At 62.4% G+C, this 91,925-nt stretch carries 78 protein-coding genes, 3 tRNA genes, 1 pseudogene and 1 riboswitch (1 of these 83 only partly in view); of the genes and pseudogenes, 55 read left to right on the forward strand and 27 right to left on the reverse strand.

The features are described 5' to 3' along the window. Positions 1-720, forward strand: partial view of a lipid A export permease/ATP-binding protein MsbA gene (gene msbA / locus ACTV8E_RS16450; protein ID WP_443200252.1) — the end only. The gene continues 1,080 nt to the left of window position 1, outside the view; the window shows 720 of its 1,800 coding nt (coding positions 1,081-1,800); its start codon lies off the left edge, out of view; its stop codon occupies positions 718-720. Positions 721-803: 83 nt separating this feature from the next. Continuing rightward, entirely contained in the window at positions 804-2,225 is a 1,422-nt protein-coding gene (hldE, locus tag ACTV8E_RS16455) for a bifunctional D-glycero-beta-D-manno-heptose-7-phosphate kinase/D-glycero-beta-D-manno-heptose 1-phosphate adenylyltransferase HldE (protein WP_443200211.1), read from the forward strand. Between the two features lie 56 nt (positions 2,226-2,281). On the opposite strand, the gene ACTV8E_RS16460 is transcribed toward hldE, so the two are convergent. From ACTV8E_RS16460 to ACTV8E_RS16470, 3 genes are read right to left on the reverse strand one after another with little or no spacing between them, the layout of a single operon-like run. Next, positions 2,282-3,160 (reverse strand): metal ABC transporter ATPase, encoded by an 879-nt coding sequence (locus tag ACTV8E_RS16460; protein WP_443200212.1) that lies wholly within the window; start codon positions 3,158-3,160, stop codon positions 2,282-2,284. 40 nt (positions 3,161-3,200) lie between these two features. Continuing rightward, positions 3,201-4,013: an aldo/keto reductase gene (locus ACTV8E_RS16465; protein ID WP_251837423.1), complete on the reverse strand. Its 813-nt coding sequence runs from the start codon at positions 4,011-4,013 to the stop codon at positions 3,201-3,203. Continuing rightward, positions 4,010-5,185, reverse strand: a complete 1,176-nt coding sequence (locus tag ACTV8E_RS16470; RefSeq protein ID WP_443200213.1) for an FAD-dependent oxidoreductase — start codon at positions 5,183-5,185, stop codon at positions 4,010-4,012. Before ACTV8E_RS16470 ends, ACTV8E_RS16465 begins: the two co-directional genes overlap by 4 nt. A gap of 207 nt (positions 5,186-5,392) precedes the next feature. On the opposite strand from ACTV8E_RS16470, the gene waaA reads away from it, so the two are divergent. Further along, positions 5,393-6,676 carry a lipid IV(A) 3-deoxy-D-manno-octulosonic acid transferase gene (gene waaA, locus ACTV8E_RS16475; protein ID WP_443200214.1) on the forward strand — a complete coding sequence of 428 codons (1,284 nt, stop codon included), beginning with the start codon at positions 5,393-5,395 and terminating at the stop codon, positions 6,674-6,676. A gap of 200 nt (positions 6,677-6,876) precedes the next feature. Here the strand turns inward: waaA and ACTV8E_RS16480 are convergent, their stop codons facing one another. Beyond that, positions 6,877-8,328, reverse strand: coding sequence for a TolC family outer membrane protein (locus ACTV8E_RS16480; RefSeq protein WP_443200215.1), 1,452 nt, complete (start codon positions 8,326-8,328; stop codon positions 6,877-6,879). A 155-nt stretch (positions 8,329-8,483) separates the two neighbouring features. After that, positions 8,484-8,590, forward strand: a riboswitch (TPP riboswitch). 100 nt (positions 8,591-8,690) lie between these two features. Here ACTV8E_RS16480 and thiC point away from each other — a divergent pair. The 3 genes from thiC to ACTV8E_RS16495 all read left to right on the forward strand — a co-directional run bounded on the left by thiC (position 8,691) and on the right by ACTV8E_RS16495 (position 12,149). Next, on the forward strand, positions 8,691-10,571 hold the full coding sequence (gene thiC / locus ACTV8E_RS16485; protein WP_251837427.1) for a phosphomethylpyrimidine synthase ThiC: 1,881 nt from the start codon (positions 8,691-8,693) through the stop codon (positions 10,569-10,571). Between the two features lie 85 nt (positions 10,572-10,656). Next, entirely contained in the window at positions 10,657-11,946 is a 1,290-nt protein-coding gene (cytX, locus tag ACTV8E_RS16490; protein ID WP_443200216.1) for a putative hydroxymethylpyrimidine transporter CytX, read from the forward strand. Positions 11,947-12,074: 128 nt separating this feature from the next. Continuing rightward, a tRNA-Thr gene (locus ACTV8E_RS16495) sits at positions 12,075-12,149 on the forward strand. A 145-nt stretch (positions 12,150-12,294) separates the two neighbouring features. Here the strand turns inward: ACTV8E_RS16495 and ACTV8E_RS16500 are convergent. Beyond that, entirely contained in the window at positions 12,295-13,026 is a 732-nt protein-coding gene (locus tag ACTV8E_RS16500; protein ID WP_443200217.1) for an RsiV family protein, read from the reverse strand. Between the two features lie 199 nt (positions 13,027-13,225). Here ACTV8E_RS16500 and ACTV8E_RS16505 point away from each other — a divergent pair, with 199 nt between their 5' ends. The 9 genes from ACTV8E_RS16505 to ACTV8E_RS16545 all read left to right on the forward strand — a co-directional run bounded on the left by ACTV8E_RS16505 (position 13,226) and on the right by ACTV8E_RS16545 (position 22,528). Beyond that, positions 13,226-13,843 carry an NUDIX domain-containing protein gene (locus ACTV8E_RS16505; RefSeq protein WP_443200218.1) on the forward strand — a complete coding sequence of 206 codons (618 nt, stop codon included), beginning with the start codon at positions 13,226-13,228 and terminating at the stop codon, positions 13,841-13,843. Continuing rightward, positions 13,834-14,286 (forward strand): DUF1249 domain-containing protein, encoded by a 453-nt coding sequence (locus ACTV8E_RS16510; protein ID WP_251837431.1) that lies wholly within the window; start codon positions 13,834-13,836, stop codon positions 14,284-14,286. Before ACTV8E_RS16505 ends, ACTV8E_RS16510 begins: the two co-directional genes overlap by 10 nt. A gap of 126 nt (positions 14,287-14,412) precedes the next feature. Next, entirely contained in the window at positions 14,413-15,228 is an 816-nt protein-coding gene (cpdA, locus tag ACTV8E_RS16515; RefSeq protein WP_443200219.1) for a 3',5'-cyclic-AMP phosphodiesterase, read from the forward strand. Positions 15,229-15,349: 121 nt separating this feature from the next. After that, positions 15,350-15,967 carry a YqiA/YcfP family alpha/beta fold hydrolase gene (locus ACTV8E_RS16520; RefSeq protein ID WP_251837433.1) on the forward strand — a complete coding sequence of 206 codons (618 nt, stop codon included), beginning with the start codon at positions 15,350-15,352 and terminating at the stop codon, positions 15,965-15,967. A gap of 15 nt (positions 15,968-15,982) precedes the next feature. Then, the gene (parE, locus tag ACTV8E_RS16525) at positions 15,983-17,872 is read left to right on the forward strand and encodes a DNA topoisomerase IV subunit B (protein WP_251837434.1); all 1,890 of its coding nucleotides are present in this window, start codon (positions 15,983-15,985) and stop codon (positions 17,870-17,872) included. Next, the gene (locus tag ACTV8E_RS16530) at positions 17,869-18,882 is read left to right on the forward strand and encodes an esterase-like activity of phytase family protein (protein WP_443200220.1); all 1,014 of its coding nucleotides are present in this window, start codon (positions 17,869-17,871) and stop codon (positions 18,880-18,882) included. Before parE ends, ACTV8E_RS16530 begins: the two co-directional genes overlap by 4 nt. Next, positions 18,879-19,400, forward strand: coding sequence for a retropepsin-like aspartic protease family protein (locus ACTV8E_RS16535; RefSeq protein ID WP_251837436.1), 522 nt, complete (start codon positions 18,879-18,881; stop codon positions 19,398-19,400). The genes ACTV8E_RS16530 and ACTV8E_RS16535 overlap by 4 nt, the downstream gene beginning before the upstream one ends. A gap of 7 nt (positions 19,401-19,407) precedes the next feature. Further along, positions 19,408-21,666, forward strand: coding sequence for a DNA topoisomerase IV subunit A (gene parC, locus ACTV8E_RS16540; RefSeq protein WP_443200221.1), 2,259 nt, complete (start codon positions 19,408-19,410; stop codon positions 21,664-21,666). A 154-nt stretch (positions 21,667-21,820) separates the two neighbouring features. Then, positions 21,821-22,528: a PqiC family protein gene (locus ACTV8E_RS16545; protein ID WP_443200222.1), complete on the forward strand. Its 708-nt coding sequence runs from the start codon at positions 21,821-21,823 to the stop codon at positions 22,526-22,528. A gap of 242 nt (positions 22,529-22,770) precedes the next feature. On the opposite strand, the gene ACTV8E_RS16550 is transcribed toward ACTV8E_RS16545, so the two are convergent. Next, positions 22,771-24,303 (reverse strand): AhpA/YtjB family protein, encoded by a 1,533-nt coding sequence (locus tag ACTV8E_RS16550; RefSeq protein WP_443200223.1) that lies wholly within the window; start codon positions 24,301-24,303, stop codon positions 22,771-22,773. Between the two features lie 222 nt (positions 24,304-24,525). On the opposite strand from ACTV8E_RS16550, the gene serB reads away from it, so the two are divergent. Then, positions 24,526-25,740 carry a phosphoserine phosphatase SerB gene (gene serB / locus ACTV8E_RS16555; protein WP_251837440.1) on the forward strand — a complete coding sequence of 405 codons (1,215 nt, stop codon included), beginning with the start codon at positions 24,526-24,528 and terminating at the stop codon, positions 25,738-25,740. A gap of 102 nt (positions 25,741-25,842) precedes the next feature. Here serB and ACTV8E_RS16560 read toward each other — a convergent pair whose 3' ends face one another. The 5 genes from ACTV8E_RS16560 to ACTV8E_RS16580 form a co-directional block, all read right to left on the reverse strand. Beyond that, positions 25,843-26,919, reverse strand: coding sequence for an NAD(P)-dependent alcohol dehydrogenase (locus tag ACTV8E_RS16560; protein WP_443200224.1), 1,077 nt, complete (start codon positions 26,917-26,919; stop codon positions 25,843-25,845). A 69-nt stretch (positions 26,920-26,988) separates the two neighbouring features. Beyond that, positions 26,989-29,073, reverse strand: a complete 2,085-nt coding sequence (locus ACTV8E_RS16565; protein WP_443200225.1) for an EAL domain-containing protein — start codon at positions 29,071-29,073, stop codon at positions 26,989-26,991. Between the two features lie 300 nt (positions 29,074-29,373). Next, the gene (gene asd, locus ACTV8E_RS16570; protein ID WP_443200226.1) at positions 29,374-30,243 is read right to left on the reverse strand and encodes an archaetidylserine decarboxylase; all 870 of its coding nucleotides are present in this window, start codon (positions 30,241-30,243) and stop codon (positions 29,374-29,376) included. Between the two features lie 115 nt (positions 30,244-30,358). Then, positions 30,359-31,177, reverse strand: coding sequence for a rhodanese-like domain-containing protein (locus tag ACTV8E_RS16575; protein WP_251837444.1), 819 nt, complete (start codon positions 31,175-31,177; stop codon positions 30,359-30,361). 44 nt (positions 31,178-31,221) lie between these two features. Further along, a complete protein-coding gene (locus ACTV8E_RS16580) occupies positions 31,222-32,763 on the reverse strand; it encodes an HDOD domain-containing protein (protein ID WP_443200227.1) in 1,542 nt (513 codons plus the stop codon). Between the two features lie 107 nt (positions 32,764-32,870). On the opposite strand from ACTV8E_RS16580, the gene motA reads away from it, so the two are divergent. Both motA and motB read left to right on the forward strand, forming a co-directional pair. Beyond that, a complete protein-coding gene (motA, locus tag ACTV8E_RS16585) occupies positions 32,871-33,722 on the forward strand; it encodes a flagellar motor stator protein MotA (RefSeq protein ID WP_251837446.1) in 852 nt (283 codons plus the stop codon). A gap of 9 nt (positions 33,723-33,731) precedes the next feature. Continuing rightward, entirely contained in the window at positions 33,732-34,709 is a 978-nt protein-coding gene (gene motB, locus ACTV8E_RS16590; RefSeq protein WP_443200228.1) for a flagellar motor protein MotB, read from the forward strand. A 74-nt stretch (positions 34,710-34,783) separates the two neighbouring features. Here motB and rsgA read toward each other — a convergent pair whose 3' ends face one another. Then, the gene (rsgA, locus tag ACTV8E_RS16595; RefSeq protein WP_443200229.1) at positions 34,784-35,803 is read right to left on the reverse strand and encodes a small ribosomal subunit biogenesis GTPase RsgA; all 1,020 of its coding nucleotides are present in this window, start codon (positions 35,801-35,803) and stop codon (positions 34,784-34,786) included. Between the two features lie 82 nt (positions 35,804-35,885). Between rsgA and orn the strand changes: the two genes are divergently transcribed. Beyond that, positions 35,886-36,428 carry an oligoribonuclease gene (gene orn, locus ACTV8E_RS16600; RefSeq protein WP_273538041.1) on the forward strand — a complete coding sequence of 181 codons (543 nt, stop codon included), beginning with the start codon at positions 35,886-35,888 and terminating at the stop codon, positions 36,426-36,428. A gap of 238 nt (positions 36,429-36,666) precedes the next feature. Here orn and queG read toward each other — a convergent pair whose 3' ends face one another. Then, positions 36,667-37,740, reverse strand: coding sequence for a tRNA epoxyqueuosine(34) reductase QueG (queG, locus tag ACTV8E_RS16605; protein ID WP_443200230.1), 1,074 nt, complete (start codon positions 37,738-37,740; stop codon positions 36,667-36,669). A gap of 57 nt (positions 37,741-37,797) precedes the next feature. Here queG and ACTV8E_RS16610 point away from each other — a divergent pair, with 57 nt between their 5' ends. From ACTV8E_RS16610 to ACTV8E_RS16665, 12 genes are all read left to right on the forward strand, one after another. Then, a complete protein-coding gene (locus ACTV8E_RS16610) occupies positions 37,798-39,312 on the forward strand; it encodes an NAD(P)H-hydrate dehydratase (protein WP_443200231.1) in 1,515 nt (504 codons plus the stop codon). Then, a complete protein-coding gene (gene tsaE / locus ACTV8E_RS16615; RefSeq protein WP_443200232.1) occupies positions 39,300-39,767 on the forward strand; it encodes a tRNA (adenosine(37)-N6)-threonylcarbamoyltransferase complex ATPase subunit type 1 TsaE in 468 nt (155 codons plus the stop codon). The genes ACTV8E_RS16610 and tsaE overlap by 13 nt, the downstream gene beginning before the upstream one ends. Positions 39,768-39,784: 17 nt before the next feature. Continuing rightward, positions 39,785-41,191, forward strand: coding sequence for an N-acetylmuramoyl-L-alanine amidase (locus tag ACTV8E_RS16620; protein ID WP_286010377.1), 1,407 nt, complete (start codon positions 39,785-39,787; stop codon positions 41,189-41,191). Next, complete coding sequence (gene mutL, locus ACTV8E_RS16625; RefSeq protein ID WP_443200233.1) at positions 41,188-43,077, forward strand: DNA mismatch repair endonuclease MutL; 1,890 nt, start codon at positions 41,188-41,190, stop codon at positions 43,075-43,077. The genes ACTV8E_RS16620 and mutL overlap by 4 nt, the downstream gene beginning before the upstream one ends. A 112-nt stretch (positions 43,078-43,189) precedes the next feature. Next, positions 43,190-44,158, forward strand: a complete 969-nt coding sequence (gene miaA / locus ACTV8E_RS16630) for a tRNA (adenosine(37)-N6)-dimethylallyltransferase MiaA (protein ID WP_443200234.1) — start codon at positions 43,190-43,192, stop codon at positions 44,156-44,158. 72 nt (positions 44,159-44,230) lie between these two features. After that, the gene (gene hfq / locus ACTV8E_RS16635) at positions 44,231-44,485 is read left to right on the forward strand and encodes an RNA chaperone Hfq (RefSeq protein WP_251837455.1); all 255 of its coding nucleotides are present in this window, start codon (positions 44,231-44,233) and stop codon (positions 44,483-44,485) included. 13 nt (positions 44,486-44,498) lie between these two features. Continuing rightward, entirely contained in the window at positions 44,499-45,800 is a 1,302-nt protein-coding gene (gene hflX / locus ACTV8E_RS16640) for a ribosome rescue GTPase HflX (RefSeq protein ID WP_251837456.1), read from the forward strand. Positions 45,801-45,895: 95 nt separating this feature from the next. Next, on the forward strand, positions 45,896-47,077 hold the full coding sequence (gene hflK, locus ACTV8E_RS16645) for an FtsH protease activity modulator HflK (RefSeq protein WP_273538050.1): 1,182 nt from the start codon (positions 45,896-45,898) through the stop codon (positions 47,075-47,077). After that, complete coding sequence (hflC, locus tag ACTV8E_RS16650) at positions 47,077-47,946, forward strand: protease modulator HflC (RefSeq protein WP_251837458.1); 870 nt, start codon at positions 47,077-47,079, stop codon at positions 47,944-47,946. The genes hflK and hflC overlap by 1 nt, the downstream gene beginning before the upstream one ends. 104 nt (positions 47,947-48,050) lie before the next feature. After that, entirely contained in the window at positions 48,051-48,236 is a 186-nt protein-coding gene (locus ACTV8E_RS16655; protein WP_251837459.1) for a DUF2065 domain-containing protein, read from the forward strand. Between the two features lie 23 nt (positions 48,237-48,259). Beyond that, positions 48,260-49,447 carry an ATP phosphoribosyltransferase regulatory subunit gene (locus ACTV8E_RS16660; RefSeq protein ID WP_443200235.1) on the forward strand — a complete coding sequence of 396 codons (1,188 nt, stop codon included), beginning with the start codon at positions 48,260-48,262 and terminating at the stop codon, positions 49,445-49,447. A 51-nt stretch (positions 49,448-49,498) separates the two neighbouring features. Beyond that, the gene (locus ACTV8E_RS16665) at positions 49,499-50,794 is read left to right on the forward strand and encodes an adenylosuccinate synthase (protein ID WP_251837461.1); all 1,296 of its coding nucleotides are present in this window, start codon (positions 49,499-49,501) and stop codon (positions 50,792-50,794) included. Positions 50,795-50,862: 68 nt separating this feature from the next. Here the strand turns inward: ACTV8E_RS16665 and ACTV8E_RS16670 are convergent, their stop codons facing one another. The 3 genes from ACTV8E_RS16670 to ACTV8E_RS16680 form a co-directional block, all read right to left on the reverse strand. Continuing rightward, the gene (locus ACTV8E_RS16670; protein ID WP_443200236.1) at positions 50,863-52,443 is read right to left on the reverse strand and encodes a methyl-accepting chemotaxis protein; all 1,581 of its coding nucleotides are present in this window, start codon (positions 52,441-52,443) and stop codon (positions 50,863-50,865) included. 151 nt (positions 52,444-52,594) lie between these two features. Next, positions 52,595-52,681, reverse strand: a tRNA-Leu gene (locus ACTV8E_RS16675). Between the two features lie 113 nt (positions 52,682-52,794). Beyond that, a tRNA-Leu gene (locus ACTV8E_RS16680) sits at positions 52,795-52,881 on the reverse strand. A gap of 202 nt (positions 52,882-53,083) precedes the next feature. Between ACTV8E_RS16680 and rnr the strand changes: the two are divergent. From rnr to ACTV8E_RS16730, 10 genes and pseudogenes are all read left to right on the forward strand, one after another. Beyond that, a pseudogene (gene rnr / locus ACTV8E_RS16685) lies at positions 53,084-55,474 on the forward strand (ribonuclease R); the annotation flags it as partial. Between the two features lie 542 nt (positions 55,475-56,016). Next, a complete protein-coding gene (gene rlmB, locus ACTV8E_RS16690; protein WP_273534782.1) occupies positions 56,017-56,772 on the forward strand; it encodes a 23S rRNA (guanosine(2251)-2'-O)-methyltransferase RlmB in 756 nt (251 codons plus the stop codon). Between the two features lie 17 nt (positions 56,773-56,789). After that, a complete protein-coding gene (locus tag ACTV8E_RS16695; protein WP_443200237.1) occupies positions 56,790-57,137 on the forward strand; it encodes a response regulator in 348 nt (115 codons plus the stop codon). Between the two features lie 158 nt (positions 57,138-57,295). Next, on the forward strand, positions 57,296-57,721 hold the full coding sequence (gene rpsF, locus ACTV8E_RS16700; RefSeq protein ID WP_251837465.1) for a 30S ribosomal protein S6: 426 nt from the start codon (positions 57,296-57,298) through the stop codon (positions 57,719-57,721). A gap of 28 nt (positions 57,722-57,749) precedes the next feature. Further along, positions 57,750-57,980 (forward strand): 30S ribosomal protein S18, encoded by a 231-nt coding sequence (gene rpsR, locus ACTV8E_RS16705; protein ID WP_251837466.1) that lies wholly within the window; start codon positions 57,750-57,752, stop codon positions 57,978-57,980. Between the two features lie 36 nt (positions 57,981-58,016). Further along, positions 58,017-58,913, forward strand: a complete 897-nt coding sequence (locus ACTV8E_RS16710) for a hypothetical protein (protein ID WP_443200238.1) — start codon at positions 58,017-58,019, stop codon at positions 58,911-58,913. A gap of 14 nt (positions 58,914-58,927) precedes the next feature. Continuing rightward, positions 58,928-59,374 carry a 50S ribosomal protein L9 gene (gene rplI, locus ACTV8E_RS16715; protein ID WP_251837468.1) on the forward strand — a complete coding sequence of 149 codons (447 nt, stop codon included), beginning with the start codon at positions 58,928-58,930 and terminating at the stop codon, positions 59,372-59,374. Positions 59,375-59,484: 110 nt separating this feature from the next. Continuing rightward, positions 59,485-60,879 (forward strand): replicative DNA helicase, encoded by a 1,395-nt coding sequence (gene dnaB / locus ACTV8E_RS16720; RefSeq protein ID WP_443200239.1) that lies wholly within the window; start codon positions 59,485-59,487, stop codon positions 60,877-60,879. A 153-nt stretch (positions 60,880-61,032) separates the two neighbouring features. Continuing rightward, positions 61,033-62,106, forward strand: a complete 1,074-nt coding sequence (gene alr / locus ACTV8E_RS16725; RefSeq protein ID WP_443200240.1) for an alanine racemase — start codon at positions 61,033-61,035, stop codon at positions 62,104-62,106. Positions 62,107-62,259: 153 nt separating this feature from the next. Then, positions 62,260-64,566 (forward strand): YgiQ family radical SAM protein, encoded by a 2,307-nt coding sequence (locus ACTV8E_RS16730; RefSeq protein WP_443200241.1) that lies wholly within the window; start codon positions 62,260-62,262, stop codon positions 64,564-64,566. A 582-nt stretch (positions 64,567-65,148) separates the two neighbouring features. Here the strand turns inward: ACTV8E_RS16730 and ACTV8E_RS16735 are convergent. The 4 genes from ACTV8E_RS16735 to ACTV8E_RS16750 all read right to left on the reverse strand — a co-directional run bounded on the left by ACTV8E_RS16735 (position 65,149) and on the right by ACTV8E_RS16750 (position 67,756). Beyond that, entirely contained in the window at positions 65,149-65,625 is a 477-nt protein-coding gene (locus ACTV8E_RS16735) for a DUF6644 family protein (RefSeq protein WP_273535613.1), read from the reverse strand. Then, positions 65,625-65,969 carry a DUF6152 family protein gene (locus ACTV8E_RS16740; protein WP_251837473.1) on the reverse strand — a complete coding sequence of 115 codons (345 nt, stop codon included), beginning with the start codon at positions 65,967-65,969 and terminating at the stop codon, positions 65,625-65,627. The genes ACTV8E_RS16735 and ACTV8E_RS16740 overlap by 1 nt, the downstream gene beginning before the upstream one ends. Positions 65,970-66,058: 89 nt before the next feature. Then, positions 66,059-67,075, reverse strand: coding sequence for a DUF5924 family protein (locus tag ACTV8E_RS16745; RefSeq protein WP_273535614.1), 1,017 nt, complete (start codon positions 67,073-67,075; stop codon positions 66,059-66,061). Positions 67,076-67,168: 93 nt separating this feature from the next. Further along, the gene (locus ACTV8E_RS16750) at positions 67,169-67,756 is read right to left on the reverse strand and encodes an LOG family protein (protein ID WP_273535615.1); all 588 of its coding nucleotides are present in this window, start codon (positions 67,754-67,756) and stop codon (positions 67,169-67,171) included. Between the two features lie 319 nt (positions 67,757-68,075). Between ACTV8E_RS16750 and azu the strand changes: the two genes are divergently transcribed. The 8 genes from azu to ACTV8E_RS16790 all read left to right on the forward strand — a co-directional run bounded on the left by azu (position 68,076) and on the right by ACTV8E_RS16790 (position 76,851). Next, positions 68,076-68,525 carry an azurin gene (gene azu, locus ACTV8E_RS16755; protein WP_251837476.1) on the forward strand — a complete coding sequence of 150 codons (450 nt, stop codon included), beginning with the start codon at positions 68,076-68,078 and terminating at the stop codon, positions 68,523-68,525. Between the two features lie 135 nt (positions 68,526-68,660). Further along, positions 68,661-70,151, forward strand: a complete 1,491-nt coding sequence (gene amaB / locus ACTV8E_RS16760) for an L-piperidine-6-carboxylate dehydrogenase (RefSeq protein ID WP_443200242.1) — start codon at positions 68,661-68,663, stop codon at positions 70,149-70,151. 12 nt (positions 70,152-70,163) lie between these two features. Beyond that, the gene (amaA, locus tag ACTV8E_RS16765; RefSeq protein ID WP_443200243.1) at positions 70,164-71,447 is read left to right on the forward strand and encodes an L-pipecolate oxidase; all 1,284 of its coding nucleotides are present in this window, start codon (positions 70,164-70,166) and stop codon (positions 71,445-71,447) included. 284 nt (positions 71,448-71,731) lie between these two features. Continuing rightward, a complete protein-coding gene (locus ACTV8E_RS16770) occupies positions 71,732-72,856 on the forward strand; it encodes a branched-chain amino acid ABC transporter substrate-binding protein (RefSeq protein WP_443200253.1) in 1,125 nt (374 codons plus the stop codon). A 191-nt stretch (positions 72,857-73,047) separates the two neighbouring features. Further along, positions 73,048-73,962 (forward strand): ABC transporter permease subunit, encoded by a 915-nt coding sequence (locus ACTV8E_RS16775; RefSeq protein WP_251837479.1) that lies wholly within the window; start codon positions 73,048-73,050, stop codon positions 73,960-73,962. A 2-nt stretch (positions 73,963-73,964) separates the two neighbouring features. Beyond that, entirely contained in the window at positions 73,965-75,245 is a 1,281-nt protein-coding gene (gene livM / locus ACTV8E_RS16780) for a high-affinity branched-chain amino acid ABC transporter permease LivM (RefSeq protein ID WP_251837480.1), read from the forward strand. Beyond that, a complete protein-coding gene (locus ACTV8E_RS16785) occupies positions 75,242-76,117 on the forward strand; it encodes an ABC transporter ATP-binding protein (RefSeq protein ID WP_251837481.1) in 876 nt (291 codons plus the stop codon). The genes livM and ACTV8E_RS16785 overlap by 4 nt, the downstream gene beginning before the upstream one ends. Further along, the gene (locus ACTV8E_RS16790; RefSeq protein WP_273535620.1) at positions 76,114-76,851 is read left to right on the forward strand and encodes an ABC transporter ATP-binding protein; all 738 of its coding nucleotides are present in this window, start codon (positions 76,114-76,116) and stop codon (positions 76,849-76,851) included. The genes ACTV8E_RS16785 and ACTV8E_RS16790 overlap by 4 nt, the downstream gene beginning before the upstream one ends. 486 nt (positions 76,852-77,337) lie before the next feature. On the opposite strand, the gene ACTV8E_RS16795 is transcribed toward ACTV8E_RS16790, so the two are convergent. Beyond that, positions 77,338-77,976 carry a TetR family transcriptional regulator gene (locus ACTV8E_RS16795; RefSeq protein ID WP_273535621.1) on the reverse strand — a complete coding sequence of 213 codons (639 nt, stop codon included), beginning with the start codon at positions 77,974-77,976 and terminating at the stop codon, positions 77,338-77,340. 188 nt (positions 77,977-78,164) lie between these two features. Here ACTV8E_RS16795 and ACTV8E_RS16800 point away from each other — a divergent pair, with 188 nt between their 5' ends. Together ACTV8E_RS16800 and ACTV8E_RS16805 are read left to right on the forward strand one after the other, a co-directional pair. Then, positions 78,165-79,055 (forward strand): AEC family transporter, encoded by an 891-nt coding sequence (locus ACTV8E_RS16800; RefSeq protein WP_443200244.1) that lies wholly within the window; start codon positions 78,165-78,167, stop codon positions 79,053-79,055. Positions 79,056-79,136: 81 nt separating this feature from the next. Next, positions 79,137-80,027: an esterase/lipase family protein gene (locus ACTV8E_RS16805; RefSeq protein WP_443200254.1), complete on the forward strand. Its 891-nt coding sequence runs from the start codon at positions 79,137-79,139 to the stop codon at positions 80,025-80,027. A 161-nt stretch (positions 80,028-80,188) separates the two neighbouring features. Here ACTV8E_RS16805 and ACTV8E_RS16810 read toward each other — a convergent pair whose 3' ends face one another. The 4 genes from ACTV8E_RS16810 to ACTV8E_RS16825 form a co-directional block, all read right to left on the reverse strand. Beyond that, on the reverse strand, positions 80,189-81,136 hold the full coding sequence (locus ACTV8E_RS16810) for an adenosine deaminase (protein WP_443200245.1): 948 nt from the start codon (positions 81,134-81,136) through the stop codon (positions 80,189-80,191). Between the two features lie 34 nt (positions 81,137-81,170). Beyond that, positions 81,171-81,848, reverse strand: coding sequence for an SDR family oxidoreductase (locus ACTV8E_RS16815; protein WP_443200246.1), 678 nt, complete (start codon positions 81,846-81,848; stop codon positions 81,171-81,173). Between the two features lie 63 nt (positions 81,849-81,911). Further along, positions 81,912-82,496, reverse strand: a complete 585-nt coding sequence (locus ACTV8E_RS16820) for an IMPACT family protein (RefSeq protein ID WP_443200247.1) — start codon at positions 82,494-82,496, stop codon at positions 81,912-81,914. A gap of 35 nt (positions 82,497-82,531) precedes the next feature. Then, a complete protein-coding gene (locus ACTV8E_RS16825; RefSeq protein WP_273535631.1) occupies positions 82,532-83,452 on the reverse strand; it encodes a LysR family transcriptional regulator in 921 nt (306 codons plus the stop codon). A 176-nt stretch (positions 83,453-83,628) separates the two neighbouring features. Between ACTV8E_RS16825 and ACTV8E_RS16830 the strand changes: the two genes are divergently transcribed. Next, positions 83,629-84,975, forward strand: a complete 1,347-nt coding sequence (locus tag ACTV8E_RS16830; protein ID WP_443200248.1) for an aspartate aminotransferase family protein — start codon at positions 83,629-83,631, stop codon at positions 84,973-84,975. Positions 84,976-85,133: 158 nt separating this feature from the next. Beyond that, entirely contained in the window at positions 85,134-86,630 is a 1,497-nt protein-coding gene (locus ACTV8E_RS16835; RefSeq protein WP_443200249.1) for a CoA-acylating methylmalonate-semialdehyde dehydrogenase, read from the forward strand. A 142-nt stretch (positions 86,631-86,772) separates the two neighbouring features. Here ACTV8E_RS16835 and ACTV8E_RS16840 read toward each other — a convergent pair whose 3' ends face one another. Further along, a complete protein-coding gene (locus tag ACTV8E_RS16840; RefSeq protein ID WP_251837491.1) occupies positions 86,773-87,327 on the reverse strand; it encodes an REP-associated tyrosine transposase in 555 nt (184 codons plus the stop codon). Between the two features lie 74 nt (positions 87,328-87,401). After that, a complete protein-coding gene (locus ACTV8E_RS16845; protein WP_443200250.1) occupies positions 87,402-89,483 on the reverse strand; it encodes a TonB-dependent receptor family protein in 2,082 nt (693 codons plus the stop codon). A 192-nt stretch (positions 89,484-89,675) separates the two neighbouring features. On the opposite strand from ACTV8E_RS16845, the gene ACTV8E_RS16850 reads away from it, so the two are divergent. Together ACTV8E_RS16850 and ACTV8E_RS16855 are read left to right on the forward strand one after the other, a co-directional pair. Beyond that, positions 89,676-90,134: a hypothetical protein gene (locus ACTV8E_RS16850; protein ID WP_251837493.1), complete on the forward strand. Its 459-nt coding sequence runs from the start codon at positions 89,676-89,678 to the stop codon at positions 90,132-90,134. Then, positions 90,131-91,711 (forward strand): FAD-dependent oxidoreductase, encoded by a 1,581-nt coding sequence (locus ACTV8E_RS16855; RefSeq protein WP_443200251.1) that lies wholly within the window; start codon positions 90,131-90,133, stop codon positions 91,709-91,711. Before ACTV8E_RS16850 ends, ACTV8E_RS16855 begins: the two co-directional genes overlap by 4 nt. The last annotated feature ends 214 nt before the right edge of the window (positions 91,712-91,925 follow it).

The following is a 91,925-nucleotide window of genomic DNA, read 5'->3' on the forward strand; positions in this document are numbered from 1 at the left end:
CGCTATGCGGGCAGCGAAAAACCTGTGCTCAGCGATATCAATTTCATTGCCGAGCCTGGGCAGATGGTTGCATTGGTGGGGCGCTCCGGCAGCGGCAAGTCGACGCTGGCCAACCTGATTCCACGCTTTTACCAGCATGAGGATGGTCAGATCCTGCTCGACGAAGTGCCGATCGAAGACTACAAGCTGCGCAACCTGCGCCGGCATATCGCTCTGGTTACCCAGCAGGTGACACTGTTCAACGGTTCGGTGGCCGAGAACATCGCCTATGGCGATCTCGCTGGAGCGCCACGTGAACAGATCGAGGCGGCGGCGGAAGCGGCTTATGCCAAGGAATTCATTGACCAGTTACCGCAGGGCTTTGACACCCAGGTGGGAGAAAACGGTGTCTTGCTCTCAGGCGGTCAGCGTCAGCGTTTGGCGATAGCCCGCGCGCTGCTGAAAAATGCTCCGGTCCTGATTCTGGACGAGGCGACCTCGGCGCTGGATACCGAATCCGAGCGGCATATCCAGGCGGCGCTGGATAAGGTCATGAGCGGACGAACCACCTTAGTGATTGCGCATCGATTGTCGACCATCGAGAAAGCCGATCTGATCCTGGTCATGGATCAGGGACGAATTGTCGAGCGCGGCAGCCATGCCGAGCTATTAGCTCAGAACGGTTATTATGCGCGGCTGCATTCCCACCAGTTCCAAGACGAGTCGGGAGTCCAGGAATAGTAATAGGCGTGCGCATAACGACCAAGGCTCTCTACGTGCTGTGTTAGAATTCGCGGCATTTTTCAGCGCCTTCCGGAGTTTTCATGCAGCTGTCCATGCCCCGTTTCGACCAGGCCCCCGTACTGGTGGTCGGTGATGTCATGCTCGACCGTTACTGGCATGGTGGCACCTCGCGTATTTCTCCCGAGGCGCCAGTGCCGGTGGTGAAGGTCGAGCATAGAGAAGATCGTCCCGGCGGTGCGGCCAACGTGGCACTGAACATCGCCGCCCTGGGTGCGCCCGTGCTGCTGGTTGGCGTCACTGGCGCGGATGAGGCCGCGCAAAGCCTCGGTCAGAGCCTGATAGCGGCGGGGGTCGAAACTCATTTCCAACAAATTGATACGCAGCCGACCATCGTCAAGCTGCGCGTAATGAGCCGCAGCCAGCAACTGCTGCGCATGGATTTTGAAGAGCCTTTTGCCACGGACACTGCCGCCTTGGCCGCGCAGGTCGAGCAATTGCTGGCCGGGGTCAAGGTGTTGATACTCTCGGACTACGGCAAGGGGGCGTTGCAAAACCACCAGACGCTGATCCAGGCCGCGCGCGCGCGCGCGATTCCTGTGCTGGCGGATCCCAAGGGCAAGGATTTTTCCATTTATCGCGGCGCTAGCTTGATTACCCCAAACTTTGCCGAGTTCGAGGCCATTGTCGGCCGGTGTGTCGGTGAGGCCGAGCTGGTCAGCAAGGGTGCGCAGCTGATGACTGAGTTGGATTTGGGTGCGCTGCTGGTCACCCGTGGCGAGCACGGCATGACATTGTTGCGCTCCGGGCATCCTGCTTTGCATCTTCCGGCCCGGGCACGCGAGGTGTTTGATGTTACTGGTGCGGGCGACACGGTGATCTCCACCCTGGCCGCTGCGTTGGCGGCGGGTGAAGAATTGCCTCAGGCGGTGGGGCTGGCCAATCTGGCTGCGGGGATCGTGGTCGGCAAGCTCGGTACGGCGGCGATCAGCGCGCCGGAGCTGCGCCGCGCCATTCAGCGTGAGGCGGGTTCCGAGCGCGGCGTGCTGGGGCTGGAGCAACTGCAACTGGCAATCGACGATGCTCGCGCCCAAGGCGAGAAGATCGTCTTTACCAATGGCTGCTTCGACATCCTGCATGCGGGCCACGTGACCTATCTGGAGCAGGCCCGCGCGCAAGGCGACCGCTTGATTGTCGCGGTCAACGATGATGCTTCGGTCACCCGTTTGAAAGGTCCAGGCAGACCGATCAATACGGTGGATCGGCGCATGGCGGTGCTGGCCGGTCTCGGCGCGGTGGACTGGGTGATCAGCTTCGCCGAAGACACCCCTGAACGCCTGCTTGCGGAGCTTAAGCCGGATGTATTGGTCAAGGGCGGCGACTATGGCATTGAAGGCGTAGTCGGGGCGGAAATCGTCAAGACCTACGGCGGTGAGGTGCGTGTGTTGGGGTTAGTGGCCAACAGCTCGACAACGGCGATTGTTGAGAAGATTCGCCAGAAGTGATGGAGTCGTCTTCCCGCGAAGTTGGTAACTAGCGGGGAGGCGCATAACCTTACCCGCTAAGCTGTTCCCCCATTCGCCAACCAATCCCCCCAGGCAATACGCTCCTCACGCACCAGCCAGCCTTCACGCGGGGCGAAGCTTTCAGCCAGCCATATATCTTGGGTGTCGGCCGGCTGCAGCCGGCCATGGCGCAAGGTATACAGTTCGCCCTCGGCGCGGTTCTGCTGCACCGGCATCAGGAACAGGTCGGGCTGCTCGCGGTTGAGCCGAGCCACCAAGTGACCATCTTCCAGGCATTCATCGACGTGAAGAAAGCTCGGTTTCTGGCACTCGGCCGGTAATTCCAGGCGCAAGTCGTAGACCAGTTGCAACGAAGCGGTGGGCGTATGTACGTACGCATGGGGGCGCTCGGTCAGGCGCAGAGCGCCATAGTGGATTGGGTAGGGCGCGCCGATGTTGGAGGTCAGCCGGAAATGGCTGGCTTGCCGGTAGCGTAGGGCCGCCTGGTAGGGCGTGGGCAGCCAGATATCAGCGAAGCGTCCTGCGAGCCAACCGTCGGCATGCTCAATTAGGCATTCCTCGGCCACTTCCTGAACGGCGGTGAGCAACGGCAGGCCGAGTTCCTGAGCCGGCACGTAGCCGGAAATCAATTTGAGTACCACGTCGCCGCGATCCTGGCGCTGCTGGCGAACCAGCAGCCAGTAATCGCGCCCTTGCCACTCCAGCGTCAGGCGCACCGAAACGCCGAGATTGGCCAGTCGCACGGAAAACCGCTGTGGATCGGTGATTTCCACTGGGCGGCGGCGCGCCAGCATCTGGCTGAAGTTCAGCGGCTCGCCCAGGCTTTGGTAACTCAGCGTGTCTGGGTTGGCCTCTACATGCAGGGGCAAGGTTTTGAAGTCGCTGGGTAGCTTTTCGAGCAGTGTTTGCGGCATAGGCCTTCTCCTTCCTGGAGTGCGCAGGCCGTTCAGCGACCTAGCGGAGTTGACGGATAACGGTCGCAGCCATCGCGACGTTGTGGGCCAGGTGGACAGGGTTGATGGTGCCGACGATCGCGCTGCACACGCCAGGATGACTGAACAGCAGCTCGAAGCTGGCACGCACCGGGTCAATGCCCGATGCCAGGCACACATGGCCGCTGGCCAGGGCTTTCTTGATCAGAATGCCTTTGGTGTGTCTGGCAGCGTAGTCGAGCACCGGTTTTTCGGCCTGCTCATTGAGGTTGTAGGTGACCATCGCGCAGTCGCCTTGTTCGAGCGCAAGTAAGCCACCCTCGACGGTCTTGCCGGACAAGCCGTAGGCGCCGATCTTTCCTTCTTCCTTGAGTGCGGCCAGGGTTTCGTAGATGCCGGTCTCGCGCAGGATGGCCAGATCATTGCCATCGGAATGCACCAGCACCAGGTCGATCCGGTCGGTTTCCAGGCGCTTGAGGCTGCGTTCCACCGAGAAGCGTGTATGCGCAGAAGAGAAGTCATGGCGCGACTGGCCGTTCTCGAACTCCTCGCCCACCTTGCTGACGATTACCCAGTCGTTGCGTTGTCCGCGTAGCAACGGGCCGAGGCGTTCTTCGCTGGTGCCGTAAGCCGGTGCGGTGTCGATCAGGTTAATGCCCAGTTCACGCGCCTGGTTAAGCAGTTGGCGCGCCTCGAAGTCGTCGGGGATGCGAAAACCGTTGGGGTATTTCACCCCTTGGTCGCGCCCGAACTTGACGGTGCCCAAGCCGAGCGGTGAGACCGTCAGGCCGGTGCTGCCCAGAGGGCGATGCAAGTCGTGCAAGGTCTTGATCATGGCAGGAGCTCCTCCCAAACCGGTTTGGCCACGGCCGGGCGCGGCAATAAGGGCAGGGCGGGGTGTTGGCTTGGCTGGATGCCGTCGCGCGCAAGGGCGGCGAATACCCGGTCGGCGAAGTCTGGCGCCAGCGCCAGCTTGGTCGGCCAGCCAACCAGCAGGCGGCCCTGGTCCGTGAGAAAGGCATTGTCCGGACGCACCAGGCCAGACTGCGCCGGTTCGGCGCGCGAGACGCGCAAGGTTGCCCAGCGTGTTTGGCTCTGGTCGACCCAGGGCAGCAGCGCGGCGACTTCCTCCTGTGCGGCGCAAATCTGCGCCGCTTCATCGCGGGCCACGCCATCGGCTTCGGCCAAGTCGCCGCCCAGATACCAGACCCATTGGCCATCGGCGGCCGGATGAGTGGTGATGGTCACGCGCGGCTTGGGCCCACCGCCCAGGCAATGGGCATACAACGGCTTCAGTGCCGGGCCCTTGGCGATCACCATGTGCAGCGGGCGCAGTTGTTGAGTCGGTTGGCTCTGGCCGAAGGCTCTGAGCAATTCGGCGTTGCCCTGGCCGGCACTGAGCACGATGCGCTGGGCGCGGATCTCGCGACCATCGACGCGCACGCCGACCAGCTCATCGGCCTCATAAAGCGGCTCAAGGGTTTCGCCGGCCAACAGGCCGTCGCCGGCCAGTGCGGCGAGGCGGGTGATCAGGCTGGGCACATCGAGCACCAGCTCGGCCAAGCGGTAGACCTTGCCCTTAAACTTCGGATGTTGCAGCGCCGGAGGCAATTGCTCGCCCTTGACCGCATCGACCCGGCCACGCATCGCCTTGCTGGCGAAAAAACTGGTCAGGTTGCCGGCCAAGGTACCGGGTGACCACAGGTAATGGGCATCGGACAGCAGCCGCACGCCCGACAGGTCCAGTTCACCGCGGCCTGCCAGTGCCTCACGCCAGCGGGTGGGCATCTCGGCGATGGCTTCGGACGAGCCGGTCAGCGCGCCATGCAGGGCGTATTTGGCGCCGCCATGAATGATGCCCTGGGATTTCACGCTCTGCCCGCCGCCGAGCCGGTCGTTTTCAACCAGCACAGTGGCGTAACCGGCGTTGCGCAGGCGGGCATTGAGCCACAGGCCGGCGACGCCGCCGCCGAGAATGAGAACATCGGTGCTCAGGGCTTGGGACATGACGCGAAGGCTCACTGAAAAAACAGACGCGCAGTATAACCCGCCGGCGTCAGCCGCCGGATGATGATCAAAAAGCCCGGTGGCAAGCGACACGGTCGGTCTTACGCAGCTACGACATCGGCTGCGCGTGTGCCAAAAAATTCGCTCCGCTCAATCCAGCGATACGGCAATACAGCAAGACGACAACAATCTGTAAACTCCGCCGCCATGAATCGATTCCTATATTCCCTGCTGTTTCATCTGGGCCTGCCACTGGTGGGCCTGCGTCTGTTGTGGCGTGCCTGGAAGGCGCCGGCCTATGCGCGGCGCATTGGCGAACGCTTTGCCCTTGGTCTGCCGCCGCTCAAGCCCGGCGGCATCTGGGTACATGCGGTGTCGGTGGGCGAGAGCATCGCCGCCGCGCCGATGATTCGTGCATTGATGGCGCGTCATCCGGAACTACCGATCACCGTGACCTGCATGACGCCCACCGGCTCAGAGCGCATCCAGACGATGTTCAGCGCCGAGATCAGCGACGGCCGTGTGCAGCACTGCTACTTGCCTTACGACCTGCCTTGGGCAGCGGCGCGTTTTCTCAACCGTACGCAGCCGCAGCTGGCGGTGGTGATGGAAACCGAGCTGTGGCCCAACCATATCCATCAGTGCGCCACGCGGGGTATTCCCGTGGTGCTGGCCAATGCTCGCTTGTCCGAGCGCTCGGCGCGCGGTTATGCACGGTTCGCCAAGCTGACCGGGCCGATGCTGGCCGAACTCAGCTGGATCGCGGTGCAGACTGAGGCCGAAGCCGAGCGCTTTCGCCAGTTGGGTGCGCGTCCGGAGTGCGTGGCAGTGACCGGCTCCATCAAGTTCGATTTGACCATCGACCCGGAATTACCACGCCGCGCTGCAGCCTTGCGCGAACAGTGGGAGGCAAGCGAGCGTCCGGTGTGGATAGCCGCCAGCACCCATGCCGGCGAGGATGAGATCGTCCTCGACGCGCACCGGCAGTTGCTGGGCACGCATCCCGATGCACTGCTGATCCTGGTGCCGCGTCATCCCGAGCGCTTCAACGCCGTGTTCGAGCTGTGCCGCCAGCAGAGCTTTACCACCTGCCGCCGCACGACGGACGAGCCGGTGACGGCGGAGCATCAAGTGTTGCTTGGCGACACCATGGGCGAATTATTGTTTCTCTATGCCCTGGGCGACAGCGCCTTCGTCGGCGGCAGCCTGGTGCCCAACGGCGGGCACAACCTGCTGGAGCCGGCGGCGCTGGGCAAGCCCGTGCTCAGTGGCCCGCATCTGTTCAATTTCCTGGAGATTGCCGCCCAGTTGCGCGACGCGGGGGCATTGTGCGAAGTGACCGATGCCGCCGCGTTGGCCGGGCAGCTTGCGCTGCTCTGGGAGCAGCCAGAAGATGCGCGTCGCATGCACGACGCCGGGTTGGCAGTGCTCGCCGCCAACCAGGGCGCACTGCGGCGATTGCTGAATGGGTTGGATCGCTTGATGGTGTAACTGGACAGGCTCCGCCAATCGAGGCGGAGCGGTAGGCGGGAGAGTTGAAGCCGACCAAGTAACCCAGAGGCGGAATTTTGTTCGGGGTGGGCTGCCCGGATAACTCCGCTGTTCCTACCGCACACACTGCAACGGGCGAGGCCACCCTACAACATCGCCCTTGCTACCGCAGGGAGCGAGACCGTGGTGGATCGGCGGGATTAAAACTCCGGCCCGCGCAGGCTGCGTTCGGCGGCGTTGGCCAGGTCCGGCGGCAGGAAGTCGCGGTCCGGGTTGTAGTCGGGTTTGAGGTAGGCGGACAGCGCCTGCAAGTCGGCAGGGCTGAGGGTGCCGGCGACCTGTTTGAGGCGCAAGTTGTCGAGGATGTAGTCGTAGCGGGCGTTGTTGTAATCACGCACCGTGGCATACAGCAGGCGCTGGGCATCCAGCACGTCGACGATGTTGCGGGTGCCGACCTGATAGCCAATCTCGGTGGCTTCCAATGCACTCTGGCTAGAAATGATCGTCTGCCGGCGCGCCTGCACCTGCTCGACATCGGTATTCACCGCACGGAAGAGATTACGGGTGTTCTGCACCACTTGCCGGCGCAGGCTTTCACGCTGCTGCTCGGTTTGCGTCAGCAGTTGGTAGGCTTCGCGCGACTGGGCCGTGGTCAGCCCGCCGCTGAACAGCGGGATGGTCAGTTGCAGACCGATGCTGCTTTGCGAGGCATCGCCGGTGTAGCGCGTAAAGACGCTAGGCGCATCCGTGACATTGCTGAGGCCCAGGCCATCGTTGTCGCCTTGCTGATACTGGGCCACCGCATCGAGAGTCGGGGCGTGGCCGGCGCGGCGCTGGCGCAGGGTTTCCTCGGCGGCTTGCAGGGCGAATTCACTGGCCTGCAGGTTGAGGTTCTGCCGTGCGGCGGTGTCCACCCAGCTACTGGCGTCGCCAGGAGTCGGCGGCAGCACCGGCAAGCTGTGGCGAATGCCTTCCACGCTGCGGTATTCGCGGTGGGTCAGGGTTGCCAGGTTCTCGAAGGCGTCATCTACCAAGCGTTGTGCGCTCAATCGCGCCGCGCGGGAGGAGTCGTAGCCGGCCTGGGCCTGGAGCACATCGGTGCGGTCGGACAGGCCGACATCGAAGCGCTCGTTGGCTTGATCCAGTTGGCGCTTGAAGGCTGCTTCCTCGGCCTTGGTGGCGGCCAGATTGTCCTGGGCGCGCAGCACCGAAAAATACGCTTCGGCGCTTTGCAGGATCAAGTTCTGCTCGGTGGCGGAAAACTCCAGCGCGGCCTGTTCGCCGATGGCCTTGGCGGCCTGCAGCTGGAACCAGCGATCGGCGCGAAATAGCGGTTGGCTGAGGCTGGCCTGGTAGACCAGGGCACTGCGTGATAATGACTGATTGCCTAGATTCGTATCCACATCGATGTCGATATCGTTGATCGATGCGCCGGCCGAGAGTTGCGGCAGCAATCCGGCGCGGGCCTGCGGGGCCAGTTCCTGGCGGGCCAGGTATTGGGCGCGGGCGGCGGCCAGGTCGGCGTTGTTGGCGGCCGCTTCCTGATAGACGCCCATGAGATCGTTGCGCAGCGGCGGCGAGGCCGGCTGAGCGTGCACCCATCCCAGGGTGGCGGCAGAAATGGCAAGGGCCAGCGTGAGTCTGCGCAGCATGATCGTTCCTGATGGCTGTCTTGTTTGATCGAGCAAGGCTACGAGCGTGCTCGGGGCGGGTCAAGGCGGCAATGTACAGGTGGTGATCCGGTTGTCTGCGGGACCATCCTGGGCGAGCCAGTTGGTGTTTCCCGTCCGGCTTGATTAGACTGCCCGGGTTCTTGTCGGGGTGCCCAGAAGCATGGGCTGAGATCGGAAAGTTCCGGATCCCGTTGAACCTGATCAGGTTAAGGCCTGCGTAGGGAACAAGATGTGCTCGCCTATTCTGCGGCGAGTCTCTCGGCGCCACGTCCGGCGCACCCCCAAGCTCCTTTCCCAGCGTATGTTCAGGTTCGCTCCGACAACTATCCAGGAGCAGTCTGATGCGTGCAGAACAACAACTTCTCAGTGAATCCGCCCAGGTCGACCAACAGTCCATCCAGCCTTTTCCGCGTTCGCAAAAAATTTATGTGCAGGGCTCGCGTCCGGATATTCGCGTGCCGATGCGCGAGATCAGTCTGGACATCACGCCCACGGCGTTCGGTGGTGAAGTGAATGCGCCGGTGACCGTCTATGACACCTCGGGCCCCTACACCGACCCTGAGGTGAGCATCGACGTGCGCAAGGGCTTGGCTGATGTGCGCAGCGCCTGGATCGAAGACCGTGGTGACACCGAGAAGCTGCCGGGACTGACCTCCGAGTTTGGCCAGCGCCGCCTGAACGACGCCGAGTTGAGCGCCATGCGCTTTGCCCATCTGCGCAATCCGCGCCGTGCCAAGTCCGGGCGCAACGTGACGCAGATGCACTATGCCCGGCAGGGCATCATCACGCCGGAAATGGAATTCGTCGCCATTCGCGAAAACATGAAGCTGGCCGAGGCTCGCGAAGCCGGGCTGCTTAACGAGCAGCATCCCGGACAGAGCTTTGGCGCCTCGATCCCCAAGGAAATCACCCCGGAGTTCGTGCGTTCCGAGATCGCTCGCGGCCGGGCGATCCTCCCCGCCAACATCAACCACGTGGAGCTGGAGCCGATGATCATCGGCCGCAACTTCCTGGTGAAAATCAACGGCAACATCGGCAACTCGGCGCTGGGATCGAGCATCGAGGAAGAAGTCGCCAAGCTGACCTGGGGCATCCGCTGGGGCTCGGACACGGTCATGGACCTGTCCACCGGCAAACACATCCACGAAACCCGCGAGTGGATCATCCGCAACTCGCCGGTGCCGATCGGCACCGTGCCGATCTACCAGGCGCTGGAAAAGGTTAACGGCGTGGCCGAGGACCTGACCTGGGAGCTGTTCCGTGACACGCTGATCGAGCAGGCCGAACAGGGTGTGGACTATTTCACCATCCATGCCGGCGTACTGCTGCGCTATGTGCCACTGACCGCCAAGCGTGTGACCGGCATCGTTTCCCGTGGCGGTTCGATCATGGCCAAGTGGTGCCTGGCACACCACAAAGAGAACTTCCTCTATACGCACTTCGACGACATCTGCGAAATCATGAAGGCCTACGACGTGTCCTTCAGCCTCGGCGACGGCTTGCGCCCGGGCTCGATTGCCGATGCCAACGACGCGGCGCAATTCGGCGAGCTGGAAACCCTCGGCGAGTTGACCAAGATCGCCTGGAAGCACGATGTGCAGTGCATGATCGAAGGTCCCGGCCACGTGCCCATGCACCTGATCAAAGAGAACATGGACAAGCAGCTGGAGTGTTGCGACGAGGCGCCGTTTTACACCCTCGGCCCGCTGACCACCGACATCGCGCCGGGCTACGACCACATCACCAGCGGCATAGGCGCGGCGATGATCGGCTGGTTCGGCTGCGCCATGCTCTGCTACGTCACGCCCAAGGAACACCTCGGCCTGCCCAACAAGGATGACGTGAAGACCGGGATTATCACCTACAAGATCGCCGCCCATGCCGCTGACCTTGCCAAGGGCCATCCCGGCGCGCAGATTCGCGACAACGCGCTCTCCAAGGCACGCTTCGAATTCCGTTGGGAAGACCAGTTCAACCTGGGCCTGGACCCGGACACCGCGCGTGCGTTCCACGATGAAACCCTGCCGAAAGACTCGGCCAAGGTCGCGCATTTCTGCTCCATGTGCGGGCCGAAGTTCTGCTCGATGAAGATCACCCAGGAAGTGCGTGAATACGCCGCCGAACATGGTCTCACCGACGAACAGAAGGCTATCGAAGCCGGCTTCGCCGAGCAGTCCGAGCGCTTCAAGAACGAAGGATCGTTGATTTACAAACAGGTTTGATTCGAGCTGTCGACCGTCGCGTGAATCGCTCCCATGGGAGCGGTTCACGCCGCTCTCTTTCTTTCAATCGCTGTCGAGATTTTCCGTGCAACGTCCAAATTATTCTCCCTTCCAGGCCGTTCCCCAGGCGCAGCGCGTATTGGGTGCCCGCGACCTGTTTACTTTGTGGTTTTCTCTTGGCGTCGGGCTGATGGTGTTGCAGCTCGGCGCTCTGCTGGCGCCGGGACTCGGCATGTCCGGTGCGCTGCTGGCCATCCTTGCCGGCACTGCGGTGGGCGTGTTGCTGCTCGGTGCGGTGGCGGTGATCGGCAGCGACACCGGCTTGTCGAGCATGGCCGCGCTCAAGCTCAGCCTCGGCAGTCGGGGTGCGGCGTTGCCGGCACTGCTCAACCTGCTGCAACTGGTCGGGTGGGGCGCCTTCGAGATCATCGTCATGCGCGATGCCGCCAGCCTGCTGGCCGGCAAAACCTTCGGCTCGGACAGTGCCTGGACCAGTCCGTTGCTGTGGACGATGTGTTTCGGCGTGCTGGCAACCTGTTTGGCAGTGGCCGGTCCGCTGACGTTCGTGCGCCGCGTGCTGCGCAAATGGGGCATCTGGCTGCTGCTGGGCGCCTGCCTGTGGCTGACCTGGAATCTGCTGAGCAAGGCCGATATGGCCGCACTTTGGGCGCGTCGCGGCGATGGCTCGCTGCCCTTTGCCCTGGGGTTCGATATCGCTATCGCCATGCCGCTGTCCTGGCTGCCACTGATCGCCGACTATTCGCGTTTTGGCAAAAGCGCGCGACGTGTGTTCGGCGGTACGACGCTGGGCTTCTTTTTTGGCAACGTCTGGCTGATGAGCCTGGGCGTTGCCTATACCCTGGCCTTCGCTGACAGCGGCGAGGTCAATGCGCTCCTGCTGGCCCTGGCCGGTGCCGGGCTGGGTATTCCGTTGTTGCTGATCTTGCTCGATGAAACCGAGAACGCCTTCGCCGATATCCATTCGGCGGCTGTGTCGATCGGCATCCTGCTGCCGCTGCGAGTGGAGTGGCTGGCCGTGACGATCGGCCTGCTGTGCACCCTGATCGCCGTCTTCGCGCCGTTGGCCGAATACCAGAATTTCCTGTTGCTGATCGGTTCGGTATTTGCCCCGCTGTTCGGTGTGGTACTGGTCGATCATTTCATCTTGCGCCGACGCGGCGCTAAAGCGGCACCGGCAACAGGCCTGCGCTGGGATACATTGCTGGCGTGGGCGTGCGGCGTGGTGCTGTACCACCTGCTCAGTCATTTTACCCCGCAGATTGGCGCCAGCCTGCCGGCGCTGCTGCTGGCCGGCGGCCTGCAGTGGGGGCTGGGTCAGGGGCGGCAGTGGTTGGCGGTAGGTGAGGGCCGCTAAGAAAAAAGTCTGCGGAGCGTGCTTGCTCATGCAAGCCGCTTCCCCGCAGAACGCGTGGTTTTCTTGTAAGTGCTTCATTTAGCTCTCGATTTTTTTCGAGAGTGTGTTTAGAATGCCCGCGCTCCAAGGCCCATGTAGCTCAGCGGTAGAGCACTCCCTTGGTAAGGGAGAGGTCGGCGGTTCAAGTCCGCCCATGGGCTCCATTCTTTTGCCGCACGTCTTCGTTGTTGAAGACCCTTGGCCGGCACGGCGCCAGTTCGCCTTCTGACCCTTATATTTTTTCGCTCAGGCCACCGCCATCAGGCACGCCGGGTGTCGGCCGTGCGCCTGATGAAGCATTCGCCGCGATTACAAATATTCCGGCTTCAGAATGCCATCGAGCTGCTGCTTGGAAATGCTCAGTTCCGGGTGGCCGCTGGCATAGGGCGCAATGCTGTACACATCGTATTTGAGCAGGATCCGGTCCTTAAGCAGGGCGATGTTGCGGGTGCGTTCGAATTTCCAGAAATCCAGGAACTCTGGGTCGTTGCTGTGGCCTTTCTCCTTGAGCCACCGTTGATGCGCCTGGGCAGCCAGCTTCCAGAACGAGGCCTCCTGGCCAGGTAGGAGTAGCTCCTTGAGTTCAAGTTCGCGTTTTTGCTGGCGGTCATAATTGATGAAACCGCGTCCCGGCATGCCGTGGGCACCGCCGGTATACAGGTAGCTGGACAGCTCGATGACGATGCGTCCGTTGTGCTGCTCGAGAAGCTTGGCCTGTAGATAGGTGTTTTCATCGGGTTGGGCGGCGCGAAAGTAGTCGCGTTCATAGTCGGGAAACGAGCTAGGCATGGGGGCGTCGGGCTCGAAGCGGGTCATGTTCAGCAGGCGCTGCTCAATAAGTTGGTTGAGGGCGGGTTCGCTCGGGAAGTACAACGTATCGACATTCACAAAGGGACAGCTTTTGCCCGTGCAGCCGGGTTGATGATGCTCCCAGGCATGGCGTTGGTAAGAGACAGGTGAATCGCTGCCCAACGGCAAAAACTGGCACGCGCTGAGCAGGGCGAGGCTGGCGAGGACAAGCAATTTTGGGAGGCTTGGCATGGTTCGTCGGGCCTTTTGAAGAGTTGGAATAGGGCACCAGGCTGGCGGGATTGCCGACCAATGGTGACTAGATTGGCATGCGTACCCGCTGCCGGAAAGTGGCTGCAGGCGATGAATTGGCGCGCTAGGATGCACTGACAGTAGCGGTATCTGTTGGCTCATCGTCAGCAGAGCTTGAAGACCATAGGATGATCCGGGGATGAGTAAGTTTTTCAAGGCCGACGCGGATGCGGTGGATATTGTCCGTCGCGAGAACTGCTTCACAGGCTTTTATCGGCTTGACCGTCTGCACCTGCGTCATCGGCAGTTCTCGGGCGAGATGGGGCCGCAGATCAGTCGCGAACTGTTTGTGCGTCACGATGCGGTCTGCGTGCTGCCCTACGATCCGCAGCGCGACGAAGTGGTATTGATCGAACAGTTTCGCATTGGTGCACTGGGCAAGCGTGACAATCCCTGGCTGCTGGAGTTGGTGGCCGGGTTGATCGACACGGATGAAGCGCCGGAGCAGGTTGCGCGGCGTGAGGCTGTCGAGGAGGCGGGGCTGACCTTGGGCGTTCTGTGGCCGATCACGGACTATTTCCCCTCGCCGGGCGGCTCGGATGAGCGCGTCCACTTGTATCTCGCTCGTTGCGACAGCAGTGCTGCTGGGGGTGTGCATGGCCTGGCCGAGGAGGGTGAGGACATTCGTGTACATGTGCTGAGTTTCGGGGCGGCACTGCAGGCGCTCAAGAAAGGGTATATCGACAATGCCGCCAGCATCATTGCCTTGCAATGGCTGGCGCTCAATCGCGACGAGGTACGAAACCTGTGGGGGTGAAGTTGTTGCGCGAGCGCTATCGGGTCGATCTGGCCGATCTGCAAGCCACCTGTGAGGCCAACTACGCGCGGCTGATGCGCCTGTTGCCGGATATGCGTGGCTCCTGTGCCGGGCGGCGGGTTGCAATCAGTCAGGGCGAACGGCTGCTCGGTGTGCTGGCGCTGGATGTGCTGGAGAGCTGCCCATACACCACTACGCTGCGGGTTCGCCAGGAACACGACCTGGCCTGGCTGCCGTCGCCGCCGCTGGAGGTGCGTGTCTACCACGATGCGCGCATGGCCGAAGTGATCGGCGCTCAGCAGGCGCGGCGCTTCCTGGGACGCTATCCCTATCCCAATGCCGCCATGTACCAGCCTGACGAGAAGAGTCAGCTCAATCTGTTTCTCGGCGAATGGCTGAGCCACGGCCTGGCCTGTGGGCATGAGCTCGAATCGGTACTTTGAAAAAGTTCCCGATGCTCTTAAGACTTTGGTTGGTGGCTGTCTCAAATGTGAGCTGGGTCCGTTTTTCGGGTTTGCGGCGTCCTGGGATAAATAGATAATTCGCGCCCCTGAATGGAGAGCCCGACGTTGCCGAGCCCGCCTGCTTCCTCCCCGGATACTTCAGTACTGGTTGTTCAAATAACCGATAGCCATTTGTTTGCCGATGCCGACAGCAAATTGCTGGGTATGAATACCGCTGACAGCTTGCAGCGCGTTATCGACCGGTTGCTTACGGAGCAGCCACGTATCGACTTGATGCTGGCGACAGGCGATCTGTCCCAAGATGGCACGATCGAGTCCTACCAGCGTTTTCTGAACATGACCGCGCGCATTCCCGCTCCGGCGCGTTGGCTGCCGGGCAATCATGACGAATACCTGGCGATGAATCAGTTCAGCGCCGGCACCGACCGGCTCAAGCCAGTGGTCGACGTGGGCGGCTGGCGCATCATCCTCTTGAACACCGCAGTGCCCGGAAATGTGTACGGCTTTCTTGCCGAGGATCAATTGCGTCTGCTGCAAAATGCCTTGCAGCAAGCGCCGCAGCGTCCCTCCCTCATCTGTCTGCACCACCATCCGGTGTCCATTGGATGTGCCTGGATGGAGCCCATCGGGCTGCGCAATGCCGCGGAGATCTTTGCCGTGACGGACCGCTACCCGCAGGTGCGCGGCATCCTCTGGGGGCATGTACACCAGGAATTCGATCAGATGCGCAACGGCGTTCGGCTGCTCGCCACACCTTCGACATGCGTGCAGTTCATGCCGGGCAGCGAGGATTTCCAGGCCGACAAGGAAGCGCCCGGTTATCGCTGGTTGCGGCTGTACGCCGAGGGACGCCTGGAGACCGGGGTGTCGCGCGTGGCTGACATTGATTTCGAAATCGACTACAGCTGCGAAGGGTATTGAAGGCAAACAGGGTATGGACATTCGCACGCCGCAAGTCAGCGCATGCGCTCTAACTTGCAGCCTGCAACCTTGAGCTTGTAGCCTTCCGTTCCTTAGTAGTCTCTCTGCCTGTCGAGTGCGCATGTCCAGCGATCCGCCTTCCATTCTCTATCTGCACGGTTTTAACAGCTCGCCCGAGTCGCGCAAGGCGCAGCAGTTGATGCGTGCCTGCGCGCGCCTGGGGGCGAGTGAGCGGTTGCATGTGCCGGCGCTGCACCATCATCCGCGCCAAGCGATCGCCCAATGCGAGGCGGCGATCGCCGAGCTGGGCCGGCCTTTGCTGGTCGGCAGCTCGCTGGGCGGCTACTATGCGACGTTTCTCGCGGAGCGCCACGGCCTTAAGGCACTGCTGATCAACCCGGCAGTGCGCCCCCATGCGATGTTCGACGGCTACCTCGGCCCGCAGCAGAACCTGTACAGCGGCGAGACCTGGCAACTGACCGAAGACCATGTTCAGGCGCTTGCTGAGCTGGACGTGCCACCGCCCAGTGATGGCGCGCGCTATCAGGTCTGGCTGCAAACGGGCGACGAAACCCTCGATTATCGTCAGGCCGAAACCTTCTACCGGGCCTGTGCGTTGCGCATCCAGGCGGGCGGCGACCATGGATTTCAGGGCTTTGCCCAGTGCCTGCCCGCATTGTTCGCGTTTGCCGCCTGGGATCCGAACCTGTGGCGCGAGTGCGATTTTTCCGATCTTTGACCAGCAAGTGAGCCCATGGCCAGTTACAACGCCGATGCCATTGAAGTCCTGTCCGGCCTCGATCCGGTGCGCAAGCGCCCAGGCATGTACACCGACACCACCCGTCCCAATCACTTGGCCCAGGAAGTCATCGACAACAGCGTCGACGAAGCACTGGCCGGGCATGCCAAGAGCGTGCTGGTGATCCTGCATGCCGACAACTCGTTGGAAGTGCAGGACGATGGCCGGGGCATGCCGGTGGATATCCACCCCGAGGAAGGCGTGCCAGGGATCGAGCTGATCCTGACCAAGCTGCACGCCGGCGGCAAGTTTTCCAACAAGAACTACCAGTTTTCCGGCGGCTTGCACGGCGTGGGGATCTCGGTGGTGAACGCGCTGTCCTCCCGACTGGAGGTCAAGGTCAAGCGTGATGGCAATGAGTACTGCATGGCCTTTGCCGACGGCCACAAGGCCAGCGAGCTGGAAATCATCGGCACGGTGGGCAAGCGCAACACCGGCACCAGCGTGCGCTTCTGGCCGGATGGGAAGTATTTCGATACGTCGAAATTCTCCATCAGTCGTCTCAAGCACGTGCTCAAGGCCAAGGCGGTGCTTTGCCCTGGCCTGACGGTCATCTTCGACGACCGCGGCAACAATGAAAAAGTCGAGTGGTTCTACGAAGACGGCTTGCGCTCCTACCTGGTGGATGCGGTCAGCGAGTTCGCTCGCCTCCCCGATGAACCCTTTACTGGCGAGCTGGCCGGTACCCGGGAGGCCGTGGACTGGGCACTGCTGTGGCTGCCTGAAGGCGGCGACAGCGTGCAGGAAAGCTACGTCAACCTGATTCCCACCTCCCAGGGCGGCACCCACGTCAACGGCCTGCGTCAGGGCCTGCTGGACGCCATGCGCGAGTTCTGTGAATTCCGCAATCTGCTGCCGCGCGGCGTCAAACTGGCCCCCGAGGACATCTGGGAACGTATCGCCTTCGTGCTGTCGATGAAGATGCAGGAGCCGCAATTTTCGGGGCAAACCAAGGAGCGTCTGTCCTCTCGCGAAGCGGCGGCGTTCGTGTCCGGGGTGGTCAAGGACTCCTTCAGCCTGTGGCTCAACGCCAATAACGAACTGGGCCTGCAACTGGCCGAACTGGCCATCAACAATGCCGGTCGCCGCCTCAAGGCCAGCAAGAAGGTCGAGCGCAAGAAAGTCACTCAGGGACCGGCGTTGCCGGGCAAGCTGGCCGACTGCGCCGGGCAGGACCCGCGCCGCGCCGAGCTGTTTCTGGTGGAGGGCGACTCCGCTGGCGGCAGCGCCAAGCAGGCACGTGACAAGGAATTCCAGGCCATCCTGCCGCTGCGCGGCAAGATCCTCAATACCTGGGAAGTGGACGGCGGTGAAGTGCTGGCCAGCCAGGAAGTGCACAACATTGCCGTGGCCGTGGGACTGGATCCGGGCTCGGACGACTTGTCGCAGCTGCGCTATGGCAAGGTGTGCATCCTGGCCGATGCCGACTCCGATGGTTTGCACATCGCCACCTTACTGTGCGCCTTGTTCGTCCAGCATTTCCGCCCGCTGGTGGAGGCTGGCCACGTCTACGTGGCAATGCCGCCGCTGTACCGCATCGACTTGGGCAAGGACATCTTCTATGCCTTGGACGAGGCCGAGCGCGACGGCATCCTTGAACGGCTGGTCGCCGAAAAACGCCGCGGCAAGCCGCAGGTCACGCGCTTCAAGGGTCTGGGCGAAATGAACCCACCGCAGCTGCGCGAAACCACCATGGATCCCAATACCCGACGCCTGGTGCAACTGACCCTCGATGATTTTGCCGGCACCAGTGAAATCATGGACATGCTGCTGGCCAAGAAGCGTGCCGGCGACCGCAAGAGCTGGCTGGAGGCCAAGGGTAACCTGGCCGAGGTCGTGGCTTGATTCGCGCTTGGAGTGCCGTGTTCTGCCTGTTGTTCGCTGTCCCGCTGTGGGCTGAACCCGAGCAGTCAGCGAAGCCGCCGGAGCCGCTGGAACAGCTGCGCCTGCGCGCCGAGCATGTTATCGACGGCGTGCCGGAGGGCAATCTGTCGGGGCTGGCCTGGTGCGGCAATGGCTTATGGACTGTCTCCGACCGGGTTGATGATCGCTTGTACCGTCTGGTGCCAGGCGAGCCGGCGTGGCAGGTGGAAGAGGAGCGTTTCGTCGCGCCGCCGCCGCCACCATCGGGGTTACCTTGGGGCGTGCGCCGGGGCAACCAACTGATCGGCCTGTTGCGTGGCGGTGCGCTGGATTTCGAAGGGCTGAGTTGCGATGCCCGGGGCAATCGTTACCTGGTCAGCGAAACACAGCTGGGCGTGTTGCTGATACCCCCCGCCGGCATGCCGCGCTGGTTGAGCCTGCCGCCCGGCCTGGTGCGTCAGGCTCGGGCCTCCGGCATGCTGCTGCGTTACAACGCCCTGTATGAAGGCATCGCGGTCGACCCGGTCTCTTCGCGGTTATGGCTGGCCGTGGAGCGCGAGCGGCGCGGCTTGCTGGTCTTGCATCGCCAGCAGACCGGCTGGCAGTGCAATGGCGGCTGTGTCTTGTTGGCCGAGAGCGGTGTCGCAGCGCCGCCGGTGCAAAGCGGGCTGACCCAGCCGCAACCGCTGGACTTCAGCGACCTGGCGTTCTATCAGGAGCGGCTGTATACCCTTGAACGCATGGCTCATCAGATCTGCCGGCGGTCATTGAAAACCGGTCAGGCCGAGCGCTGCTGGTCGTTTGCCGAGGAGGGACTGAGCGAGGCGCGACGCTACGATACGCCCGTTGGCGTTGCCGAAGGGCTGTGGCTGGATGGCGAAAACGCTTGGGTGATGCTTGATAACGGACGGCAGCCCCGCGGTGATGGCGAGCGCCGGCCGATTCTCTGGCAATTTGCCGCGCCCGCCGATGGCTGGAGCGCGGCCCCATGAGTCGCCCGCCAGGTCAGCGTCTGGGCCGTATCATGCTGATACTGGCCTGGGCCGCCGCGCTGTTTCTGGCCACGCATTTTTTCGGTCGCTGGGAAGAGTCCCGTGAAAACCCGAACCCGGCGCCGGCCTCGCTGCATACGCAGAATTACATCGAAGTGCGCTTGGCCGGGGACGGTCGCGGGCATTTTGTCGCCGGCGGACAGATCAATGGCACGCCCGTACGTTTCCTGCTGGATACCGGCGCCACCGATGTGGCGGTGCCCGAGCAGCTGGTCGAACGCCTTGGCCTGGAGCGTGGCGTGGAAATCACCCTGTTGACCGCCAATGGCCGCACAACGGGTTACCGCACCTATCTGGCGCACCTGCAACTGGGCGATATTGTGCTGCGCGACGTGCGCGCGCTGATCGCGCCGGGCATGGGCAACGACCAGGTGCTGCTGGGCATGAGCGCCCTGCGTCAACTGGAATTCACTCAGCGCGACGGCACTCTGGTGCTGCGCCAATACATCGAACCATAGAGGCACCATGAGCGAAACCCTCGACCTCAGCCTGGATGGCGTGGAGCGCCGCTCCCTCGCCGAGTTCACCGAACAGGCTTATCTGAACTATTCCATGTACGTGATCATGGACCGTGCACTGCCCCATATTGGCGACGGTCTGAAGCCTGTGCAGCGCCGTATCGTCTACGCGATGAGCGAGCTGGGCCTGAGTGCCGATTCCAAGCATAAGAAATCGGCGCGCACTGTCGGCGACGTGCTTGGCAAGTTCCACCCCCACGGCGACTCAGCCTGCTACGAAGCCATGGTGCTGATGGCCCAGCCGTTCAGTTACCGCTACACACTGGTGGACGGCCAAGGCAACTGGGGCGCGCCGGACGATCCCAAATCGTTCGCCGCCATGCGCTACACCGAAGCGCGTCTGTCGCGCTACTCCGAAGTGCTGCTGACCGAGCTCGGGCAGGGCACGGTGGACTGGGTGCCGAACTTCGACGGCACCCTGGACGAGCCGGCCACCCTGCCGGCGCGTCTGCCCAACCTGCTGCTCAACGGTACCACTGGCATCGCCGTGGGTATGGCCACCGATGTGCCGCCACATAACCTGCGCGAAGTCGCCACGGCCTGCGTGCGTCTACTGGACGAACCCAAGGCCAGCGTCGAACAGCTGTGCGAACATATCCAGGGGCCGGACTATCCCACCGAAGCGGAGATCATCACGCCGCGCGCCGATCTGTTGAAGCTTTACGAAACTGGCCGTGGCTCGGTGCGCATGCGCGCGGTGTATAAGGTTGAGGATGGCGACGTCGTGGTCACCGCCCTGCCTCATCAGGTATCCGGTGCCAAGGTGCTGGAGCAGATTGCCGCGCAGATGCAGGCCAAGAAACTGCCGATGGTGGCCGACCTGCGCGACGAATCGGATCATGAGAATCCCTGCCGCATCGTCATCATTCCGCGGTCCAATCGCGTCGATACCGCCGAGCTGATGCGTCACCTGTTCGCCACCACGGACCTGGAATCCAGTTACCGGGTGAACATGAACGTGATCGGTCTGGACGGCAAACCGCAGGTGAAGAACCTGCGCACGCTGCTCAGCGAATGGCTGACCTACCGCATCGGCACCGTACGCCGTCGGCTGGAGTTCCGCCTGGACAAGGTCGAGAAACGCCTGCACTTGCTGGAAGGCTTGCTGGTGGCGTTCCTCAACCTGGATGAAGTCATCGAGATCATCCGCAGCGAAGACCAGCCCAAGCCGGTGCTGATGGCACGCTTTGGCCTGTCCGATCTGCAGACCGACTACATCCTTGACACGCGCCTGCGTCAGTTGGCACGTCTGGAAGAGATGAAGATCCGTGGCGAGCAGGATGAGCTGGCCAAAGAACGCGACCAGTTGCTGGCGCTGCTGGGCAGCGAAGCCAAGCTGAAGAAGCTGGTGCGCAAGGAATTGATCGCCGATGCCGAAACCTATGGCGATGCGCGCCGCTCGCCAATTATCGAGCGTGCCGAGGCCAAGGCCCTCAGCGAAACCGAGCTGTTGCCCACCGAGCCGGTTACCGTGGTGCTCTCCGAAATGGGCTGGGTGCGCTGCGCCAAGGGCCACGACATCGACGCCACGGGGCTTTCCTACCGCTCGGGCGATGGTTTCAAAGCCGCTGCGCTGGGACGCTCGAACCAGTTTGCGGTGTTCATCGACTCCACAGGGCGCAGCTACTCGTTGGCCGCCCATTCACTGCCCTCGGCGCGTGGCCAGGGCGAGCCGCTCAGCGGCCGCCTGACACCCCCGCCGGGCGTCAGTTTCGAATGCCTGCTGATGCCCGAGGACGATGCGCTGTACGTGATCGCCTCGGACGCCGGGTATGGCTTCGTCGTCAAGGGCGAGGACCTGCAGGCCAAGAACAAGGCGGGCAAGGCGCTGTTGACCCTGCCGGCCGGCGCCCAGGTGATAGCACCGCAACCTCTGGCCAGCCGCGAAAACGACTGGCTGGCGGCAGTGACGACCGAAGGTCGCCTGTTGGTCTTCAAATGCGCCGACCTGCCACAGCTGGGCAAAGGCAAGGGCAACAAGATCATCGGCATTCCCAGTGATCGCGTGGCCAGCCGCGAGGAATACCTGACCGGTTTGGCGGTGCTGCCCGACGGTGCGGCATTGGTCCTGCAGGCTGGTAAACGCACCCTCACCCTCAGGGCCGAAGACCTTGAACATTACCGGGGCGAACGTGGCCGGCGAGGAAACAAATTGCCGCGAGGATTCCAGCGCGTCGATGCGCTTCAGGTGGAATTTGCCGGCTAGTGCTGGGAGAATACCGCGCATACCAGTCGGACAATCCTGCAGGTCAGGGTTGTCCGAAAAAAAGAAAGTTACCGGGACGTACCGCGCTTCACCGTCCACGCCCCGGAGCAAACTGCCAACCTGGACCGTAGTCTGCGGTCCGTCCGGGTGAACTATGAAACTAAAGCGTTTTTCCGCGCTGCTCTTGATGGTGGGTGCGTTAGGTGTCGCAGGCTGTATCACCAAGCTGCCGACTGCGCTTTACCAGCTGGACAGTGGCAGCCCGACGGTGTCCGAAAAATCTTCTGGCCTGGCGGTTCTTCTGCAGCGAATCGACATTGCCGATTACCTGGGCGATGCAACTCTGATGCAACGCCAGCCCGACGGTAGCCTGGTCGCCGATCAGGATGCGCGCTGGGCGGGCAACCTGGCTGACAACATCAACAATGTCATGCTGCGTCGTCTGTCCTGGCGATTGGACGATCAGCGGCTGACGTTGGCGCCTGCCCCGGGGCTCAACCCGGACATCCAGGTACATGTCAGCATCGACCGTCTCGATTCAGGCCCGTTGAAACCGGCCGTGCTGGAAGCACAGTGGCGCCTGCTGGATCGCAAGGGACAGCTGCTGAGCAGTCGCTTGATACGGCTGGAAGAGTCGCATCTGGGCAACGTCGCCGATCAGGTACGTGCCCAGAGCGAAGTGTTGCAGCAGTTGGCCGAGCAATTGGCTGGCGATATCCAGCCCCTGGCGCGGCAGATTGCTGCGGCGCGCAAGAGCGAGGCCGCCAAGGCAGCGCGTGCCGCCCAGTCGACGGCCGAGCCGGCGCCCAAGATTCCGGTGGCCGAGCCGGTGCGCGCCGATGTCGAGGTTTATCGGTTCTGAGGCGGTATTTTAAAAAGCACAGAACATAAAACCGGCGCAAGCCGGTTTTTTTATGCCCGCGTAGAAGGGGCGTCGAAGCGCCGCCTCCTCGTAGGCCAGTCTCGGCCGTTGGGTGAGGAGATGGAAGTGCGGCGCTCGCGGTAGCCCGCCGTGTTCCGCTATCCGGTATACATTGAGCGACGCCTGCCTTACATAGCGCAACGTCACGTAGGGCAGCGCCGCGCACGCTTCGAGGAAAACGTTTAATGCGGCAGACGTTGCGAGCGGAGCTCGCGCAGACGGCTCAGTTGCCGCTCGAGCAGTGCGGGATAGGGCGGTAGCAGGCTTTCCACACAGTAGGCGCCGCTGGGAGTGGGAATGGCGCGCAGGCGAGCACGGCTGCGGATGTGGGGATCGACGCCGATGCGCGCATCCACCAGCAGCAGGTTACGGCTGTGCTGGGACAGGTCCAGCGCGGCGAGCACGACATCGCTGAGCAACAACTCGCCTTGGCTGACGGTTTCCGGCACTTCGCCGTGAGTCAGGCCCAACTGCAGTTGCAGGCTGATACCGCTGTCCGCCACCTCAATCTGCAAGGCGTGACCCAGCGCGCGCAGCAATTCGCCACAGCACAGCGCGTGGCCCAGGTAGTCGTCGCTGCTGTGCTGGTGAAACACCAGCAGGCTGCTGCCATCGTTGAGGGTATGCAGTTGGCTGGCATACAGCTTGCTGGTCTGGTCCAGGCAGTCGCGGTAGCGTTCCAGAATATCCAGCAGGCGTGGGCGTGGCAGGTTGCGCAACTGTGCTTGGCTGCCGATCTGGATGGCAAGGACCACGCAGGTACTGGTCTGGGCTGCGACGGACGAGGACGGCGACTGCGGCAGGGTCAACGGCAGGTCATCGAAGTCGCCCTGCACGTCGGTGAAGGGGTCGTCTTCGTCCAGGCTGTGTGCCACGCCGCGGTTATGAGTCGACGTGGTGACGGGCTCAGGAGCGGGCGGGCGCTCGGCCGCAGCCGTTGTCGTGGTTTCGGCGTCGAATTCGCCGGTATCGAGGTCGGCGAAAAACGCTTCGTCGGGCTCTCCTGCCGGCAGGGAAGTCGGGGCAATAGGGGCCAGGAGATCTTGCAGTTGGCGCGCCAGGGTGCCGATCTCATCCTGACGCTCGCTGCCGGGCGCCAGCCCTTCCGGTTCGTGCAGCCAGTCGCCCAGTTCTTCCAGCGGCGTGGCGAGGGTGCGGCCCAGGCGTTGCGACCACCAGAGCGTCAGGGCCAGCAGGATGAGGCTGAGCAACGCCATGCTTTGCAGACTGATACTCATGGGTTGCTGAAAGCGGCGCATGTCGAGACTGATGCGCAACTGCCCCGCGATCACTTCCTGAAACGTAATGGGCGTGGCAAACAGACCGTCGCTTTCGCCGAGCAATCCTGCCTTGGGCCTGACTCCAGCCTCGGCGAGGATGCGATTGTCGATGCTGTACACGGCGGCATGGGCCACCAGCGGATTCTTCACCAGATTATTAAGCAGCACGTTGAGGCTGAGAATGTCGTTGGTCACCAGCAGGTTGGTGGCCGAGGCTGCGGTCTGGGTAATCAGGCTCTGGCCGACCACTTCAGCCTGTTGCTGCATGACCTGCTTGAGCTGGGAGCCGATCACCCAGCCGTAGACGAGCAGCACCAGCACCACCAGCGTCAGGCAATGGCTGGCCAGCCGCAGGGGGAGCGGCAGACGTCGTCCACGCAAGGCTTTGTAGAAAAGAAGGAAAAAATTATCGGGTTTGATGGCGGGCCGCTTCACGCGCACGGTTCTTCTCTGAGAAGGTCGCGGGAGTATACGTAACGCATGGAGCAAGCCGAAAGCGTTAAGGGATGAAATGTTTTAGGGCAAAAAGCCATCATTTGTGCGGTGGTTCACAGATTTTTCGCTTCGATAAAGACTGGCAGCGCAGGGCTAGCAGAGAGGTGCGGGCGTATGCGCTTGGGGTAGAATGCGGCCCTTCTTTGACATGGGAGCTGCGCCTTGCGCGAAATCGTCCTGATCAATATCACCGGAGAAGATCGTCCGGGGTTGACCGCTGCCATTACCGGGGTGCTGGCCCAGGGCGGCGTGAACATTCTCGACATCGGACAGGCGGTGATCCACGACACCTTGTCGTTCGGCATCCTGGTGGATATTCCCGACAACGAACGCGCCTCCTCGGTCCTCAAGGAGGTGCTGTTCACCGCTTACAAGCTGGACCAGCAGGTGCGCTTCACGCCGGTGTCCGAAGCGGACTACCAGCAATGGGTCGGCGGCCAGGGCAAGTCCCGGCACATCGTGACCCTGCTCACCCGGCAGGTAACCGCCGAACAACTGCAGCGTGTCAGCTCGATCACCGCCAAGTACGGCCTGAACATCGATCATATCGACCGGCTTTCCGGGCGGATGCCGTTGGACATGCCGGTGGAGCAGGGCAAGGGCTGCATCGAGTTTTCGGTGCGCGGCGAGCCGGCTGATGTGGACGCCCTGCGCGCCGAGTTCCTGAGCGTGGCCCAGGAGCTGAACGTTGACATCGCCTTCCAGCGCGACTCGGTGTTTCGCCGCAACCGCCGCCTGGCGGTGTTCGACATGGACTCCACACTGATCGAGGCGGAAGTCATTGACGAGTTGGCCAAGGCGGCCGGGGTGGGCGATCAGGTGGTGGAAATCACCGAACGGGCGATGCGCGGCGAGCTGGATTTCCGCGCCAGCTTCACCGAACGCCTGGCGCTGCTCAAGGGCCTGCCGGAAAGCGCCTTGATCGAGGTGGGCGCCAGCCTGCGCCTGACCGAAGGCGCCGAGCTGCTGTTCAGCGAGCTCAAGCGTCTGGGCTACAAGACCGCGATTCTCTCTGGCGGCTTCAGCTACTTTGCCAAACAACTGCAGGCTCGCCTGGGCATCGACTACGTGTTTGCCAACGAACTGGAAATCGTCGACGGCAAGCTCACCGGCGTTGCGATCGAGCCGATCGTCGATGCCCAGCGCAAGGCCGACCTGTTGCGCCAGCTGGCCGAGAAGGAAGGTCTGCGCCTGGAACAGACCATCGCCGTGGGCGACGGCGCCAACGACCTGCCCATGCTCGGTCTGGCGGGCCTGGGTGTGGCTTTTCGCGCCAAACCGTTGGTCAAGCAGTCGGCCAAGCAGGCGATCTCCACACTTGGCCTGGACGGCATTCTCTATCTGCTCGGCTTTCGCGAGCGCGACGGGCAGGAATAAGAGCCGCTTCACGCGTCGAGCTTCGAGAAAAGCAAAGCCCTGGGCCGCTGCCGGCCCAGGGCTTTTTACTTGCCGCTTGAAGCCAGTGGCTTGTAGCCGCCGTCAGGGCTTGATGGCCACTTTCAATACGCCATCGCGCTGGTGGCCGAACAGGTCATAGGCGGCTTCGATGTCGTCCAGCGCGAAGTGATGGGTGACCAGGGCGCCGAAGTCGGCGCGGCCCGAGGCGACCACGTTGAGCAGTCGGCGCATGCGCTCCTTGCCGCCTGGGCACAGGGAGGTGACGAGGGTATGGTCGCCCAGGCCGGCATGAAAAGCGCCCAGGGGAATGCTCAGATCCTGGGAATAAACGCCCAGGCTGGACAAGGTGCCGCCGGGCTTGAGCACGCGCAGGGCCTGCTCGAAGGTAAGCTGGGTGCCCAGCGCCTCAATGGCCGCATCCACGCCGCGCCCGCCAGTAAGCTTGAGAATCTCGTCCACCACGTCGACATTCTTAAAGTTCAGCGTCACGTCGGCGCCCATCTGCCGGGCAATCTCCAGACGCGAATCCACACCGTCCACCGCAATGATGCAGCTGGCGCCACGTAGCTTGGCGCCGGCGGTGGCGCACAGGCCGATCGGCCCTTGGGCGAAAATCACCACGATGTCGCCGATCTTGATGTTGGCGCGTTCCGCGCCGGCAAAACCGGTGGACATGATGTCCGGGCACATCAGCACCTGCTCGTCACTCAGGGCGTCCGGCACGGGGGCCAGGTTGGCCTGGGCGTCCGGAACCAGGACGTATTCGGCCTGAGTGCCGTCGAGAGTATTGCCGAAGCGCCAGCCACCCATCGGTTTGTAGCCGTGGCAGCCGCAAGCGCCGCCGTCCTGGGAGGGTGCGCCATCCTGGCAGGCATAGGAGGTGAAACTGGGACAGATGGCCCCGGCGATCACCCGCTGGCCTTCCTGATAGCCTTTCACATTGCTGCCGAACTTCTCGATGATGCCCACCGGCTCATGGCCGATGGTCAGGCCGCGCTCGACCGGGTATTCGCCCTTGAGGATGTGGATGTCGGTGCCGCAGATGGTCGTGGTGGTGATGCGCAGCAAGGCATCGTTGGGGCCGACCTCGGGGATGGGTTTGTCCTGCAGTTCGATCCGTCCGGGCTCGACGAATACCGCCGCCTTCATCATGGTCATGGTGCGTGCTCCTGACATGAGGGTGTCAGGACACTCTAGTCCTCGCTGGGCAGAAGAAACTGACCGTGGTCAGCCTTCGTCGCCCGAGCTGAAGTCGTAATCCATCGCACGACTGGGCGCCTGCAAATACAGGCCCTGGATGTAGTTGACGCCGGCCTGCCAGAGCGTGGCCAAGGCGCTGGCGCTTTCTACCCCTGGAATAACGGTCAGCTTGGCCTGGGCATGCAGGCTGGCCAGCATATCTTTGAGCGTTTGCTGGTTCTCGGCCTGGTGCAGTTCCTGGGCGAAGGAGCTGTCCAGTTTGACGAAGTCCACTTCCAGGTGCTTGAGCGTATTGAACGGGTTGACGCCGCAGCCGAACTGGCTCAGGGCGACCTTGCAGTGCAGCTGATGTAAGCCCTGGGTGAGAGCTTTGGCTTGCTTCAGGTAGGTGGTGGCGGCGGTTTCATTGAACTGCAGAGCCAGGGCGTCGGCCGGCAAGCGCGCGGCTTGCAGGGTGGCGCTGAGCCAGGGCAACAGACCAGGGTCTTGCAGACTGGCCTCGCCCAAGTGCACGAACAGGCGCGTGATATGTCCCTTCTGGCGATGGGCGGCCAGCATCTTGATGGATGTGAGCAGCACCCAGCGGTCGATCTTCGCGGCCAGCCCGGCTTCCTGAGCGACGGCGAGGAAGTCGCCGGGCAGGATCTCCTCACCCTGGGGATTGAGCAGCCGCAGCAGGACTTCGTAATGTTCGACGTCATCCCCGCGCAGGCTGATGATCGGCTGGAACAGCAGCTGGAAACTGTTGGTGTCCAGGGCCTGCTGAAGCATGGCGACCACGTTGCCGCGGTTGGCCTCGGCGGCCAGCTCGTCGGCCGGATCGTACAGAGTCAGAGTATTGCCCGTGCTATGGGTGTCGGCGCAGCGGTGGGCGCGGTCGACCACGGTTTGTGCGCGGGGCGTTTTCTCATTGAGGCCGGCAACACCGATCGAGAGGCTGACCTGTGCGGTGCGACCATTCACCTCGAACAAGTGCGCCTCGACCCGCTGCAGCAGCGCTGCCAAGGCCGGACGGCTCTGCTCGGGTGTCTGGCCCGGCTGTAATACGGTGAACACATCGTCACCAAAACGGGCCAGCTGGGCCTCGGCTGGGAAGTGCGCGCGCAGCAGGCCGGCCAGATCGGTGAGCAGCAGGCCGATGTCGGCAATACCGATATCAGCCAGCAGGGTGGAGTACTGATCAAGGCGGATGTACGCGAGGCTGGCCGGCTGGCCGGCGTTGACCGCGCGTTGCGCGGCGGCGTCCATCAGCTCGAGGAAATAGGTGCGGTTGTACAGGCCAGTCACCAGGTCCTGACTGCTGATTTCGCGCAGACGCTCCTCCAGCTCGGCATTGTCGGTGTCGCAGCGGATGACGACTTGGATGCACGGCTCGCCGTCGTAGGCCGCGGGTGACAAACTCATGCGTGCCTTGAAGGTGTCACCCGCGCTTTTCACGCCGCTGCAGCTGAGCTCGGCTCCGCCTTCCGGGCTCTGGTAATTTTTCAGGAAGTCCCGGAAGGCGCTTTGGTCGGCGCTGTCGATCAGGTCGATCATCGGCATGCCTTCCAGTTCATCCGCATCGACATAGTCGAACAGTTCCAGGTAGGCCCGGTTGGCATAAATGTGCATGCCTTCGTGGACATAGGCGATGGCGTCAACCGAGCTGTCGAGGAGCAGTTGGCAGCGTTTCTCCGCCTCGCGCAGGGCCACTTCGGCGGCACGGCGGGCGCGGCGCTCCGCCAGGTTGGCCAGCTCGCGGTTGGCCACCAGGATCAGGCGCTCGTCGTCGCCTTGGGGCAGGGCGTCCTGTGCACCACTGGTCATGGCCGTGGTAATGGCATCGCTGATGTCGGCCGCGTTTCCAGGCTCGACCAGTTGAATCACCGGGATGTCCTTGGCCTGACGACGAATCGCCTGGATCGCATCGTCAGGCGACAGCCCCTGGCTGGTGGGTGCGTTGATCAGCAGATCCCAGCTGTGGTCCAGCGCGGCCTGCAAGTCGGCGGCCGAGCTCAGGCGCTGTACGCGGGTGGCGCGCCCGGCGTTGCGAAACAGATTGACCAGGCGCTCGGCCTCGTTCTGGGAGTCTTCGAGAATCAGCAGGCGAACAGTTTTCTTATCGATGGCCATGGGTAATGGATTCGGCCGAATGGGCGAAAAAAAGCGATGGATGGAGTGACTGGAATCTAGCCAGCGCCTCGAGGAGGAGTCAAAGCCTTCCCGTGTGACGGGGCGCTGGTATGTCGAAGCTGTGACGGGTGTCCCGTTGGGAGCGCAAGGGTTCGAGCCGCTGCGCGGCATCCTGGCTGCGTTGGAACATGGGGGAGGCGTGTGGGGGAGGAACAAGAGGGGATGCTGCTGCGTTGAGATCAGCCGGTGGCGGACCGAAGGGACGCCGCGCTGCGAGGCAGCGCGGCAGTACCACGTGGCTTATTCGGCGGTGGTCAGGCCCAGGCGCTGGCCCATGCAGACGCCGCTCAAGGGGCCGAGCTCTTCAGCCCAGCGTACCTGGTCGGGCCCGATCAGCACGATGGCCGTGGAACCGAGCTTGAAACGGCCCAGCTCCGCACCTTTTTCCAAGTGAATCGGCGCACGGGCCGCTTCGTCGTAACGGAAGGTCTTCAGCTCGCGCTTGGGCGGCGTGACCAGTCCGGCCCAGACGGTTTCGATGCTCGCCACGATCATCGCGCCGACCAGCACCACGGCCATCGGTCCGCGTTCGGTGTCGAACAGGCAGACGACGCGCTCATTGCGGGCGAACAGTTCCGGGACGTTTTCCGCCGTGGTCTGGTTGACCGAGAACAGCTTGCCCGGCACGTAGACCATCTCGCGCAGGGTGCCGGCCAGCGGCATGTGCACGCGGTGATAATCCTTGGGCGACAGGTACACGGTGGCAAACGCACCGCCCATGAAGGGCGCGGCGCGGTCTGCGTCGCCGCCGAGCAGCTCCAGAGCGCTGAAGCTGTGCCCCTTGGCCTGGAAGATGCGGCCATTGCTGATGGCGCCCAGCTGACTGACCGTGCCGTCGGCCGGACAGAGAATCGCGCCGGGGGTCGGGTCCAGAGGGCGGGCATCGTCTTTTAGCGCACGGGTGAAGAAGGCGTTGAAGTTCTCGTAGGCGTCGAGCTGTTCGACTTGCGCCTGGCTCATGTCCACCTTGAAGTGCTCGGCGAAGCGGCGAATGAAGGCGTTCTTGAACCAGTTGACCCGGCATTCCGCCACGCAGCCGGCCAGGCGCGAAAGCAGATGATGCGGCGTCAGGTACTGACTGAGGATGAACAGGCGGTCTTTGATGGACATGGATGTTCCTTTGAAAAACTTCTATTTAGCGGATAAGTAGGCTGATCGCCTGTACGAGGCGGCCAGCAAAGGGTTTACAGGCAGTGCAGAACTGTCGATACACGCCTCCGGCTTGCTACAGCTCGACGGGAGTGTCCGGATGGTTACCCCATTCCGACCAGGACCCGGCGTAGCCTTTCACCCGCCGATAACCGAGCGCCTTGGCCACCAGGTAGGTGAAACCGGAGCGGTGATGGGTGTGGCAATGGGTAATGATTTCCTTGTCGGCGGTGATGCCCAGGGATTGCAAGTGTTCGGCGATATCGTCACGGATGCGCAGGGCGCGTCCCTTGTCCATGCCGGCGGTCCATTCGAAGTTTATCGCGCCGGGCACGTGCCCGGCTTTGGCCGCGAGCACTTTCTCGCCGCGGTATTCCGCCGGCGAGCGGGCATCCCAGACCACCAGGTCGGGCGCGCCGAGACGGCTGTTCAGGTAGTCGAGGGTGGCAGTGGGCTCGTCGTGCAGAATCAGCGGCAACGGGCCGCCGGCGCTGGGTGGCACCGCTGTGGATAGCGGCAAGCCGGCTTCCAGCCAGGCGTGCAGCCCGCCGTTCAGGTAGTGATAGCGACCGTGACCGATCACGTCGAGCAGCCAGATGAAGCGTCCGGCCCAGCCGCCGCCTTCATCGTCATAGACCACGTAGACGGCGTCGGGATTATGGCCCAGCTCACCGAATAGCTGCTCCAGCTGTTCGCGCGCCGGCAGCAGGCCCGGTGCGGGGGGCTGTGCCCACTGGGTGCGCTTGGGATCGACGAAGCGTGCGCCCGGTAGATGGCCTTCGGCGTAGCGCGCGGCACTGGTCAGGTCGACCAGAATCAGTTGCGCGGCATCCAGGCGCTCCTGCAGGTCAGCGGGCTCGATGACCAGCGGCAGAGCGGTGAAGCAGTCGGTCATGGCGAATTCCATGGCTGAAAAAGGGGCTGATTGTAGCGCAACGCTCAGCGAGCGCGTTGGCTGAAGGTCAGCAGTGCGCGTTCGATGCAGCGGGTGGTTTTCTCGACCAGGCGCAGGTGCGTTGCGGAGAACGGCACCCCGTGCTGGTCGGCAATCAGCAGTATCACGCCGCGCCCGTGCAATCCCAGGGTGCCCAGCAGCAAATGCCGGTTCGGAAAGTGGTGCGTGAGCAGCGGAGGCAACTGCGCGGCATACTCGCCAAAATTGTCCGCTGAAATATGCAGCAGCCGAGGCTGCTCGATCAGTTTACTGAGCAGTGCCGAACGTCCAGGGTCGAGCTTCAAGCGCGGACCGTTGGCCGTTAGGCCGGACTGATGTTGCGCGATCAGTTGCCCCTGACGGTCGGTCACCAGCAGCGCGCTGCGCCGCAGCCCGCAGGCAAACAAGGCGGCAGCCGCGCCGCTCACCAGTTGCGGCAGGTTGGCGAACGGACTGGGCTGTTGTAGCAGTTGGGCGCATTGGCGCTGCCAGTCTTCGCGCTGGAAGAAACTGGATAGTTGGGCGGCGGGCTCTGCCGGTGGGCTGCGGCGACAGCCAGGCGGCCAGACCAGCGCCTGGGCCGGATGCCAGAGCGATTGCAGCGATGAAGCTTGGCTGAGCTGGCGGGCACTGATCACCGCCTGTCGATGGCTGTGCTGCTGCACATGCTCCAGTGGGTGCTGCAAAAACAGCCCACTGAGCCGCTGCCAGCGCAGGCTGTGGCGGTCATCCCAGGCCTGGTGCGCGGCGAGTGCCAGAGCATTGCTGAACAGTACGCTGTTGGCCGGGCGGCTCAGCCAGTGGCGCAGTGGCGGGGCGATATTCTGAGCCTGCTGAGGCTGCGGGCCGCGCCTGCGGGCGAGACGCAGCGCTTGGATCAATGAGGCGCGCTCATCATCGAGTGCCTGATAACCCTGAGCTATCCAGGGTGACAGGCGCCAATGCCGCACGAGTGCCAGGCCCAGCGTAACCAGCGGCACGCCGAATAGCTCGAGCTCCACCTGGCGCGCGGGGCGGCGTTCGCCGAAGACCCGTGCCGCCCAGCGCAGGATGAGGTCCGGATGGGCCATGGACAAGGTCCAGAACGGCGCGAAAAACAGCAGGGTGTTCCACTGCACCTCCAGACTGAGGTGGGGCAGCGCCGGGACGAACAGGCCGCCGGCCTGCTGGCGTGCGTGCTGACTGATCACGTACAGCTGGCGCAAGGGCAAAGGCGTTTGTTCGTTGCCCATAACCGGTAACTCGCCCAGCAGCGCTTCAGCGCGCCGCAGGCCGAGGCGGGCCAGGGCGGTTTCGAGGTTGTCTGCGGGTTCGGCCAGGCTGCTGGAGCGGCGACGGTTGGCATCTCGCAGTACCGCCAGGGCCAGGGCCGGGCTGGAAAGCATGGCCTGGGCTATTTCGCGCAGCGAACTGGTGGGCCGGTGCAATGCCTGCAGCAGATCGCGACGGGTTTCCCGGGTGATGGGCAGGACGACGCTGTCCAGATGCTCGATCCAGGCGTCGAGAGATTGAGGCGGCAAGGCTGGAGCAGATAGACGCGTGGCCATTGATCGGTCTTTTAGATGAGAGTGGCTTCAGTTTGCCGCAAAGGCGCCGATAACAGGTGAGTACATCTCATCACCCGCTTATCCACCCGTCAGCAGCTTTCGAGATCATGGCAAAAATCATCGGTATCCTCGTCGTCTTTTTTAGTGTGCTGGGTGGCTTCGTGCTGGCTGGCGGCAAGCTGATGGCGCTTATTCACCCTTTTGAATTTCTGATTATCGGTGGCGCCGCGCTGGGCGCTTTCATTCAGGGCAATCGCGGCAAGACCTCGTGGTTGGTGGTGAAAAAGTCGCTGCGCATGTTCAGCACGCGGTATACGCACGCCTACTACCTGGAAGTGCTGCGCCTGGTCTATGAAATTCTCAACAAGAGTCGCCGCGAAGGAATGATGGCCATCGAAGGCGATATCGAGGAACCCTACGAGAGTCCAATCTTTGCCAAGTACCCGAGTGTGCTGAACGATGAACGGATGATCGCGTATATCTGCGATTACCTGCGCATCATGACGTCCGGCAACATGGCGCCCCATGAGCTGGAGAATCTGTTCGAAATGGAACTGGCCAGCCTCAAGGAAGAGCTGGAGCTGCCCGCACATTCCATAGGGCGAGTTGCGGACTCCCTGCCGGGCTACGGCATCGTTGCCGCGGTGCTGGGCATCGTGATCACCATGGCCCTGCTCGGCGAGGCCAATCAGGCGGCGATCGGCCAGAGCGTGGCGGCAGCGCTGGTGGGCACCTTCCTCGGCATTATCGCCGCCTATGGCTTCATCGGTCCGCTGGCCGTGTGCCTGGAACAGGATGCCCGCGAAGAACTGAACGTGTACGAAGCGATAAAGGCCAGCCTGATTGCCTCGGCCTCCGGCCTGCCGCCGACCCTGGCGGTGGAATTTGGTCGCAAGGTGCTGATGCCCGGACATCGACCCAGCTTTGCTGAGCTGGAACAGGCCGTGCGCGGGAGCTGATCAGCCATTATGGAAAACAGCCAGCCGATCATCATCAAACGCGTCAAGCGCTATGCCAGCAATACCCATGGTGGCTCTTGGAAAATCGCCTTTGCTGATTTCATGACCGCCATGATGGCGTTCTTCCTGGTGCTCTGGCTGCTGTCCACAGCCACGCCCCTGCAGCGGGCCATCATCTCCGGTTACTTCAAGGACCCGGTGGGGTTTACCGAGACGGCCAGCCCGCACGTGATTGATTTGGGCGGTACGCCGACCCCGGCGCCGGAGCGCACCCAGAACATCGAACAGGATGGCGTGATGAGCGAGGCGCAGCCTCAGGTGGTGTCTACCGAGGAAATCAGCACGCTGTCGGCCCTGCTGGAGTTCGAGCGCATGGAAATGCTGCGCATCGAGCTGCAGAACAAGATTGAGGAAAGCCCCGAGCTGCAGCGCTTCAAGGATCAGGTGCTTATCGAGAGCACCCGTGACGGCTTGCGCATTCAGATCATGGATGCCGAGAACCGGCCGATGTTCGACTTGAGCAGCGCACGCATGCAGCCCTATTTTGAAGACATCCTGCTGGCCATGGCTGACACCCTCGCCCTGGTGCCGAACAAGCTCAGTATTAGTGGCCATACCGACGCCCGGCAATACAGCTCCAAGGATTTCGCCGGCAATTGGGAATTGTCCACCATGCGCGCCAACGCGGCGCGACGCGCGTTGGTCGCCGGCAGTTACCCGGAGGAGCAGGTGGCTCAGGTGGTGGGCTATGCCTCATCGGCGCTGTTCGATCGCGCCGACCCCTTCAGTCCGATGAACCGGCGCATCGATATTGTCGTGCTGACCCGCAAGGCCCAGCAGGCGCTGGAAGGCGAACCGAACAATGCCTGGGGTCGGGATGCGGAGCGCCCAGCCCAGGAAGATCCGCTGCCCGCCGAGGAGGTGCGCGAGCGCTTGAACCTGTTCCGCGACGGTCCGTTACAAATGGACGAGCTCAAGCAGCAGTAGTCGCGGTTTCGACTGCAAAAAAATCCCCGCGGGTTGTGCGGGGATTTTTTGTCTGCTCGATAGGCGCGCAAATTCTAGTATTCGTCCTCAGGCAAGCTGGCCAGGATATGCCGATAGCTGGCCATGCGTTGTGGCTGGATGCGTCCCTCTTCCAGTGCCTGGAGAAGCGCACAGCCTGGTTCGCGGTCATGCTTGCAGTCACGAAAACGACAGTGCCCGAGCAAGTCGCGAAACTCGATAAAGCCGGCCTCCACGTCGTCACGACTGACATGCACCAGGCCGAACTCGCGGATACCGGGGGAGTCGATCAGTTCGCCGCCGTTGGGGAAGTGGAACAGGCGCGCGGTGGTCGTGGTGTGCGTGCCCTTGCCGGTCAGCTCGGACAACGCGCCGACGCGAATATCCACGCCCGGCAGCAGGCTGTTAACCAGCGACGACTTGCCCACTCCGGACTGCCCGACAAACACGCTGACATGGTTGTCCAGCGCCGCCTGCAAAGCCGTCATGCCGTCGCCCTCGTGGGCGGAGACTTCCAATACCGGATAGCCGAGCTGGCGGTAGGTGGTCAGCAGGCTCTCCACGTGCGGCGCGTTATCGGCATCCAGCAAGTCGGCCTTGTTGAGCAGCAGCAGCGGATGGATGCCGGCATGTTCGGCGGCGATCAAATAGCGGTCGATCAGGTTGGCGTGCGGGTGCGGCAACGGGGCGAAGACGATGACGATCTGGTCGACGTTGGCAGCCACCGGCTTGAGCTGCCCGCGGCTATCCGGGCGGCACAGCTCGGTGTCACGCGGCAGCTGGGCGACAATCACGCCGTGGCCCTGATTGCCGGCGCGCCAGACTACGCGATCGCCGGTTACCAGGGTCGGCAGGTTGGCGCGCAAGTGGCAACGGTAAAGTTCGCCTTCGCTGTCCTCGATTTCCACCTGGACACCGAAGTGGGCAATCACCAGGCCGGGCTGTTCGCCGCCCAGATCGCCGCCTTCCAGCTCTTCGAGTAGGCGCGATTCGCGCTTGGCGGCACGGGCCGCACGTTCTTCCTGGATCTTCTCGATGCGCCAGTTTTGCCGGCGGTTGAGTTGGCGTTTGGCCATGAGGGTTCCGCTGCGTGGAAATGGCGCGCAGTCTAGCATGCGGTGACTGTTAAACTGTGCGCCATCAGCCGAGGAGCCCAGCATGCAAAACCCAAATAACCTGATCTGGATCGACCTGGAAATGACCGGTCTGAACCCCGACCAGGACGTGATCATCGAGATGGCGACCATCGTCACCGACAGCAACCTCACGGTGCTGGCCGAAGGGCCGGTGATTGCCGTGCACCAGAGCGATGAGCGCCTGGCCGCCATGGACGAGTGGAATACCCGTCAGCACGGTGGTTCCGGTCTGACCCAACGGGTGCGCGACAGCCGTATCTCCACAGCTGAGGCCGAGGCGCAAACCCTCGCCTTCCTAGAGCAGTGGGTGCCCAAGGGCGCGTCGCCAATTTGTGGCAATACCATTTGTCAGGACCGGCGCTTTTTGTATCGTTACATGCCGACCCTGGAAGCCTATTTCCACTACCGCAACCTGGACGTCTCGACGCTGAAAATTCTCGCCGGTCTGTGGGCGCCGCAGGTGCGCGACAGTTTCACCAAGGGCGGCACCCACCTGGCGCTGGACGACATTCGCGAATCCATCGCCGAGCTGCGTCACTACCGCGAGCATTTCCTCAAGGTATAAACCGTGCCGCAAAGGGGCGCTTGGGTGCTTTTTGAATGGCCTCCTAACCAACTTGCGGAGTCACCATGGCCCCGCCCGATGGATCGATAGAGCGCGATCCATCCTACGCTTCTACCGCGAGCACTTTCTCAAGGTGTGAGGCCAGGATAGGAATAGCGCGCCCAGGTGTCTTTGAATGTAGGAGCCAGCTTGCTGGCGATCCGTTGCAAAACATCCGTAATCGCCAGCAAGCTGGCTCCTACAAGGCACCGTCAGGCTGATGCTGCGCCAGCGCCCAGGCCACGTGTTCGCGCACCAGTTCCGAGGGATGCTCGCGGCGCAGCTGCAGTGCTTCGAGCACCGCAATCGTCGTCGGCGCGTTGCCCAATCCGACTGCCAGGTTGCGCAGCCAGCGTTCGTAGCCGGCGCGGCGCAGCGGCGAGCCTTCGGTGCGGCTTAAAAACTCCTCTTCCGTCCAGCGAAACAGCGTTGCCAGTTCTGTGTTGTCCAGGCCGTGGCGCGGCTGGAAATCGCCTTCGGCAGTGGGCTTGGCGAAGCGGTTCCAGGGGCAAACCAGCTGGCAATCGTCGCAGCCGAATACCCGGTTACCGATCAGGCTGCGCAGCTCTTCAGGAATCGAGCCTTTGAGCTCGATGGTCAGGTAGGAAATGCAGCGTCGCGCATCCAGCAGTTGCGGGCCGACGAAGGCAGCAGTCGGGCAGATATCCAGGCAGGCCTGGCACGAGCCGCAGTGGTGCTTGGTGTGAGGCGTGTCCACCGGCAACGGCAGGTCGACAAACAGCTCGCCGAGAAAGAACCAGCTACCGGCCTGCTTGTTCAGCAGCAGCGTATTCTTGCCGATCCAGCCCAGCCCGGCCTGGTTAGCCAGGGCCTTTTCCAGCACCGGTGCGCTGTCGACGAAGGCGCGATAGCCGAACGGACCGACCTGCGCCTGGATGCGCTCGGCCAATTGCTGCAGGCGCTTACGAATTAGCTTGTGATAGTCGCGGCCCAGGGCGTAGCGCGATACATAGGCCTTGTCCGCCTCCTGCAGGCGCTGGGCCATCTGCGTGTCGCCAGGCAGGTAATCCATGCGTACCGACACCACGCGCAGGGTGCCGGGCACCAGTTCGTGCGGGCGTGAACGCTTGTGTCCGTGGGCCGCCATATAGTCCATCTCGCCGTGCAGGCCAGCCTCCAGCCAGCGCTGTAGATGGGCTTCGTGCTCGCCCAGTTCGACCCCGGCGATGCCCACTTGCTGGAAGCCGAGTTCGCGTCCCCAGTCCTTGATGGCATGGGCCAGTTGGTCGAGATCAAGCGTTGTAACAGACATGGCAAACGGAAACCGCAGGTTAGGTGCGTATAATTCTGCCAGACAACGGAGATAGCCATGGTGTATTCACGCGACGATCTGCCCACCGACCTGTATTCAGCCGCCCAGGTGCGTGACCTCGACGCTCGGCTGGTTGCTGCCGGCACGCCCGGTTTCGAGCTGATGCAACGTGCTGCCCACGCCGCCTGGCGGGCGCTGCGCCAGCGCTGGCCACAGGCGGGAAGCGTCACGGTGCTGGCCGGACGCGGCAACAACGCCGGCGATGGTTACCTGATCGCGACTCTGGCGGCCCGCGCCGGCTGGTCGGTATGCGTGCTGGCGGTGGACGATCCCCAGCAGTTGCAGGGCGATGCGGCGCAAGCCCACGCCGAGGCACGTGCGGCCGGTGTGAACATCCAGCCCTGGGGCTCTACCGCGCCGCTGGACGGCGTCCTGGTGGATGCTCTGCTGGGCATTGGCTTGAGCGGTGCGGTGCGCGAGCCGTATGCGCAAGCCATCGACCAGGCCAATGCCAGCGGATTGCCGATCCTGGCGGTGGATATCCCCTCCGGCCTGTGCGCCGACACGGGCCGAGAGTTGGGCGTGGCGATCCGTGCCGAACTGAGCGTGACCTTTATCGCGCTCAAGTTCGGCCTGTTCACGGGCAATGGCCCGGATCTGGTCGGCGAACTGATCTTTGCCGATCTGCTGGATGAAGAGCGGGGCGCTCAGGTTCACCGGCAGGCACAAGGGCCGATGCTGGCGCAACGGCTGACCAGCATCACCACGCCCCGCTTGGCACCGCGAGCGCGCACCGCCCACAAGGGGCAGTTCGGCCATCTGCTGGTGATCGGTGGTGAACGCGGCATGGGCGGTGCGGCCTTGCTGGCCAGCGAAATGGCGTTGCGCGGCGGCGCCGGGTTGGTGTCCCTGGGCACCCGCACGGAGCACTTGAGCGCTGCGCAAACCCGTTGCCCGGAGGTGATGAGCCGTGGGTTGGCGTCGGCCAATCAGCTGCTGCCCTTGATCGAAGGCGCCAGTCATCTGGTGGTGGGCCCAGGCCTTGGCCAGGGCGCCTGGGGTCGTAGCCTGCTGTCGGCGGTCGCGGCGAGTGACAGGCCGCAAGTCTGGGATGCCGATGCGCTGAATCTGCTGGCGGCGGGCGTGGTCCAATTGCCAACCGCTGCGCTTATTACCCCGCATCCGGGCGAGGCAGCGCGCTTGCTGGACACGGATACGGCGGCTGTGCAGGCCGACCGGCGTGGTGCGGCCCTGGCGCTGGCGCAACGTTTCAATGCGGTGGTGGTACTCAAGGGCGCTGGCAGCCTGGTGGCGGCCCCGGGCGGGCGGCTGCGGTTGTGCGATCACGGCCATCCGGCGATGGCCAGCGCCGGGTTGGGTGATGTGCTCGCCGGTTTGCTGGGTGCGTTGTGCGCCCAGGGCTTGGACGCTTTCGAGGCAGCCTGTCTGGGCGTCTGGCTGCATGCGCGGGCCGGCGAACGCGTGGGCGCGCTGGGGCGCGGGTTGCTGGCCAGTGATCTGATCGACGTTGTCCGTGAATTGTTGGAGGAACATGCACCATGTCTGAAATAAGCCTGTTCGCCGCCGATGAGGAGGCCATGTATGCCGTCGGGGCGCGGCTGGCTGAGGTCAGCGAAGGGTGCGGGGTGATCTACCTGCACGGCGACCTGGGTACCGGCAAGACCACGCTGTCACGCGGCATCGTGCGTGGCCTGGGTCATCAGGGCGCGGTCAAGAGCCCAACATTTACCCTGGTCGAGCCCTATGAGCTGGGCGAGCGTTGGGTGTATCACTTCGATCTGTATCGCCTGGCCGATCCGGAGGAGCTGGAGTTTCTCGGCATTCGCGACTATTTCGCCGGCGACGCCTTGTGCCTGGTGGAATGGCCGCAACGGGGCGCCGGTGTTTTGCCAAAGGCTGACCTGGACATTACCATTGACGCCCATGACGGCGGTCGCAGGCTACGGCTGCGTGCGCAGAGCCCGCGCGGCGAAGCCTGGTGTATGGCACTGGCGTTGCCCGCATGAACCGAATGGGAATTTTTATGCGCGTGCCCACTATGCTTGCCGGCGTGCTGGTGCTGCTGATGTCCATGGTCGCTGACGTGCTCGCGGCAGCCGATGTACGCAGCGTGAGGCTGTGGCGGGCACCAGACAATACCCGCCTGGTCTTCGACCTGACTGGCCCGGTGAAGCACAATATGTTCACCCTGACCGCCCCGGAACGCCTGGTGATCGATGTGCAGGGCGCGCAGATGACGACGCCGCTGGAGCAGCTCTCCTTCGACAATACCCCGATCACGGCCCTGCGTTCGGCGCAGCGCTCGGCCAATGAGCTGCGCATGGTCATCGACCTGGGCGCCGCGGTCAGCGCGAAGAGCTTCAGCCTGCCGCCCAACCAGCAGTACGGCCATCGCTTGGTGGTTGACCTGTATGACAAGGGCGCGGCGCCACCCGTGCCGGCCACGCAGGCGACCGCACCCGCCCAGCCCGTGCTGACGTTGCCGCCGGTTACCAGTGCCAAACGCGATGTGCTGATAGCCATCGATGCCGGTCATGGCGGCGAAGACCCCGGCGCGCTCGGCCCCAAGGGTCTCAAGGAAAAGGACGTGGTGCTGGCCATCTCCAAGGAGTTGCAGCGCTTGATCAATGCCGAGAAAGGCTACAAGGCGCAGCTGGTGCGCACCGGCGATTACTTTATCCCCCTGCGCAAGCGCACCGAGATCGCCCGCAAGATGGGGGCCGATCTGTTCATCTCCATTCATGCCGATGCGGCGCCGCGCACCGCCGCATTCGGCGCCTCGGTATTCGCCCTGTCGGATCGCGGCGCCACATCGGAAACGGCGCGCTGGCTGGCGGACAGTGAAAACCGTTCCGACTTGATCGGCGGGGATGGCGGCGTCAGTCTGGATGACAAGAACCCGATGCTCGCCGGTGTGCTGCTGGATTTGTCGATGACCGCCACGTTGTCTTCCAGCCTGGATGTCGGCCAGAAGGTGCTGGGCCACATGGGGCGTATTACCTCGCTGCACAAGAAGCGCGTTGAACAGGCTGGTTTCATGGTGCTGAAATCACCGGACATACCCTCGATTCTGGTGGAAACCGGTTTCATCACCAACCCTGCCGAAGCCAGCAAATTGCAAAGCAAACGGCATCAGCAGGCGCTGGCCAGTTCGATTCACAGCGGCGTGCGGCAGTTTTTCCAGCAAAGCCCGCCGCCGGGCACCTACCTGGCCTGGTTGCGTGACTCCAAGCAGTCCACGCAATTGGCGCAGATCGCGCAAGGGCCACGTACCCATGTGGTCAGTGCCGGGGAAAACCTGCTGAAGATCTCCCAGCAGTACGGCGTCAGCCTGGCCAGTCTGCGCAGTGCCAACCGCCTCAGGGGCGACACCATTAAGGTCGGCCAGACCCTGTCCATTCCAGCCACCACATTGGCGATTCAACCATGAGTGATGTGCACCGTATCCAACTGCTCAGTCCGCGGCTGGCCAACCAGATTGCCGCGGGCGAAGTGGTCGAACGGCCGGCCTCAGTAATCAAAGAATTGCTGGAAAACAGCCTGGACGCCGGTGCCCGGCGAATCGATGTAGAGATCGAGCAAGGCGGCGTCAAGTTGCTGCGCGTGCGCGATGACGGGCGGGGAATACCCGCCGATGATCTGCCACTTGCGCTGGCCCGCCATGCCACCAGCAAGATTCGCGCGCTGGAAGACCTCGAGCAGGTGATGAGCCTGGGTTTTCGCGGCGAGGCATTGGCTTCGATCAGCTCGGTGGCGCGCCTGACCCTGACCTCGCGCACCGTCGAGGCTAGCGAGGCCTGGCAGGTAGAGACCGAGGGCCGCGACATGGAAGCCCGTGTGCAACCCGCCGCGCATCCGGTGGGCACCACCGTGGAAGTGCGCGACCTGTTCTTCAATACCCCGGCGCGGCGCAAGTTCCTGCGCGCCGAGAAGACCGAATTTGACCATCTGCAGGAAGTCATCAAGCGCCTGGCGCTGGCGCGCTTCGAGGTGGCTTTCCACTTGCGCCACAACGGCAAGAGCGTGCTGGCCCTGCATGAGGCGCGCGACGAACATACCCGCGCGCGACGTGTCGCGGCGGTCTGCGGTTCGGCGTTTCTCGAGCAGGCGCTGCCCATCGAGATCGAGCGCAACGGCGTGCGCCTGTGGGGCTGGGTCGGGTTGCCGACGTTCTCCCGCAGTCAGGCGGACCTGCAGTATTTCTATGTCAACGGCCGCATGGTGCGCGACAAGCTGGTGGCCCACGCAGTGCGTCAGGCGTATCGCGACGTGCTGTTCAATGGCCGGCATCCAACCTTCGTGCTGTTTCTGGACGTTGATCCGACGGTGGTCGATGTCAACGTGCACCCGACCAAGCATGAGGTGCGGTTTCGCGACAGCCGCATGATCCACGACTTCCTCTATGGCACCCTGCACCGGGCGCTGGGCGAGGTGCGCCCGGAGGACCAGTTGGCTGCACCGGCGGCGGTTGCCCCCATGGTGCGTGCAACGGGTATCGAGGCGGGCGAGTTCGGCCCGCAGGGCGAGATGGGTCTGGCTGCCAGTTTGCTGGAGCGCACCGCCAGCGAGCCGGGCTGGAGCCCGCCGCAGGGCGCCGGTTATCAGGGTGGCGCGTATTCGCCGCGCCCGGCACAAGCCACACCAGTTGCCGAGCTTCAAGGGGCCTATCGCGAATATTTCGCGCCCCTGGCCCAGGCGACTGAGCACAGCATGCCGCAGGCGGCGGATGATATTCCCCCGCTGGGCTATGCCCTGGCGCAGCTCAAGGGCGTATTCATCCTCGCCGAGAACGCGCAGGGCCTGGTGCTGGTGGACATGCATGCGGCCCATGAGCGGATCACCTACGAGCGTTTGAAAATCGCCATGGTTAGTGAAGGCCTGCGTGGGCAGCCGCTGCTGGTGCCCGAGTCCCTGGCGGTCAGTCAGCGCGAGGCGGATTGCGCCGAGGAGCACCAAGAATGGTTCCAGCGTCTGGGCTTCGAGCTGCAGCGCCTGGGCCCAGAAAGCCTGGCGGTCAGGCAGATTCCGGCCTTGCTCAAGCAGGCCCAGGCCACCCGGCTGGTGCAGGATGTGCTCGCGGATTTGCTGGAATATGGCAGCAGCGACCGCATCCAGGCGCACCTCAACGAATTGTTGGCGACCATGGCCTGCCACGGTGCGGTGCGTGCCAACCGGCGCCTGACCTTGCCGGAAATGAACGCCCTGCTGCGCGACATGGAAAACACCGAGCGCAGCGGCCAATGCAACCATGGCCGACCGACCTGGACGCAGCTGGGCATGGACGATCTCGACAAGTTGTTTATGCGCGGGCGCTGACCGACGATTGCCTGCAGAACCCGGAGCTGACGAGCGCGCAGCTCCGTGCCGTTCGGCTTGCAGCCTGGCGAGTGCCGCCTGAAACCATCCAGCCTTTATTTGAGCCATGCCCATGTCCGCCCTGCCTCCCGCCATCTTCCTCATGGGCCCGACCGCTGCCGGCAAGACCGACCTGGCGCTCGAGTTGGCGCAGGCATTGCCCTGCGACCTGATCAGTGTCGATTCGGCATTGATTTATCGCGGCATGGATATCGGCACGGCAAAACCGTCGCCCGAGCTGCTGGCGCAATTTCCCCATCGGCTGATCGATATCCGTGATCCGGCAGAAAGCTATTCGGCGGCCGAATTTCGCGCCGATGCGCTGGCCGCCATGGCGGAGATCACCGCGCGCGGCCGAATTCCCCTGCTGGTTGGCGGCACCATGCTGTATTACAAGACCCTGCTGGAAGGGTTGGCTGACATGCCCAGCGCCGATCCGGCACTACGCGCGGAGCTGGAGGCGCGGGGGGAAAGAGAAGGCTGGGCGTCCCTGCATGCGCAGCTCGCCGAGTTCGATCCGCAGTCGGCAGCGCGAATTCATCCCAATGATCCGCAGCGATTGGTGCGCGCCCTGGAGGTTTATCTGCTCAGTGGCCAGAGCATGAGTGAGCATCGGCGTTTGCAGGCAGAAAAAAATGCTCCGGGCGCGGATGCACGCAGTGGATTCCCTTATACTGTCGCGCAATTCGCCATTGCACCGGCCCAGCGCCATATCCTGCATGAACGTATTGCCCAGCGTTTTCACGTCATGCTGGAACAAGGCTTTATCGAAGAGGTCGAAGCCCTGTTCCAGCGAGATGACTTGCACACCGGGTTGCCATCTATACGTTCGGTAGGTTATCGCCAGGTTTGGGCTTACCTTCAAGGCGAGCTGACGCGAGCGCAAATGGTCGAGCGCGGCATTATTGCCACGCGACAATTGGCCAAGCGGCAAACCACCTGGTTGCGCAGCTGGAATAATCTGCAGTGGCTGGACAGCCAGGCACGTGACAATTTGTTGCGCGCCTTGAAATGCCTGGAGACGGGCTCCATATTGGCCTGACCTTCATTTCTGCTGTCTATTCTTGGGTGGATGGCATCTTTTTTATACTTTTGTTCGATAGGAGTTAGGCACATGTCAAAAGGGCACTCGCTACAAGACCCTTACCTCAATACGCTACGTAAGGAGCGCGTTCCGGTTTCCATCTATCTGGTCAACGGCATCAAACTGCAGGGCCAGATCGAGTCCTTCGACCAGTTTGTAATTTTGCTGAAAAATACTGTCAGCCAAATGGTTTATAAACACGCCATTTCCACTGTTGTGCCGAGTCGTCCGGTGCGCTTGCCCACCGCTGGCGAGTCCGAATCGGCCGAACCGGGCAATGCCTGAGTAGGGGGTAGTCTTGCTCTTCGAACGCCCTGATGGCGGAGAACGGGCCATTCTGGTTCACTTGGATGGCCAAGACCCCGAAGCGCGTGAAGACCCGCAAGAATTCCAGGAGCTGACGCGTTCGGCTGGTGCAGACACGGTGGCTTTCATCAACGTGTCACGGCATCAGCCCAGCGCGAAGTTTCTGATCGGTAGCGGCAAGGTCGAAGAAATTCGCGACCTGGTTGCCGCCCATGAAGTCGAACTGGTCATCTTCAATCACACCCTCACCCCGAGCCAGGAGCGCAACCTGGAGCGGGAGTTCGAGTGCCGGGTACTGGATCGCACTGGCCTGATTCTGGATATTTTCGCCCAGCGCGCCCGTACCCACGAAGGCAAACTGCAGGTCGAACTGGCTCAACTCGAACACATGAGTACGCGGCTGGTGCGCGGCTGGACCCACCTGGAGCGGCAGAAGGGCGGTATCGGTCTGCGCGGACCAGGGGAAACCCAGCTGGAAACCGACCGCCGCCTGCTGCGTGTACGTATCCGGCAAATCAAATCTCGCCTGGAAAAGGTCCGCAGTCAGCGTGAGCTGGCACGTCGGGGGCGTCGTCGTGCCGAGATCCCTGCGGTATCGCTGGTGGGCTATACGAACGCCGGTAAATCAACGCTGTTCAATGCGCTGACCACATCCGACGTGTACGCCGCCGACCAGCTGTTCGCCACGCTGGACCCAACCTTGCGTCGGTTGGAGCTGGACGATATCGGTCCGGTGATTCTCGCGGATACGGTGGGTTTCATTCGCCATTTGCCGCACAAGTTGGTTGAGGCCTTTCGGGCCACGCTGGAAGAGTCCAGCAACTCGGATCTGCTGTTGCACGTGATCGACGCCTTCGAGCCTGAACGCGACGCACAGATCGAGCAGGTCATGGCCGTACTGGGTGAAATTGGCGCCGATGAGTTGCCGATTCTTGAGATCTACAACAAGATCGACCTGCTTGACGGGGTCGAGCCGCAGATTCAACGCAATGCCGAAGGCAAGCCGCAGCGGGTCTGGTTGTCGGCGCGCGACGGCAGTGGTCTCGAGTTGCTGGGCCAGGCGATTACTGAACTGCTCGGCGATGACCTGTTTGTTGGCACCTTGCGTCTGCCGCAGACCCTGGCGCGTCTGCGTGCGCAATTTTTCGACCTGGGCGCGGTGCAGAGCGAAGAGCACGATGAGCAGGGCGACTGTGTTTTGTCCGTGCGACTGCCGCGCATCGAGCTGAATCGGCTGGTCAGCCGCGCAGGATTGCGGCCTACTGAGTTTCTGGAGCAACACACTTTGCAATAAAGCCCATGCCGGCGGCTTTGCCGCCAGGTAGTGGCATTGGTAGCATTCATCGGCGCGCCGTTGGCGCGTCTTCGCTTTATCAGATGGAGAGCGCTATGGCTTGGAATGAGCCGGGTGGCAACTCGAACAATCAGGATCCTTGGGGCGGTCGCCGCGGGGGCGGCGGCGGTGGAGATCGCAAAGGCCCGCCTGATCTGGACGAGGCCTTCCGCAAGCTGCAGGACAGCCTGAACGGCATGTTTGGTGGCAAGAAGAAAAGTGGTGGCAATGGTTCCGGCGCGGGCGCCGGCAAGGCGGGCGGTATTGGCCTGATCGCCATTGTCGTTGCCGTATTGGCCGCTATGTGGCTATACAGCGCGATTTATGTGGTGGACGAGCAGGAGCAGGCCGTGGTGCTGCGCTTCGGCAAGTACTATGAAACCGTCGGGCCTGGCCTGAACATGTACTTCCCGCCCATGGACCGCAAGTTCCAGGAGAACGTGACCCGCGAGCGGGCCTACTCCAAGCAGGGGCAGATGCTCACCGAAGACGAGAATATCGTCGAGGTGCCGCTGACCGTGCAATACAAGATCACCAACCTGCAGGACTTCGTGCTCAACGTCGACCAGCCGGAAGTCAGCTTGCAGCACGCCACCGACAGCGCCCTGCGCCACGTGGTGGGCTCGACCAACATGGATCAGGTGCTGACCGAAGGCCGTGAGCTGATGGCCACGGAAACCCGTGAACGCCTGCAGCGCTTCCTCGACAACTATGGCACCGGCATCACCGTGACCCAGGTCAACGTGCAAAGCGCCGCCGCGCCTAAGGAAGTGCAGGAAGCCTTCGATGACGTGATCCGCGCCCGCGAAGACGAGCAGCGTGAAAAGAACCAGGCCGAGACCTACGCCAATGGCGTGATCCCGGAAGCCCGTGGCCAGGCCCAGCGCATCATCGAGGAAGCCAACGGCTACCGTGATGCCGTGGTATCCCGTGCCGAAGGTGAGGCCGATCGCTTCAGCAAATTACTGGTGGAATACCGCAAGGCGCCCGAAGTGACCCGCGAACGCCTGTACCTGGACACGCTGCAGGAAGTCTTTGCCAATACCAGCAAGGTGCTGGTAACCGGTGAGAACGGCCAGAACAACCTGCTCTATCTGCCGCTGGACAAGATGGTCCAGGGTCGCGCTCCGGCCGCCGCGCCGGCGCAGGGTGCCGCCACGCCGAGCAGCAGCGACACCGCTGCACGGATTGTCCGTGAAATGGAGCAGCGAGATCTGCGTTCGAGGGAGAGCCGCTGATGAGCAATAAATCGCTGGCCGCCCTGATTGTCGGTGTGGCCGTGGCGCTGGTCGCCTGGAATAGTTTCTTTATCGTGTCGCAGACCGAGAAGGCGGTGCTGTTGCGCTTCGGCAAGGTGGTCGAAGGTGATCTGCAGCCGGGCTTGCATGTGAAGATCCCCATGGTCGACAAGGTGCGCAAGTTCGATGCGCGTCTGCTGACCCTGGACAGCAACACGTCGCGCTTCCTGACCCTGGAAAAGAAAGCGGTGATGGTTGATGCCTTCGCCAAATGGCGTGTGGCGGATGCCGAGCAGTTCTATACCGCGACTTCAGGCCTCAAGCAGATCGCCGACGAGCGTCTGGCACGCCGTCTGGATTCCGGGCTGCGAGACCAGTTCGGTAAACGTACCTTGCATGAAGTGGTGTCGGGCGAGCGTGATGCGCTGATGGCCGAAATCACCGCTTCGATGGATCGCATGGCGCGTAGCGAGCTGGGTATCGAGGTGCTGGATGTGCGGGTCAAGGGCATTGACCTGCCGCGTGAGGTGAACCGCAGCGTATTCGAGCGCATGAGCACCGAGCGTGAGCGCGAGGCGCGCGAACACCGTGCCAAGGGTCGTGAGCTGGCCGAGGGGATTCGTGCTGACGCTGATCGCCAGCGCCGCGTACTGCTCGCCGAAGCCTATCGCGAAGCCGAAGAAACCCGAGGTGACGGGGATGCCAAGGCGGCAGCCATCTACGCTGCGGCGTACACCAAGGACCCGGAGTTCTACTCGTTCCACCGCAGTTTGCAGGCGTACCGCGACAGTTTTGCGGACAAGAGCGACGTGTTGGTGCTGGATCCCAATAGTGACTTCTTCCGCTACCTGAGAAGCAGCAGCCGCTGACTGACCACCCGGCGAGCACACGTGTTCGCCGGGTGACCGGTTGTTAAAACATTGTTATCATCCGCCGGCCGGGAACAGCCCGGCTTTTTTGCGTCTGCGGAATCATGTGGCAAGAAATCGGCATCGCTTTGTGTCTAATGCTGGTGCTGGAAGGCATCCTGCCTTTCGTGTGCCCGCAGCGATGGCGCGAGGCGTTCAGTCAGCTCTTACAGCTGCACGACCGTCAATTGCGACTGATGGGGCTGGCCAGCATGCTGCTGGGCACCGCCCTCCTGTATTTGCTTCATTAAGGTTTGCCCAGGGGAGAGGCGAAATGGCTACGGTAGATCGCTGGCTGCTGCCAGATGGCATCGAAGAAGTACTGCCGCCGGAAGCGGCGCGCATCGAGGCTGCCCGTCGTCAGGTCCTCGACCTGTTTCAACGCTGGGGTTATGAATTCGTCGTGACCCCACACATTGAATACATCGAATCCCTGCTCACTGGCGCAGGCCAGGATCTGGATCTGCGCACCTTCAAAGTGACCGATCCGCAGACCGGTCGGCAGATGGGCTTTCGCGCCGATATCACGCCGCAAGTGGCCCGCATGGATGCCCACAGCCTGCGTCGCGAAGGCCCGAGCCGATTGTGCTACGCCGGCAGCGTGCTGCATGCGCGACCGCGAGCGCTGAGCACCTCGCGCAGCCCGATCCAGCTGGGCGCCGAGCTGTACGGCGATGCCAGCCCAGCATCGGATGTAGAAGTCATCAGCCTGATGCTCGACATGCTCGATCTGGCCGCGGTGCCGAACGTGCACATGGATCTGGGACATGTCGGCATCTATCGCGGTCTGGCCGTGGCTGCCGGGCTGTCAGGTGCCGCTGAAGAGAAATTGTTCGACGCCTTGCAGCGCAAGGCGGTGGATGAGGTCGCCGAGCTCACCGCCGAGTTGCCGGTTCCGCTGGCCAAGATGCTGCGTGCCCTGAGCGAGCTATGTGGCGGTCGTGAAGTGCTTGATCTGGCTCGCGCTCGCCTGGTGGAGGCGCCAGCATCGGTACAGGCCGCACTCGACGAATTGATCGGCATCGCCGACCAGCTAGAAATGCGTTATCCGGAGCTGCCGTTGTATTTCGACCTGGGTGAGCTGCGGGGGTATCACTATCACACGGGAGTGGTGTTCGCCGCCTTTGTGCCGGGTGTCGGGCATTCCATCGCCCAAGGTGGCCGGTATGACGACATCGGTGCCGATTTCGGCCGTGCACGTCCGGCCACCGGTTTTTCCACCGACCTCAAATCATTGGTGAGCCTGGGAGAGATGAATGATGGTGCCTGCCCGGCTGGCATTTGGGCGCCGGACAGCCATGATTTCTATCTTTGGCGCACCGTGCAGCAGTTGCGACGTAACGGTGAGCGTATCGTCCATGCTCTGCCGGGGCAGACGCCGGATGCTGCCCAAGAAGCCCATTGCGATCGCCAGCTGATGTTGGTTAATGGCCAATGGCAAGTTGTTGCCCTGAATTTCTAAGTGTTTCCGCCGGCGGCGCCGGCAACCGAGCTTCCGAAGAGGACAAGTGTTATGGGTAAGAACGTCGTCGTCCTGGGCACCCAGTGGGGTGATGAGGGCAAGGGCAAGATCGTCGACCTGCTGACCGATCAGGCCGCAGCGGTCGTGCGTTTTCAAGGCGGGCACAATGCCGGTCATACGCTGGTGATCGATGGCGAAAAAACTGTCCTGCACCTGATCCCTTCGGGCATCCTGCGCGCCAACGTGCAGTGTCTGATCGGCAACGGTGTGGTTGTCGCGCCTGACGCGCTGATGCGCGAGATCACCAAGCTGGAAGAGAAGGGCGTGCCGGTGCGTGAGCGCTTGCGCATCAGCCCATCCTGCACGCTGATCCTGCCTTACCACGTGGCCCTCGATCAGGCGCGCGAAGCGTCTCGTCAGGAAGGCAAGATCGGCACCACCGGTCGTGGCATTGGTCCGGCCTACGAAGACAAGGTGGCGCGCCGTGGCCTGCGTATTGCCGATCTGTTTAACCCCGAGCGTTTCGCCAGCAAGCTCAAGGAGCTGCTGGAGTACCACAACTTCCTCCTGCAGAATTTCTACAAGGTCGAGCCGGTGGACTTCCAGAAAACTCTGGATGAAGCTCTGGCTTACGCTGACATCCTTAAGCCGCTGATGACGGATGTCACCGCGCGACTGCATGAGCTACGCAAGGCGGGTGCCTACATCATGTTCGAGGGCGCGCAAGGCTCGCTGCTGGACATCGATCACGGCACTTACCCTTACGTGACCAGCTCCAGCACCACCGCGGGCGGCACTGCCACCGGTTCCGGTTTCGGTCCGCTGTACCTGGATTACATCCTCGGTATCACCAAGGCCTACACCACCCGTGTCGGTTCCGGTCCGTTCCCCACCGAGCTGTTCGACGACATCGGTGCACGTCTGGCCAGCAAGGGCCATGAGTTCGGCTCCACTACGGGCCGAGCACGTCGTTGTGGCTGGTTCGATGCGGTGATTCTGCGTCGCGCCATCGAGATCAACAGCCTTTCCGGTATGTGCCTGACCAAGTTGGACGTGCTCGACGGCCTGGAAACCGTCAAGCTGTGTGTGGCCTACAAGGACGCCAATGGCGTGCTGTTGAGCGATGCACCGACCGAGGCCGACAGCTACGAAGGGCTGCAGCCGGTCTACGAAGAAATGCCCGGCTGGAGCGAATCCACCGTTGGTGCCCAGAGACTGGAAGACCTGCCAGCCAATGCTCGTGCTTACATCAAGCGCATTGAGGAGCTGGTCGGCGCACCGATCGACATCGTCTCCACCGGCCCGGACCGCAACGAGACCATCGTGATGCGTCATCCTTACGCCTAAGCGTTGGCTGATGTGAAAAAACCGCCCTTCAGGGCGGTTTTTTTGTGCCTGCGAATACTGCGTGGAGCTTAGGTTCTGAAGCGATTGAGCAGTTGATTGAGGTTATCCATGCCGTTACGGATTTCCCGGCTGCTGTGCACCGCATCCTCGCTGTCGCGGTGTGACTGGTTGGCCAGTGCGGTCAGTTGGGTGATGCGCTGATCGATGTCCTGGGCGACCAGGTTCTGTTGCTCGGCTGCGGAGGCAATCTGCAGATTCAGGCCATTGATCGCGTCCATGTCCTGCGCCATGGTGTCCAGCAGTTGCGAGGCCTGTCGGCTCTGTTGCAGATTGCTGCTGGTTTGGGCGGCATTGCGCTGCATGTGTTGCAGGGAGTCGCGTGCGCGGTCCTGCAGGCGGGTGATGATGCTGCCGATCTCGCCAGTGGACTCTTGGGTGCGGCTGGCCAGGGTGCGCACTTCGTCGGCGACAACGGCAAAGCCGCGTCCGGCCTCGCCGGCTCGCGCCGCTTCGATGGCCGCATTCAATGCCAGCAAGTTGGTCTGTTCGGCAATCCCGCTGATCACTTCCAAGACTTTGCCGACCTCCAGGCTTTCAGTTTCCAGGGCTTGCATCTGCTTGCCTGCTTCTTCCATCTGGGAATTCAAAGCCGTGAGCAATTGGGTGCTGCGCTCAACTGCCTGCTGGCCTTGTTCAGTATTTCGTTCGGCGGCCTGGGCGGCGTTAGCGGCGTCGCTGGCGTGGCGGGCGACTTCGGCGACACTGGCGCTCATCTCGTTCATCGCCGTGGCGACCTGGTCCAGCTCCGAGTGTTGACTGGCAGCGCTGCGTTCTGACGTCTGCAGGCTGTTTAGGGTGTGTTCAACATGCTGATTGGTTTTCTCGCTGGTCAGTTTGACCCGGGCGAGCAATTCGCGGACCTGTTCGGACATGCGATTGCAGGCATGGACGATATGGCCAATCTCGTTGTCCTTCCAGTTCGAATGCAGATGTTGCGTGAGGTCGCCGTCGGCGACACGGCGCAGGCTTTGCTCGACGTTGCGCAGTTCGCGCATCAGCGGCTGCATGCCGAATTGATGCCCGCCGGCGACCAGTAAAAGGATGCCCAGCACAGCGACAAAGGCTATCTGCAGTTGCTGGCGCTGAGTGCTCTCTGCGTGCCGGGTCATCAGGGTGACCGCGTCGTTCATTTCCTTGATCAGGGTCACGGAGTTCTGTTGCAAGCGTCGCAGGTCAAGCTGATCGCCAGACTTGAGGTTCTGTACCTGATCGCGCAGGGTTCGCCAGTGACCGCCAACGGCCTGCAGTTGGGTCTGAATGGCGGGGACTTGTATTTGGCTGATGCCGCGTTGCGGGTTGCCGTGCAGCAGGTCGCGGTGGGCTTTGTCGAATTGCTCAATGGTGGCCAGCAAAAGGCTGCGCTCGATGGTCCCCGTTTGCAGCAGGAGGGCTTCCTTGCTGATCTTCTGACTCAGCATGCGTTGAGCGCCCGCGACGTTGATGGTTTCTGGCGAGACCGAGAGGCTGGCGTAGAGGCTGGCGGTACTGATCAGGGCCAGCACGAACATCAGGCCATAGGAAAACAGAAACTGATGGCTCAGCGTGCGCAGGCCGAGACTGCGCAGCGAAGAGTTGATAAATGCGTTCATGGAGTGTCCGAAAGTCTGCGGCAAACGACTGTGTTTGCGTTAACAAGTAATCGGCAGCGGCACGAAGAGCTGTATATCTAGGCTGATGTTGTCGAAGGCAAAATGCAGACGAAAAAAAACCGAGCTGGATAGCTCGGTTTTTTTAGAAGAGTGGTGCCCAGGAGAAGACTCGAACTTCCACGGTGTTGCCACCGCTAGGACCTGAACCTAGTGCGTCTACCAATTCCGCCACCTGGGCACATTGCGATGATCGCTCATCGACTTGTTCGCCGGTTACCGATTTCACTCGGTGCGAAGCCGGCGGCTTCGTTGCTACTAAATCCCGGTCTTGCGACATGGATTACAGAAAAATGGTGCCCAGGAGAAGACTCGAACTTCCACGGTGTTGCCACCGCTAGGACCTGAACCTAGTGCGTCTACCAATTCCGCCACCTGGGCACGGGAAACAATGATACTTACTTATTTCCGTGTTACAACGTCTCTGCAACGTTGTGGGCGCGAACTATACGGTTGAGCATTTGGCTTGTAAACCCCTGATGGTGAAAATAATTGTTCAGGGAAGGCTGCCGTCGGACAGCATTTCGCGCTTCAATAGCAACAGGGCGGTCCTGCCCCTTTTATATACAGGTGACTTCGCTTAATGGCCGATTGGCAATCCCTCGATCCCGAGGCCGCCCGCGAGGCGGAAAAATACGATAACCCCATTCCCAGCCGTGAGCTGATTCTGCTACGGCTGGATGAGCGTGGCGCTCCGGCAAGCCGCGAGCAATTGGTCGATGAGTTCGGGCTGACCACCGACGAGCAGCTCGAGGCGCTGCGTCGCCGTCTGCGCGCCATGGAGCGCGACGGCCAGCTTGTCTACACCCGGCGTGGCGCTTATGCCCCGGTGGATAAACTGGATTTGATTCGCGGGCGCGTCAGTGGGCATCGTGACGGCTTCGGTTTTCTGATCCCCGATGACGGCAGTGACGACCTGTTTCTCAGTCCAGCGCAGATGCGCCTGGTCTTTGATGGCGACAAGGTGCTGGCACGGGTGGCTGGCTTTGACCGGCGCGGACGTCGCGAGGGCGCTGTGGCGGAAGTCGTCGAGCGCGCCCACGAGACGCTGGTTGGCCGCTTCTTCGATGAGAGCGGCATCGCCTGCGTGGTGGCGGATAATCCGAAGATTCAGCAGGAAATCCTCATTCCGCCCGGCAAACAAGGGCAGGCCCAGCATGGACAGTTCGTCCAGGTGCGCATTGAACAGTGGCCCAGTGGCTTTCGCCAGGCGCAAGGCGAAGTGGTCGAGGTGCTGGGCGAATACATGGCGCCGGGCATGGAAATCGAAGTGGCGCTGCGCAGCTACGATATTCCCCACGTCTGGCCCGACGAGGTTGTTAAAGAAGCCGGCAAACTCAAGCCAGACGTGGCAGAGAAGGATAAAGAGAAGCGCGTTGATTTACGCCATTTGCCGTTCGTCACCATCGACGGTGAAGATGCGCGCGACTTCGATGATGCGGTGTTTGCTGAGCCGATAAAGGGTGGCGGCTGGCGTCTGTATGTGGCGATTGCCGACGTGTCCTTCTATGTAAAGGTCGGCTCGGCACTGGATGAAGAAGCCAGCCAGCGCGGCAACTCAGTGTATTTTCCCGAGCAGGTCGTGCCGATGCTGCCGGAGGCCTTGTCCAACGGGTTGTGCTCGCTCAATCCGAATGTCGACCGTCTGGCGATGGTCTGCATGATTGAGCTGTCACGCACCGGCAAGATGACGGATTACCAGTTCTGCGAGGGTGTGATCAACTCCCATGCCCGCCTGACCTATGACAAGGTCAGTGCCTTGCTGGAGCAGCCGGACAGCGCTGAGGCCGTGCAGCTGCGCCAGCAGATTCCCGAGGTGGTGCCACACCTGCAGCAGTTGCATAAGCTGTTTCAGGTATTGCTCAAGGCACGCAACGTGCGGGGTGCAATCGACTTCGAAACCCAGGAAACGCGCATTGTCTTCGGCGCGGACCGCAAGATCGTCGAGATCCGTCCGACTCAGCGCAACGATGCACACCGCCTGATCGAGGAATGCATGCTGTGCGCCAACGTGGCCACTGCCGCCTTCCTGCTCAAGCACGAAGTCCCCGCGCTGTACCGCGTGCACGACACGCCGCCCCCAGAAAAACTCGAGAAGCTCAAAGGCTTCTTGGGCGAGCTGGGCCTGACGCTCTATCGTGGCAAGGGCGATCCGACGCCCAAGGATTATCTGCGCTTGCTCGAGGCGGTGCATGACCGGCCGGATTTCCAGCTGATCCAGACCATGATGCTGCGTTCACTGAGCCAGGCGGTCTACAGCGCCGAGAACGCTGGTCATTTCGGCCTCAACTATGAGGCTTATACCCACTTCACTTCGCCGATTCGCCGCTACCCGGATCTGCTGGTGCACCGTGCCATTCGCAGTGTGATCCGCTCGAGGCGCGACACTCCCCACGTGGTGCGTGCCGGCGCTGGTGCCGTGGTCAAAGCCCGCATTTATCCCTACGACGAAGCCGCGCTGGAGCAACTGGGCGTGCAGTGCTCAATGACCGAACGGCGCGCCGACGAGGCGACCCGTGATGTGGTCAACTGGCTCAAGTGCGAATTCATGCGTGAGCGCGTCGGCGAGACCTTCCCTGGTGTGATCACCGCCGTGACCGGCTTTGGCCTCTTCGTCGAGCTCACCGACATCTACGTCGAGGGGCTGGTGCACGTCACCGCGCTGCCAGGCGACTACTACCACTTCGATCCGCTGCATCAGCGCCTGGCCGGTGAGCGCAGTGGTCGCAGCTTCCGCCTGGGTGATCCGGTGAAGGTGCTGGTGGCGCGGGTCGATCTGGATGAACGCAAGATCGATTTCGAGCTGGCGGAAAATCCGCTCTCGGCTGGCAAACCTGCCCGTAAAGGTGAGACGGCCGATAAGCCAAGCCGCAAGGGGGCGGCGGATAAACCCGCGCGCGCCACGGAACGTGCCAAGCCGGTTGCCGAGCCGCCGAAAAAGCCTGCCCGTGAAGCACCGCAGCGCCAGCCGAAAAAGCCCAAGGCTGAACCGGTGCGCGAGAAACCGCTGCGGGTTACGCGCCCCGAGCCTGAGTACGAGTGGCCTGATCCCGAGCCGGAAGTGCTGCCACGCAAGCGCAAGGCGATCCCTGGCGTTGTCAGTCAGGTGGAGAAACCGGCGCTGTTGAGTGCTGGCGGGCGCGGCAAGCGTACAGCAGCCAAGGACACCGTGACGCTGGACTCGGATTTTCTGGCCCGCAAGCCGGCCAAGGAAAAACCGGCGCTGCTGACTCGACGCAAGGTGGGCAAGGTGCAGGCCTTGTCGGCAACGGAGCTGGAAATTGCCGAGGTGGAGCAACTGGGCAATCCCGGCGCGAGCAAAAGCCGCGAAACGAAAGCAACGCTGGAAAAAGAAGCCAAGCGCCCACGCACGTCTGCCGAGGGCGAGGGGAAACAAAAGTCCGCCAAGGCCAGCCTGGTAAAAAAAGCGGCCAGTAAGCATCGCAAGGGGCCGGCCAAGCCCAAGGCGCCCAAAGGCGAGGGGGCAGGTCCGCATAAGCCTGAGGCGCAATAACCATGAGCGATCTGGAAAAGATATACGGTGTGCATGCGGTGGAGGCGTTGTTGCGCCATCACCCCAAGCGGGTCAAGCAACTGTGGTTGGCAGAGGGTCGACAGGATCCGCGTGTCCAGGCGCTGGTCGAATTGGCGCGCGAGGCGCGGGTCAGCGTTGGTACGCGTGACCGGCGCGAACTCGACGAGTGGGCCGAAGGCGTCCATCAGGGCGTCGTGGCTGATGTCAGCCCGAGCCAAGTGTGGGGCGAAAACATGCTCGACGAATTGCTTGACCGTGCCGAAGGGCCGGCCTTGTTGCTGGTGCTGGATGGCGTCACCGATCCGCACAACCTGGGCGCCTGCTTGCGCACCGCCGATGCGGCGGGTGCGCACGCAGTGATCGTGCCCAAGGACAAGTCGGCGACACTCAATGCCACGGTACGCAAGGTCGCCTGCGGCGCTGCCGAAGTGATTCCGCTGGTGGCGGTGACCAACTTGGCGCGCACGCTGGAAAAGCTGCAGCAAAAAGGTCTGTGGATCGTTGGCACCGCTGGCGAGGCTGAACAGGAGTTGTATCAGCAGGACATGACCGGCCCCACAGTGCTGGTCATGGGTGCGGAAGGCAAAGGCATGCGACGGCTGACCCGCGAGCACTGCGATTTTCTGGTCAAGTTGCCGATGGCTGGCAGCGTCAGCAGCCTGAACGTGTCCGTGGCCACCGGCGTCTGCCTCTTCGAGGCGGTACGCCAGCGTGGCAGCAGGACCATTTCGCGCTAATGGGGGCAGGGCCTGCGGTGCTGCATGTCTTGCTGGTTGAAGACGATTCGACCTTGCGTCTGCTGGCGTGCGAGGCCATCGAGGCGCTGGGTCATCATGCCCACGCCTGCGAATCGGCCGAGGCCGCCGAGCAGTTGCTGCGTGCGAACGCCTTCCAGGTACTGCTTAGCGACGTGGGGTTGGGAGGGCGCTCAGGGCTTGAGCTGGCGCGCCAAGTGCGTGACGAATACTCGGGCATGCACCTGGTGCTGGCCTCCGGACATGCGCTTGACCTTACCCGCGAGGGCCTGGGGATGGCGCGTCTGTTGCCCAAGCCCTACGACCTGGCACAGCTGTCCGCACTGCTTGATGAGCTGGCTAAATAATCGCCAGTTCGCCTTGCGCCCCCGATGCCCCTTCTCTAGAATGGCGCCCCTTGTCGCAAGGGCAGGCCTCGCCTGTCGTCGTCGCGGCAAGACCAAAACAGACATTCACTCCTTGCCTGACCGCCCTGGCGGCAGGCTACAACCCGTAAGGAGCATTTATGCGTCATTACGAAATTATCTTCCTGGTTCACCCGGACCAGAGTGAGCAGGTCGGCGGCATGGTCGAGCGCTACACCAAGCTCATCGAAGAAGACGGCGGCAAGATTCACCGCCTGGAAGACTGGGGCCGTCGTCAGCTGGCTTACGCCATCGATGATGTGCATAAGGCTCACTACATTCTGCTCAACGTGGAATGCAGCGGCAAAGCCCTGGCCGAACTGGAAGACAGCTTCCGTTACAACGATGCCGTGATCCGCAACCTGATCATCCGTCGCGACGAAGCCGTCACCGAACAGTCCGAAATGCTCAAGGCTGAAGAAAACCGCAGCGAGCGCCGTGAGCGTCGTGATCGCCCTGAGTCCACTGATGGCGCCGAAGGCGACGACAGTGATAGCAGCGATAACAGCGACAACGCTGACGAGTAATTTTCGGATCTATTGAGGAGCCACTTTTATGGCACGTTTCTTCCGTCGTCGTAAGTTCTGCCGTTTCACCGCCGAAGGCGTGAAAGAGATCGACTTCAAGGATCTCAACACCCTGAAGGCGTACATCTCCGAAACCGGCAAGATCGTACCGAGCCGTATCACCGGCACCAAAGCCAAGTACCAGCGTCAGTTGGCCACCGCTATCAAGCGCGCCCGCTACCTGGCCCTGCTGCCCTACACCGACGGCCACGGCCGCTGAAATCGGGTTTGTCGACAAACGTAAGGGATAGAACGCATGCGCGCTCTGGCTGACTTCATCATGCGCGGTCGCGCACAGGCCATCTTTGTGGTGGCGGGTGCGGCGATGGTGCCGATGCTGTTCTGGCTGAGTGCCGCCGCGGCCAGTCTGATACTGATGCGTCGCGGGCTGAATGATGCCCTGGGGATCATTGTCTGGGCCTTGCTGCCGGCCATAGGCTGGTGGTGGTTCGGCGAGCCGCGCACCCTGTTGGTGTTGGCCGGCACGCTGAGCCTGGCGTTGGTTCTGCGCGTCCGAGTCTCCTGGACGCGGGTGTTGCTGGCCAGTGTGCCGCTGGGCCTGATATTTGCGGTTGTCCTCAGCACGCTGTTCGGCGCGCCGATCGAGGCCATGGTGGCGGAGCTGCAGAAGCTCATGCCGCAGATGCTCGAGGGGATTTACCAGCAGATGTCCGCAGAGGAACAGGCCAGCTTGCACAGCCTGATGATGCCGGTATTGACCGGCCTGATGGCGGCGTTGCTGCAGATCGTCACCCTGCTGTGCCTGTTGCTCGGGCGTTACTGGCAGGCGGCGCTGTACAACCCCGGTGGCTTTGCCAGTGAGTTCCGCGCGGTGCGTCTGCCGCCGGTACTGGCGTTGCCGCTGATGGCCGTGATGCTGCTTGGGCCGAGCCTGGGCGCGCCGATGGCCATGCTGGCACCGCTGTGCAGTGTGCCGCTGGTGTTTGCCGGAGTGGCGCTGATGCACGGACTGGTGGCCAAGGGGCGCCTAGGGCGTTTCTGGCTGGTCGGTCTGTATGTCACGCTGGTGCTGTTCATGCAGTTTATCTATCCGTTGCTGGTGGTCTTGGCCATTGTCGACAGCCTGTTTGATTTTCGCGGTCGCCCGTCCCGTAACAACGGTGCGGGACCTGCGAACGGTGAAAAAAGTTAAGAGGTAAGACTCAAATGGAAGTCATCCTGCTGGAAAAAATCGCCAACTTGGGCAACCTGGGCGACAAGGTGAATGTACGTTCCGGTTACGGCCGTAACTACCTGCTGCCGCAAGGCAAGGCTACCGCGGCGACCGCCGAGAACGTTGCCACGTTCGAAGCCCGTCGCGCCGAGCTGGAAAAACTGGCTGCCGAGAAGAAGGCTTCGGCCGAAGCTCGCGCTGCCCAGCTGAACGAACTGGAAGTCACCATCACCGCAACCGCGGGCGATGAAGGCAAACTGTTCGGCTCCATCGGCACCGCCGACATCGCTGACGCCCTGACCGCCTCCGGCGTTGAAGTGGCCAAGGCTGAAGTCCGCCTGCCGAACGGCACCATCCGTCAGACCGGCGAATACGACGTGGCTGTGCACCTGCACACCGACGTCGAAGCTTCGGTCCGTCTGGTCGTAATCGGCGGCTAAGCCGACGATTGCGTTTGGCGCCTTGGGTGCCGGACGCGTAACATCGGGCACGTTTCGCGCAAGCGGAACGTGCCCTTTGTTTTTTCTGACGTTAAAAAATTCCGAGAGCCATGAACGACATTAGTGCCCCGCAGCAGTACGACCTGGAAACCGCCGCACTCAAGGTGCCGCCCCATTCCATTGAGGCCGAGCAGGCTGTGCTGGGTGGTCTGATGCTGGACAACGACGCCTGGGAGCGCGTGCTTGATCAGGTGTCCGATGGCGATTTCTACCGCCACGACCATCGCCTGATCTTCCGTGCCATCCACACCCTGGCTGAGCGCAACCAGCCGTTCGACGTGGTGACCTTGTCCGAGCAATTGGAAAACGAAGGGCACCTTACCCAAGTGGGCGGACTGGCCTACATTGGCGAGCTGGCCAAGAACACCCCCTCGGTGGCCAACATCAAGGCCTATGCCGGGATCATTCGTGAGCGTGCCACGCTGCGCAAGCTGATCAGCATCAGCAGCGAGATCGCCGACAGTGCCTATGCACCGCAAGGCCGCACCGGCGAGGAAATCCTCGACGAAGCTGAGCGGCTGATTTTCCAGATCGCCGAGGCGCGGCCCAAGACCGGCGGCCCGATCGGTGTCAACGAGATCCTCACCAAGGCGATTGACCGCATCGACACGCTGTTCAACAGCCCAGATGCGATCACGGGCATCACCACCGGCTTTACCGACCTCGATGCGCAAACCAGCGGCCTGCAGCCAGCCGACCTGGTGATCGTCGCCGGGCGTCCGTCGATGGGTAAGACCACCTTCGCCATGAACATGGTGGAAAATGCTCTGCTGCGCAGCGACAAGGCTATTCTCGTCTATTCGCTGGAAATGCCCGCCGACTCCCTGGTGATTCGTATGCTTGCCTCGCTGGGCCGCATCGACCAGACCAAGGTGCGTACCGGCAAGCTGGACGACGATGACTGGCCTCGCCTGACGTCGGCAGTCAACCTGCTCAACGACCGCAAGCTGTTTATCGACGACACCGCCGGCATCTCGCCCTCGGAAATGCGTGCGCGCAGCCGCCGCCTGGCCCGCGAGCACGGCGAGATCGGCATGATCATGGTCGACTACCTGCAGCTGATGCGAATTCCGGGCTCCAGTGGCGACAACCGGGTCAACGAAATTTCGGAAATCTCCCGTTCGCTCAAGGCCCTGGCCAAGGAATTCAACTGCCCGGTGGTGGCCCTGTCACAGCTCAACCGCTCGCTGGAACAGCGCCCGAACAAGCGTCCGGTGAACTCCGACTTACGTGAATCCGGCGCCATCGAGCAGGACGCCGACATCATCATGTTCGTCTACCGCGACGAGGTGTATCACCCCGAAACCGAGTACAAGGGCGTTGCCGAAATCATCATCGGCAAACAGCGTAACGGCCCCATTGGCACCACGCGCCTGGCTTTCATGGGCAAGTACTCGCGCTTCGAGAACCTCGCCCCCGGCAGTTATCAATTTGATGACGATTAAGGGCAGCCTCAAGCCATAAGCCATAAGTAAAAGCTTGACGCCCGCTCCGCGACAACCCACACGCTTGCAGCTTGCAGCTTGCAGCTTGCAGCTTGCAGCTTGCAGCTTGCAGCGTAAGCTTGCGCCATCCGTTATCGCTTTACAGGGTTTGCCATGCGTCCTCTCATTGCCTCGGTCGATCTGGCCGCCATTCGTCACAACTATGCCTTGGCCAAGCGCTGCGCGCCGGGACGGCGGGCCTTTGCCGTGGTCAAGGCCAATGCCTACGGCCATGGCGCTGCGGCGGTGGTTGCAGCCCTGCGTGATGACGCGGATGGCTTCGCCGTGTGCAGCGTGGAGGAGGCGAGGGTGGTGCGCGAGCAGGCGCCGGCGGCACGGATTCTACTGCTCGAAGGCTGCTTCGATGCTGAGGATGATCAGAGTGCCGCCGAACTGGGGCTTGATGTCGCGGTGCAGGGTGTCGAGCAGGCCGAGCGGTTGCTGTCGGCCCGGCTGGCGCGACCGGTGAATGTCTGGCTGAAGCTGGACAGCGGCATGCATCGCCTGGGCTTCGAGGAAGCCCAGGTCCGCCATTGGGCCGAACGTCTACGCGGCGCCCCCCAGGTCGCTGAGGTCAACCTGATCAGCCACTTCGCCTGCGCCGACGAGCATCAGCACGCATTGACCGGAGAGCAGCTGGAGGTGTGCCTGGGTTTGCAGGATGTGGCTTTTGATCATCGCGCCCTGGCCAATTCAGCAGCGGTCCTCAGCCTGGCGCCTGCGCACATGGACTGGATACGGCCGGGCATCATGCTGTACGGCGCCTCGCCATTCGCCGAGCGCTCCGCTGCAGAGTTGGGGCTGAAACCGGTCATGACCCTGACTGCGAAAATTATCGCCGTGCACGAAGTGCCCGTTGGCGATAGCGTCGGCTACGGCGCTAGCTGGGTGGCAGAACGGCCCTCGCGTATCGGCACCGTATGCTGTGGCTATGCCGACGGCTATCCGCGCCAAGCGCCGTCCGGCACGCCAGTGCTGGTGCGCGGTCACCGCGTGCCGCTGGCCGGTCGCGTGTCGATGGACATGCTGGCCATTGATTTGACCGACGTGCCCGAGGCGCGGATCGGCGATGAGGTGGAGTTGTGGGGCGCGAATGTGTCGGTCGACGAGCTGGCCAGCGCCTGCGGCACCATTGGCTACGAGTTGCTGACCCGGGTCACCGCCCGCGTGCCACGTCGTTATCATTAACGCCGCGCCCTCCGGGAGAGGGTAAGCAAGCAGCGTGCTCGCCTTCGAGTGTTGAGGCGGGAGGAGCCGCCAAATCCGACCTGAAGCGTCGGATTTGGCCATGTTTTGTGCTATATTCCGCGCCCTTTTTGCATAACCTGCTGGTTCTCCGCCATGACCGCTGTCAAACCCCTGTTCGACTATCCCAAGTACTGGGCCGAGTGTTTCGGTCCTGCACCCTTCCTGCCAATGAGCCGGGAAGAGATGGATCAGCTCGGCTGGGACAGCTGTGATGTGATCATTGTTACTGGAGACGCCTACGTCGACCATCCGTCGTTCGGCATGGCGATCATTGGCCGTCTGCTGGAAGCTCAAGGCTATCGCGTCGGCATCATTGCCCAGCCGGACTGGCGCAGCAAAGACGACTTCATGAAGCTGGGCGAGCCCAACCTGTTCTATGGCATCGCCGCCGGCAACATGGACTCGATGATCAACCGCTACACCGCCGACCGCAAAATGCGCTCCGACGATGCCTACACCGCCGGTGGCCTTGCTGGCAGTCGCCCGGACCGCGCCAGCCTGGTCTACAGCCAGCGCTGCAAGGAAGCGTACAGCCATGTGCCGGTCATTCTCGGTGGCATCGAGGCGTCGCTGCGCCGCATCGCCCATTACGACTATTGGTCGGACAAGGTGCGTCGTTCAATCCTGATGGACGCTACCGCCGACATCCTGCTGTACGGCAATGCCGAGCGCGCGATTGTCGAAGTCGCGCAGCGCCTGGCCTATGGCGAGAAGATCGAGACCATCACCAATGTGCGCGGCACCGCGTTTATCCGCAAGGATGCGCCTGAGGGCTGGTTCGAGATCGATTCGACCCGCGTCGACCGGCCAGGCAAGATTGACCAGATCATCAACCCTTACGTGAACACCCAGGAACTGGAAGCCTGCGCGCTGGAAAACGGCAAGCAGGCCCCCGAGGATCCCAACGAGGCCAAGGTCGTCGAGCTGTTGCCGCACCCCAAACTGGAGCGCGACCGTACGGTGATTCGCCTGCCATCCTTCGAGAAGGTACGCAACGATCCGGTGCTGTATGCCCACGCCAACCGTGTGCTGCACCTGGAGACCAATCCGGGTAACGCCCGTGCGCTGGTGCAGAAGCACGACGGCCAGGACATCTGGCTGAACCCACCGCCGATTCCGCTGACCACCGAGGAAATGGACTACGTGTTCGCCGCGCCCTATGCGCGCGTGCCACACCCGGCGTACGGCGGCGCCAAGGTGCCCGCCTACGAGATGATTCGCTTCTCGGTGAACATCATGCGTGGCTGTTTTGGCGGCTGCACCTTCTGCTCGATCACCGAGCATGAGGGGCGCATCATGCAGAACCGTTCCCACGAATCGATCCTCAACGAGATCGAGGCGATGCGCGGCATGCCGGGCTTTACCGGCGTGGTCTCCGACCTGGGCGGGCCGACTGCCAACATGTATCGCATGGCGTGCAAGAGCTACGAGATCGAGAAACACTGCCGCAAGCCGTCGTGCGTCTACCCCGGGATCTGCGAGAACCTCAACACCGATCACAGTTCGCTGATCGAGCTGTATCGCAAGGCCCGCGCACTGCCAGGGGTGAAGAAGATCCTCATCGCCTCGGGTCTGCGTTACGACCTCGCGGTGGAATCGCCCGAATACGTCAAGGAACTGGTGACCCACCACGTTGGCGGTTACCTGAAGATTGCCCCGGAGCACACCGAGCAAGGCCCGCTGGACAAGATGATGAAGCCGGGCATCGGCAACTACGACAAGTTCAAGCGGATGTTCGAGAAGTACTCCAAGGAAGCGGGCAAGGAGCAGTACCTGATTCCGTACTTCATCGCCGCGCACCCGGGCACCACCGACGAAGACATGATGAACCTGGCCCTGTGGCTCAAGGCCAACGGCTTTCGCGCCGATCAGGTGCAGGCGTTTTATCCCTCGCCAATGGCCAGTGCCACGGCGATGTACCACACCGGCAAAAACCCGCTGCGTAAGGTCACTTACAAGAGCGAAGGGGTGATCATCGTCAAGAGCGAGGATCAGCGTCGCCTGCACAAGGCATTCCTGCGCTACCACGACCCGAAGGGCTGGCCAATGCTGCGCGAGGCGCTCAAGCGCATGGGGCGCGCCGACCTGATCGGCAGCGGCAAGCACCAGCTTATTCCGGTGCACCAGCCGGCGGGCGAGGAGTACCAGAGCGCACGGCGCAAGAACTCCACGCCGGCCGGCAGCAAGAAGGTGGCCGGCAATCGCCAGACCAGACCGCTGCTCACCCAGCACACCGGTTTGCCACCGCGCAGCCAGGACGGCAATCCGTGGGACAAGCGCGAGCAGGCCAAGGCCGCTGCCGAAGCCCGCAAGAAGGCCGAGCGTAGCCAATCGGTAAAGCCCGCTGCCGGCAAAGCTGGCAAGGGCGGCAAACCTCAGCGCCCGGTGGCGCCGCGCTGAGGTTGCACCCAGTGTTCCGGCCCACTGCGCCCCTCCTTCGCGACGGGCCGCTATTCCTCACTGATATCAGGCCCGACCTCGGGCCGCAGCGCCGCCGTGCACAACCTCTACTCTCGAAGAGCTAAGTGAGGCGCACGCTCGCATCCCCGCTGCCACTTTTTATGCGCAGCAATGGCCATAACGACTGAGTTTGCATGTCTGTGAATAACTTCACGAATTGCGAGGGTTGTGGGATCTGCGCTAGTGGCCCTGATGGCCTTGTTTATTGCAAATGCACCTAAAAACAGTCACTTCGGTGCGTGTGGCGCTCTTGGCAGCGGGTCCGCTTTTCCCCAGATGCTGTGTATAACTCTGTGGGCAAGCAGGTGAAAGAGTGCTGGGAACAGCATGGCTACTGGTGTAGCCCAGAGTGGTGTTTTTTTACTCAATGCAATGAAACGACAAGGTCTGTACGGAGAGTCATCGAGCGAAGGTCAGGCAAGGCACAGACCGGAGAAAAAACGCAGTTTTCATGGTGATAGAGATGCTTTAAACGCAGCATCACCGGGCGCAAAACTTTCCATACGGAGCCTATCTTGGGGCTTAGAAATACGCGAGTAGCCGCCCGGCTGCCATCACCGACAGCCACGCGCACAGCGACAAGCCCGCCTGCATCCTGGCCGGCAGCGGCACGATCTCCCATTCCGGTAAAACTCGCGAAAATCGCCAACGAAACAGCCCGGCATTGCCGATGCCGAACAGCACCAGGAGCAACTTGATCTGCAACAGCCGGTTGCCGATCAATGCCATGGCGTCGGCGGCGAACAGGGCCAGGCCGCTGGCAAGCTGTATCAGCAGGCCGCTCACGGCGAAACCGGTCAGCCAGGGGGCGAGCAAGCCCAGTGGCACGCGGGGGGCCAGGCCGAGCAAGCGCAGATCCAGAAAAAGCATGGCGCCGAGCAGCAAGACCAGACCCAGCAGATGCAGCAGGTTAACGACTGGGTAGAGCCAGTCCGACTCGCGCATCATCACACCGAGCGCGGAGCCCTCCAGTGCGGCGGCGAGCTGCGCCGCTTCCATCAGCGCAGCTCGACGGTTCGGTCGTTGACAGTGATTCGCTCGGCGCGCAATTCGGCGCTGCCATCCTTGCGTGGATAGCCTTCCAGAATTATCTGTTGGCCGACTTGCAGGTCCGATTCCGGTAGGCCGCGTGTGTTCAGGCGCGATATCGGCGCCAGAATCACTCGCCACTGCTGGCCTGCATGTTCGATAACCAGTTCGGCGTGAGGGTTGCGGTAATGCACCTCGATAATCTCGGTCTCCAGCCTCAGTGGTTGTTCGCTGTCGTAGCTGCTCCAACCATGGTGGGCCAGAGCCGGTGGGGCGCCGATCAGAACCAAGGCCAGCATGAATATCCGGAACATGATGCGGTCTCCGTATGGGTAGAAGCACGGAAACCATAGGTGCTTTGTCCACCGACGGCCTGCTGCGGCGATGCTCGGTAGCGGGGCCGTTAATCCACCACGTTGAAGCGCAGCACACCGATTAATTGACCGGCTTCGGTCACTACCTGCACTTGCCAGTTGCCCTGCGGCTCGGGGGGGAAGTTGCGCTTGTGGGTCCATGCCCGGTAGCCGGCCTGGCGTCCGCCCTGGATGTTCAGCGCGATGCGGTCCACCTCGCGGCCATTGTGCCGCCAGATATGCTGGATACCTTCGGCCAACCCACGCGGCGCGTTGATCGCGGTGTAGGCGTACAGGCCGTCTGCCTGCAGCTGGGCGACACTGAGCTGGCGCAGGCGCTGGCTGGGCGTACGTTCCTGCAGCTGCTGGCTGATGGCGACTTCGGTCAGCCACAGCGTGGCGGGCGGCACCCACAGGCGAGCCAGCCAGCCCACGCCAGCCAGAGTGATGAGCAGCAACGGGGCGATCAGCCAGCGTCGCCAGCCGCCGGGCGAGAGCGCGGCGAGACTGGGAAATGCCAGCACCAGGGCAATCCCCAGCGCCCAGCGGTAACTTTGTGGCGTGCTCAATTGCAGGATGATCGGCAGGGCGGTAAGCAGCACCGCAAACAGCGTCAGGCTGTGAAACGCCAGGTAGACCCAACGCCGGGGCGCCAATTGGCGGTAGTACAGCGGGTCGATGATCGACACCAGCGCGGCTGCGCCGAGCAGGCTGGTGAACACCGCCTGGCCGCTGTTCCAGGTGGTGGTGATGGCAAAAAACGGCAGGATGAAAAACAGGCTTTCCTGGTGGATCATCTGCGTTGCGTAGTGCAGCAGTGGCGGTGGCAAGCGCAAGCCGAAGCGGCGTTCCAGCCAGGCGCGCAGGCTGTGGCCGAGCACCAGCCAGATCCAGCTGACCAGCATGACTGCAGCGATCACCTTGGCCAGTCCGGCCTGGCGGTCGACCAGCAGGAAACTGGCCAGCCCGGACACGAAGCCGAACAAGGCCACCAGCCCGGGGTAACGACGCAGGAAGGTGGTGACCCATTCGACTGCGGGATTCAGGGAGTCTTGCCAGCGGGTCATGGTGCGTCATCGAAAAGGAAGTGCGGCAGCGAGGCTGCCGCCCGTTTCGGACAGACCCGCAACGGTTGGGAAAGTTGCGTTCTGCCGTTACGTTCAGCTGGGCTGTTGCTCGTCCTGCCATTTCGGCTGGGTGGGCTGCCAGGCGGCCAGCAGCTCCAGCAGTGCGGCCGGCGATTCGCTGCGCTGCAACATGGCACGGTGCGGCGGGCGCACGAAGCCTTCGGTCACCAGATGATCCAGAAAACCGCTGAGCTTGGCGTAGAAGCCGTTCACTTCCAGCAGCCCCAGGGGCTTGGCGTGGTAACCAAGCTGGCCCCAGGTCCACACCTCGAACAGCTCTTCCAGTGTGCCGAGCCCGCCGGGCAGGGCGATGAAGGCATCGGACAGCTCGGCCATACGCGCCTTGCGGGCGTGCATGCCGTCCACCACTTCCAGACGGGTCAAGCCGCTGTGGCCGATTTCAGAGGTCTGCAGGCTCTGGGGAATGATACCGATCACTTCGCCACCGGCCGCCATCGCCGCGTCGGCGACCACACCCATCAGGCCGACTGCGCCACCGCCGTAGACCAGGCGAATGCCGCGTGCAGCGAGCTCGCGGCCCAGCTGTTCGGCCGCTTCACGGTAGATGGGGTTGGTGCCGGTGCTGGCACCGCAGAACACGCAAATGGAACGCAGGGACATGGGACACTCCGTGGAAAATTCGACCACAGAGTAGCGGGGGACGCGTTGCGTAGCTATCGGTGAGATCACTCTCGTCCGCAGGCGCCTTCGGCATAGGCGACCAGTAGGCTTTTTAGCAGTTCATTGAAGGGCATGGCGTCTCTCCTGACATGGATTTCACACGCGCATGCTAAACCTCGCGGGGTGACGAGGCTGGTTGAAACTCTGCATGGCGTCGATTGACAACCTGCCTTGATGCGTGTGAACGGCCGATCGGAACCGGCCTGAGACACGGCAGTCTACCCCTGTGGCGTCTGCGCACTTTCCCTCAGGAGGCTCCATGATCCGTCAACTCGCTGTCTTATCCCTGCTGTCCATATTTAGCGCGCCCCTGTGGGCGGCTGAGTGCTCGGTGGATATCGACTCCACCGACCAAATGACCTACAGCACCAATGCCATCGAAATCAGCAAGAGCTGCACCGACTTTACCGTCAACCTCAAGCATACCGGCACCATGGCGAAAAACGTCATGGGTCATAACTGGGTGCTTACCACTGAGGCTGATATGAATCCGGTGGCCAGCGAAGGGATTTCCGCTGGGCTGGCCAATGATTATGTGAAAGCCGATGACCCGCGCATCCTCGCCCACACCAAGCTGATTGGCGGCGGCGAGAGCGACTCGGTCACCTTCGATGTCGCCCAGCTCAAGGCTGACGAGAAGTACATGTTCTTCTGCTCGTTCCCTGGCCATATGGCCCTGATGAAAGGGACCGTCACTCTCGTCGACTGACAATTCGGCTTGTGCCCCGAGGCCGCGTTTCGACGCGGCCTTTTTCGTGTGCAGGGGATCTGTTCCAACGCTCGCTGTGGGTTCGGCTATTACTGATAGCCGGGCATAACGGTCACCGCATAAGGGGAAGTGCATATGGTCAGTCGCGTGCTTGAGGGTCTCGGGGTTTCGTCAACGGAGTATCAACAAGGCGATCATCCCGTACATAGCCCCATCAATGGGGAGTGCATCGGCCGCGTGCGGCTGCTCGAGCGTGACGAAGTGGCTGCCAGTGTCGCCCGCGCCGCCGAGGCGTTTCAGGCGTGGTGCCAGGTTCCGGCGCCACGCCGTGGTGAACTGGTGCGCCGTTTTGGCGATGTGTTGCGTCAGCACAAGGCCGAGCTCGGAGAGCTGGTGAGCTGGGAAACCGGCAAGATCCAGGCGGAAGGCTTGGGTGAAGTGCAGGAGATGATCGATATCTGCGACTTCGCCGTCGGCCTGTCGCGCCAGCTGTACGGACTGACCATCGCCTCCGAGCGTCCCGGCCATCACATGCGCGAAACCTGGCACCCGCTCGGCGTGGTGGCAGTGATCAGCGCCTTCAATTTTCCAGTGGCGGTGTGGGCGTGGAACACCGCGCTGGCGCTGGTGTGCGGCAATCCGGTGGTGTGGAAACCGTCGGAGAAAACTCCGCTGACCGCGTTGGCCTGCCAGGCGCTGTTCGAGCGCGTGCAGGCGGAGTTTCCCGAGGCGCCGGCGCACCTCAGCCAGGTCTGTCTGGGCGGGCGCGCCGTCGGCGAAGCGCTGGCCGACGATCCACGGGTGGCGCTGGTCAGCGCCACTGGCAGCACGCGCATGGGCCGCGAACTGGCGCCCAGGGTTGCGGCACGCTTTGCGCGCAGCATTCTCGAATTGGGTGGTAACAACGCCATGATCCTCACTCCATCGGCGGACCTGGACCTGGCGGTGCGCGCCATCCTGTTCAGCGCAGTGGGCACCGCCGGCCAGCGCTGCACCTCGTTGCGCCGCTTGATCGTCCACGACACTGTGCGGGAGGAAGTCATCGCCCGACTTAAATCCGCCTACAAGGCCATCCGCATCGGCCATCCGCTGCACGGCAATCTGGTGGGACCGCTGATCGACAAAGCTGCTTACGAAGCCATGCAGGCCGCCTTGCGACAGGCGCGCGATGAGGGCGGCGTGGTGTTCGGCGGCGAGCGGTGTCTGGCTGAAGAATTTCCCGAGGCCTGGTACGTGACACCGGCCATCGTCGAGATGCCGGCGCAAAGCGCAGTGGTGTGTCGGGAAACCTTTGCGCCAATTCTCTATGTGCTCGGCTACCGGCACTTTGCCGAGGCCGTAGTGCTGAACAACGGCGTGTCCCAAGGACTGTCCTCCTGCTTGTTCAGCAACGATGTGCGCGAGGCGGAGACGTTCATGTCCGCCACAGGCAGCGACTGCGGTATCGCCAACATCAACATTGGCCCCAGTGGTGCGGAAATCGGCGGCGCCTTTGGCGGCGAGAAAGACACCGGCGGTGGCCGCGAATCCGGCTCGGACGCCTGGAAAGCGTACATGCGCAGGCAAACCAATACAGTGAATTATTCCCGCGAGCTGCCGCTGGCCCAAGGCATCGTCTTCGACTGAGGGGAGCTGCACATGGCACTGATCGAACGCTGCCTGTGGGATCAGCTGTTGCCGGAGCGTGCCCGCATGCCGGTATTACAACGCGAGGTGCGTGCCGATGTCTGCGTGATCGGCGCCGGCATCAGCGGCCTGTCCACGGCGTTGCACCTGCTCGAGAGCGGGCAACGGGTGTGTCTGTTGGAAGCGCAGCGCATCGGCCATGGCGGCTCGGGGCGCAATGTCGGGCTGGTCAATGCCGGTACCTGGATTGCCCCGGATGACGTCGAGGAGCGCCTCGGCATGGATCTCGGCGCACGTCTCAACCAGGCGCTGGGCGCCGCGCCGGCGTTGGTCTTCGCATTGATCGAACGCTACGGCATCGACTGCCAGCTACGCCGCGCCGGCACCCTGCACATGGCCCATAATGCCGGTGGCGCGGCGGAGCTGCAGTCGCGCCATGGGCAATGGCGACGGCGGGGCGCCCCCGTGGAGTTGTTGCACGGCGCTGACTGCCAGGCCTTGTGCGGTACGTCGAGGATCAGCATGGCGCTGCTCGATCACCGTGCCGGAACGCTCAATCCGCTGGCCTACACCCGCGGATTGGCCGATGCAGTACAGCGGCTGGGCGGTGGGTTATACGAGGAGTCGCCGGTAATCGAGCTGCAGCGCCAAGGCGATGGCTGGTGCGTGCGCACGGCTGAAGGTGCGGTACTGGCGCCCCAGGTTGTCATCGCCTCGAACGCCTACACCGAAGGTGATTGGTGCGCGCTGCGCCGGGAATTCTTCGCCGGCTATTACTATCAGGTCGCCTCGCAGCCACTGAGCAGCACGTCGGCCGACGCCATTCTACCCAACGGCGAAGGCGCCTGGGACACCCGCCAGGTACTCAGCAGCGTTCGGCGCGATGCCGAAGGCCGCTTGTTGCTCGGCAGCCTTGGCAATGGCAGCAACAAGCCGGCCTGGTTCCTGCGTCGCTGGGCCGAACGCATTCAGCGGCATTACTTTCCCCGGCTGGGCCGGGTCGAATGGCAGTACACCTGGAGTGGGCGCATTGCGTTCACACCGGAACACCTGCTGCGCGTGTTCGAGCCCGCGCCCGGTTTGCTGGCGGTGACGGGCTACAACGGTCGCGGCATCACCACCGGCAGCCTGGTCGGCAAGGCCTTCGCCGAGTATCTGCTCCACGGCGATCCCCAGGCGCTGCCGCTGCCCTTCAGCGCCCTGCCGGCGGTGTCCGCCCCACGCGTGCGCAGTTGCCTGTATGAAAGCGGCTTCACTCTCTACCACCTCGGACAATGCTTGCGCGTCGTGATCTGAAGACGCGGAGTGTCCGGAATTTTTACAGGATTGGGCAAAAACTGTGCGCCTGTGTGTGCAGCTTTTCGCCTGCCGTCTATCGTGAAGAAGCGGGTGAAAAGCCGGACAAGCCCCTGTCTCAAAACGTCCAGGGTGGCCGGAAGATCAGGCAAGCGGTTGATTCGAATAAGAAAGAGCGAAAGGGATGGGCGCGTCGGAGTCGTTTTTTTCAGGTCGCGCGAGGAATCACTGCACGTCACTTGCTCAACTACAACACAGCACTTCCACTTCAGGAGCAGCAATCCATGGCGCAGAAGACTTACAGAAAAGGCTTTCTGACCCTCGCGATCAGCGTCGCGCTGGGTGTTTCTTCGTTCGCACAAGCAGACGTGGTTATCGGCGTTGCCGGTCCGCATACCGGGGCCAATGCTTCGTTTGGCGAGCAATACTGGCGCGGTGCGACTCAGGCAGCAGAAGATCTCAATGCCGCAGGCGGCATCAACGGCGAGAAGATCAGGCTGGTCAAGGCCGACGATGCCTGTGAGCCCAAGCAGGCGGTGTCGGTGGCCAACCGGCTGGTCGACCAGGACAAGGCTATCGCTGTGGTCGGCCATTTCTGTTCTTCATCGAGTATTCCGGCGTCCGAGGTCTACGACGAAGCCGGCATCCTCATGGTGACGCCGGGCTCGACCAACCCGCAATTCACCGAGCGCGGCATGCCAGCTGTGTTTCGCATGTGCGGACGGGATGATCAGCAAGGCATCGTCGCCGGCGATTACATCGTCGACACGCTGAAGGCCAGCAAGGTGGCGATCCTCCACGACAAGGACACCTACGGCCAGGGTCTGGCCGATGCCACCCGCGCGCAACTGGCCAAGCGCGGCGTTAAGGAGGTGCTCTATGAGGGCCTGACCCGGGGCGAGAAGGACTTCAACGCGCTGGTGACCAAGCTGCGTTCTACCGGCGCCGAAGTGGTGTATTTCGGCGGCCTGCACCCGGAAGCCGGACCCTTGGTGCGGCAGATGCGCGAGCAGGGGCTGAACGCCAAATTCCTGTCGGGCGACGGCATTGTTACAGACGAACTGGTCACCACTGCGGGCGGGCCGCAATACACCAAAGGAGTGTTAATGACCTTTGGCGCTGACCCGCGGCGAATTCCCGATGGCCAGGCGGTAATCGAGAAGTTCCGCGCCGGCGGTTTTGAGCCGGAGGGCTACACGCTGTATTCCTACGCCACTTTGCAGGTGATCGCTGCAGCCTTCAACGGCGCCGGGGTGAACGACCCGGCCAAGGCCGCCGAATGGCTGCACGCCAATCCGGTGCAGACGGTGATGGGCAAGAAGGAGTTCGACCAGAAAGGCGATCTCAAGGTCTCCGACTACGTGGTTTACGAGTGGGACGACCAAGGGAAGTATCAACAACAGCAATGATGCAGAACGCCCGCCCCGTTCATGCCTTGGCATGAACGGGATGTTCCCGGGCACTGCTGAATGCGTATCGCCCGCCGCAGTCATGTGGCGAGCACCACGCCGGCCGGGAGGGCGGGCGTGGGTTCGGCAGTACCTGTCCGAGATCCGGAGGGCAGGGGTCACGGCCCCGCCCGTTTAGAAGAGATACAGACATGGACGGCATTTTCCTGCAGCAAATGATCAACGGCCTGACGCTGGGGTCGGTCTATGGCTTGATCGCCATTGGCTACACCATGGTGTACGGCATCATCGGCATGATCAACTTCGCCCACGGCGAGGTGTACATGATCAGCGCCTACCTGGCGGCCATCGCCCTGGCCCTGCTGACGTTCTTCGGGCTGGAGTCGTTCCCGCTGCTGATCCTAGGCACCTTGTTGTTCACCATCTTCATCACCGGGGTGTACGGCTGGGTGATCGAGCGCATCGCCTACCGGCCGTTACGCAACTCAACCCGCCTGGCGCCACTGATCAGTGCCATCGGCATGTCGCTGATCCTGCAGAACTACGTGCAGATCAGCCAGGGCGCCCGCCAGCAGGGTGTGCCGACCTTGCTTGATGGAGCGCTGAAACTGAACATCGGTGAGGGCTTCGTGCAGCTCACATACACCAAGGTATTCATTCTTATCGCCGCCTTTGTCGGCATGGCGGTGCTGACCTGGATCATCCATCGCACCCGTCTGGGTCGCATGTGCCGGGCCACCCAGCAGGACCGCAAGATGGCCTCGATCCTGGGCATCAATACCGACCGGGTGATTTCCTACGTGTTCGTCATCGGCGCTTCGATGGCTGCGCTGGCGGGTGTGCTAATTACCCTCAACTATGGCACGTTCGACTTCTATGCCGGCTTCATCATCGGCATCAAGGCGTTCACGGCCGCGGTGCTGGGCGGCATCGGCTCGCTGCCCGGGGCGATGCTCGGCGGGCTGATTCTCGGCGTTGCCGAGGCGCAGTTCTCCGGCATGGTCAACACCGATTACAAGGACGTGTTCAGCTTCTCGCTACTGGTGCTGATCCTGATCTTCCGCCCGCAAGGACTCCTGGGTCGTCCCCAGGTTGCCAAGGTGTGACCATGAGCCGTAACGCGACTTCGGTGGACCTCAAGGAAACCCTGCTCGACACCCTGCTGGCCGGGCTGCTCGCGCTGATCGTCTTCGGCCCTATTGTCGGTGTGCTGCTCGATGGTTATGCCTTCCGCCTGCAGCCAGAACGGGTCGCCATGCTGGTCGGTGCGGTGATGCTCGGTCGCCTGTGTATCAGCCTGTATGCGCAAACGGCCCATGGTCGGGCCTTGATCGAACGGTTCCGGAGCGCGGGTTCCGGCGTGTCCGTGCGGGCGCCCGACTACAAGACGCAACTGCGCTGGATCATCCCGTTGCTGCTGCTGGCGGCATTTGTCTTCCCGTTCTTCGCCAGCAAATACCTGCTCACAGTGGTGATCCTTGGGCTGATCTATGTGCTGCTCGGCCTGGGCCTGAACATCGTGGTTGGCCTGGCAGGATTGCTCGACCTGGGGTTTGTGGCCTTCTATGCCATCGGTGCCTACGGCCTGGCGCTGGGGTATGAATACCTCGGGCTGGGCTTCTGGAGCATGTTGCCGCTGGGTGCCTTGCTGGCGGCGTTCGCCGGTATGCTGCTGGGGTTTCCGGTGCTGCGCATGCATGGCGATTACCTGGCCATCGTCACCCTGGGCTTCGGTGAAATCATTCGCCTGGTGCTGAATAACTGGCTGAGCTTCACAGGTGGGCCAAACGGCATGTCGGTGCCGGCGCCCACAGTGCTGGGTCTGGAGTTCGGGCGGCGGGCCAAGGAGGGCGGGGTGCCGATCCATGAGTATTTCGGTTTCGCCTATAACCCCAATCTCAAATTCTTGTTCATCTACCTCATGCTGTTCCTGGTGGTGATTCTGGTGCTGTACATCAAGCACCGCCTGACCCACATGCCAGTCGGCCGCGCGTGGGAGGCGCTGCGCGAGGACGAAGTGGCCTGCCGCTCGCTGGGCCTCAACCATGTGTTGGTCAAACTCTCGGCCTTCATGCTCGGCGCTTCCACCGCAGGCCTGGCCGGGGTGTTCTTCGCCAGCTATCAGGGCTTCGTCAATCCATCGTCGTTCACCTTCTTCGAGTCGGCCCTGATCCTTGCCATCGTAGTACTCGGCGGCATGGGCTCGACGGTCGGTGTGGTGATCGCTGCGTTCGTGCTCACAGTGGCGCCGGAGCTGCTGCGCAGTTTTGCCGATTACCGGGTGCTGCTGTTTGGCATGCTCATGGTGGCGATGATGATCTGGCGACCGCGTGGGCTGATTCGGATCAGCCGGCGTGGTTTCGTTCCGCGCAAGGGAGTAGCGCCATGAGCGACGATTACATTCTCAGCGTCGAGCATCTGATGATGCGCTTTGGCGGCATCAAGGCCCTCAACGACGTCAGCCTGAACATCCAGCGCGGCAGCATCTCTGCGCTGATCGGCCCTAACGGCGCCGGCAAGACCACGGTTTTCAACTGTCTGACCGGTTTTTACAAGGCCACCGGCGGGCGTATCCAACTTAACGCACGGGGCAGCCAGACGGATGTTATCCAGGTGCTGGGCGAGCCCTTTCGCCTGAGCGATTTCGTGTCGCCGCGCCAGCTGGGTAGTCGGCTCTGGTACAAGCTGTTTGGCGGTACCCACCTGGTCAACCGCGCCGGGCTGGCGCGCACGTTCCAGAACATTCGCCTGTTCCGTGAAATGTCCGTGGTGGAAAACTTGTTGGTGGCCCAGCACATGTGGCTGAACCGTGGCCTGCTGGCCGGCGTGTTCCAGACTCCGAGGTTTCGCCAGTCTGAAGAAGACGCGCTGAACCACGCCTTCTACTGGTTGGAGGTGGTCGACCTGGTGGACTGTGCCAATCGCCTGGCCGGCGAGCTGTCCTACGGTCAGCAGCGGCGCCTGGAGATTGCCCGCGCCCTGTGTACGCGCCCGCAGCTGATCTGCCTGGACGAGCCGGCAGCGGGTCTCAACCCGCCGGAAACCGTCGCCTTGAGTCGCATCATCCGTACCCTGCGCGACGAGCACGATCTTACGGTACTGCTCATCGAGCATGACATGGGCATGGTCATGAGCATCTCGGATTACATCGTGGTGCTCGACCACGGCGATGTAATCGCCCAAGGCAGGCCGCAGGATATTCGCCATGACCCCAAAGTGATTGCCGCTTACCTGGGCGCTGACGAGGAGGAGGTGGTATGAGCGTCCAAGGACCAGCCCCCAGAATTCCGCTGCTCGAATTCCGTGAGGTGGACGTGTTCTACGGTCCGATCCAGGCTCTGCGTGGCGTCAGCCTGCAGGTCGGTGAGGGCGAGACGGTGTGCCTGATCGGCGCCAACGGCGCGGGCAAATCGACGCTGTTGATGTCGATCTTCGGCCAGCCGCGAGCAGCTTCGGGACAGATCCTGTTTCGCGGCCAGGACATTACCCACAAATCGTCGCACTTCGTGGCCTCCAGTGGTATTGCTCAATCTCCGGAGGGGCGCCGCGTATTTCCCGACATGAACGTTGAGGAAAACCTGCTGATGGGCACCATTCCCATCGGTCTGGCCCATGCTGATGAAGACATGCAGCGCATGTTCGAGTTGTTTCCGCGCCTCAAGGAGCGGCGCAATCAGCGCGCCATGACGCTCTCCGGCGGCGAGCAGCAAATGCTCGCCATCGCCCGCGCCCTGATGAGCCGGCCGAAACTGCTGCTGCTCGACGAGCCGTCGCTGGGACTGGCACCGATTGTGGTCAAGCAGATCTTTCAGATCCTGCGCGATCTGGCGGAAGGCGGCATGACCATCTTTCTGGTCGAGCAGAACGCCAACCATGCGCTGAAACTGTCTGATCGCGGTTATGTCATGGCCAACGGGCAGATCCGCCTGAGCGGTAGCGGTGCTGAACTGCTGGGCAATGAGGAAGTGCGCAATGCCTATCTCGGAGGGCATTGAGTCTCAAGTGACGGAATGCGTCACCACCTGACCGTGGGGGCAGCCTGTCATGGGATTCATAGTTGTTCAGCGATTCTGTGGGCGCATCTGTGCATAACATGAGAATAAACGGCGCAAATCCTTGACCTATCGGCCTTTCAGCGCTTTGCTGCTTTTTTGTTCAGTCAAAAAACCGGCGCATATCAAGTACTTGGCAGCGTTCATGACGTTTTGAGAGCAGCTGGAGTTGTCCACCTAAGCGGTGGATAAAACGGTGAGTAAGTGTGGGGTAAGCGTGCCGGGGCGGCATTGGATCAGGCTTTGGCGCGGCTGATCGCTTTTTGACCGTTGGCAAAAAAGGATGGTCAGCTCGCCGGGCGGATGGTGCCGACGAGCTGACCGGGTGCTAATCCATTAGCAGCACCATCATCGTTGCTATCTTCGTGCCATTACCATGACTGCGGACAAATTTTTTCTCTTCATCGGGCCGGGACACGCCCGGGATGCTCAGGGCTTGGCGCGCCCCGGGCCGAGCCAATGCCGGCCGCCCACCATGATGAAACGCAGCTGCTGGGTGATCTTCGCTTCGGGGCTCAGGTGAGCGGGCAGGCCGGCAGGTGGCGGATCGATGAGTTCCGGCAAGGTGGCGAACACGGTTTTCACCACCAGGTCGGAGACCACCTCAATGGCCGGCACGTCCAGGTGCGGCATGCGGTTCATCAACTGTAAATCGGCGCACAAATCGTCGGTAATGCATTGGCGCAGGGTGGCAATGGCCTGGCGGATCGGCAGGGAGCCGCCGTACTGCTCGCGGGCCAGAAACAGAAATTGAACGCGGTTGATAGCAACCGCATCAAGGAAAATGCGTGTGCTTGCTTCGATCAGGCCGTTCTGCTCGAACTCGTTGTGGCGGACCCGGCGCAGGGTGTCGCGGAAGGTTTCGCCGACTTCGGCCACCAGCGCCAGGCCCAGTTCATCCATATCGGCGAAGTGACGGTAAAAGCCGGTCGGCACGATACCGGCGCGGCGCGCCACTTCGCGTAGGCTCAAGCTGCCAAAATCGCGATTGCTGTCCATGAGCTCGCGGGCAGCGTCCATCAGGGCTTGGCGGGTCTGTTGCTTCTGTGCGGTACGAGGTATGGGCATGGCAAAGGCGTGTCGGGATAACAGGCTGCACTCTAGGGGCGGTTGATGGTTCCTCGCAAGCCATGGGATGCGGCTGATAGCTTCTGACCAAGTCGCAGCTTTTTGCCATCGCCAGATGAGTGGCCCTTGAGTATGCTCCATCGCCTCTGTGGCGCGCTTTTGCGCCTTAGTAGTCGGAGTGCGCGATTATGGTGGCGGTGCAGGCAATTCTGCCGATTTTCCTGTTGGTAATCCTGGGTTATGTAATCGGCCGGCGCCGCTGGCTGAGTGGCGAGGCGGCCACCGGGCTGGCCAGCCTGACCTTCAAGCTGTTCATGCCCGTGCTGTTATTTACCGGCATTGCCAAGGCCGAATTGGCCCAGGGGCTGTCGCCAAACCTGCTGATCGGTTATTTCCTGCCGGTGCTGCTGGTGTTCATAGTGGTCAACCTGCTGGTGCACCTGCGTCGTGGCAAGGCCTCGCCGCTGGGCCTGACGGCTGCCTATTCCAATAACGTGCTGATCGGCATTCCGCTGGTGGCCACGGTGCTGGGTACGGACAGCCTGGTGTATCTGTTCGCAGTGCTGGTGTTCCACAGCCTGTTGCTGTTTTCCTTGCACAGTCTGTATGCGGCCTTCGGCAGCGGTGAAAAAATACAGCCGCTGGCGCTGCTGAAGAACCTGGCCAATCCGGTGATCATCGGCCTACTGCTCGGTGCTCTGGTCAACCTGTCCGGCCTGGCCCTGCCTGAGCCGTTGTGGAAACTGGCCAGCTGGCTGTCGGCCGCAGCCTTGCCGTGCGCCCTCATGGTGCTGGGCATGAGTCTGGCGCGGTACAGCCTGCATTTGTCCCGTGGTGTGCTGGGACTGACCCTGGTAAAGCTCGCGGTATTTCCCGTGGCGGTGTATCTGTTGGCGGCTTGGCTGGGGCTCAACGACACGGCGCGCGCGGTGTTGGTATTGATGGCTGCCTGCCCGACGGGAGTCAATGTGCTGGCCTTCGTGCGTACTCCGGAGGACAGCCGCACGGTGAGCTCAACTGTGTGCCTGTCGACCCTGTTGGCGGCGGCCAGTCTGCCGCTGTGGATGATGGTGCTGTGATAAAGAGTGTCAGGCGGATGCGGCTGCGTTTCCGGATACATCAGCCAGAATGAGCCTGAACTGAATCCGATCACACAGGACATCGCCATGAACCTCGCGCCCCGTTATCCGCTGGTGTTGGTGCACGGCATGCTCGGCTTCGTAAGCCTGGCCGGTTATTCCTACTGGTACGGCATCGATACCGCGCTGCGTGCCGCCGGCGCCACGGTGCATGCGGTGCGCCTGTCGGCGGTACATGGCAACACGGTGCGTGGCGAGCAATTGCTGGCCCAGGTCGAAGCGCTCCGCGCCGAGTTGGGTGCCGAGCGGGTGCACCTGATCGGTCACAGTCAGGGTGCGCTGAGCGCGCGTTATGTGGCGGCGCTGCGTCCGCAGTGGGTGGCGTCGGTCACCTCGGTGGCCGGGCCGAACCAGGGTTCGGAGGTGGCCGACTATCTGCAGCTTCACCTGCAGCCGGGCGGACGTCCGCGGCGCTGGCTGGCGAACATCACCCAGGGGCTGGCGTTGGTCATGCAAGGGCTGGATTCTGCCGCTGATGACAGGGTGCTGCCGCGCGACGCCCTGGAATCGTTGCAGGATCTGGGCAGCGAAGGGGTGGCGGCGTTCAACGCCCGTTATCCACAGGGCTTGCCGGCGCTCTGGGGCGGCGAGGGTGAACCTGAGGTGGATGGCGTGCGCTATTACTCCTGGTCCGGCACCTTGCAGCCAGGCATTACCGACCGGGGGCCCAACCGCCTCGACCCCAGCCAGCGACTGTGTCGATTGCTGTCACGCTGCTTCGTGCGCGAGGCGGGGCAGAACGACGGCATGGTCGGTCGCTTCAGCTCACACCTGGGCCAGGTGATTCGCTCCGATTACCCGTTTGATCACCTGGACATCGTCAACCAGCAACTCGGCGCGGTGGGGCCAGGCGTCGACCCGGTCGCGGTCTATGTGGAGCATGCCCGGCGACTGGCGGAAGCCGGGTTGTAGGCGCGGGCTTTTTGGTTGGGGTACTTGTGTGAGATTCATCTGCTTGGCGTACCGCCCCGTTGTGGCATGAGCGGCTTTTGTAGGAGCCAGCGCGCTGGCGATGAGCGTGATGCGAGAGCATCGCCAGCACGCCGGCTCCACGGGGAAGCGATGTTATAGGACTAGACCAGCCGGGCCTCCAGGCTGTTTCTGGCCAGACGCTGGGCCTGTTCGCGGGTCATGCCCAGGCTGTCGTGTAGAGCGATGAAGTTTTCCGTGACATAGCCGCCGAAGTAGGCCGGATCGTCAGAGTTGACCGTAACCTTCACGCCCATCTCCAGCAGGTCGAGAATGTTGTGCTGAGCCATGTCCTCGAACACCCGCAGCTTGATGTTCGACAGCGGGCAGACGGTGAGCGGGATTTGTTCATCTATCAGGCGCTGTAGCAGGCGCGGGTCTTCGGCGGCGCGCACGCCGTGGTCGATGCGCTTGGCCTTGAGCAGGTCCAGCGCCTGCCAGATGTACTCTGGCGGCCCTTCCTCGCCGGCGTGGCACACCGCCGGCAAGCCTTCGGCGCGCGCCTTGGCGAATACCCGCTCGAACTTGGACGGCGGATGGCCCAACTCGGAACTGTCCAGGCCCACGGCGATAAAGGCGTCGCGATAAGGCATCGCTTGCTCCAGGGTCTTGAACGCTTCCTCTTCGGACAGGTGGCGCAGGAAACTGAGGATCAGTCCGCTGCGGATGCCCAGTTGCCCACGACCATCCTTGAGCGCTTGGCTGATGCCATTCACCACCACCTCGAAGGGAATGCCGCGATCGGTATGGGTTTGCGGGTCAAAGAAGGGCTCGGTATGCACCACACGCTGGGACTGGCATTGTTTCAGGTAGGCCCAGGTCAGGTCATAAAAGTCCTGTTCGGTGCGCAGCACATCGGCGCCTTGGTAATAGAGGTCGAGGAATTCCTGCAGGTTGTTGAAGGCGTAGGCGCCGCGCAGGCTGTCCACGTCGTTCCAGGGCAGTGAGATCTTGTTGCGCTCGGCCAGCGCGAACAGCAGTTCAGGCTCCAGCGAGCCTTCCAGGTGCAGGTGCAGTTCGGCCTTGGGCAAGGTATTGAGCCAGACGTGCATGGGGCGCTCCATCAAAACGGTTGAGTTGCCAGTGTTACCAAGGCAGGACCTGGCCCTGGTAGTCCAGAAAGTGCAGGCCGCCCTTGCCTTCGGCTTCGCGCAAAACGCGGCACAAGCCGTCCGTGCTGGTGAGCAGATCCACCGGCGCGCTGTTGCCGCCCATGTCGGTTTGTACCCAGCCTGGATGGAGGCAGAGCAGGGTGCGTCGCGAATCGACGCCAAGCTTTTGCGTCAGGCTGTGCACCATATGGTTGAGCGCCGCCTTGCTGGCGCTGTACAGACGATGCTGGGCAACCGCCAGTTCCTGGCTGCCCATGATCGAGCTGGTGAAACCCAGCACGCCGTCGGGCTTGAGGATCGGCAGCAAGCGCTCGGCGACTTGTAGCGGGGCGATGGCGTTGGTCATGAACAACGAGCCGATTTCATCCGGAGTGGCCGGTTCCACTTCTCGGTGTGCCGGGCCGGAGACACCGGCGTTGACCAGCAAAATATCCACCGTGATGTTCTGCAAGCGCCTGGCCAGTGCCGCGACACTGGCGCGGTCGAGAATATCGACCTGTTCGGCGCGCACGCTCGGCAGCTTTTGCAGTTGCAGCAGGCCTTTGCTGCTGCGGTAGGTGGCGATGACCTGCCAGCCCTGTTCGAGAAAACGCTGCGCCAACCCCAGGCCGATGCCGCGGGATGCGCCAATGATCAATGCGGTCTTGGACATGTTGCCTACCTCAATGCTGCGAAAAACTGTTCACAAGGATAACGTGCTTACCGGAGCACGGGCTCAGCGACGTTGTATGTGGATCCGTCCCCGGCTGAGATCGGCCAACTGGCGCTGGACGACCTCAAGTCGATGCGCCGGCAGGGCGAACTGCAGTTCCACACCGTCGGCGAGAAACTGCTCGGCTTCGATTACTCCATCCGCCTCGGCCAGGCGCTGGCGCACCAGCGCCAGTTCGGCGAATCCGCAGCGACAGTGCAAGGCAATGCGCGTCACCAGTTCCAATCGCTCGCCGGCCTGCAGGCACTTGGCCGCGCTGCCGCCGTAGGCGCGAGCCAGGCCGCCGGTGCCCAGCTGAATGCCGCCGTACCAGCGAATGACCAGCACCGCGACCTGATCGCAGTCCTGGCCCTCGATGGCGGCCAGGATCGGCCGGCCCGCCGTACCGCCCGGTTCGCCGTCGTCGTTGAAGCGGTACTGCGCGCCGACCTTCCAGGCCCAGCAGTTGTGCGTAGCGGTGGGCTCGCTGTGGACGGCAATAAATGTTTGCGCATCTTCGGCACTATTGACCGGCGCGGCGAGGGCAAGGAAACGGCTTTTGCGGATGTCTTCCTGATACTGGCAGGGAGCGGCGAGGGTAAAAGGCATGGCGATCATTCTTGAATAGCGTGATGGGCGGCTGGTTAAGGGGTAACGGCAAGCGCGGCGAGAAACTCCTCCAGCACCAAATGGGCGCGCCGGCCCTTGCGCGTCACCGAGGCGAGGCTCAGCTCATAAAAACGCGCATCGGGTTGTAATGCGCGCAACCGACCTTCGCGCACCCAGGGCTCGGCGTAATGGTCGGGCAAGTAGCCGATGTAGCGCCCAGTGAGAATCAGAAAGGCCATGCCCTCGCGGTCCGAAGCGCTGGCCGTGCAGTGCAGGGCGCGGTAATGGGCCTGAGCGTGAGGTGGCAGGCGAAAGGTGGGAGCAATGGCGTCTTGGGTGTCCAGGCGCGCATCGTCGAGCTGCGCCTCGGCGAGTTCAAACAACGGGTGGCCGACCGCGCAATACAGCTGTGAGCGCTCGTCGTAGAGCGGTTGGTAATCGAGGCCCGGCAGCGCGCCGGCCTGGGGCACCACGCCGATGTGCAGGCGACCGTCGAGCACGCCTTGTTCCACCTCGCTGGGCGGGACCATGCGGATATTGATACGCACGTCCGGGCCGCGCTCTTTCAAGCGCGCCAGGGCGTGGGTGATGCGCATGTGCGACACGGTGACCAGGTTGTCGGTAAGACCGATGTTCAGCTCACCCCGCAAGTGCTGGTGCAGGCTGTTCACCTCACTGCGAAAACCTTCCAGCGCAGCCAGCAACTGCTGAGTGGCGCGGTACACCTCACGACCCTCGTCGGTCAGAGCGAAACCGGCTCGCCCGCGCTGACACAGACGCAAGCCGAGGCGCTGCTCCAGGTCGCTCATCTGCTGACTGATCGCCGAGCGACCGATGCCCAGCACGCTTTCGGCGGCCGAAAAACCGCCGCACTCCGCCACGCGACAAAACACGCGCAGCAAGCGCAGATCGAAGTCGCTGACCTGGGCCAAAGGATCGGTGCGGCGGCTGTTCATTGGTTTAGTAATTCCACAACTGAAGATCCATAAAGTTGGATTTTCCTGAATCTAAGCCCGTGGCACCTTCGACGTCTACCCTGTAGAGGCGACGCGATTCGCGACCCGTGCGGCAGTCGGATAGTGAATCCCGCGCTACCCCACAACAATAATCACGATTCTGCGAGGCTCGCTCGATGAACATGCCGCATACCGCCCCGTTGCCCCTGGCCAGCCAGCTCAAGCTGGATGCGCACTGGATGCCCTTTAGCGCCAACCGCAACTTCCAGCGCGATCCGCGCCTGATCGTCGCCGCCGAAGGCAGCTGGCTGATCGACGACAAGGGCCGGCGCATCTACGACAGCCTGTCCGGACTGTGGACCTGCGGCGCGGGGCATTCACGCAAGGAAATCCAGGCGGCGGTCAGCCAGCAGCTGGGCACCCTCGATTACTCGCCGGGCTTCCAGTACGGCCATCCGCTGTCCTTCCAGTTGGCGGAGAAAATCGCCGAGCGCCTGCCCGGTGAGCTTGATCACGTGTTTTTCACCAACTCCGGCTCCGAGTGCGCCGACACCGCCATCAAGATGGCTCGCGCCTACTGGCGCATCAAAGGTCAGGCCAGCAAGACCAAGCTGATCGGCCGCGCCCGTGGCTACCACGGCGTCAACGTCGCCGGCACCGCGCTGGGTGGCATGGGCGGGAACCGCAAGAGCTTCGGCCTGATGATGGACGCCGATCATTTGCCGCACACCCTGCAACCCGGCATGGCCTTTACCAAAGGCATGGCCGCAACCGGCGGCGTTGAACTGGCCAATGACCTGCTACGCCTGATCGAACTGCACGACGCCTCGAACATCGCGGCGGTGATCGTCGAGCCGATGTCCGGCTCGGCCGGGGTGATCGTGCCGCCGACGGATTATCTGCAGCGCCTGCGCGAGATCTGCGATGCCCACAACATCCTGCTGATCTTCGACGAAGTGATCACCGGCTTCGGCCGCCTCGGCTCCTACAGCGGCGCGGAGTATTTTGGCGTCACCCCGGACATCATGAATCTTGCCAAGCAGGTCACCAATGGCGCCGTGCCGCTGGGCGCTGTGGTGGCCAGCCGGGAGATCTACCAAACCTTCATGGGCCAGTCGATTCCGGAATACGCCGTGGAGTTTCCCCACGGTTACACCTACTCGGCGCACCCGGTGGCCTGCGCAGCCGGCCTGGCTTCGCTGGAGATCCTGGCGCGGGAAAACCTCGTGCAGCAGGCCGCCGAGCTGGCACCACATTTCGAGCAGGCCATTCACGGCCTGCAGGGCACAAAGAACGTGGTGGATATCCGCAACTGCGGGCTGGCCGGTGCCATCCAGGTTGCGCCCCGCGACGGTGACGCCATCGTGCGCCCCTTTGAGGCGGCGATGAAGCTCTGGCAAGCCGGCTTCTATGTGCGTTTCGGCGGCGACTGTCTGCAGTTTGGCCCAACCTTCAACGCCAAGCCCGAGGAGCTGGATAGCCTGTTCGATGCCGTCGGCGAGGCGCTGAACCAGACCGCCTGAGCACGCGCCGCGTCCTTTCTGACGCGGCGGCTTTTGTAGGAGCGGACTCGTACGCAAGGGGAGCGTTGATCCACTTTGCCTGAATCGCTAACACGTTCCGACCATGCCGGTGGATGCCACAAAGGCATTCACCCTACGCAACAGAACATGGAGTGCCCATGAGCCACATCCCGCATCTGATCAACGGCGAGCGTCTCGCCGGACACGGCCGCAGCGCCGACGTCTTCAATCCCTCCACCGGCCAGGCGATTCACCAGGTTGCCCTGGCTGACCGCGCCACCGTGCAGCTCGCCATCGATGCAGCCCAGGCGGCCTTTCCTGCCTGGCGCAACACCCCGCCGGCCAAGCGCGCCCAGGTCCTGTTCCGCTTCAAGCAATTGCTGGAGCAGCACAAGGACGCCATCGTCCAACTGATCAGCGAAGAACACGGCAAGACCCTTGAAGACGCGGCGGGCGAGTTGCAGCGCGGCATCGAAAACGTCGAATACGCCTGCGGTGCCCCGCAACTGCTCAAGGGTGAATACAGCCGCAACGTCGGCCCCAACATCGACGCCTGGAGCGATCAACAGCCGCTCGGCGTGGTCGCCGGCATCACCCCGTTCAACTTCCCGGCCATGGTGCCGCTGTGGATGTACCCGCTAGCCATCGCCTGCGGCAACTGCTTCATCCTCAAACCCTCCGAGCGCGACCCTAGCTCGGCGCTCTATATCGCCGACCTGCTCAACCAGGCCGGACTGCCGAAGGGCGTGCTCAATGTGGTTCACGGTGACAAGGAGGCGGTGGACGCGCTGCTTGAGGCGCCAGAGATCAAAGCGGTCAGCTTCGTCGGCTCAACGCCGATTGCCGAATACATCTATGCCGAAGGCACCAAACGCGGCAAACGCGTGCAAGCCCTCGGCGGAGCGAAGAACCACGCGGTGCTGATGCCCGACGCCGACCTGGATAACGCAGTCAGTTCCCTGATGGGCGCCGCCTACGGCTCCTGCGGCGAGCGCTGCATGGCCATCTCCGTGGCGGTATGCGTGGGCGACCAGATCGCCGATGCGCTGGTCGCCAAGCTGGTGCCACAGATTCAGGCGTTGAAAGTCGGCGCGGGCACCTCTTGCGGCCTGGACATGGGCCCGCTGGTCACCCGTCAGCACCTGGACAAGGTCAGCGGCTACGTCGAAGACGGCGTGCGTGCTGGCGCCGAACTGGTGGTCGACGGCCGCGGCTTATCCGTGGCGGGCCATGAAGACGGCTTCTTCTTCGGCGGCTGCCTGTTCGACCGCGTCACCCCGGACATGCGCATCTACCAGGAAGAAATCTTCGGTCCGGTGCTGTGTATCGTCCGCGTCGGCAGCCTGGAAGCCGCCATGCAATTGATCAACGCCCACGAATACGGCAACGGCACCTGCATCTTCACCCGCGACGGCGAAGCCGCCCGACTGTTCTGCGACGAAATCGAAGTCGGCATGGTCGGCGTCAACGTCCCCCTGCCGGTGCCGGTCGCCTACCACAGCTTCGGCGGCTGGAAACGCTCCCTGTTCGGCGACCTGCACGCCTACGGCCCGGACGGCGTGCGCTTCTACACCCGGCGCAAGGCGATTACCCAGCGCTGGCCGCAACGGGCGAGCCACGAAGCGGCGCAGTTTGCGTTTCCGAGTAATGGGTAAGTGAGAAGGGCGTGAACTAACAGGCCGGTCGGAGACTGGCCTTTTTGCATGGAGCTTTGATGGGTATCGCTGCGCTCAACACCATCCTACATCCTGACCGAAACTTCGAATTCGTAGGATGGGTGGAGCGCAGCGATACCCATCAATTGATCCTTGCCAAGCCCCGTTCATTTCGTTCACCCGCATTATTCTCTATTCCTTCGCCTGCCCAATCCTCAGGTAACAAACCCATCAGGACATAGCGGTGGAAAGACGACCACGGCCAGTCGGCAAGATTTTCGACATGCCCATGTTTTCGGGGATTGTGGTGGATGTAATTCACGTGTCGGACGAAGTCCTTTTCGTCGCGAATGCGATGTTCCCAATAGCGACGCTGCCAGATGCCGCGCTCGCCTCGCCGTGCGCGGCTGGCGGAAATGTGTTCGTGTTTTGGCAGGCTGCGCGAGAAATGCGCTTTGATCAGTCGCCAACGCAGGGGGTAATCGGCATCGTGCGCCGGCAGGGTGCAGATCGCATGCAGGTGATCGGGCAGGATGACGACGGCGTCTATCCGCCATGGATGACGGTGCATGGCATAGACGAAGGCGCTACGCAGGTTTTCGATGTGCGTAGTGAGCAATGTGGCGTTGCGGTCAGCGAGGTTGAGTGTGAAGAACCAGGTGGCGCCGGGTGTGTGGTCGCGGCGGTAGGCGGTCATCGGTATGCAGTCCTTTGCATTATGGGTGTGAGAGACGATAGGTATCGCTGCGCTCAACCCATCCTACGGAATGGTTAAAACTGAAACTCCAGCCCGGCGCCGGCATACCAGGAGCGGCCCGGTGCGGCTTCGTAGTAGCGGCCATTGCCGTCGCCGACGATCACCGAACCGACGTATTGGCGGTCCAGCAGGTTGTCCAGGCGCAGGGTCTGGTGAAAGGTCCAGGGCCCGCTTCGCTGTTCGAGGCGCGCGCGCCAGTGGAACACGGCATAGCTCGGCGCGGCTTTGGCGGTGTTGGTGTCTTCGGTGTAGACCTGGCTGCGGTACTGGGCTTCAAGGGCGGTGCTGATGCCGTCTTGCGGACGCCAGTTGAGTTCGCCGTAAAGGGTGGTGCGCGGTACGCCGGGTAAATCGTTGCCTTCTTCTATAGAGAGGTTGCCAGCGTTGAAGCGCGAGGCGTAGGTGGCGCTCAGGTAGGTGTAGGCGAGGTAGGCCGACCAGTGCTCGCTGAGCTGGCTGTCCAGGCCCAGCTCGAACCCGCGGCGTTGGGTGCGGCCGGCGTTCTGGTAGCTGGTGCGGCCGTTCTGGTTGGCGAAGACGACGATTTCATCGTCAGTGTCGATCTGGAACAGCGCGGCGTTGATGCGCACGCGTTCGCCGAGCAGGGCTTTCAGGCCGAGTTCGTATTGCGTGCTGGTGGCCGGGTCCAGATTCAGATTGGAGCCGCTGCCGCCACCGGGGGCGTAGGCCAGTTCGCCCTGGGTTGGCGTCTCGAAGGCTTTGCCGACACTGATGTAGCCATTGAGCGTCGGGCTGAAGGCGTAGCCGAGGCTCAGAGTGGGCGTGGCCTGCTCGAAACGCCGCCGGCCGCTGTCGTCGCCGTTGTCGGCGGTGATGAAGCGGTCGTCGATGTCGATTTCCACGGTGCTGTAGCGCAAGCCGCCCTGCAGGGTCCAGTCGCCTAGTTTCCACGTGGCCTGGGCGTAGGGGTCGAGGCTGGTGACGGTGTCGATTTCGTCGCGGCGCAGTTCGCCTTTCACGCCGAGTTGGTCGCCGACGAAGTTCTGGTAGCCCTGGCGGTCGTCGCGACTGCGGTCGTAGTCCAGGCCGAACACCAGTTGCAGGTCGCCGGGTGCACTTTCCAGGGGCTGTAACCAGCGCAGGCTGCCGCCATAAAAGGTGCGGTCGAAGTCCACCACCCCGCCGCCACGCTCGTTGGCGGGCACGGCTTTGGGGATCGACAGAAATTGCAGCACGCTGCGCCGGCCGGTGTAGGCAGTGGCCTGCAGGGTGGCGTCGCCGAAACGGCGCTCGTAATTGCTGCCCAGTTGCTGGTGGTCGATGCTCTTGCGTGTGTCGTAGAGCAGCGCGTTGGCGGTCACCGAACGGGGATCGGCGCGATAGCCTTCCCAGGTCTGGCCCAGCGGGTCTTCGGTGTCGTTTTGCTCCAGGCTGCTGAAGACCAGGTTCAGCGTGCTGTCGTCGTCCGGCGCAAGGTTGAGTTTGGCGAACGTCTGGTCGCGACGGGCGGCGCTGTGGTCGCGGTAGCCGTCGGTGTCCAGGCGCGAGGCGTCGAGCAGGAAGCCGATGCCGTCGGTTTCGCCTTCCGCGCTGAGGTGGTTGCGTGTCAGGCCGTCGCTGCCGAGCAGGGTTTCGACGCCCGCACGTGGGCTGCCGCGGCCATCGCGGGAAAACACCTGGATAACGCCGCCGGCATTGCTGCCATACAGGGTCGATGCGGGGCCGCGTAATACTTCTATGCGATCTGCGGTGTCCAGATTGAAGGTGGCGGCCTGGCCCTGGCCGTCTGGGGTACTGGCCGGGATGCCGTCGGCGATCAATTTGATGCCGCGTACGCCAAACGCCGAGCGGGTGCCGAATCCGCGCGAGGAAATCTGCAGGTCTTGGGCATAGTTCTGGCGATTCTGGATGGCCAAGCCGGGAACGCGGCTGAGGGCTTCGGAAGCGTTGATGCCCAACTGACCTTCGCTGATCTGGCGGCTGTTGACGCTGTCGATGGAATAGGGCTGGTCGAAGCTGGGTGTCAGAAGACGGCTGCCGGTGACTACCAGCGGGGTGGCGATTTCCAGGGTTTCGGCGCTGGCTGGGATGGGCAGGAGCAGGACGAGCAGAGAATGGAAAATCGATTTCGTCATGTAAGTGCCGGAGTAAACGCGTCGGAACCTTGGTTATAGACTACTTGCGCAAGGAGTTGCGGTTCCGCTTGGCGCTGATAGACGTCCCTGTATGTTCGGTCAGTCCTGTCACGAGTGTGCTTTGGGCCACTGTGCAACCGGTGCATATCAGCTTACATGCCTGCCTGTGTTTACCAGTACGGGAAGTCTGTGATGTCTGCTCATAGGTTGTCGAAAGCGTCCCTGAGCCATATTCGTCAGGTGTTCAACGAATTGGAGCCTGCACCGGTCCAGGTGCGGGAAGGATTTTTCCGCGCCTGCTTTATTGGCCCATGGTGGTTGCGTGCCAGTGCCGGGCCGAGCGTTGCGCTGAGCGGTTTGCCGGGCTGGCAGGGCAAGCGCTTCCTGGATGCGGATACAGCCACCAATGTGCTGCGCACGGCAAGCGGCAGCGTAGAGAAGCTGCGGATGCAATGCCGGGAAGGTGCGTCTCTGGTGGATGGACGACAGGGTGTGGCGTTGCACTACGGCAAGGACGCGGTGTTGCCATGGCGCTGGGTCGTCGATGAGCTGCGCGTGTTGAATGAAGGCACGCTGTTGGGCATGACGGTGATCAATCTGCCGGTATTGCGGCATCTGGCGTTCCCCTTTCTGTTGCAGCGTGAATCATGAGCGAGCCCTTCGACTTCGATGTGCTGATTGTGGGTTCGGGCTTTGGCGGCAGCGTTTCGGCGTTGCGCATGGCCGAGCGGGGGCTGAAGGTTGCCGTGCTGGAGCAAGGCCGCCGCGTAACGGAAGCGGATCTGGAGCGGGCCGGCAAAAAGGCCAGCGCTTTGGCCTGGGCTCCAGCGCTGGGACGCTATGGCTTTCTGGCTCAGGATATTTATCGCCACTTGGGTGTAGTGCGCGGCATTGGCGTGGGCGGCGGCAGTCTGGTGTATGCCGCCGTGTTGCTGGAGCCGGGCGAGCGCTTCTATCGCGATCCGACCTGGAGTGCGCTGAGTCCCGATTGGTCTGCCGAACTGGCGCCGCATTACGCCACGGCCAAACGCATGCTCGGCGTGGCGGTGAATCCCTATCGCGGCATTCAGGATGAGTGGTTGGAAACCACCGCGGAGCGTATGGGCGCGGCGCATACATTTGGCTCGGTGCCGCAGGGTATCTATTTTGGTGATCCACATCGTTTTACCGACGACCCCATTCTGGATGGACAGGGGCCGGCCCGTCGCGGCTGCAACCTGTGCGGTCGCTGTATCACCGGCAGCTCCCAGGGTGCGAAGAACAGCCTCGACCACAACTACCTCTATATGGCTGAGCAATTGGGCGTGCAGATTCTTGCGGAGTCTCGGGTCACGCATATAAAGGAGGAAGGGGAGGGGTATCGGGTTTATCGCCGTCACCCCTGGAAGCGTCAGGCACAGGAGTCGCTCAGGGCGCGTCGGGTGATTCTCGCGGCTGGCGTGACCGGCACCCTGGAAATCCTGTTCGCGTCCCGTGATCACTATAAAACGCTGCCGGACATTTCCCGCGCGCTGGGTGAGCACGTGCGCACCAACAGCGAGGCCATCGTCAGCATCCTTGCCAAAGACAGCGCTATGGATGTCTCCCAGGGCACAACCATCTCGACACACTTCCATCCGGACGAGAAAACCCACATTACGCAAAACCGTTTCCCGGCCAGCTATAGCTTCATGCGCTTCTATATGGGGCCGTTGGTGGATGGCGAGCGACCCTGGCGCCGAGCTCTGGGTGTAGTGGGTCAGTTCCTGCGTCATCCTGTTCGTTCAACGATTGGCTGGCGCGCCAAAGGCTGGCATCGGCGGGTGTCCGTGCTGACGGTGATGCAGCAGGCGGACAATGAGCTTCGCTTTGTCTATGGTCGGAGCTTATTGCGCGGCGGGCGGCGTTCATTGGTTTCTGAGGTTGCCGTCGGGGATCGGGCTCCTTCCTATCTTCCCCAGGCCAATGCGGCTGCGCGCATTTTCGCGGAGGTCAGCCAGGGGGATGCGCAGAACGTCTTGCCGGAAAGCCTGGCCAATCTCTCCGTAACGGCACATCTGCTCGGCGGGGCGGTGATGGCCGTAGGTCCGGAGCAAGGTGTTATCGACCAAAACCACGAAGTCTTCGGCTATTCTGGGTTGTATGTAGTTGATGGCAGCGCCATCCCCGTTAATGTGGGGGTCAACCCCAGCCTGACCATCACAGCGTTGGCAGAACGCTTTGCCGGTAAGTTGGCTCAGGGTTTATAGCCGCCTAACGGTATCTGCAATAAAACTGCAAATAACCGTTGACGGCAGAATCCAGCGGCCTATAATGCGCCCCACTTCCGGTGCAGACCTTACTGAAAACTCCTTGTAGATCAACGAGTTAAGCGGTTTGAAGAGTGTCGGAAGGTTCGCTTTTCGAAGCGAAGGCGGTGCGAGGTTGGAGTTGACAGCGATTCAGGTTGCTGTAGAATTCGCC

Origin of the sequence: Pseudomonas sp. B392_1p, from assembly GCF_052245235.1 — a bacterium.
Taxonomy (GTDB): Bacteria; Pseudomonadota; Gammaproteobacteria; order Pseudomonadales; family Pseudomonadaceae; genus Serpens; species Serpens gallinarum.

What these genes read in the sequence shown, in the direction of transcription:
- hldE (WP_443200211.1), top strand. Translation starts at nt 804, where the DNA reads ATGCAGCTGTCCATGCCCCGTTTCGACCAGGCCCCCGTACTGGTGGTC.
- ACTV8E_RS16460 (WP_443200212.1), bottom strand. Translation starts at nt 3,160, where the DNA reads ATGCCGCAAACACTGCTCGAAAAGCTACCCAGCGACTTCAAAACCTTG.
- ACTV8E_RS16465 (WP_251837423.1), bottom strand. Translation starts at nt 4,013, where the DNA reads ATGATCAAGACCTTGCACGACTTGCATCGCCCTCTGGGCAGCACCGGC.
- ACTV8E_RS16470 (WP_443200213.1), bottom strand. Translation starts at nt 5,185, where the DNA reads ATGTCCCAAGCCCTGAGCACCGATGTTCTCATTCTCGGCGGCGGCGTC.
- waaA (WP_443200214.1), top strand. Translation starts at nt 5,393, where the DNA reads ATGAATCGATTCCTATATTCCCTGCTGTTTCATCTGGGCCTGCCACTG.
- ACTV8E_RS16480 (WP_443200215.1), bottom strand. Translation starts at nt 8,328, where the DNA reads ATGCTGCGCAGACTCACGCTGGCCCTTGCCATTTCTGCCGCCACCCTG.
- thiC (WP_251837427.1), top strand. Translation starts at nt 8,691, where the DNA reads ATGCGTGCAGAACAACAACTTCTCAGTGAATCCGCCCAGGTCGACCAA.
- ACTV8E_RS16500 (WP_443200217.1), bottom strand. Translation starts at nt 13,026, where the DNA reads ATGCCAAGCCTCCCAAAATTGCTTGTCCTCGCCAGCCTCGCCCTGCTC.
- ACTV8E_RS16505 (WP_443200218.1), top strand. Translation starts at nt 13,226, where the DNA reads ATGAGTAAGTTTTTCAAGGCCGACGCGGATGCGGTGGATATTGTCCGT.
- ACTV8E_RS16520 (WP_251837433.1), top strand. Translation starts at nt 15,350, where the DNA reads ATGTCCAGCGATCCGCCTTCCATTCTCTATCTGCACGGTTTTAACAGC.
- parE (WP_251837434.1), top strand. Translation starts at nt 15,983, where the DNA reads ATGGCCAGTTACAACGCCGATGCCATTGAAGTCCTGTCCGGCCTCGAT.
- ACTV8E_RS16535 (WP_251837436.1), top strand. Translation starts at nt 18,879, where the DNA reads ATGAGTCGCCCGCCAGGTCAGCGTCTGGGCCGTATCATGCTGATACTG.
- parC (WP_443200221.1), top strand. Translation starts at nt 19,408, where the DNA reads ATGAGCGAAACCCTCGACCTCAGCCTGGATGGCGTGGAGCGCCGCTCC.
- ACTV8E_RS16545 (WP_443200222.1), top strand. Translation starts at nt 21,821, where the DNA reads ATGAAACTAAAGCGTTTTTCCGCGCTGCTCTTGATGGTGGGTGCGTTA.
- ACTV8E_RS16560 (WP_443200224.1), bottom strand. Translation starts at nt 26,919, where the DNA reads ATGACCATGATGAAGGCGGCGGTATTCGTCGAGCCCGGACGGATCGAA.
- ACTV8E_RS16565 (WP_443200225.1), bottom strand. Translation starts at nt 29,073, where the DNA reads ATGGCCATCGATAAGAAAACTGTTCGCCTGCTGATTCTCGAAGACTCC.
- asd (WP_443200226.1), bottom strand. Translation starts at nt 30,243, where the DNA reads ATGTCCATCAAAGACCGCCTGTTCATCCTCAGTCAGTACCTGACGCCG.
- ACTV8E_RS16575 (WP_251837444.1), bottom strand. Translation starts at nt 31,177, where the DNA reads ATGACCGACTGCTTCACCGCTCTGCCGCTGGTCATCGAGCCCGCTGAC.
- ACTV8E_RS16580 (WP_443200227.1), bottom strand. Translation starts at nt 32,763, where the DNA reads ATGGCCACGCGTCTATCTGCTCCAGCCTTGCCGCCTCAATCTCTCGAC.
- motA (WP_251837446.1), top strand. Translation starts at nt 32,871, where the DNA reads ATGGCAAAAATCATCGGTATCCTCGTCGTCTTTTTTAGTGTGCTGGGT.
- motB (WP_443200228.1), top strand. Translation starts at nt 33,732, where the DNA reads ATGGAAAACAGCCAGCCGATCATCATCAAACGCGTCAAGCGCTATGCC.
- rsgA (WP_443200229.1), bottom strand. Translation starts at nt 35,803, where the DNA reads ATGGCCAAACGCCAACTCAACCGCCGGCAAAACTGGCGCATCGAGAAG.
- orn (WP_273538041.1), top strand. Translation starts at nt 35,886, where the DNA reads ATGCAAAACCCAAATAACCTGATCTGGATCGACCTGGAAATGACCGGT.
- queG (WP_443200230.1), bottom strand. Translation starts at nt 37,740, where the DNA reads ATGTCTGTTACAACGCTTGATCTCGACCAACTGGCCCATGCCATCAAG.
- ACTV8E_RS16610 (WP_443200231.1), top strand. Translation starts at nt 37,798, where the DNA reads ATGGTGTATTCACGCGACGATCTGCCCACCGACCTGTATTCAGCCGCC.
- tsaE (WP_443200232.1), top strand. Translation starts at nt 39,300, where the DNA reads ATGTCTGAAATAAGCCTGTTCGCCGCCGATGAGGAGGCCATGTATGCC.
- ACTV8E_RS16620 (WP_286010377.1), top strand. Translation starts at nt 39,785, where the DNA reads ATGCGCGTGCCCACTATGCTTGCCGGCGTGCTGGTGCTGCTGATGTCC.
- mutL (WP_443200233.1), top strand. Translation starts at nt 41,188, where the DNA reads ATGAGTGATGTGCACCGTATCCAACTGCTCAGTCCGCGGCTGGCCAAC.
- miaA (WP_443200234.1), top strand. Translation starts at nt 43,190, where the DNA reads ATGTCCGCCCTGCCTCCCGCCATCTTCCTCATGGGCCCGACCGCTGCC.
- hfq (WP_251837455.1), top strand. Translation starts at nt 44,231, where the DNA reads ATGTCAAAAGGGCACTCGCTACAAGACCCTTACCTCAATACGCTACGT.
- hflK (WP_273538050.1), top strand. Translation starts at nt 45,896, where the DNA reads ATGGCTTGGAATGAGCCGGGTGGCAACTCGAACAATCAGGATCCTTGG.
- hflC (WP_251837458.1), top strand. Translation starts at nt 47,077, where the DNA reads ATGAGCAATAAATCGCTGGCCGCCCTGATTGTCGGTGTGGCCGTGGCG.
- ACTV8E_RS16655 (WP_251837459.1), top strand. Translation starts at nt 48,051, where the DNA reads ATGTGGCAAGAAATCGGCATCGCTTTGTGTCTAATGCTGGTGCTGGAA.
- ACTV8E_RS16660 (WP_443200235.1), top strand. Translation starts at nt 48,260, where the DNA reads ATGGCTACGGTAGATCGCTGGCTGCTGCCAGATGGCATCGAAGAAGTA.
- ACTV8E_RS16665 (WP_251837461.1), top strand. Translation starts at nt 49,499, where the DNA reads ATGGGTAAGAACGTCGTCGTCCTGGGCACCCAGTGGGGTGATGAGGGC.
- ACTV8E_RS16670 (WP_443200236.1), bottom strand. Translation starts at nt 52,443, where the DNA reads ATGAACGCATTTATCAACTCTTCGCTGCGCAGTCTCGGCCTGCGCACG.
- rlmB (WP_273534782.1), top strand. Translation starts at nt 56,017, where the DNA reads ATGAGCGATCTGGAAAAGATATACGGTGTGCATGCGGTGGAGGCGTTG.
- rpsF (WP_251837465.1), top strand. Translation starts at nt 57,296, where the DNA reads ATGCGTCATTACGAAATTATCTTCCTGGTTCACCCGGACCAGAGTGAG.
- rpsR (WP_251837466.1), top strand. Translation starts at nt 57,750, where the DNA reads ATGGCACGTTTCTTCCGTCGTCGTAAGTTCTGCCGTTTCACCGCCGAA.
- ACTV8E_RS16710 (WP_443200238.1), top strand. Translation starts at nt 58,017, where the DNA reads ATGCGCGCTCTGGCTGACTTCATCATGCGCGGTCGCGCACAGGCCATC.
- rplI (WP_251837468.1), top strand. Translation starts at nt 58,928, where the DNA reads ATGGAAGTCATCCTGCTGGAAAAAATCGCCAACTTGGGCAACCTGGGC.
- dnaB (WP_443200239.1), top strand. Translation starts at nt 59,485, where the DNA reads ATGAACGACATTAGTGCCCCGCAGCAGTACGACCTGGAAACCGCCGCA.
- alr (WP_443200240.1), top strand. Translation starts at nt 61,033, where the DNA reads ATGCGTCCTCTCATTGCCTCGGTCGATCTGGCCGCCATTCGTCACAAC.
- ACTV8E_RS16730 (WP_443200241.1), top strand. Translation starts at nt 62,260, where the DNA reads ATGACCGCTGTCAAACCCCTGTTCGACTATCCCAAGTACTGGGCCGAG.
- ACTV8E_RS16735 (WP_273535613.1), bottom strand. Translation starts at nt 65,625, where the DNA reads ATGGAAGCGGCGCAGCTCGCCGCCGCACTGGAGGGCTCCGCGCTCGGT.
- ACTV8E_RS16740 (WP_251837473.1), bottom strand. Translation starts at nt 65,969, where the DNA reads ATGTTCCGGATATTCATGCTGGCCTTGGTTCTGATCGGCGCCCCACCG.
- ACTV8E_RS16745 (WP_273535614.1), bottom strand. Translation starts at nt 67,075, where the DNA reads ATGACCCGCTGGCAAGACTCCCTGAATCCCGCAGTCGAATGGGTCACC.
- ACTV8E_RS16750 (WP_273535615.1), bottom strand. Translation starts at nt 67,756, where the DNA reads ATGTCCCTGCGTTCCATTTGCGTGTTCTGCGGTGCCAGCACCGGCACC.
- azu (WP_251837476.1), top strand. Translation starts at nt 68,076, where the DNA reads ATGATCCGTCAACTCGCTGTCTTATCCCTGCTGTCCATATTTAGCGCG.
- amaB (WP_443200242.1), top strand. Translation starts at nt 68,661, where the DNA reads ATGGTCAGTCGCGTGCTTGAGGGTCTCGGGGTTTCGTCAACGGAGTAT.
- amaA (WP_443200243.1), top strand. Translation starts at nt 70,164, where the DNA reads ATGGCACTGATCGAACGCTGCCTGTGGGATCAGCTGTTGCCGGAGCGT.
- ACTV8E_RS16770 (WP_443200253.1), top strand. Translation starts at nt 71,732, where the DNA reads ATGGCGCAGAAGACTTACAGAAAAGGCTTTCTGACCCTCGCGATCAGC.
- ACTV8E_RS16775 (WP_251837479.1), top strand. Translation starts at nt 73,048, where the DNA reads ATGGACGGCATTTTCCTGCAGCAAATGATCAACGGCCTGACGCTGGGG.
- livM (WP_251837480.1), top strand. Translation starts at nt 73,965, where the DNA reads ATGAGCCGTAACGCGACTTCGGTGGACCTCAAGGAAACCCTGCTCGAC.
- ACTV8E_RS16785 (WP_251837481.1), top strand. Translation starts at nt 75,242, where the DNA reads ATGAGCGACGATTACATTCTCAGCGTCGAGCATCTGATGATGCGCTTT.
- ACTV8E_RS16790 (WP_273535620.1), top strand. Translation starts at nt 76,114, where the DNA reads ATGAGCGTCCAAGGACCAGCCCCCAGAATTCCGCTGCTCGAATTCCGT.
- ACTV8E_RS16795 (WP_273535621.1), bottom strand. Translation starts at nt 77,976, where the DNA reads ATGCCCATACCTCGTACCGCACAGAAGCAACAGACCCGCCAAGCCCTG.
- ACTV8E_RS16800 (WP_443200244.1), top strand. Translation starts at nt 78,165, where the DNA reads ATGGTGGCGGTGCAGGCAATTCTGCCGATTTTCCTGTTGGTAATCCTG.
- ACTV8E_RS16810 (WP_443200245.1), bottom strand. Translation starts at nt 81,136, where the DNA reads ATGCACGTCTGGCTCAATACCTTGCCCAAGGCCGAACTGCACCTGCAC.
- ACTV8E_RS16815 (WP_443200246.1), bottom strand. Translation starts at nt 81,848, where the DNA reads ATGTCCAAGACCGCATTGATCATTGGCGCATCCCGCGGCATCGGCCTG.
- ACTV8E_RS16820 (WP_443200247.1), bottom strand. Translation starts at nt 82,496, where the DNA reads ATGCCTTTTACCCTCGCCGCTCCCTGCCAGTATCAGGAAGACATCCGC.
- ACTV8E_RS16825 (WP_273535631.1), bottom strand. Translation starts at nt 83,452, where the DNA reads ATGAACAGCCGCCGCACCGATCCTTTGGCCCAGGTCAGCGACTTCGAT.
- ACTV8E_RS16830 (WP_443200248.1), top strand. Translation starts at nt 83,629, where the DNA reads ATGAACATGCCGCATACCGCCCCGTTGCCCCTGGCCAGCCAGCTCAAG.
- ACTV8E_RS16835 (WP_443200249.1), top strand. Translation starts at nt 85,134, where the DNA reads ATGAGCCACATCCCGCATCTGATCAACGGCGAGCGTCTCGCCGGACAC.
- ACTV8E_RS16840 (WP_251837491.1), bottom strand. Translation starts at nt 87,327, where the DNA reads ATGACCGCCTACCGCCGCGACCACACACCCGGCGCCACCTGGTTCTTC.
- ACTV8E_RS16845 (WP_443200250.1), bottom strand. Translation starts at nt 89,483, where the DNA reads ATGACGAAATCGATTTTCCATTCTCTGCTCGTCCTGCTCCTGCCCATC.
- ACTV8E_RS16850 (WP_251837493.1), top strand. Translation starts at nt 89,676, where the DNA reads ATGTCTGCTCATAGGTTGTCGAAAGCGTCCCTGAGCCATATTCGTCAG.
- ACTV8E_RS16855 (WP_443200251.1), top strand. Translation starts at nt 90,131, where the DNA reads ATGAGCGAGCCCTTCGACTTCGATGTGCTGATTGTGGGTTCGGGCTTT.